The sequence below is a fragment of the Pseudomonas sp. TR47 genome (assembly GCF_044143025.1).
Lineage (GTDB): Bacteria > Pseudomonadota > Gammaproteobacteria > Pseudomonadales > Pseudomonadaceae > Aquipseudomonas > Aquipseudomonas putida_E.
The window spans coordinates 1-113,363 of sequence record NZ_JBHFCS010000010.1; the positions used below are offsets into that span (position 1 = coordinate 1).

Sequence of the window (113,363 nt, forward strand, 5' to 3'; positions counted from 1 at the left end):
ATAAGCGCCCGTACTTTCCAGCTTGCCGTCGACCACTGTCTCAGCACGCACCAGCCGGTTCTCGCAGTCATAGCTAAAGCTCTGCAGCTTGCTGTGCCCCGAGCTTTTCTCGATCAGGTTGCCCCATGGGTCGTAGCGGTACTCTTGGTTTTGCCAGCGCTTGATGCGGTTGTCCTTGACCTTCTCAAACTGCCGTGCGTTGAAGTCCAGCCGGTTTGCTGCCGGGTCATAGCGGAATTCTTCACTGCCTACCAACGACCCGGTATCGCGGCTGTGCAACTGGCCGTTGGCTTCGTACTCGTACTTGATCTCTCCGCGCAGCTTGTCCAGCGTGCGTACCAGTTCCCCCGCCGGATCGTACTGGTAGCGGCGGTGAATCGGGTTGTAGGCGTGCTCCACCAACAGTGAGGTGTTGATACCGGGGTTATGAACCTGCGAGAGCTTGTCAGCGGGCAATGTCGAAGCAAACTGCCACGCCTTGCGCCCCATGGCGTCGTAACCGAAACAACTGGTGAGCTTGCCCTGGGTGCGGTACACCTCGCGGTGCAGGTCGTCGCGCTCCATGTCGCTGATGACTTGGCCGTCCAGGTTCAACTGGTGCAGGTGACCGCTACCGTAGTACAGGTGGTTGACCTTGCGCCCATCCGGCAGGGTCAGCGTGGTCAGGTTGCTGAGAGGGTCGTATTCATAACCCAGCGCACCTTGCGGTGTGAGTTCCTGGGTCAGGCGCCCCAGCAGGTCGTAGGTGTACTCCAGCTTTTCCTCGGCGATGCCGAGTTGCTTGCCGATACCGGTCGGACGGCGCTGAATGCTCACTAACCGGTCGACCTCGTCGTATGCATAATCCTGACGGGCATCACGGTTGAGTTTGGCCATCAGCCGGCCAATCGCATCGCGCTCGAACAGCGTATTGCGCTCCGGGCGCGCGCCATTCTCACCGTATCCAATCTCATCGAGCCGGATCAGATGGCCGCCTGCGTCATAGCTGAAGCGTCGGGTCAGGTTGTCGACCCGCACTTCTTCAATCAAGCGGTCCGAGGCATCGTAGGCAAAGCGATAGGCTGAGCTGTTCTCGTTGACCAGCGCCGTCAGGCGCAGAGCCTTGTCGTACTCATAGCGGATCCATTCGCCTTTGGCATCCTGACGGCTGCTCGGCAAGCCACGCGAGGTGCGCTGCAGGCGCGTGGTCTGGCCTTTACCGTCGGTGTGCGTCAGCACTTGGCCAAGGCTGTTGTAGGTGAAGAATTCTGCCGTGCCGTCCGGGTGATTGATGCGCAGCACTTCGCCGTCAGGTTTGCGCTCCAGCGTGGTGGTGTTGTTCAGCGCGTCGGTGACGGCAATCAGGTGCTGGCGTTCGTCGTATCGGTAGTAGGTGCTCTTGCCCGAACAGTCCTCGAAGCGCTCGACCTGGGCGTAAGCGTTCCACCATAGATACCTGGACTTGAAGTTGGCATCGATGATCGTGTGCGGCAGACCGTCGTCGCTGTTGAGGTACTCGGTCTTGTTGCCAAGCGGATCGATATCGGCAAGCAGGTTGCCTTTGTCGTCGTAGCGGGCTTTCCACACGCTGCCATCCGGGAAGCGGGTTTCAGTCACCAGTGGTGTGGCGCGGTAGTGCTTGTAGCTGATCTTGCGGCCAAGTGGGTCGGTTTCCTCGACCAGCCTGCCGAAGTCGTCGTACTTGAGCGCGAGGCGATTGCCATCGGGCAAGGTGAACCCGATGATGTTGCCGTATGTATCGAAGTCGATCGCGTAACGTTCGCCACCGAAATCCCGGCTGGCGATGGCGCGGTTGTCTTCGTTGTAGTGAATCTCCAGCTCACGGCCAAGCACATCGGTTGCCCAACTGGTGCGTTGAGCGAAGTCGTAGCGCAAATGGAAGTGTTCGCCGTCGGTGGTCGAATGTTCGACCACCCGGGGTTGGCCATCGATGACTTGCCAGAAGTACTCGCTGATCAGGCAAAGGGCATTGGTGTGGCGGCACATCAGGCCGTCGGTGTAGGCAAACGTGCGGGTGGTATCGCCGTTGCGGTTGGTCACCTGGGCGAGCTGCCCCTTGTCGTCGTAGCGATAACGCACCAAGGTCTCGACGGCTGCGTCGGCAATGATGCGCTTGACCGAGGCCAGTCGGCCAAAGGGGGCCTCGTAGTGCAGGTGCAGCCGTATGCCGCCTGGTGCGCTGATGTCGGTGAGGCAGCCGTCGGCGTTGTGGGTGAAGTGCAGGTAGTGGCCCAATGCGTTTTCCAGGCGCTGCAGGGGCACCTCCTGGTTGTCGTTGGGTACTTCGCCGAAGTAGAAAAACAGGTTGTCGAGCGTCTGCAGGATGTAATGGCCACCTAGGGTGCGCACCAGCGTCAACTGCTCGTGTGGGTTGTAGATGCGCTCGCCCGGCTCGACATCGGCGAAAGGAACACTGCGCCCTTGGTTGTCCTTGAGGTACACGAAGCACCCATTGCGGCGCAGGCTCTGCTCCCAGGGCAAGGTCCAGCCGCGCCCGAGCACGCTGCCGGTATCGAGGTCGCTGGCGTAGAAACGTGACCACTCGATGGGCATGAGGCCGGGGATGACGAAATCGGTTTCGTCGGCCAGTACCTTGCGCCCGCGGGTGAGGTCAACCGGGTTGCCGACGAAACCAGCGATGGCCCTTTCCACGGCAGGGCCAATCAGGTAGCGGCCTGCCAGGTAGCTGCCGGCGATGGTCAACCCAACCTGCAAGGCGCAGGGGCCTGCGGCCTTGAGGCCTGCTTGCAGGCCCATGGTCGCGACGTTGAACACTGAGCGGCCCATGGAGGCCACGACCATCAGCACATCGACGGTGACGCGCAGCTCGTCCGGCACTTCTTCACTGACCTTGAGGTAGCGCTGCGTGCCGCCGCCGATGAACACGTTGTTCGACCCGGCTGCGATGCTGGCGCCACAGGTCAGCTTGTCACCCTTGCGCGCCGCCGCGACGCCATTGATGAACACGTTGCTGGACCCCTCGGCAACCTGAACGGGGGCTGGGTGCTGCTCGCACACGGCGGTACTTTCGGTGACATGCGCAGCGTTGCGGCCGTTGATGAAAACGTTCGGGGAACAACCGGGCTGCTCGATCTGCCCTGTGGGTGAGCCAAAAGTCGAACCGAAATCCTCGCCCAGACCGGGCAGGGCGCTGGCGCCCAGGCCAACGACCATGAGCAGCAGAAAACCACCCAACCCGCCCGTACAGACCATGAACGATGCGGCTGTAACCAGCGCCAGTCCCGCAACCGCGCCGGCAAGGAACCCTGTGAGGGCCGAGGTGTGCTCGATGTCGTCGCCCCAGCGTGCTGCTTCGAACATGGCAACTACCCCCGGGCAACGGCTGGCGCGCTGGTGATGTTGGCCAGCATGGCATCGAAGGTGATCAACCAGTTGGCCAAGGGCTCTTGATCGGGGTCGACGACGGTGGTGAGCGTGAGCGCCTGAGCTTCCTGGCCAACACGTTCAGGCACCAGAATCATCACCGCTCGACAGTGGCGGGCCTCAGGGCCATTGGTGAAGCGGTAGTCGAGATTGAGCGCGTCGTGCCCCGCCAAGGTGCAGGGGTGCTTGCGGATAAGGGTGACTTCCGTATGGCGCTGACGTGCCTCTGCCAGATGCTGTTCAAGCAGATGGTCGAGTGTTTGCCCTTGTGCAACGCTTTGGCGTTTTGCCGTCAGGGTGACCTGGTGCGGCCCCAGTTGCAGCGTGGTGGTGGACTCGTGGAGGTTCAGGCCTTGCGGCATGACCAGGCGCAACCCGGCAACGTGCAGTTCGTTGTGATCGGCTACCAGTGGCAAAGGTTGGGCGAGTTCTGCAAGTGTTGCCGCTTGCAAGGCCGCTTCAGCGGCGGCCTGTCGTTCTGCTTCTTCCTGGGCGAGTGCTTGAGCGGCTTCGCGCCTTTGTGAGAGGCGGTCGTAGATGTTCCCTTTAATCATGGCCTACCGCCCTTGTTCGACGGTGCCGAGACGGCCATGCGCAGTATTGCAATACTCATATCAGACTTATCTCCCTGACAGTATGGCCAGCCCGTCAATGCGGTGCTCCGTGCTCTGGCCTTGAAACGGGGGAAAGTAAATACTTCGGGAGACTGAGCTGTCAACGTGCGGGCACCCAGCAAAATCGCCGCTTTCATGGAGGTTGCGTGAGGTCGGATTGCCGCATTTGCTACGGTTCAAGCGATGTTGTGCCCACCACGATAGGGGAGGGGGGAGGGCGAATTTCAGAAGGGTCTGTAGGATGAATCACCGCAGGTGGTGCTGTTCAAACCAACACAATCCGCTGCCCACCCACATCCCGCGCATAGCGCTCCAGCACCTGCCGGCACACCCCGACCACCTCATCCACCAGCGCCACCCCGGTCTGCCAGGCCACCACCAGTTCCAGGCTCGGCGGCGGCTGCAAGCCTTCGAGCAGCACCAGTTCGCCCCGGCTCAGTTCGGCGTCCACCAGCGCGGGCGGCAGCGCACCAATGCCGAAGCCGTCGCGCAACAGCCGTGTGATCGCCGCCACCGAGTTCACGCAGTTGAGCCGTGGGGTTTCGGCCCCTGCGGCCTGCAACAGGCTGAGCACTTCCTGGTGCGGCCGTGAGTTCTTCGAGAACGTGACGATCCGCTCACGCCCAAGCTCGGCCAGCGAGGCGTAGTCGCGGTGTTGGGCTGAGCCGGCCGCCACCACCCAGCCCATCGGGTAGCGCGCCAGGTCCAGGCTGCGGATCGACTGTTCGCGCAGCAGGTCGGTTTGCAGGATCACGTCGAGAAAGCCTTTTTGCAGCTGTTCGCGCAAGTTCAGTGCAGTATCGGCCACCAGCTCGATTTCCACCTGGGGGTAGCGTTCGCTCAACTCGGCCACCAGCGCACTCATCCAGGTGTGGATCACGGTGTCCATCACGCCAAGGCGGATGCGCCCGACCTTGGCCCGGTCGCTGTCCAGCGACTGTTTCATGGCCTTGGCGGTGTCGAGCATGCGCTCGGCATACTCCAGCACCTTGCTGCCCTCCGGGGTCAGGCTGACGCCGCGTGAATCGCGCAGCAGCAGCTTGACGCCCAGGTCGGCTTCCAGTGCCGCGATGCGGCTGGAGACCGACGCCTGGGTGGTGAAAAGTTTCTCGGCGGTGAGGCGGAAGCTCTTGAGCCGGGCGACCCAGACGAAAGTTTCGAGGAAGCGTAGGTTCATGATCAGTTTTTCTTGTTCCAGACCGGCGGTTTTTCTCGTTGGACTCGGGCGCTGCGGGCTCTGAACATGACGCACAGGCCGCGACGCCAGACGTCGCCCATAAAACAATACCAACAAGCCGAGGCAAGCATGAACCCAAGCGGCGTGCAGCAACAGGTGCAATCCCCACCTTCGACCGGGCCGTTCGCCTGGTACCGCGACATCGACTCCCAGCAACGGCGCACGTTCTGGAGCTGCAAGATCGGCTATGGCCTGGATGGCATGGACACCCAAATGCTCAGCTTCGTCATCCCTACGCTGATCATGCTGTGGGGCATCACCACGACCGAAGCCGGGCTGATCCACACCAGCACCCTGATTGCGTCGGCTATCGGCGGCTGGGTCGCCGGCATCCTCTCCGACCGCATCGGCCGCGTGCGCACCTTGCAACTGACGGTGCTGTGGTTCGCCTTTTTCACCTTCCTCTGCGGCTTCGCCCAGAACTACGAACAGTTGCTGATCGCCCGGACTCTTATGGGCTTTGGCTTTGGCGGCGAATGGACCGCCGGCGCGGTGCTGATCGGTGAGGTGATCCGCGCCCAGGACCGTGGCAAGGCGGTGGGCATGGTGCAGTCCGGCTGGGCCATCGGCTGGGGCCTGACGGCGATCCTTTATGCGCTGCTGTTCTCCTGGCTACCGGCGGAGCAGGCGTGGCGCGCGCTGTTCCTGCTGGGGCTGGTGCCGGCCATTTTCGTGATTTTCGTCCGGCGCCTGGTCAAAGACCCTGAGGTGTATCGCCAGGCCAAGGCGGTGCAGAGCGCCGAGGCGCCCTCGCAGTTCTACGAGATCTTCGCCCCCGGCATGCTCTGGACCACAATACGTGCGTCGCTGCTGACCACCGGTGCGCTGGGGGGGTACTACGCCATCACCTCGTGGCTGCCGACCTTCCTCAAGAACGAGCGCGGCTTGAGCGTGCTGGGTACCGGTGGCTACCTGGCGATGGTGATCGTCGGCTCCTACATCGGCTATGTGGTCAGCGCTTACCTGTCTGACATTCTGGGGCGCAAGAAGAACTTCATCCTGTTCGCCGTGGGCTCGTTCATCATCGTGCTGCTGTACACCCAGATGCCGGTCAGCGATGGCGTGATGCTGTGGCTGGGTTTCCCGCTGGGCTTTTTTGCCTCGGGCATCTTCAGCGGCATGGGGGCCTTCCTCACCGAGCTGTTCCCCACCCGTATCCGTGGCTCGGGGCAGGGCTTCTGCTACAACATCGGCAAGGTCATCGCCGCGATGTTCCCCTTGCTGATCGGCCTGCTTGGCCAGAAGGTGCCGCTGGGGCTGGGCATTGGCGGGTTCGCCGCGGTGTCGTACGGTGTGGTGATTCTGGCAGCCTTGAGCCTGCCGGAAACCCGCGGCAAACACCTCCAGGCGCGTTAAGGTAGGCACATGAACATCGACACGGGAGCACGCCAGGTGAAACGCCTGCGACTCAATTGCGACATGGGTGAAAGCTTCGGCAGCTGGCGCATGGGCCTGGACGCCGAGGTAATGCCCTACATCGACTGCGCCAACATCGCCTGCGGCTACCATGCCGGCGACCCCGGCACCATGCGCCGTACCGTGGCCCTGGCCCTGCAGCATGGCGTGACCATCGGCGCCCACCCGGCGTACCCGGACCTGGTCGGCTTCGGCCGACGCTCCATGGCCTGCAGTGCCGAGGAAATTCGCGATCTGCTGCACTACCAGATCGGCGCTCTTGACGGTATCTGCAAGGTCCAGGGTGGCCGGGTGGCCTACATCAAGCCCCATGGCGCGCTGTACAACGACATGATGGCCGACCCGCTCAAGCTGCGTGCCGTGCTCGAAGCCGTGGCGGCGTATGACGCTGGCTTGCCCTTGATGCTCATGGCCACTGCCGACGACAGCGTCGCACAAGCCTTGGGTGACGAGGTTGGCGTGCCGCTGTGGTTCGAAGCGTTCGCCGACCGCGCCTATACCGCCAGCGGCCATTTGCTGTCGCGGCGCCTACCGGGTGCGGTTCATCACGATTCGACCCTGGTGGTCGAGCAGGCCTTGCGCCTGGCCCGTGGTGAAACGCTGGTGGCCCACGATGGCAGTGCCTTGCGCCTGCACGCCAGTACCCTGTGCGTGCATGGTGACAATGACAGCTCGGTGGCGGCGGTGCGGCAGATCCGCCAGGCCCTCGATGCGCTGGGGCCGGCATGAAGCTGCGTATCGAAGTGGTTGCGATCGACAGCCTGATGGTGCGCCTGTTCGACCGGATCGACGAGGCCAACATGCCGTGGCTGCTCGCCGCGAGCCACCGCTTGAGTGCCGCCTTCGGTGAGCACCTGGTGGACCTGGTACCGTCCTACACCACGCTGATGGTGCAGTTCGATATGCCGCCAGGGCAGGCGAGGGCGTTGATCGACCAGGCGCTGGAGGGGCTGCAGCCAGACGCGGGCGCCAGCGGTCGCCGGCACGAGATTGCCGTGTGGTACGACGCCAGTGTCGGCCCTGAGCTGCCGCTGCTGGCCGCACGCAGCGGCTTGAGCGAGCAAGAGGTGATCCGCCTGCACAGTGAGCGTGAGTACCCGGTGTTCGCCCTTGGCTTCGCTCCGGGGTTCGGTTTCATGGGGCTGGTGGACGAACGCCTGGCATCCCCGCGGCTGAGCACTCCGCGCAAGCGCGTGGCGGCCGGCAGTGTCGGCATTGCCGAGCGCCAGACTGCGGCCTATCCCGCCGTGTCGCCTGGCGGCTGGAACCTCATAGGGCGCACTCCGGTTCGCCTGTTCGACCACGAGCGTGAAGGCTACAGCCTGCTGCAGCCGGGCGATCGGGTGCGCTTCGTGGCGGTGTCCCATGCCGAGTTCCTGGCATTGGGTGGTGACGACAGCCCGTTGGAGGCACAGGCATGACGCAATTGAAAATCGAAGCCAGCACCGCCTTGTGCCAGTTGCAGGATGCCGGGCGCTTTGGTGTGCGGCACCTGGGGGTGACCCAGGGCGGTGCGCTGGATTGGGTGGCGATGAATTGGGCCAACTGGCTGCTGGGCAACCCGTTGGGTGCGCCGGTGGTCGAGGTGGCGCTGGGCGGCTTCACGGGAGTGGCCGAGCAGGATTGCGTACTCGCCCTGGCCGGTGCCGACCTGGATGCTCGTGTCGATGACCAGCCGCTGGCACCCTGGCGCAGCTTTGCCTTGGCCAAGGGCCAGCGGCTGACCTTGAAGCAACCGAAGCAGGGCGTGCGTGCTTATCTTGCGGCGCCGGGCGGGTTTCAAGGTGAAGCCGTGCTGGGGAGCTGCGCTACTGTTGTGCGTGAAGAGCTGGGCGGTATCGATGGGCGAGGGACCGCGCTGGGCAAAGGGCAATTGTTGGCGTTTGCCGGCACGCAGCCGGCCCTGCGCGAAGTGCCAGAGGTGCTGCGGCCCCGTTATCGGCAAAAGCCCGTGCTCGATCTGGTCATGGGCGCGCAGATCGGTGATTTCAGCGGTATGAGCCTGTTCGAGGCGTTCAATCGTGACTGGACGCTGGACAGCCGTGGCGACCGCATGGGCATTCGTTTGCTCGGGCCGCAGCTTGTTTATCAGGGCGCGCCGATGATTTCGGAGGGTATTGCGTTAGGGGCGGTGCAGGTGCCCCCGGACGGGCAGCCGATCGTGCTGCTCAATGACCGGCAGACCATCGGTGGCTATCCGCGGCTGGGGGCGTTGACGCCGTTGGCGTTGGCGCAGTTGGCCCAGTGCATGCCGGGGGCGGCGGTGCGGTTCAGGGCGGTGGTGCAGGAAGAGGCCTGGCGGGAGCAGCAGGCTTGCCTGAACGGTTGGCGGTGACGCTACCGGCGCTACCGCCGGTAAGCCGGCTCCCGCGGGTACCCCACAAGGCTCAAATGCTTAGTTGTAACTGTGGGGCTTGCCGGCGATAGGGTCGGTACAGGCCAAACTACTTGGACAGATACCGCATGCCATCCTCCAACCCTTGCAAGGTCAGCGGATACATCTTGTCCTCGATCAGGTCACGCACCAGGTGTGTCGATGCGGTGTAATCCCAGGCCTGTTTCGGATACGGGTTGATCCAGATGATCTTCTTGAATTTCTCCATGAAGCGCTGCATCCACACATACCCGGCCTCTTCGTTCCAGTGCTCCACACTGCCACCGGGCTGGGTGATCTCGTAGGGCGCCATGGCCGCGTCGCCGACGAACACCACCTTGTAGTCATCGCCGTATTTGTGCAGCAGATCGAAGGTGGAGAAGCGCTCCGAAGTACGCCGCAGGTTGTTCTTCCACACTGATTCATAAACGAAGTTGTGGAAGTAGTAGTACTCCAGGTGCTTGAACTCGGTCTGGCAGGCCGAGAACAGCTCTTCGCAGACTTTGACGTGGGCATCCATCGAGCCGCCGATGTCGAACAGCAACAGCAGCTTGACCGTGTTGCGCCGTTCGGGGCGCATCTGGATATTCAACAGCCCGGCGTCACGTGCGGTATGGTCGATGGTGCCGTCGATGTCCAGCTCTTCGGCGGCACCTTCGCGGGCGAACTTGCGCAGCCGGCGCAGGGCCAGCTTGATGTTGCGCGTGCCCAGCTCGACCTGGTCGTCGAGGTTCTTGTACTCGCGCTGGTCCCAGACCTTCACCGCCTTGCCCTGGCGTTTGCCGGCGTCGCCCACGCGGATGCCTTCAGGGTTGAAACCGCCAGAGCCGAATGGGCTGGTACCGCCGGTGCCGATCCACTTGTTGCCACCGGCGTGGCGTTCCTTCTGCTCTTCCAGGCGTTTCTTGAACTCCTCGATCAGTTTGTCCAGGCCGCCCAGTGACTGGATCTGTGCGCGTTCCTCATCCGTCAGCGAGCGCTCGAACTCCTTGCGCAGCCAGTCTTCAGGGATCAGTGCTTCGAGGTGCCGGTCGAGGTTTTCCAGGCCTTTGAAGTAGGCCGAGAAAGCCCGGTCGAACTTGTCGAAATGGCGCTCGTCCTTCACCAGGATGGCCCGTGCCAGGTAGTAGAACTCGTCCATGTCGGCGAACACCACGCGCTGTTGAAGGGCGTTGAGCAGGTCGAGCAGTTCGCGCACCGACACCGGCACCTTGGCCGCACGCATTTCGTTGAACAGGTTGAGCAGCATGGCCAGCTCCTGTCAGCGGTTGCCGCGCCGGCTCATGAAGGCCAGGCGTTCGAGCAGTTGAACGTCCTGCTCATTCTTCACCAGGGCGCCGGCCAGCGGCGGAATCGCCTTGGTCGGGTCGCGTTCGCGCAATACCGCTTCGCCGATGTTGTCGGCCATCAACAGCTTGAGCCAGTCGACCAGCTCGCTGGTGGAGGGCTTTTTCTTCAGGCCCGGCACCTTGCGCACGTCGAAGAACACGTCAAGCGCTTCGCTGACCAGCGATTGCTTGATGTTGGGGTAGTGCACATCGACGATCTGTTGCAGGGTGTCGCGGTCCGGGAAGGCGATGTAGTGGAAGAAGCAACGGCGCAGGAACGCGTCGGGCAGTTCTTTTTCATTGTTCGAGGTAATGATGATGATCGGGCGTTGCTTGGCCTTGATGGTCTCGTCGATTTCGTAGACGTAGAACTCCATCTTGTCGAGTTCCTGCAACAGGTCGTTGGGGAACTCGATGTCGGCCTTGTCGATTTCGTCGATCAGCAGGATCACCCGCTCCTCGGCCTCGAAGGCTTCCCAGAGCTTGCCCTTTTTCAGGTAGTTGCGCACATCGTGGACTTTTTCAGTGCCCAGCTGGGAGTCGCGCAGGCGGCTGACCGCGTCGTACTCGTAAAGGCCCTGGTGGGCCTTGGTGGTGGATTTGATGTGCCAGGTGATCAGGCGGGCGCCGAAGGAGGCGGCCAGCTGTTCGGCAAGCATGGTCTTGCCGGTGCCTGGCTCGCCCTTGACCAGCAGTGGGCGTTCGAGGGTGATGGCCGCGTTGACCGCCAGTTTCAGGTCGTCTGTGGCGACGTAGTCGCGGGTGCCTTCGAACTTCATCGGGAGTGTCCTCTGCGGGGGCCAGTACAGGTACGGCATGTCTTCATTGGTTGTCAGCGACTATACCCCGGCCCCAGGCGGCTGCAAACGCAGACCGGGTATTCAGTCCCTGAATGGCTCGTCACGCCTGTTCAGTCGGAATCGGGCGCAGGTTGCTCATAGCGTGCATTGAACGCCTGGACAAACCCGTTGCGCAGAATCTGCAAAAACGCCTCGAAGGCGCTGATGTTCTGTTGGCGCACGCTGCCGCTGAGTTCCACACGGGTGGCGAATTGGTTTTTCGGCTGGTTCTTCAGCACCGTTTCGCTGGCCCCGACCAGCGCTTCCCACACCGAGCGGAAAAAGCCCTTGTTCTTGTCCTCGATGTCCTGCTGCCAGTTGAATACGTCCACGTCGCGCAGCAACGGCTTGATATAGCCATTGAGCCGGCCGTTTTCCGCCTGGGCCTCGATCACCACATCGCCGTGCCCGGCATTGAAATCGAACTTGCCATAGGCACTGGCGAAGTCGTTCAGCCTGCGCAGCTCCATGCCGGTCGCGCGCAGCCGGAACTCGAAATCATCGAAGTCGCTGAACGGGTCGAAGGTCGCGCGGCTCTGCACCCTGGCATCGCCCAACAGCAGGGCTTTAGCCTCGAAGCTGGCGTCGCGCCGGCCTTTGTCGTCCCGTACGTTGGTCAGGTTGCGGATATTGGCGTCGAGCCGGGTGGCCTTGAGGTCGACCGGCGGCTTGGAGTTGAAGTTGTGGAAGGTCAGCGTGCCGTCATCGATGCGCACATCGTTGAGGGTGATCGGCAGCAGTTTTTCCAGCTGCTGGCGCCAGTCTGTACCCTGACCGGTCTGCGAGGCCTGTTTGTTGCCGCCGTCGACGAAGTTGAGCACCGGTCGTAAAAAGGTGACTTCGGCCACTACAGCATGGTCATACCACAGCGCTTGCCAGCTCACCGAGAGGTCGATCAGTGGCGCATCGAGCAGCGGCACCGGAACCTTGCCGCTGGTCTTGACGATCTTCAGCCCATTGATCTGGTAGGCCCCGCGCCACCAGGCCAGTTCCACGTCCGTGACCTGGCCACGGTACTCCCCCATGTCCGCCAGCTTGTCGTTGAGGTAGTCGCGCACCAGGTAAGGCAGCGCCAGGTGCAGGGCCACCAACAGCACGACCAGGCTGGCCAGGCCGACCAGTGGCCAGCGATAACGGGCTTTCATCGCAGTGATCTCCAAGGCGGGTTGTGCGGTTGACCGCAGGCCGCCCGGGCGAGTTCGAACGGGCTTTACGGGCCAACGGGGCAGGCTTACCCTTTAAGCCTTTCCCCGCCACTTCATGCCAAGGACCCTGCCATGAGCCGTATCTACGCAGACAACGCCCATTCCATCGGCAATACGCCGCTGGTGCAGATCAACCGCATCGCCCCGCGCGGTGTGACCATCCTGGCCAAGATCGAAGGGCGCAACCCTGGGTACTCGGTCAAGTGCCGTATCGGCGCGAGCATGGTCTGGGACGCCGAGGGCAGCGGCAAGCTCAAGCCCGGCATGACCATCGTCGAGCCCACCTCGGGCAACACCGGCATTGGCCTGGCCTTCGTCGCCGCCGCCCGTGGCTACAAACTGGTCCTGACCATGCCGGCCTCGATGAGCCTGGAGCGTCGCAAGGTGCTGAAGGCCCTGGGCGCCGAGCTGGTATTGACCGAGCCTGCCAAGGGCATGAAAGGCGCGATCGAGAAGGCCAACGAGATCGTCGCCTCGGACCCGGCGCAGTACTTCCTGCCAGGCCAGTTCGACAATCCGGCCAACCCGGCCATTCATGAAAAGACCACCGGCCCGGAAATCTGGAACGACACCGACGGTGCGGTCGACGTGCTGGTGGCCGGTGTCGGCACCGGTGGCACCATCACCGGCGTGTCGCGCTATATCAAGCACACCCAGGGCAAGTCGATCCTCTCGGTGGCGGTCGAGCCTGTGGCCTCGCCGCTGATCAGCCAGACCCTGGCCGGTGAGGAGCTCAAGCCCAGCCCGCACAAGATCCAGGGCATCGGCGCCGGCTTTGTGCCGAAGAACCTTGACCTGTCGATCGTCGACCAGGTCGAGACCGTGACCGATGAAGAGGCCAAGGCGATGGCCATCCGCCTGATGCAGGAGGAGGGCATCCTTTGCGGCATTTCTTGTGGCGCGGCGATGGCTGCTGCGGTGCGGCTGGCGGAAAAGCCAGAGATGCAGGGTAAGACCATCGTCGTAATCCTGCCCGACTCCGGCGAGCGCTACCTGTCGAGCATGCTGTTCGCCGACATGTTCAGCGAGCAGGAGAACCAGCAGTAAGCGGCAAGCGGCAAGCTGCCCCTGCGCTTGGGTTTATTGCAAAATCTTCATGAGTGAGTTCCCGCCCGGGTTGTTTTTACCTGGGCGTGATGGGTTTATGATGGCAGGATGATTTTTGATGGGGGCAGGCAGCGCTGGCCTGCTCCCTTTCCAAGGAGTGTTGCATGACCTTTTCCTTCGTCGCCAAGGCAGGTGTCCTGCTGGTTTTTTTTGGCAGCGTGCTGTTCGTCCACCTGCGCGGCAAGGCGCGATTGCCAGTCCTGCGCCAGTTCGTCAACCATTCTGCGCTGTTCGCACCCTATAACAGCCTGATGTACTTTTTCTCCGGGGTGCCGTCCAAGCCGTACCTGGACCGCCAGCGTTTCCCTGAGCTGGACGTGCTCAAGGACAACTGGCAGCAGATCCGTGAGGAGGCCATGCGCCTGTTCGATGAGGGCTACATCCGCGCCGCCGAAAAAGACAATGACGCAGGCTTCGGGTCGTTCTTCAAGAAGGGCTGGAAGCGTTTCTACCTGAAGTGGTACGACAAACCGCTGCCGTCGGCCGAGGCGTTGTGCCCGAAGACCGTCGAGCTGGTCAGCGCCATCCCCAACGTCAAAGGCGCGATGTTCGCCCTGCTGCCCGGCGGCAGCCATCTCAACCCGCACCGCGACCCCTTCGCCGGCTCGCTGCGCTATCACTTGGGGTTGTCTACGCCGAACTCCGACGACTGCCGCATCTACGTCGACGGCCAGGCCTACGCCTGGCGTGATGGCGAGGACGTGATGTTCGACGAGACCTACGTGCACTGGGTCAAGAACGAAACCGACGTCACCCGGGTGATCCTGTTCTGCGACATCGAACGCCCGCTCAGCAACCCGCTGATGGCCCGCATCAACCGCAAGGTCAGCGCCTTCCTGGGCCGCGCCACTGCACCGCAGAACACCGATGACGAGCGGGTGGGCGGGATCAACCAGGCTTATGCCTGGAGCAAGCGCTTCAGCAACAGGATCAGCACCCGCGTGAAGCAGTTCAAGCGTGCCAACCCCAAGGCCTACCGCATCCTGCGGCCGGTACTGGCGGTGGTTGTGGCGTACCTGCTGTATCGCTGGTTGTTCTGAAGTTTCGGTGCCTGCAGGGCCCTATCGCCGGCGACAGGGCCCAACAGGCATCACAGAAGCCAGCTATTGTCCTGGCCCTGATTCACCGCTATATTCCACAGCATTCACCTCCCCGAAGACCTGCTCATGCCTGCCATCCTGTCCACCGCAAGCTTTGCCATCGCGCCAGTCGCGGGCGGGGCCGTGCGTGGCAGTCAGCAGCCGGCCATGATCAGTCATTACCCACCACCTGTCAGTGGCGTTGTAGGCGGCGTAGCTCCGCCTCGCTGCGTGGTTGTGCCGGGCTAACCGGCCTTTGGCCGCATCCCGTCACACGCGCAACCTACTGAACACGGTCGGCGGCTTCCCTAACTGAAGTTCACGCCCACCGTTCGGCTTATCTGCCCGAATACAGGTGCATGCATGTCTGTCTTTTCCAAAGCATCCGTGGCCTCGGCGGCCACTACCAGCCTGTTCGTCCTGCTGTGGAGCAGTGGCGCCATCGTCTCCAAACTTGGCCTGGCCCATGCCAGCCCGTTTGCTTTCCTGCTGCTGCGCTCAGCGCTGGCACTCGCCGGGTTGCTGCTGATCGGCCCGTTGCTGGGCCTGCGCTGGCCGCGCACACGTGGGGCGATGTTGCGAGCCCTTGGCACCGGCTGCGTGTTGCTCGGTGCCTACCAGATCTTCTACCTGCTGGCGCTCAATACCCACGTTACCCCCGGCGTGATGGCCACGGTGATGGGAGTACAACCGATCCTCACTGTGGTGCTGATGGAGCGCCAGCGCTCCTGGCGCCGGCTGTTCGGTCTGGGCCTGGGGCTCGGCGGGCTGGTGATGGTGGTCTATCAGGGTATCAACCTCGGCGGAGTGTCGCTGGCCGGGATGCTGTTTGCCTTGCTGGCGCTGGGCAGCATGAGCTTTGGCTCGATCCTGCAAAAACGCATCACCGACAACCCCATGGGCACGCTGGGCCTGCAGTATCTGGCGGGGTTTGCCATGTGCGCTGTGTTCGCGCCGCTGCAGCCACTGCACGTTGCATGGGGCAGCAGTTTCATTGGTGCGCTGCTGTGGATGGGGCTGGTGGTTTCGCTGCTGGCGACCATGCTGCTGTACCGCCTGATCGCCAAAGGTAATCTGGTCAACGTCACCAGCCTGTTCTACCTGGTGCCAGCGGTGACTGCGGTGATGGACTTCCTGATCTTCGGTAATCGCCTGGCACCGCTCAGCCTGCTGGGAATGGGGCTGATTGTGGTCGGTTTGCTGTTCGTGTTCAGCAAGCCTGCCAGTCGCATGGCCCAAGCATAGGCCGTCAGCGAAACTCTTCGGGGATGGCGTGGCGCAGCACGCCTTCCTCGAAGTCCAGGGTGCCGGCTTCGCGCTGCGTCAGCAGGTAGTAGAGCAGGGTGTCGAGTGAGCGCGAAGGCGGGACTTCGACGGCCAGCATCCTGACCGCTTTTTCGACTTCGCTGGGGCAGCCGAAATCTTCGAGTGCCGCACGAACCTGCTCCAGATCACCGCCTGCCTTCACAAGAACGCGAAATACCGAAGCGCCGCCACTGTGCAGCAAGCCTTCGAACCAGGATTGCTCGCCCTCTTCGCTGATGCTGATGGTGTCGCCAGGTGCGATGCCGTAGGCGTAGAAGGGGATGCTGTCGACCTGGTAGCCAGCCGCGGTGCGTTTTGCCCAGAGGCCTTCGACCGATGCGGGTGGGTAGCCTTGGGCATCCTGCTCCAGGCGCCAGAGCACGATCTTGTAGGCTGGGGTTTGCTCGGGGGGCATGGGGCGTTACGTGTCGTGAGGGCTGCTTATCGTAATGCCCTTTGGCGTTGTTGTCTGTACTGGCCCTATCGCCGGCAAGCCGGCTCCTACAGAGTGCTGTATCAGGCCTGAGCGCGGCGCGCGGGCTTGAGCACGAGCCACAGCGCGGCAGCGATCAGCAGGCCGCCATACAGGTGGCCCATCGACAGCGATTCGTCCAGCAGCCACGCGCCCCACAGCACCCCGAAGACCGGAATCAAGAAGGTCACGGTACTGGCTTTGACCGGGCCAATCTCGGCCAGCAGGCGGAAGTACAGGATGTAGGCGAAGGCCGTGCACACAAGGCCCAGGCCCAGCAGCGACAGCCACACCTGCCAGCCGCCCCAGCTGGCAGGCGGCTGGGTCAGCGCACTCCAGGCGAACAGTGGCGTCATCATCAGCGTGGCGCCGAGCATGCTGCCCAGCGCCGAGAGGCGGCTGTCCAGGCCGCTGATCCAGCGCCGCGCCAGAAAGCCTGCGAAGCCATAGCAGGTGGTTGCCGCCAGGCAGGCCAGGGCGCCTTGCAGCAGTGCCATGTCCAGTGCCACCGGGCCCGCGCCACTGAGAATGCCGACACCGAACAGGCCAAGGAAGATGCCGCACAATTTGGGCAGGGTCATGGCCTCGCGGAAGAACAGTGCGCCGATCAGCACCCCCATCAGTGGCGTGGTGGCGTTGAAAATCGCCGAATACCCCGCCGGCAGTACCTGGGCTGCCACCGAATAGAAGGTGGCGGGGATGCCTGAGTTGATCATGCCCAGGACCAGGCAAGCGCCGAGTTTGCCCTCGAAGTTCCAGCGTACGCGGGCTGCGGCGAGTATGGCGATCAGGCCGAGGCAGGCGATGGACACGCGAAAGAAGGCGGTAGGCACGGTGCCCAGCTCGGGGGCGATGATGCGCATGAACAGAAAGCTCGCCCCCCAGACGGCGGCAAGGGTCAGCAGGCGGGTCAGGGCGATGGGGCTCACGGTGGTCTCCGGGTACAGGGCAGGGCGCGAGTGTACGCGATGGCGCACGGGCGGTTCTTGTCCTTTCTTGCGGTGCAAGCCGGTAGAGGCTCCGCAAAGTTGCACAGGCGACTAAGCTGTCTAACTCACCCCGCACCGAGGTGTCCTGCATGACCCAGCACTGGCCGGCCGGCGAAATCGCCCGGATGATCCTCGATGGCTTCGACGACTACCGCGAACACTTTCGCCGCATCACCCTGGGCGCCCGCGAGCGCTTCGAGCAGGCGCGCTGGCAGGACATCCAGCGGGCAGCGGCGGCGCGGATCAACCTCTATGAGCAGAAGGTCGGTGAGGTCAACGGCTGGCTGCGTGACGGGTTCGATGAAGAAGTGCTGCTGGAGGTCGAACAGTGGCCCTTGGTGAAAAGTGCCTATATACGCCTGATCGACCCGCGGCTGGACGATGAGCTGTCGGAGACTTGGTACAACTCTTTGTTCTGCAGCCTGTTCAGCCATGACCAGATCAGCGATGGCTGCATGTTCATCCACACCACCCGGCCGTCGATACGCAGCCACGAGCGCGCTGCCCAGACCCGCACCTATATGCCCGATGGCAGCCTCAAGAGCGTGTTGCGGGCTATCTTGCGCGACTATGCGTTCGACTACGGTGACCTCGAGAGCGACCTGTCGCGCCTTGAAGAGCAACTGCGCGACTGCCTGCCAGACTGGGTATGCAAGGACCCGGCCCTGGCCGTGGAGTTGTTCGTGCCGGTGCTGTACCGCAACAAGGGTGCTTACCTGGTGGGCCGGCTGTACAACAGCGATGAACAGTGGCCCCTGGTGATCCCGCTGCTGCACCGCGAAGGCCATGGCATCGAGGCGGATGCGCTTATCACCGACGAGGCCGAGGTATCGATCATCTTTTCCTTCACCCGTTCGTACTTCATGGTCGACGTGCCGGTGCCGGCCGAGTTCGTCAATTTCCTCAAGCGCATACTGCCAGGCAAGCACATTGCCGAGCTGTACACCTCGATCGGTTTCTACAAGCACGGCAAGTCGGAGTTCTATCGCGCGCTGATCAACCACTTGGCCAGTACCGACGACCGTTTCATCATGGCACCCGGTGTGCGCGGTATGGTGATGAGTGTGTTCACCTTGCCGGGCTTCAATACCGTATTCAAGATCATCAAGGACCGCTTTTCGCCGTCCAAGACGGTCGACCGTGCCACGGTGATCGACAAGTACCGCCTGGTGAAGAGTGTCGACCGGGTCGGGCGCATGGCCGATACCCAGGAGTTCGCCGACTTTCGTTTCCCCCGGGCCAAGTTCGAGCCTGAGTGCCTGGCCGAGTTGCTGGAGGTGGCGCCGTCCACCGTGGCTGTGGAAGGCGATACGGTGCTGGTCCGCCATTGCTGGACCGAACGGCGCATGATCCCGCTCAATCTGTACCTGGAGCAGGCCAGCGAAGGCCAGGTGCTCGAAGCGCTGGAGGATTATGGCCTGGCCATCAAGCAGTTGGCCGCAGCGAACATCTTTCCAGGCGACATGCTGCTGAAGAACTTCGGGGTTACCCGCCATGGTCGTGTGGTGTTCTACGACTATGACGAGATCAGCTACCTGACCGAGGTGAATTTCCGCCATATCCCACCGCCGCGCTACCCGGAGGACGAGATGTCGGGGGAGCCGTGGTATTCGATCGGGCCGCACGATGTATTCCCGGAGGAGTTCCCACCGTTTCTGTTTGCCGATATGGGCCAGCGGCGTTTATTCAGCAGGCTGCATGGGGAGCTGTATGACGCGGATTACTGGAAGGGGCTGCAGGCATCTATCCGCGAAGGCAAGGTGATCGATGTGTTCCCGTATCGGCGCAAAGGGCGCTGAGGCGGGTTGTCGGGCGGACATCGATTGACCTGCCTATCCCTTAAGGCACTTGAGCTCACTGAAGTCGGTACGCACCTTGGCCAGCCGCCCCTGAAGATACTGCCGCTGGGCCGGGCTGCTCTGTTGCAGCAGGTCGATCAACAGGCTGCGTGTCTGTTGCTCGCTGTTCTCGAAGGCAGCGCGGTATTGCGCAGTCCACAGGCTTTCCTTGCGCTGCAGCAATTGCGCCAGGCGCGGTTCGAAGCTTTCGTCGCTGCGCTGGTTCATGGCCATCATCAGCTGTTGTTGCCAGTGCGCACGGTTGGCGATCCACTGGCGGTTCTGGTCGCCCAGCGCCTGTGCCCAGGTTTGTACGCGCTGGCGTTGTGCTGCGGTGAGTTCGCCGAACCAGGGTGTCAGGCGTTTTTCCATGCGCTCGGCGCGGCGGGCGACCTGTTTGGATAGGGGTGTATCGACGTATTTCTCTTGCCGTTCACTGATGTCTTCACGCAAAGCTTCGCCCAGCTGCGCGACCTGGGCATCGCTCATGCCGCGCAGCAGCTCGGCGGCCGACGGGGTGATGGCTTCTGCAACGCGACCGATCGCCTGCCGGGCTTCGTTCATGCGCTGTTGCAGCGCCTGGTCGGTCACTTGCCCCGCGGCGACCATGCTGCGTACGCGGTCGAGCCAGTCGAGGTACCCGGGCAGTTCGGTCGTGCAATGCCAGGCCAGGTGCTGCTTGAGCCGTTCGTCGAGCAACGACCTCTGGTCACGGTTCATGGCAAGGTAGTCGTCCAGCGACCACGGGACCAGCCGGTCGAGGTTGCGGTAGGCCAGGTCTATACGGCTGCAGGCCACCAGTGCCAGCGCAAATGCCGTGGCGATGATCAGGGCTTTGGACAGGCGTAGAAACATGTGCTGATCCCTTGCAGATGGCTGGCCACACGGTAGACGCGAGTACTCCACGACGGTTCCGCCGAATCAGCGGTCGGGCGGCGCGCTGGCTTCAGGTGTAGAATAGCCGTCTTGTCTTGAGGAACATCGGAAATGGCTCTGCTTGGGCGTTACAACAGTTTGCAAATCGTGAAACACGTGGACTTCGGCCTCTACCTGGACGGCGGCCCCGACGGCGAGATCCTGCTGCCCGGGCGCTACATCCCGAAGAACGCCGAAACCGAGGTCGATGACTGGCTCAACGTGTTCCTCTATCTGGACAGCGAAGACCAGCTGATCGCCACCACCGAGAAGCCCAAGGTGCAGGTTGGCGAATTCGCCAGCCTCAAGGTCAAGGACATCAACGGTGCGGGCATCTTCCTCGACTGGGGCCTGTCCAAGGACCTGCTGATGCCGTACTCGGAAGAGGCGCGGCCGCTGAAGATCGGCGACTACTGCGTGGTGCATGTCTACCTCGACAAGCGCACCCGGCGCATCACCGCCACTTCACGCCTGGACCGCTATCTGGACCGCACCCCGGCCGATTACCAGGTCGGTCAGCCGGTCGAGCTGCTGGTGGCGGGCGAAACGCCGATGGGCTTCAAGGCCATCATCAACAACCGTCATTGGGGCCTGATCCACAAGAATGAGATCTTCAAGTTCATGCGTTCGGGCATGCATGAGAAGGGTTTCATCAAGGAAGTGCGCCATGACGGCAAGATCGCGTTGAGCCTGCAACCGGTTGGCCAGGCGCTGGCGGACGGCTTGCATGAGCAGATCATGCAGCGCCTGGAGGCCGAAGGGGGTGTGTTGCCGGTGTGCGACAAGAGCGACCCAGAGGTGATCAGCCGCATGTTCAACGTCAGCAAGGGCAACTTCAAGAAGGCCATCGGCGCGTTGTTCAAACAGGGCCGGATCGTCATCCATGACGATCGCATCGAGCGGGCCTGAGGTCAGGCCTGCACGAATGTGCTGAAGTCGAGCTGCTCGCCGCCCGGTCGGGTGTCGCGCAGCAGCGAGTCACGGTCGGCGCTCAGCGCCAGGCTGATGGTCGAGCGGCGCTTGCCGGCATTGCGTACTTCCATCTGTTCCTGATGCGCCTTGAGGAAGTTGGTCGGGACCTTCAGGTGCTGCAGTTCGTCGCTTTCAGGGGTGTGCAGCAGCAGGTTGACCCAGTCGGGCTGGCCCTTGCGCAGCAGCGCCACCGGTACTTCGAACCACCACAGGTTGCGTTTGGGGTCGAGGATGGCGAACAGCGTGTTGGCACTGGTGAGCACCGGCTTGGCCAATGCTTCGTTGCGCCGGGCGATGGCGGCGGGTTTGTCGAGTTTCATGCAGGTTCCTGCGGTGTGACGCTATGAAGGGCTGCATTGTGAGGGGTGGCGGGTAGCGGAGCAAGGTTTGATGGCCCCGTCGTCGGCGTGCCGGCGATGGGGCCAGCTACCCTAGCGGCGAAGTGGCTGGCTCAACTCGGAGGACGCGCCATCGGCCGTGGTCACGGTGGCGGTAAAGCTGCGCACCCCATCGGCATTCTCCAGCCGCTGGGCAAACTGCGCCTGCCCCTTGGCATCGCTGTTCACCAGTACTTCCCCCAGGTACTGCTCAGCCTCCGTGCCTTGTGCCTGGGCATTGCCGAACAGCTCGACCCGCAGCAGGCTCGATGCCGGCCCCTGCACTTCGCCGCGCAGCACATTGTCGTTCAGGGCCAACAGCCGTGGTGCCTGCTGGTTATGGTTGGGCAGCGGCTGGCAGGGCTTGGGCTGGCCCTTGGCATCGCAGATCACGGCCTGGTCCTTTTTCGGCAGGTCGGCACCGACCCCGCGAGAGCCTACGTACAGTGCATGGGCCTGGGCTGGCACGCCAAAAACGATGGCGCCCGTGCGCTGATCCGGTACGCAAGAGCCGCCAGCTTCGCAGCGGCGGATATCCAGGCTGTTGCCCCAGATCCGGTTACCGGTCAGGCGCGTGGTGGTGACTTCCGGCTCCGGGCGCAGCGCCACGCCGATGCGGTTGCCGTGGATCAGGTTGCCGTCGAGGATATTGCCTTGGCCGGTGACGCTGACGCCGATCGAGTTGCCGCTGAAGGTATTGGCGCCCAGGTAGTTGCGCTTGCCCCAGTTGATCTGCAGGCCGTCGGAGTAGTTCTCGAAGCGGTTGCGTACCACGCTGTTGTCGTTGCCCAGCAGAATCTCGATGCCTTGGGACGGCTCCGGGTTGGCTGCAGTCGAACGGAACAGGTTGTCGGCCACCAGGTTGAACGCCGCGCCGCGGGTCAGCTCCAGGCCATCGCCATTGTCGATCAGCTGGTTGCGCAGCACCTTGTTGTTGACCGTGGTGGTGGCCGTGGGGTTACCGGCACCGTCATCGCCGGTCAGCATGATACCGGCACCGCCCTTGTTGGCGACGATGCGGTTGTCTTCGATGACGTTGTGGCTGGCGCGGTTGACCAGGATGCCGATGCAGAAGTTGCGCACTTCCAGGCCACTGAGGTGCACGCCCTGGGTGTCGCGCAGCACCAGCCCGGGGTTGGTCGTGGTGCGCACGTTGGTGCCGAACTGGCCGGGCAGGGCGCCGGGGCAGGTGCGTACTCCCTGGTCCTTGATATAGCCGGCGCCGTCGATCGCGACGTATTGGCCGTCGCGCGCCCAAGGCAGGCCGGTGATCTGCACCGGGCCTTTGATTTCAGGCAGGGCGCGGGTCGGCCGGATGACAAATGGCGCTTGGCCGACTGCGGCGATGTCGATGCGGTAGTGGCCGGGCTTCTGGTTGCTGGTTTCGATCGCCCAGCGCAGGGTGCCTGGCTGGCCGTCGTCGCTGTAGCGGTCGACCCGCAGGGTTTCGGTGGCCGGTGCGCCAGCGAGCGCGGGCAGGGGCAGCAGCGGCAGCAAGGCTGCCAGCAGGGGCATCAAACGCATGGGTGCAGGTTCCGTAAGCTGTTGTTTTTATAAGCATGCAACCTCTATAGGGCTGCCGTTTGCCCGCGATTCTAGGGCAGCAGGCCGGCATTGCGCAGACGTAGGTAGCCGATTCAGTGCGGTATTCGCCCGCAGATTTACCGCTCGGCTTGAGATTGCAAAAATGTTTGAAACTCCTGAACTGGCCGCTGGGTCCACCTTTTGTCGACACGGATCACGTGTCTCCATTTGCAGGAGATTTGCCATGAGCGGCACTAAAGACAAAGTCAAAGGTATGGCCAACGAAGCAGTGGGCAACATCAAGCAAGGTGTTGGCAAAGTCACCGACAATGACAAGCTGCGCGCAGAAGGCAAGGCCCAGGAAATCAAGGGCGAAGGGCAGCAGGTCAAGGGCGACGTCAAGGATGCTGTGAAAAAGCCTTGATCACGGTATGACTACAGCCCCGTCGCCAGCAGACGGGGATGGGGCTGTTGATCAAGACGGCGAATTTTTCTTCAAGTCCAGCAGGGAGCAGCACACCAGTCGCGTGGTCTATTAGACTTCCCTGATGTACTGATCAAGCGGCGAAAGGAGACGCTATGATTTTTCCCGACCTGGGTGGCCTGCCCCTTCACCGCATCCTGGTGCGCACCGTCAAGGAATTCCTTGACGACGAGATGTCCACCTACGCCTCTGCGCTTGCTTACCAGATGCTGTTTTCGTTGTTCCCGTTCCTGCTGTTCCTGATCGCACTGATCGGTTTTCTGCACCTGCCGGATTTCTTCTCGTGGCTGCGCATGCAATCGGAGCTGGTACTGCCGCCCCAGGCGTTGGAACAGGTCAACCCCGTCATCGATCAGTTGCAGCAGTCCAAAGGTGGCCTGCTGTCGGTGGGTATCGTCATCGCGTTGTGGACCGCCTCTGCAGGCGTACGGCTGATGATGAGTGCCATGAATGCCGCCTATGACGTGCCCGAAGGGCGCCCGGTGTGGAAGCGCATACCATTGTCGATTGTCTATACCGTCGGCATTGCCGGTATGCTGCTGGCGGCGGCAGCGTTGATGGTGCTGGGGCCTCAGGTGATGGAGTGGATCGCGGCTCAGATCGGCATGCAGGAAGTGATCGTCACGGTGTGGACGATCTTGCGGTGGCCGGCGATCATCATCCTGATGATGGTGGCGGTGGCGGTGATCTACTACGTGATGCCCGACGTGAAACAGAAGTTTCGCTTCATCACTCCAGGCTCAGTGCTGGCGGTGGTGGTCTGGATCATCGCTTCGCTGGCATTCGCTTACTATGTGAAGACTTTCGCCGACTACAACGCCATGTATGGCAGTATCGGTGCGATCATTGTATTGCTGTTGTATTTCTACATTTCTGCCGCCGTATTGTTGCTGGGCGCGGAGATGAACGCTGTGATCGAACATATGTCCGCTGAGGGCAAAGACCCTGGCGAAAAGGATTTCGAGGGCGATAAAGCCAAGGAAACCCTGACCGTGCTCGGCCATGAACATCCGGTCGAGCCCCAGCCTACCGAGCAGAACCCGCGATGATCCGTGACATCCTGAAGATGGGCGACGAGCGCTTGCTGCGCGTCGCAGCCCCGGTGCCAGAACACCTGATCGGCAGCGCCGAACTGCAGCAGTTGATCGACGACATGTTCGAAACCATGCGCCATGTCGGCGGCGTGGGGCTGGCCGCACCGCAGGTCGGCATCGACCTGCAACTGGTCATTTTCGGTTTCGAGCGCAGTGAGCGTTACCCCGATGCCGAGGCGGTGCCACAGACCATTCTCCTCAACCCGGTGATCACTCCGCTGTCCACCGAGATCGAGGAGGGGTGGGAAGGCTGTTTGTCTGTGCCTGGCCTGCGTGGGGTGGTGCCTCGCTACAAGCACATCAGCTATGAGGGCATCGACCCGCAGGGCAATCCGGTCAACCGGGTTGCCGACGGGTTTCATGCGCGCGTGGTACAGCATGAATGCGACCACCTGATCGGGCGGCTGTATCCTTCGCGGATTCAGGATTTCGCCAAGTTCGGTTACACCGAGGTACTGTTCCCTGGCCTGGACGCCAGCGACGACTGACCATGCACCATCGCCATCAGGCGTTTGCTGCGTTGATAGCGGGCCAGGCGTGACCCCAGCGCTTCAGGCAACCTGCTCGCCGGGGAGAAACCCAGACGTTGGTAAAAGGCTTCGAGGTCCGGGTGGCAGAACAGCCACGTTGGGCCGCGACCTTCGGCCAGTGCTGCGTTGACCAGGCGCGCGGCCACACCCTGGTTTCGCCACTCTGGGGCTACCAGCAGGCCGGTGAGCCACCGGCCACCGGCAACAGCGCTCAAGCTCAAGCCCGCAACGATTGCGCCGCTGCGCGCCACCCACAACTCACCGTCGCTGGCCGCACGCATGCGTGAGCCCTGCTGGCGATAGAAGTGGTCTAGCAGCCGCCGCTCAAGGTCGGTCAGTGGGGTGCAGAGGAGTGGCGTCATGGTATTCCGCTGGCAAACAGCTCTAGCCCAATGATTTCGGGCCATCAATCCGTTTCGCTTTGTCGCAGATTGTTGCAAAAGCTGCAAGGGTGAATGTCCGAGTTCGGGGTTCAACTATTCCAGGCCGGGAGTAGAATTTCACGTATCCCCCCTGGCAGTACGACAAAGCGGGATCGGTACTTCGTGTCATCTTCGCAGTTGATGACAACTTCTCCGCGCCATTGACGGCATATGAAGTCAATCGATCAGCTTGATTGATTTAAAGGCCAAACATCCATGAAACCATTACTGATTCTTGCATTGGTCGGTATGTCCTCGTTCGCCCTTGCCGATGAGGCCAAAGCCGTCTCCACCGAGCCTGTGGCCCAGCAGTACGACTACTCCATGAACCTTGACATCAAACGGGTGATCAACCTGTCGACCATCCCCAATGTCTGCGAAGTGGTGCCTGCGACCATGACCTATGAAGACCATCAGGGCCAGGTGCACACCATTCAGTACCGCGCCATGGGCGAAGGTTGCCAGCAGGGTTGATGCTCCTGCGTTAGCGGCCTTTTCGCACCGGGCAGTAGCGAAGAGGCTGCTTTCGTCACCCTGGGTTCATTGAGCAGAAAGTACCTGCCGTATTACCTCCAGGCCGCGTTTCAGTTCAGCCCGGCTGCCTGCCGCCGACAGGCTGATGCGCACGGCCTGCACCTCACTTGCGCCAATGGCGAAGACACTCGCCGGGACGACTTCCACACCTTGCTCCCGACATTGCGTTACCACCGCCTCAGCCCCCTGCGGCGTGCCCAGCCACGCGTGCGGTGAAGGCTGGCCTGTGTTGTGCAGCCCACCAGCCAGCAGCCTGCGTGCCAGGCGCCAGCGTTCGCAAATTTCTGCTTTCTGCCAGGCCAGCCGCCGTGTGGCGGTACCGTCATCGATCCATTGGCAAGCGACATGCAAGCCCAATGGCGACACCGGCCAGTGGCTGGCCTGGGCATGCGGGTCGACCTGTGACAGCAACTTCGCGCTGGCCACGATCCACCCCAGCCTCAAGCCTGCGGCCACCGTCTTGGACAGGCTGCTGATGTAGATCCCTTGATCGCCCAATAGCGGGTAGAGCGGCGGCCGGTCGCTGAGTGCGCCATACACATCATCTTCGATCACCAATAACCCCAGGCGTTTGACTACCCCAGCGATTGCCTCGCGGCGAGCATCATCCATGCAGGCGCCCGTGGGGTTGTGCAGGGTAGGTGTGGTCACCAGCACGCGGGCACCGCTGGCGCGCGCCACCCGGTCCAGGTCATCGGGCCGCAGGCCTTGGTTGTCCAGTGCGACGCCATGCACGGGCAGACGCAGTTGCCGGCAGGCGGCCTTGATGCCCGGAGCGGTCAGGGCTTCAAGCATGACGGGCTCACCCGCCTGGCAGAATGACTGCAGCACCAGGGCCAGCGCCTGCTGGGCTCCGCCGCACAGCAACAGGTGGTCGGCCGACAGGGCCAGGCCGCGATTGCCCAGCCAGTGGGCGCCGCGGATGCGCCCCAGCAGCAACTGCTCGGGGCCCAGGTAATGGTCGAGCAAGCCGTGGTCGTGACCTTGCAGCAGCCTGCGCAAGCTGTCGTGCAGATCATGATTGTGCGGATCGGCAACCGGTACATTGGTCGACAGGTCGATCAGCCGCGTTTGCCCTTCGCAGTGTTTGAGGCGAAACAAGGTCGCTTCCTTGCTCCCCGCCAGCACATAGGTACCGCGGCCCACTTCACCCGCCACCAGGTGGCGAGCGGCGGCTTCACGGTAGGCCTGTTGGGTGGTGCTGGGGTTCAGGCCCAGTTTCCAGGCCAGGCGCCGTTGCGGCGGCAGGCGGTCACCGACCTTGAGCACGCCGCTCTCGATGGCGTTGCCTATTGCATCGACCAGAGCCAGATACCGGGGTTGGTCATCCTCGACGAGCTGCGGGATCCACACGAAATTGCTACCCATGCAATATAAGGTTGTACCCATACAATGCCCGGCGCTTAGGATCGGATCAACCACCTACCGAAAAGGGATGATCGCCATGTTCGACCTTGCCGCCCTGCGCGAAGCCGCCGCTTTCGTTCACCAACATGTACCCGCCACGCCCCAGCACGCCTGGCCGTTGCTGGCTGAGCGGCTGGGCTGCGAGGTGTGGGTGAAGCACGAAAATCACGCACCCACCGGGGCTTTCAAAGTCCGGGGCGGTCTGGTCTATGTGCGCTCGCTGCTGGCGGGCGGCAATCCACCCCGCGGGCTGGTCACCGCAACCCGTGGCAACCACGGCCAAAGCATGGCCCTGGCGGCACGGCAGGCAGGCATTGCGTTGGTCATCGTAGTCCCTGAGGGCAATTCCACAGAGAAGAACGCCGCCATGCGCGCACTGGGGGCCGAGTTGGTCGAGCACGGTGCGGATTTCGATGTGGCCCGTGAAGAAGCCGCGCGGCTGGCCGAGGTGCTGGGGTATGCCATGGTGCCTTCGTTCCACCCGGAGTTGGTGCGGGGCGTGGCCACTTATGCCCTGGAGTTGTTCGAGGCTGTGCGTGACCTGGACTGCGTTTACGTGCCGATCGGCATGGGGTCAGGCATTTGCGGGCTGATCCAGGCGCGTAACCTGCTGGGTTTGAAAACCCAGATCGTCGGTGTGGTGTCCAGCGCGGCTGATGCCTATGCCCAGAGCTTTGAGCAGGGCCATATCGTCACCACTGCCACTGCCGAAACCTTCGCCGATGGCATGGCTTGCCGGGTACCCCATCCGCAAGCCTTTGCCCTGGTGCGCGAGCACGCTGCGCGGATCGTGCGGGTCACCGACAGTGAAGTCGCCGAAGCCATGCGGGTTTACCACGAGGCCACGCACAACACTGCCGAAGGTGCAGGTGCCGCAGCCCTGGCGGCGTTGATGCAAGAGCGCGAACAGCAGGCCGGCAAGCGCGTGGCTGTGGTGTTGAGCGGAGCGAACGTGGACCGGGCGCGGTATGCGCGGATTCTCGGGGGCAATGAAAGATCCTGAATGAATATCTTGGAATAAGTGCTATCTTATTTTGATAGCATTTTTCCATGAATACTCGATACCGAAAAATTCTCGACGCTATCCTGAGGACGCCAACCACGTCGTCACTAGCCTTTTCCGAGATTGAAACGCTGGTGCTGCACCTCGGGGGGCAGGTGCTGGAGCGGCAAGGCTCCCGGGTCAAACTGGTGCTTGGCGGCCAGTGCTGGAGGTGCCATCGTCCCCATCCAGGCAAGGAGGCCAGGCGGTATCAGATTGAAGAGGCCCGCGAATTCTTGCTGCGGGCAGGAGTGAAATGATGAGTTGCATGCGCTACAAGGGCTATGCCGCCCGTATTGAATATGATGAGCGTGACGATATTTTCGTCGGCCGCGTGCTGGGGATTCGCGACATCATCAGTTTCCACGCAAGTTCTGTCCCGGAACTGCATGAGGCCTTCCGTCATGCGTTGGAGGACTACCTGGCCGATTGCGCGGAACAGGGCATCACTCCCGAAAAGCCGGCATCGGGGAAGGTCATGCTGCGTATTCGGCCCGAAATCCATGCCGCTGCCAGCGTTGCTGCCCGTGCGGCAGGCAAAAGCCTGAACCAGTGGGCCGACGAGGTGTTTGAACAGGCGGCGCTGGCCTGATCGAACACTTGTTCTTCCAATCCCGCAATCACTCATGGCAGGCTCTACGGCGCTCATTTACCCGTCATCGAGTATTCAATGCCTTTCTCCAACGGTTTTCTCCTCAGCCTGTCCCTGTGTCTTGATATCGGTGTGGCCAATATCGCCATGATCACCCTGGCCATGCAGCGCGGTTTCCTGCAGGGGTTCTGGCTCGGCCTGGGCACGTGTGTCGGTGACCTGGTGTATGCGATCGCAGCGCTGGCCGGCATGACCGTGTTGCTGCAGTTCGAGAGCGTGCGCTGGGCCTTGTGGCTGGGTGGTTCGGCGCTGCTGGTGTGGTTCGCGCTGAAGATGCTGCTGGCGGCCTGGCGCGGCGGGCATATGGAAGCGCGCAGCGAGGTGGTGGCGGAATCGGCCTGGCGCGAATTCATGCGCGGTATCTTCCTGGCCATGTCGTCGCCCACCGCCATTTTGTGGTTCGCCGCTGTCGGTGGCGTGCTGATTTCCCGTTCCGGTGGCGGTAGCCTGCTGGAGGCCGGGTTGTTTCTCGGCGGCTTTTTCGCTGCAGGGCTGGTCTGGTGCCTGAGCCTGTGCGGCATCGCCAGCCATGGTGGGCGTTTGCTCGGTGACCGTCTGCTGACGTGGTCATACCTGCTCTCGGCAGCGATTTTCTGCTATTTCGCGGTGTACGTGATCGTTTCGGGCTATCGCGAATTCATACTGGCCAGCCCGGGCGTGTAGGCAGTTACAGGGTGCCGCCGCGCCTGTCAGCCTTTTTCCTCCCTGTTGTCGATTTCCCGCTCTCTCGTTCGACCAGTGTTGAAGGCGCCGAGTACCGGCGCCACCCGCACTTCGGAGAGCCCCTCATGAATACCCAGGCCGAAAGCGAAATCCGTGAACTGATCGAACGCTGGATGCAAGCGGTGCGCGATCGTGACATCCCAGGTATCACCGCCCCCTATGCCGACGACATCGTCGCCTTCGACGCGATCAAGGAACTGCAGTTCAAGGGCAAGGCCCTGTACCAGGCACATTGGGAAATGTGCATGGGTTTTTGCACCGGCCCGATGACGTTCGAGTTGGCCGAACTCACGGTGTACGCCGATGGCGAGCTGGGCCTGGCCCATTGGCTCAACCGCTGCGGCCCGTCGGATGACGAAAGCCAGTGCGGTTTCATGCGCGTCACCGTGGGCTATCGCAAGACCGCCGGCCAGTGGCGGGTCATCCACGAGCACTGGTCGGCGCCTTTCGATGTGGAAACCCAGAAAGCGCTGTTTGATCTCAAACCCTGATCAGCTATCGCCAAACGCACTTTGCCAATGCCGTGGAGATCACCATGAAATACCTGTGCCTGGTCTATTGTGACGAGGGGCTGCTGCACAGCCTGCCCGACAGCCCCGAAGATGCCGAATGCATGGCTTACGCCGAGTCGCTGCAGCGCTGTGGGCGCATGCTCGCGGCTGAGGCGCTGAAACCGGTGCAGACCGCCACCACGGTACGTATGCGCGGTGGCCACATGAGCCTGACCGATGGCCCGTTCGCCGAGACCAAAGAGCAGCTTGCGGGTTTTTACCTGGTCGATGCCCGCGATCTCAACGAGGCATTGAACATTGCCAAAGGCATCCCGGCCGCACGGGTCGGCAGCGTTGAGGTAAGGCCCGTGCGCGAACTGCAACCCTGACCGCAACGGAGAACAACAAGAATGAGCCTTGCCCAACCTGCGCAAGCGCAACATGAGTTGGCCATCAGCCGCCTGATCGACGCCCCGCCCGCCAAGGTGTTCCGTGCCTGGACCGAACCCCATTGGCTGATGCAGTGGTGGGGGCCGCATGGCATGACCACGCCGGAATGTGAAATGCAGCTCTGGGTCGGCGGCCTGTTTCGCACCTTGATGCGCGCCCCCGACGGTACCGAGTATCCCACCCAGGGTGTGTTCCTGGAGATCGCCGCGCCACGTCGGCTGGTGTTCACCGATGCGTTCGGGCCAGGCTGGGTGCCGTCTGCCAAGGCCTTCATGACCGCAGTGGTGACCTTTGACGAGGAACACGGCAAGACCCGTTATACCGCCCGCGCCTGGCACTGGAGTGCTGCCGACTGCACGGCCCATGAAGAAATGGGTTTTCACCAGGGGTGGGGAGAAAGCCTGGACCGCCTGGTGGAGGTGGTGACCCAGCGGATGCCGGACTGATGGCAACGCTGGTGCAGGTACGCGCCGAGATCGAGGGGGTTTACCGCCGGGACTCGCGGCGTATCCTGGCGACGCTGATCCGCCTGCTGGGGGATTTCGACCTGGCAGAGGAGGCCATGCATGATGCCTTCTTCATTGCCGTCGAGCGCTGGCAGCGTGACGGTATCCCCCAAAACCCACGTGCATGGCTGGTGTCGACCGGCCGTTTCAAGGCCATTGACGCGGTGCGGCGGCGTGCGCGTTTCGACCGTTCGCAGGCTGACCTGATCATGCTCATCGAGGGCCAGGGGCAAGACCCCAGTGATGAGGCGTTGCTCGCCGACGATCGCCTGCGGCTGATCTTCACGTGCTGCCACCCGGCTCTGGCTGCCGATGCGCAGGTGCCTTTGACGTTGCGCGAAGTCTGTGACCTGACCACTGAGCAGATCGCCCGTGCCTTCCTGCAGAGCCCGGCGACCATCGCCCAACGCATCGTGCGCGCCAAGGCCAAGATCCGCGACGCACGCATTCCTTACCAGGTGCCGCAGCTGCACGAATTGCCTGAGCGCCTGGAAAGCGTGTTGCGGGTGATTTACCTGGTGTTCAACGAAGGCTATTCGGCGTCTTCGGGTGAGGCGTTGGTGCAACAGGCGTTGAGTGACGAAGCGATTCGCCTCGGTCGCTTGCTGGTGCAGTTGTTACCGGACCCGGAGGCGGTCGGTTTGCTGGCGCTGATGTTGCTGCAGGCGTCACGCCAGCACGCGCGTAGCGATGCCCAAGGCAATCTGGTGCTGCTCGAGCAGCAGGATCGCAGCCTGTGGGACGGTGCGCAAATCAGCGAAGGCTGTGAATTGGTGCAACTGGCGCTGCGCAGCCGGGCGTTCGGTGCCTACACGGTGCAGGCGGCGATTGCAGCGGTGCATGCGGAGGCTGCGAGCGCCAGTGAAACGGACTGGGCGCAGATTGTCGGCCTTTACGATGTGCTGCAGCGGCATTGGCCGTCCGCAGTGGTGGCGCTCAACCGAGCGGTGGCATTGGCCAAGCGGGACGGGCCGCGGGTGGGGTTGGCGGAGATTGAAACAATTCTGGCAACTGGCGAGTTGCGCGACTATCACCTGGCGCATGCGGCAAGGGCGGAGCTGCATTACCAGTTGGGTCAGGCAGAACAGGCCCGTGCGGCCTGGCGGCAGGCGCTGGAGTTGACGCATCAGGCGCCGGAACGGCGGCATATCGAGGGAAAGCTGCAGGCGTTGGAATGACCCGGCAGCACCGGCCCTGTCGCCGGTACTGCCTGAAGCCATCAGCTGGCGACAAAATTGGGCGGCGATACCAGCTCTACCGTCTGCTGCTTGCGCGGCGCCAGGATCTCTGCCTCGCCCTCTACAACCAGCTCATCGTTCTGGTTGTACACGTTGGTGGCGATGCGCACTTTGAACTTGGGCAGCTTTTCGAGGATTTCCAGGCGCACGGTCAGGGTGTCGCCGATTTTCACCGGCTTCTGGAAGCTCATCTTCTGGCCCAGGTAGATGGTGCCGGGGCCGGGCAGGGTGCAGGCTACTGCCGCGCTGATCAGCGCGCCGCTGAACATGCCATGGGCAATGCGCTCACGGAACATGCTCTTGGCGGCGAATTCGGCATCCAGGTGCACCGGGTTGTGGTCACCGGACATCGCGGCGAACAGCTGGATGTCGCGTTCTTCCACAGACTTTTCGTAACTGGCCTTCTGGCCGACTTCTAGAGCTTCGTAAGGCGTGTTGGTGACCTGGGTCATTGGCGCTTCCTTGATGGGCGGACAAGGCCGTTATCATTCACTGCGGGCAGGGCGGCCAAGGGCCAGCGCCTGCTCCAGCCACGCGAGGATATCGGCGGTGACCTCGTCCCGATTGAGTTCATTGAGCACTTCGTGCCGCGCCTTGGGGTAGACGCGCAGTTGTACATGTCGATTGCCGGTCGCGCGCAGGGCGTCGGCCAGATGGGTGAGACGCTTGCCGGCACTCACCGGATCACATTCACCGCCAATCACCAGCAACGGCAGGTTCGGATCGATCTGCGCGAGGTTCTTCGCCTGGCTGATCTGCGCCAGGCCGTGCAGCAAGTCTAGCCACAACTGGTTGCTGCAGCGAAAACCGCACAGCGGGTCGCTGACGTACCTGTTTACCTCTTCAGGGTCGCGGCTGAGCCAGTCGAAGGCGGTACGGGTGGGTTTAAAGGCTTTGTTGAACGAGCCGAACGACAGCCACTCGATCAGCGCACTCTTGCCTTGCGGGCCTTGGCGCAACGCCTCCAGCCGGGCGATCAGGCGCGCCATGCGGTATAGCGCCGGCGGCTGGAAATTGGAGCCACTGAGGATCGCCCCGTGCACGCTGCCACTGTGGTGCATCAGGTAGGCCTGGGCGATGTAGCTGCCCATGCTGTGGCCGAACAGGAAGAGCGGTGTGCAGGGGAACTGCTGGCCGATGTGCTGTGTGAGCAGGGCCAGGTCGTTGACCACGGCATTCCAGCCATGTTGCCGGGCGAACAGGCCGAGGCTACCCCGTTCGGCGGTACGGCCGTGGCCGCGCAGGTCCGCAGCCAACAGCGCATAGCCGGCAGCGCTCAGCGTCTGGCCCAGGTGCTGGTAGCGCCCGGCATGTTCGGCCATGCCGTGCGCCAGCAGCACCACGGCCTTGACCGGCGTGGCCGGCAGCCATTGGTGCACGTACAGGCTGCAATGCTCGCTGGCCGGCAGCCAGAAGGCGTCGTAAGGCATGGCGGATCCTTTGCGCTGGGGTACGAGCACAGTGTATGCGCAAGCGGCCGGATTGCAGGAAGGGCACAAATAAGATTCACAATGTTAATGGCGGCACTTGGCATATATGCCACCTCAGGCTTACCTGCTAACGTCGGTTGAACGCCTTTTTTCCCATCAGGCAAAGGGATTACAGGCTAAGAGCGGGTTCAGGCAGAGGAACAATAATAAATGCAAGCCGACTTCTGGAATGACAAGCGCCCGGCGGGCGTGCCTTCCACCATCGATATCCATGCGTACACCTCGGTCGTCGAAGTTTTCGAGCGATCCTGCAAGCGCTTTGCCGACCGCCCGGCGTTCAGCAACCTGGGCAAGACCCTGACCTATGGCGAACTCGACCGCCTTTCGGCGGCCTTTGCTGCCTGGCTGCAGCAGCATACCGACCTGGTGCCGGGTGACCGCATCGCCGTACAGATGCCCAACGTGCTGCAGTATCCCATTGCGGTGTTCGGCGCCCTGCGCGCCGGGCTGATCGTGGTCAACACCAACCCGCTGTACACCGAGCGTGAAATGCGCCACCAGTTCAAAGACGCCGGTGCCCGCGCCCTGGTGTACCTGAACATGTTCGGCAAGCGGGTCCAGGAGGTGCTGCCCGATACCGGCATCGAATACCTGATCGAGGCGAAGATGGGCGACCTGTTGCCCATGGCCAAGGGGTGGTTGATCAACACCGTGGTCGACAAGGTCAAGAAAATGGTCCCGGCCTATCATCTGCCCCAGGCTATCTCGTTCAAGCAGGCACTGCGCGAGGGCGCGGCGCTGAGCCACAAGCCGGTAACGCTGAGCCTGGACGACATCGCCGTGCTGCAGTACACCGGCGGCACCACGGGCCTGGCCAAGGGCGCCATGCTCACCCACGGCAACCTGGTGGCCAACATGCTGCAGGTGCTGGCGTGCTTTTCGCAGCATGGCCCGGACGGGCAGAAGCTGATCAAGGAAGGCCAGGAGGTGATGATCGCGCCGCTGCCGCTGTACCACATCTATGCCTTTACCGCGAACTGCATGTGCATGATGGTCACCGGCAACCATAACGTGTTGATCACCAACCCGCGCGATATCCCTGGCTTCATCAAGGAACTGGGCAAATGGCGGTTCACCGCACTGTTGGGGTTGAACACCCTGTTCGTGGCGCTGATGGATCACCCGGGCTTCCGGCAGCTGGATTTCTCGGCGCTCAAGGTGACCAACTCTGGCGGTACGGCACTGGTCAAGGCCACCGCCGAACGTTGGGAGAGCCTGACCGGCTGCCGCATTGTCGAGGGCTACGGCCTGACAGAGACTTCGCCAGTGGCCAGCACCAACCCTTATGGCGAGCTGGCACGCCTGGGTACCGTGGGCATACCGGTGGCAGACACAGCATTCAAGGTCATCGATGATGAGGGCAATGAACTGCCGCTCGGTGAGCGGGGCGAGTTGTGCATCAAGGGCCCGCAGGTGATGAAGGGGTACTGGCAGCAACCCGAGGCTACGGCGCAGACCCTGGATGCTGATGGCTGGCTGAAAACCGGCGACATTGCAGTGATCGACCCGGACGGCTTTACGCGTATCGTCGACCGCAAGAAGGACATGATCATCGTCTCGGGCTTCAACGTGTACCCCAACGAAATCGAAGACGTGATCATGGGCCACCCGAAGGTAGCCAACTGCGCCGCCATCGGCGTGCCTGACGAGCGTTCGGGCGAGGCCGTCAAACTGTTCGTGGTGGCCCGTGAAGGCGGGCTCAGCGTCGATGAACTCAAGGCCTACTGCAAGGCCAACTTCACAGGTTACAAAGTGCCCAAGCACATCGTGCTGCGCGAGTCGTTGCCGATGACACCGGTGGGCAAGATCCTGCGTCGCGAGCTGCGCGACATCGCGTAAGGGGGGCGAGCTTCAAGCTTCAAGTTTCAAGCTGCAAGGGGGGGCGTGCGCCGCTCTAGCTTGCAGCTTGCCGCTTGAAACTTGGCGCTCTAAGTCAAATACTCTAAAAATGACTTGTATCCTTCATTGAGTCATTTTTGTGACCATAAGGCCCGTTTTGGCCTCTAGGCGACCCTTTGCAAAGCTGTTACTCTCGGCCCGCTTTCAGATGATTCGGTTTGCAACGAACCGCCATCTCATATCAATAATAAACGCATCGACGCGTAAATCGAACTTCGCTGTTGCTGAAGGAGTGGGCTTCCATGATCGACCATTTTTGGAAGGATAAATACCCAGCCGGGATTACGGCGGAAATCAATCCTGACGAATTCCCCAATATCCAGGCGGTACTCAAGCAATCCTGCCAACGCTTTGCCGACAAACCGGCCTTTAGCAACCTGGGCAAGACCATCACCTACGGCGAGTTGTATGCCCTGTCGGGCGCTTTTGCGGCCTGGCTGCAGCAGCACACCGACCTCAAGCCGGGTGATCGCATTGCCGTACAGCTGCCGAATGTCCTGCAGTACCCGGTAGCGGTGTTCGGTGCCATGCGCGCCGGCCTGATCGTGGTCAACACCAACCCGCTGTATACCGCACGGGAAATGGAACATCAGTTCAACGACTCCGGTGCCAAAGCCCTGGTGTGCCTGGCCAACATGGCGCACCTGGCCGAGAAAGTGGTGCCCAAGACCCAGGTCAGGCACGTTATCGTCACCGAAGTGGCCGACCTGTTGCCACCGCTCAAGCGCCTGCTGATCAACAGCGTGATCAAGTACGTGAAGAAGATGGTGCCGGCCTATAACCTGCCGAACGCCGTGCGCTTCAACGATACCCTGGCGCTGGGCAAGGGCCAGCCGGTGGCCGAGGCCAACCCGCAAGCCAATGATGTTGCCGTGCTGCAGTACACCGGCGGCACCACAGGTGTGGCCAAGGGCGCAATGCTGACGCACCGCAACCTGGTGGCCAACATGCTGCAGTGTCGGGCGCTGATGGGTTCGAACCTGCATGAAGGTTGCGAGATCCTCATCACGCCGCTGCCGCTGTACCACATCTATGCCTTTACCTTCCATTGCATGGCGATGATGCTGATCGGCAACCATAACGTGCTGATCAGCAACCCGCGTGACTTACCGGCAATGGTCAAGGAGCTGGGCAAGTGGAAATTCAGCGGCTTCGTCGGCCTCAACACCCTGTTCGTTGCCCTGTGCAACAACGAGGCGTTCCGTGCGCTGGACTTCTCGGCGTTGAAGATCACCTTGTCCGGTGGCATGGCGCTGCAACTGAGCGTGGCCGAGCGCTGGAAAGCCGTCACCGGTTGCGCCATTTGCGAAGGCTATGGCATGACCGAGACCAGCCCGGTTGCGGCGGTCAATCCGGCCGAAGCCAACCAGGTCGGCACCATCGGTATCCCGGTGCCCTCGACCCTGTGCAAGGTCATCGATGACAGTGGCACCGAACTGCCGCTGGGCGAGGTGGGCGAGCTGTGCGTCAAGGGGCCGCAGGTGATGAAGGGCTACTGGCAGCGTGAAGATGCCACCGCCGAGATCCTCGACAGTGATGGTTGGCTGAAGACCGGGGACATTGCCCTGATCCAGCCGGATGGCTACATGCGCATCGTTGACCGCAAGAAGGACATGATCCTGGTCTCGGGCTTCAACGTGTATCCCAACGAGCTGGAGGACGTACTGGCAGCCCTGCCGGGTGTGCTGCAGTGCGCTGCGATCGGCGTGCCGGATGAAAAGTCGGGCGAACTGATCAAGGTGTTCATCGTGGTCAAGCCGGGCATGACCGTCACCAAGGAGCAGGTGATGGAGCACATGCGTGCCAACGTCACCGGCTACAAGGTGCCGCGTTACATCGAGTTCCGCGACGCGCTGCCAACGACCAACGTGGGCAAGATCCTGCGCCGCGAGTTGCGTGATGAAGAGCTGAAGAAGCAGGGTTTGAAGAAGATCGCCTGATCGCTGCCCATTGCCCCGCAATATCCGCATCACGCTGAAAATCTGGGGCCGCTTTGCGGCCCTCTCGCGACACGAGGCCGCTCCTACAGGGGGAGCGCAATCAACGCAGTTTTTCCAGCATCTGGTAGTACCACATCCCTGCCGCCAACAGCGGATTGCCCAGCAGGTCCCCCATCGGCACCTTGATGTGCTTGCACCCGGCAAAGGTATCGAACTTCTCCAGCGTTCCAGTCAGCGCCTCGGCCATGATTTCGCCCATGATGTGGCTGGTGGCGATGCCGTGCCCCGAATAGCCCTGGCAATACCAGACGTTGTCCGAAAGCTTGCCCAGCTGCGGTATGCGATTGACCACGATACCCATCGCGCAGCTCCACTGGAACTCGATCGGCACCCCTTTGAGGGCCGGGAAGGTGCGCTCGATGCACGGGCGCAGTTCACCTGCGATATCACGGGAATCCTTGCCCGAATAGTTGGCGCCGCCGCCGAACAGCAGGCGTTTGTCGGCAGTGAGGCGGTAGTAGTCGAGCACGAAACGGCAGTCGTACACCGCCAGGTCCTGGGGGTTGATCTGTTCGGCCAGTTCGCCCAGCGGCGCGGTGGTGACGATGCCACCCATGGCGGGGAAGATCTTGCCCTTTAGCTGGCGCTTTTCCAGTTTGTGGTAAACGTCGCCGGCCAGCATCACCTGGCGTGCTTCGATTCGGCCTTGGGCAGTGACCACTGCAGGGCGCGGGCCGTGCACGATGTCCAGTACCTCGGAGTTCTCGAAGATCAGCGCGCCCAGTGCATGGGCGGCACGCGCCTCGCCCAGGCACAGGTTGAGCGGGTGCAGGTGCAGGTTGCGCAGGTTTTTCAGCGCGCCCAGGTACAACGGGCTTTGCAGGTGTTCGGCAACCGAGTTGCGGTCGAGCATGTGCACCTGATCACCCATGCCGCGGCGCTGCGCTTCGGCCTCGAAGGCGCGCAGCTCGTTGAGGTGTGACGGTTTCATCGCTGCATGCAGGTGGCCGCGCTTGAGGTCACAGTCGATGCCATAGCGCTCGACCCGCTGCTCGATGATCTGGTGCCCGCGCCAGCGCAGGTGCCAGATGAAGTCATCCACTTCACTGCCCAGGCGGTCGCGCATCTGCGTGCGCATGGCTTCGTCGCCCGAGAGGCTGCCGGTGACCTGGCCGCCGTTGCGGCCGCTGGCGCCCCAGCCAATGCGGTTGGTTTCTACCACCGCCACTTTCAGGCCGCGCTCGGCCAGCTCCACGGCGGTGGCTACGCCGGTGAAACCGCCGCCGATAATGGCTACGTCGACCTGCACGGTGCCCTTGAGCTGCGGGTACTGCGTGTGGTCGTTGAGGGAGGCACTGTAGTAGGACGGCGCGCGCTGGGCCGGGCCGTTGTTCACTGCTGCGTTCATGGGTGTTCCTTATTCTGAATAGGGTGAGGCTCAGGCCTGGTGCAGGTACCAGCGCCAGTCCTGTTCGCTGACTTCGGCCATGAACTGGCGATACTCGGCACGCTTGACCTTCAAGTACACCCCGAGGAAGTCCGCGCCGAGTGCTTCGCGTGCCCACGCCGAACGCTCCAGTGCGTCGAGGGCGGTCAGCCAGTCGGTGGGCAGGTGTTCGGTGGCCTGGGCGTAGCCGTTGCCTTCGACCGGTGCGCCCGGGTCGAGTTGTTCGCGGATGCCGCGGTGGCTGGCAGCGAGAATCGCCGCAGCGGCCAGGTACGGGTTGGCGTCGGCGCCACAGATGCGGTGTTCGACATGGCGGCTGTTGGCTGGCCCGCCGGGCACGCGCAAGCTGACCGTGCGGTTGTCGACACCCCAGGTTGGCGCCAGCGGTGCATAGCTGTTGGCCTGGAAACGACGGAACGAGTTGGCGTTGGGGCAGAACAGCAGCAGCGAGTCGCGCAGGTGGCGCAGCATGCCGGCAACCGCTTGGCGCAGAAGGGGAGTGCCGGCCTTGTCTTCGCTGGCGAACAGGTTGTTGCCGGCGCTGTCGGCCAGGCTCAGGTGCATGTGCATGCCGGTGCCGGCCAGTTGCGCGAAGGGTTTGGCCATGAAGCACGCCTGCATGCCGTGGGCGTGCGCCACGCCTTTGACCAGGCGCTTGTAGCGCACGGCCTGGTCCATCGCTTCCAGGGCATCGCCATGCTCCAGGGTGATTTCCACCTGACCTGGGGCGTATTCCGAAATCGCCGTGCGGGCCGGGATGCCCTGGGCTTTGCAGGCCGCGTAAAGGTCGGCGAGAAACGGCTCTATCTGCTCCAGCTCACGCAGGCCATAGACCTGGGTGCTGCGCGGGCGGCCGCCATCATTGTCCAGGGCCGGTTGCGGCCGGCCCTGGGCGTCACGCTGCTGGTCGAGCAGGAAAAACTCCAGTTCGCACGCCATCACCGGGTGGTAGCCGTCGGCCTTGAGCGCTTCGATGGTGCGTAACAGCACATGGCGCGGGTCGGCGACACTGGCCGGCAGGCCTTCGCTGGGGTGCATGCTGACTTGCACGGCGGCGGTCGGCACGCGGCGCCATGGCAGGCGTACCAGGCTGCCCTCCAAGGGGTAGGCGCGGCAGTCGATGTCGCCGACGTCCCAGACCAGCCCGGAGTTTTCCACGTCATCGCCATTGAGGGTCAGGCCCAGGATGGTACTGGGCAGCGGGCGGCCGCTCTGGTAAACCGCCAGCAGCTCGTCGCGGTGCAGCAGCTTGCCGCGCGGCACGCCGTTGGCGTCGAGGATGAACAGTTCGAACAGCTCGATATCGGGGTTTTCGGCAAGGAAACGTCGGGCGTGTTCAACGGGGGCAAAGTGCATGAGGGATTCGCTCGTGTGCATACAGGACCGCCGCTTGGCGGCGGTCCGGCTGAGTCAATCGGCCGAAAGGTGGCCGGGCTTTGTCAGATGCGCGAGTGAAGTGTCCGGTGGGCGGGCGTGGCGGCAATGCCAGAGGGCCCAGAAGGCCAGGATCACATGGACCAGCGGATTTTCACCGGCGCAGGTGCGGGCCTTCGGTAGCGAAGGGCGCGAAAGCGGCGGGGCGATGGGCTGGACGGGGATCATGCATTGGATACTCACATGCGACGTCACGTTGATTAAAGCAGTGAATGGCAACCTTCACTCTGGTAACGGCTAAACATTGGCGGGGGCCGGTACAGACAGCAAAAAGCCGGTAAATCTGCGACAATCGCGCATCCTTCGAATGCCGATCATGCAAAAGCAGGCTCACCTGCATCACTAAAAAGCCCCATGACTGACCACGCCATCGACAAACTGCTGCAAAACCTCGACCACGCCATGATCGCCGACCGCCATCGCCTGCGCCGGCAACTGCATGAGCTGCGCAAGCGCCCCGACGAGGCCAAGCTCGCGCAGTGGGTGGAGAAGGTCCAGGCGTCTTGCGCCCAGGTGACCGCGCGTCAGCACAGTGTGCCGCGCATCCGCTACGACGACAGCTTGCCGATTGCCGCCAAGCGCGACGAGATCAAAAAGGCATTGGCCGAAAACCAGGTCCTGGTGATTGCTGGTGAGACCGGTTCGGGCAAGACCACCCAGCTACCCAAGATCTGCCTGGAGCTGGGCCGCGGCAGCCACGGCCTGATCGCCCACACCCAGCCACGGCGGATTGCCGCGCGCAGCGTTGCTGCCCGTGTGGCTGAAGAGCTGGGTACACCGCTGGGCGCCCTGGTCGGTTACCAGGTGCGGTTCGAGGACCAGAGCGACGCCAACACCTTGGTCAAGCTGATGACCGACGGCATCTTGCTGGCCGAAACCCAGCATGACCGCTTCCTCGAGCGCTACGACACGATCATCGTCGACGAGGCGCACGAGCGCAGCCTTAACATCGATTTCCTGCTCGGCTACCTCAAGACCCTGCTGCATCGCCGCCCGGACCTGAAGCTGATCATCACTTCGGCGACCATCGACCTGGAGCGCTTCTCCAAGCATTTCGATGGTGCGCCGATCATCGAGGTATCCGGCCGTACCTACCCGGTGGACACCTGGTATCGCCCGCTGACCAGTGAACAGGACGAAGAAGGCAACCAGGTCGAGGACGACCTCACCGTCGACCAGGCGATCCTCGCCACCCTCGATGAGATCGCCCACCACGAGCGCAGCGAGGGCAAGGGCCCCGGCGACGTGCTGGTGTTCCTGCCGGGCGAGCGCGAGATTCGCGATGCCGCCGAGATACTGCGCAAGGCCCAGTTGCGTCATACCGAGATCCTGCCGCTGTATGCGCGCCTGTCTCCGGCCGAGCAGCAGCGTATCTTCCAGTCGCACACTGGCCGGCGAGTGGTGCTGGCCACCAACGTGGCGGAAACCTCGCTGACCGTGCCAGGCATCCGCTATGTGATCGACACCGGTACCGCGCGCATCAGCCGCTACAGCTACCGGGCCAAGGTCCAGCGCTTGCCGATCGAAGCGGTATCCCAGGCCAGCGCCAACCAGCGTAAAGGCCGTTGCGGCCGTGTCGAGCCGGGCATTTGCATACGCCTTTACAGCGAAGAAGACTTCAACGGCCGGCCAGCCTTCACCGACCCCGAGATCCTGCGCACCAACCTGGCGGCGGTGATCCTGCAGATGCTGCACCTGCGTCTGGGCGCCATCGATGCCTTCCCGTTCATCGAGCCGCCGGATGGCAAGGCCATCAGCGACGGTTTCAACCTGCTGCAGGAGCTGTCGGCGGTCAACCGCGAGAACCAGCTGACGCCCCTGGGCCGTCAGCTGGCGCGCTTGCCGATCGACCCCCGGCTGGGCCGGATGCTGCTCGAAGGCGCCCGTCAGGGCAGCCTGCAGGAAGTGCTGATCGTCACCAGTGCATTGTCGGTGCAGGACCCGCGCGAGCGCCCGCCGGAGCGTCAGCAGGCGGCTGACCAGGCGCATGCGCAGTGGAAGGATGTGGATTCCGATTTTGCCGCACTGGTCAACCTGTGGCGAGGCTTTGAGGAGCAGCGCCAGGCGCTGACGGCCAACCCGCTACGCAACTGGTGTCGCAAGAATTTTCTCAACTATTTGCGCCTTCGCGAATGGCGTGACGCCCATCGTCAGTTGGCGCTGATCTGCCGTGACCTGCAACTGACGGTGAACAAGGACCCGTCCGACTACCAGAAGATGCACAAAGCCATCCTCAGCGGGCTGCTCAGCCAGATCGGCCACAAGACCGAAGACGGCGACTACCAGGGCGCGCGTCAGCGGCGCTTCTGGGTGCACCCGTCCTCGGGCATTGGCCGCAAGCGCCCGCAGTGGGTCATGGCCGCCGAGCTGGTGGAGACCACCAAGCTGTATGCGCGCATGGTGGCCAAGATCGAGCCCGACTGGATCGAGCCGCTGGCGACTCACCTGGTCAAGAAAAACCACTTCGAACCGCACTGGGAGAAGAAGCGCGGGCAGGTGGTGGCCTACGAGCAGATCACCCTCTACGGGCTGATCCTGGTCGGCCGCCGCCCAGTGCATTACGGTCCGATCGACCCGGTTACCTCGCGTGAGCTGTTCATACGCGAAGGGCTGGTTGGAGGCGAAATCCAGTCGCGGGCCAAGTGCCTGGCCGCCAACAAGCGCCTGCTTGAAGAGCTCGACGAGCTGGAAGCCAAGGCGCGCCGGCGCGACATTCTTGCCGATGAAGAAACCCTCTACGCCTTCTATGAAGCGCGCCTGCCAGCGGAGATCCACCAGACCGCGACCTTCGACAGCTGGTACCGCATGGGCAGCCAGAAGGATGCCAGCCTGCTGATCATGCGTGAGGAAGACGTGTTGGCCCGTGAGGCCAGCGAAGTCACTGCGGCGCAATACCCGGACAGCCTGCAGGTCGGCGAGCTGCGCCTGCCGCTGAGCTACCACTTCGAACCGGGCCACCCACGTGACGGCGTGACGGTAAGGGTGCCCGCGCCGCTGTTGCCAAGCCTGCCGGGCGAGCGCCTGGAGTGGCTGGTGCCGGGCTTGCTCGAAGCCAAGTGCGTGGCGCTGGTGCGCAACCTGCCCAAGGCCCTGCGCAAGAACTTCGTGCCGGTACCGGACTTCGTCAAGGCGTCGCTGGCACGCATGACGTTCGGCCAGGGTGCCTTGCCTCAGGCTTTGGGCCAGGAGCTGTTGCGCATGACCGGTGCCCGTGTGTCCGATGAGGCCTGGGCAGAGTCGGTAGGCCTGGTCGAAGGGCATCTGCGTATGAATATCGAGGTGGTCGATGGCCAGGGCAAGTTCCTCGGTGAGGGCCGCGACCTGGCCGAGTTGACCGCACGCTTTGCCGCCGCCAGCCAGGCAGCGCTGGCGGTGCCGCGCGACGACAAGGGCGCGCAGCCGGTGCAGGCCAAGGCCTTCAGTGAAGTGAAGCAGACCGCCCAGCAGAAGATCGCCGGGCTGTCGATGACGGTGTACCCGGCATTGGTGGAAGAGAGCGGCAGCGTGCGCGAGGGGCGTTTCTCGACCCAGGCCGAAGCCGAGTTCCAGCATCGCCGTGCCTTGCAGCGCCTGTTGCTGCAGCAGTTGGCAGAGCCTGCCAAGTTCCTGCGCGGCAAGCTCCCGGGGCTGACCGAACTGGGCTTGCTGTACCGCGAACTGGGCCGCGTCGAGGCGCTGGTGGAGGATATCCTGCTGGCCAGCCTCGACAGTTGCATCCTCGAAGGGGAGGCCACGTTACCGCGCGATGGTGCAGCATTGGCCGGGCTTGCCGAGCGCAAGCGCGGCAGCTGGGCCGAGCATGCCGAGCGCCTGGCCCGCCAGACGCTGGAAGTGCTCAAGCTGTGGCACGGCCTGCAGAAGCGTTTCAAAGGCAAGATCGACCTGAGCCAGGCGGTGGCGCTGAACGACATCAAGCAGCAGTTGGCCAACCTGGTGTATCCGGGCTTCGTGCGCGAGACACCTTCGGCCTGGTTCAAGGAGCTGCCGCGCTACCTCAGGGCGGTGGAGTTGCGCCTGGAGAAGCTTGGCAGCCAGGTACAGAAGGACAGGGTGTGGAGTGGCGAGCTGGCCAACCTCTGGGCCCAGTACAAGGCCCGTGCCGACAAGCATGCCCAGGAAGGCAAGCGCGACGAGCAGCTGACCTTGTACCGCTGGTTGCTGGAAGAATATCGGGTGTCGCTGTTTGCCCAGCAATTGGGCACGAAAGTACCGATTTCTGACAAACGTCTCAGCAAACAGTGGTCTCAGGTGGAAGCCTAAACCCCGCAAGTTGTGGCAATATTGAGGCAATTTGGGGCCGCATTGCGGCCCCTTGCGGGTTCGACCTGCGCCTTGAACTTGGTACTAAAGTGCTATTACTCCAGCCAGCGCCCTGTGGCGATGGCCTTTGACCAGAGGAACGATCGTGCATAACGTCGTGATCAGCGGCACCGGCCTGTATACCCCGGCCCAGAGCATTTCCAACGAAGAACTGGTGGAATCCTTCAACACCTGGTCGCAACAGTTCAACCGCGACAACGCTGCCGCCATCGAGCGCGGCGAGGTCGAAGCTGCGCCGCTTTCCGACGCCGCCTTCATCGAGAAGGCCTCGGGCATCAAGAGCCGCTTCGTCATGGACAAGGCCGGCATTCTCGACCCGCAGCGCATGAAGCCGCGCCTGCCGGAGCGTTCCAACGACGAGCAGTCGATCCTTTGCGAGATGGGCGTGGCCGCTGCCCGTCAGGCACTCGAGCGCGCAGGCCGCACCCCTGCCGATGTCGACGGGGTGATCGTCGCCTGCTCCAACCTGCAGCGCCCGTACCCGGCCATCGCCATCGAAGTGCAACAGGCGCTGGGCATCCAGGGCTTCGCCTTCGACATGAACGTGGCTTGCTCCTCGGCCACTTTCGGCATCCAGACCGCAGCCAACAGCGTGCAACTGGGCCAGGCCCGTGCGTTGTTGGTGGTCAGCCCGGAAATCTGCACCGGGCACCTGAACTTCCGTGACCGCGACAGCCATTTCATTTTTGGTGACGCTGCCACTGCCGTGCTGGTCGAGCGTGCCGACCAGGCCACCTCGGCACACCAGTTCGATATCCTCGGTACCAAGTTGCAGACCTCGTTCTCCAACAATATCCGCAACAATTTCGGCTTCCTCAACCGTGCTGCGGAAGAGGGCGTCGGTACGCGGGACAAGTTGTTCGTGCAGGAAGGCCGCAAGGTATTCAAGGAAGTCTGCCCGATGGTCGCCGAGCTGATCGGCAAGCACCTGGGCGAGAACGATCTGCAGCCCTCCGACGTCAAGCGCTTCTGGCTGCACCAGGCCAACCTGAGCATGAACCAGCTGATCGTCAAGAAGCTGTTGGGCCGTGAAGTGGCCGAGGAAGATGCACCAGTCATTCTCGACCGTTATGCCAACACCAGCTCGGCGGGGTCGGTGATTGCCTTCCACCTGTACCAGGATGACCTGGCCAAGGGTTCGCTGGGCGTGCTGAGCTCGTTTGGTGCGGGCTACTCGATTGGTAGTGTGATTCTGCGTAAACGCTGACAGTCAGCCCTGCGCCGGCTTGCCGGCGGCAGGGCCAGTGCGTTTCTCGAAGGCAAAAAAAGGCAGGAAATGCCGGATGGGGTCGGCATTTCCCGCCTTGAGTGAAGCTCAGGCGTTGCAGCTTAGAACTTGGCTTCCAGGTCCACCTGCAGCGTGTCGACATCGGCATCGCTGTTCGGCAACTGCGACAGGTCGGTCTTGGCCATCAAGTAAGCGGCGCCCAGCGAGAAGTTCTTGTCGATTTCATAACCGACCTTGAACTTGTGGCCGCGCGAGCCGGTGTAACCGTTGCCGAAGTCGGAGTCGGTGAACAGGCTGACCACGGCGTTGCGCTGAACATCGCGGTAGTTGTAATCCAGGCTCCAGGCGCCGACTTTGGTCTTCAGGCCAGCCAGCCAGGCCTGGTCTTCGCCATCGGTGCTTTCGGTGTTCTTCACGTACTGGCCATACGCCGACAACGGGATGGCGAGGCCGGTGAAGTCCACCTGGCCGAAGCCTTCCACCAGGTTGAACTCGTTGGTGGTATTGCCGAACGACTGCAGGATGGTCGCTTCCTTGTCGTTGTCGTAGCCATAGATGCTCGCGCCGACGGTGAGCTTGAGCACATCGGCCGGGGCGAACTTGGCGCCCAACTGGCCGTGGTAGACCTGGGCGTCGTGCTTGTACTGCACGCCGTCGCCGTCCACGTTGTCCTTGAGCGTGTACTGGCCCGCGCTGGCGAAGACTTCGGCGCCGCCGAGGTCGGTCTTGTAGGTGGCGGCAACGCCTTCCGGGTTGATGTCGCCGTCCCAGATGATGTCACCCATGCTCACCCAAGGCTGTGCCATCTTGCCGCCGATCAGGTGCAGGTTCGGTACTGCGCTCGGGTGCCAGTCGAGGTAGGCCTGGTCGACCCACAGCGATTTCTTGTCGAAGTAGTTATCGAAACTCTGGTTGGTCGAACGGCGGTCTGCGCTGCTGCCGGTGGCGATGCGGATGCCTGCGTCGACTTGTGGGTTGATCTCGCTGTAGAAACCGACGCGGGCGCGAACGCGCTGGCGGTCCTGGTTGCCGCTGCTGCTGTTCGGGTCGTCGACGTTGACGTCCTCGTAGCGCAGGCGGATATCGCCTTTGACCTGGGTCTTGGCGGCCCATGCCACTTTCTGTTCGAAGGAGCTCATGCGTTCTGACTGAGCTTTCTGGTCGGCCTTTTCCTTGGTTTCTTTTGCCAGGTCACCTTGCAGTTCGTTGTACTGCGCCTGGTTGATCGAGCCGTTGGCGCGGAGCATTTCGAGCAGCTTGGCGTCGACAGCCGCACTGGCCGGAGTACTCAGAGCCAGCATCATGCCGGTGAGGCTCACTCCGGTAAGTGTAGAAACAAGACGCATAAGGTTCTCCCTACTGAAAAATATTGGGGAGGCTCAGCGTCCACCCCCATGTTGGCATGTCTTCGGAAAGGGCCTGAATAGACAGGTTCTAGGGTTCCGGAAAACAGGCGCAAGTATTGCGGGGGCGAATGACAGAATAATGTCTATTTGGTGGCACTGCCGTTAAGTAATTGAGAATGGAAGGATCGGGCCGGCATTCGGCATTTGAGTGAGAGGCCGGTATTCCCTGATACTGATGCCCTCACTCCGCGAGTCGACATCGTGACCAGCCTCTACAGCCTTGCCCATCTGCGTGACCTGCCTGCCGCGACCTGGGACGCCCTGGTACCTGCCGGCCAACCCTTCCTGCGCCATGCGTTCCTGAGCGCCCTGGAGGACAGCGGCAGTGTTGCGCCAGCCACCGGCTGGGCGGCGGAACACCTGGTGCTGGAGCGTGACGGGCAAGTGCGTGCGCTGTTGCCGGCGTACCGCAAGTGGCATTCGTACGGCGAGTACGTGTTCGATCATGGCTGGGCCGACGCCTGCGAGCGTGCTGGTATTGCCTATTACCCCAAACTGCTTGGCGCCGTGCCGTTCAGCCCGGTCAGCGGGCCGCGCCTGCTCAGCGTTGACCCGGCCGATGGCCTGCTCATGCTCCAGGCATTGCCTGAGTATCTGGGCAAAGGCGGGCTATCCGGGGCTCACATCAACTTCACCGACCCTGGCCTAGATGCTCAGATGGCCGGCCTGCCGGGCTGGATGGAGCGCCTGGGATGTCAGTTCCACTGGCGCAACCATGGCTACCGCGACTTTCAGGACTTTCTCGACAGCTTGAGTTCGCGCAAGCGCAAACAGATGCGCAAGGAACGTGAGCAGGTTGCAGGGCAGGGCATCGACTTTCGTTGGTACCGTGGCGATGAACTTGAGGAGGCCCAATGGGATTTCGTCTACCTCTGCTACGCCAATACCTACGCAGTGCGCAGGCGTACGCCCTATCTGACCCGTGAATTCTTCAGCTTGCTGGCGCAGCGCATGCCCGAGGCCCTAAGGGTCGTGATGGCGCGTCAGGGCGGTCGCGATGTCGCCATGGCCCTGAGCCTGGTGGGTGGCGACAGCCTGTTTGGGAGGTACTGGGGCTGCCTGGATGAGTTCGACCGGCTGCACTTCGAGACCTGTTTTTACCAGGGCATGGACTTTGCGATTGCCGAAGGCTTGCAGCGCTTCGATGCCGGCGCGCAGGGCGAGCACAAGCTGATTCGTGGCTTCGAGCCGGTGCTGACCCGCTCCTGGCATTATCTGCTTCACCCAGGCCTGCGCCGGGCGGTGGACGATTTCCTGCAGCAGGAGCGCGCAGGGGTTATGGGCTATGCCGAAGAGGCACGGGGGATGTTGCCTTACCGCCGGGATTGAAACCCGACAGGCCTCAATCCACCCCGACGAACCCGCCCGTCTGGTGATGCCACAGCCTGGCATACAAGCCTTGTTGCGCCAGCAGTTCACTGTGGCTGCCACTTTCGACGATATGCCCCTTGTCCAGCACCACCAGGCGGTCCATCCGCGCAATGGTCGAGAGGCGGTGGGCGATGGCGATCACCGTCTTGCCTTGCATGAGGGTTTCCAGGCTTTCCTGGATCGCCGCTTCGACCTCCGAGTCCAGTGCTGACGTGGCCTCGTCCATGATCAGGATGGGCGCGTTCTTGAGCAGCACCCGGGCTATAGCGATGCGCTGGCGCTGGCCACCGGACAGCTTGACCCCGCGCTCGCCCACATGCGCGTCGAAGCCCGTGCGGCCCTGGGCATCCGACAACTGAGGAATGAATTCGTCGGCACGGGCCCGGCGCACCGCCTCGTGCAGCGCTTGCTCGCTGGCATCCGGGCGGCCGTACAACAGGTTGTCGCGGATCGAGCGATGCAGCAGTGAGGTGTCCTGGGTGATCATGCCGATCTGCGCCCGCAGGCTGGCCTGGCTCACCTCGGCGATGTCCTGCCCGTCGATCAGGATACGCCCGCCCTGCACGTCGTAAAGGCGCAGCAGCAGGTTGACCAGGGTCGACTTGCCGGCGCCGGAGGGGCCGATCAGGCCGATCTTTTCGCCCGGGCGGATGTCCAGGTTCAGCCCGTCGATGACGTTGCGGGCCTTGCCGTAGTGGAAGTCGACGTTATCGAAACGCACCGCGCCACGGGTCACTTTCAGCGGCGCTGCCTTGGGCTTGTCGGTGACGGTGACCGGCTGGGCGATGGTCTGCAGGCCGTCCTGCACCATGCCGATGTTCTCGAAGATGCCGTTGACCACCCACATGATCCAGCCCGACATGTTGACGATACGGATCACCAGCCCGGTGGCCAGGGCGATGGCGCCTACGGTGATCAGCGACTGGCTCCACAGCCACAGGGCCAGGCCGGTGGTGGCGACTACCAGCAAGCCGTTGAGGCTGGTGATGACCACGTCCATGCTGGTGATCACCCGCGACGCCAGCTGGGTCTTTTCGGTCTGCTCGCGGATCGCTTCGCGGGCGTACTGCTGCTCGTGGTCGGTGTGGGCGAACAGCTTGAGGGTGGCGATGTTGGTGTAGCCGTCGACGATGCGCCCCATCAGCCTGGAGCGGGCGTCGGAGGAGATCACCGAGCGCTCTTTGACCCGTGGCACGAAATAAAACAGTGCGGCGACATAGCTGGCAATCCAGACCAGTAACGGCAGCATCAGGCGCCAGTCGGCCTCGGCGAACAGCACCAGCGAGGTGATCGCATAGATCAGCACGTGCCACAACGCGTCCACCGCCTGCACGGCCGAGTCGCGCAGCGAGTTGCCAGTCTGCATGATGCGCTGGGCGATACGCCCGGCAAAATCGCTCTGGAAGAAGTTGAGGCTCTGCTTGAGCACATAGGTGTGGTTCTGCCAGCGGATCAGGCTGGTCATGCCCGGGTTGATGGTCTGGTGCACCAGCAGGTCATGCAGGCCAAAGAAGATCGGCCGCAGCAGCAGGACCACCACCAGCATCCAGATCAGTTCGCTGCTGTGCTCGCTGAAGAAATTGGCATTGGGCGTGCCCTGGGCCAGGTCGATGATGCGGCTCAGGTAGCTGAACATCGCCACCTCGATCAGCGAGGCAACCAGGCCGACCACCAGCAGGGCGAGAAAACTCGGCCACACCTGGCGCAGGTAATAGAGGTAGAAGGGCCACACCTGGGTGGGCGGCGACTCGCTGGGCGCGTCGCGGAAGATGTCGATCAGTTGCTCGAAACGGCGGTACAGCATGGGTGACAACACTCCTGTTCAACCCGACCCTCAGGCGGTTTCACGTCCTTGTGAAGCCTGCAGTCAGTCGATGCGTTTGGCGGACTTGATGAACACCGGATCGGCCGGCACATCGCGCATGCCTTTCTTGACGGTAGTGCGCGAGTTGACGATCTGGTCGACCACCTCCATGCCCTTGGTCACTTTGCCGAACACTGCATAGCCACGGTCACGGCCCGGGTTCAGGAAGTCGTTGTCGGCCACGTTGATGAAGAACTGGCTGGTGGCCGAGTTCGGGTCGGAGGTGCGTGCCATCGACAGGGTGCCGCGGGTGTTCTGCAGACCGTTGCCGGCTTCGTTGCGGATCGGGTCACGCGTCGGCTTTTGCACCATCTGCTCGGTGAACCCACCGCCCTGGACCATGAAGCCTGGGATCACACGGTGAAAAATGGTGTTGTTGTAGAAACCGCTGTCGACGTATTCGAGGAAGTTCTTGGTACTGACCGGCGCCTTCTCGGCATCGAGCTCGATTTCGACCTGGCCGAAGCTGGTGTCGAGCACTACGTGAGGGGTCTTGTCGGAGGCCATGACGGTGGTGGCAAAGGCGACCGAGCAGGCGGTGAGCAGAAGTTTTTTCAGCATGGGCTCAAAGATCCTTGAGAGGTGGAAGCGGCTGCGAGGAACTGCAGCAAAGTCTGGTTGAAGACTTCGGGTTGATCGAGGGGTGTAGCGTGCCGGGAATCATCGATGACTACCAGCCTTGCCTGCGGCATCAGGGCAACGTAGCGCTCTTTGAGTTGTACCGGGGTGTAATCGTGGTCGGCAGCGACCACCAGCGTGGGACAGTGTATCTGGCCGATGCGTTCCTGCACGCCCCAGTCCACGATGGCGTCAAAACTCTTGAGGTAGGCGCGTTTGTCGTTGCGCGCCCAGCGTTGCGCCATCTTCTGGCGCAAGTCGGCTTGCTCCGGTTTGGGGAACAGGCGCTGGGCCAGGCCCTTGCCGACCGTCTCGACACTGAGGATGCGTGCCAGGCCCCAGCGCTTGGCCCACCAGACCCAGTCGCTGCGCGTACGGCGCTTGACCTCGGGGGCGCTGTTGACGATGCACAGGCTGCGCAGCCATTGCGGATGGTCGACGGCGAATTGAAAGCCCACCATGGCGCCCATCGACAGCCCCACGAAGTGCACCGGGCCGGTCTGCAGGTGTTCGAGCAGGGCCAGCAGGTCTTCGCTGAATGTGGCGATCTGGTAGCCATCATTGGGCTTGTCGGAGCGGCCGTGGCCCCGGATGTCCATGAGGATCACCCGGTAATGGCGGCTGAGCGCGGGTACCTGCAGTTCCCAGTCCTGGCTGCTCGAGCCCAGGCCATGCAGCAGTACCAGGGGTTCACCCTGGCCGTATTCCTGATAATGCAGCGAGCATCCTTCATGTTCGAAATAGGCCATGGGCGCGGTTCTCTCAGGCTTGCGGGGGGGCTGCGAAGGGCACGTCCAGTGGCGCGGTGTCGAAATTGCGCAGCAGGTCGATGAGAATCTGCGTGGCCGGGCCCAAGGTCTTCTCTTTGCTCGAATAAAGGTAGAACAGTGGATGACGGCTGCCACCCTGGTCCAGTGGCAGCGGCTTGAGCACGCCTTCGCGCAGTTCGCGATCGATCATGTGCCGCGGCAGCCAGGCAAAGCCCAGCCCGCTGCTGACGAAGGTCGTGGCGGTACCCAGGCTGCCGACGGTCCAGCGCTGTTCGGCGCCGAGCCAGCCGACATCGCGGGGTTGGGCGCGGCCGGAGTCGCGGATCACCACTTGCAACTGGCTTTCCAGGTCCTGGAACGTGATCTCCCGGCCCAGGCGGTGCAGGCTGTGCTCGGGGTGGGCGACAGCCACGAACTCCACGGCACTGAGCTCGGTGCCCAGATAGCCGCCAATGCTGTAGCTGCTGATGGCAAGGTCGGCGATACCTTCATGCATCACCTCCTCGACGCCGGACAGCACTTCCTCGCGCAGGCGCACCCGGCAACCGCGGCTCTGCGGCATGAACGCGGCCAGGGCACGTACCAGGCGGGCACTGGGGTAGGCGGCATCGACCACCACACGTACCTCGGCTTCCCAGCCTTGCTCCATGTGGTGGGCCAGGTCTTCAAGCTGGCTGGCCTGCTTGACCAGGTGCCGTGAGCGGCGCAGCAGCACGTTGCCCGCCTCGGTCAGCACGGCTTTGCGGCCATCGATGCGCAGCAGTGGTACGCCGAGCTGCTCTTGCATGCGCGCCACCGTGTAACTGACCGATGACTGCGAGCGGTGCAGGGCTTCGGCTGCCTGGGCAAACCCACCGTGATCGACCACTGCCTGCAAGGTTCGCCACTGATCCAGGGTTACGCGCGGCGCTTTCATCTTTGGCTCCTGTTGACCTAAGCTGCGCTCTTTCAAGGAGAGCGCCCCATGAAGAAATGTTGTGCGGCAATACTGATGTGCCTGCCCCTCGGGGCCATGGCTTACCCCATCGACGTGGAGAAGGAACTGGCCGGAGTCAAGCTGGACTACACCGCCTACGACACCGCGTACGACATCGGAGCCATCACCCTGAACAACTATGGGCAAGTGCCGGCGGCCTGCAAGGTGACGTTCCGCAACGGCCCGGAAGCGCCACGGGTACGCCGGGTGAATGTACCGGCGGGCAAAAGTGTGGACGTCACGGCCAAGTTCAACCGGCAGATCATCAAGCTGCGCATCGCAGTGAACTGCAAAGCGGAATAAAACTGATTAATCGATAGATTGCACCCACTTTTTACGCTTTTTTATCGATAGGTCAAGCCTTAATCTCACCTCCATCGAATCGCAACCCATTTTGCCGATGGAGGCACCCATGTCCCGCGTACTGATCGTCGAAAGCAGCGCCCGCCAGCAGGATTCCGTTTCCCGTCAACTGACCCGTGACTTCATCGAACACTGGCAAGCAGCGCACCCGGCCGACGAGATCACCGTTCGCGATCTGGCGGTGACCCCGGTGCCGCACCTGGACGCCAACCTGCTCGGTGGCTGGATGAAGCCTGAAGAGCAACGCAATGCCGCTGAACTGGAGGCCCTGGCCCGTTCCAACGAGCTGACCGATGAGCTGCTGGCGGCCGACGTGCTGGTGATGGCTGCACCGATGTACAACTTCACCATCCCCAGCACGCTCAAGGCCTGGCTTGACCACGTATTGCGTGCCGGCATCACCTTCAAGTACACCCCGACCGGCCCGCAAGGCCTGCTGACCGGCAAGCGCGCCATTGTCCTGACTGCCCGTGGCGGCATCCACGCCGGCGCCACCAGCGACCATCAGGAGCCGTACCTGCGCCAGGTGATGGCATTCATCGGCATTCACGATGTGAACTTCATCCATGCCGAAGGCCTGAACATGAGCGGTGACTTCCACGAGAAAGGCATCAACCAGGCCAAGGCCAAGCTGGCCGCGGTGGCCTGAGCGTCAACCAATTCCCAACCCTGACACCTTGTTTGCTCCTTTGGGTGTACCTGCCCGGCCTCGATGGCCGGGTTTTTTTTTGTGTGTGAATCACTCACGCCCATGAAATGCGCAGCCCCCACATTGCGCATGGTTGAACACATCGGTCGCAACCCGCTAAGGTCGCGGCCTTGATTTACGAGAGGCAACCATGGGCTACCTGATAATCGTCGCGCTGATCCAGGCGTTTTCCTTCAGCCTGATCGGCGAGTACCTGGCCGGGCACGTCGACAGCTACTTTGCCGTGCTCGCACGCGTGGTGCTGGCGGGCCTGGTTTTCCTGCCGCTGACCCGCTGGCGCCAGGTCGAGCCGCGCTTCATGCGCTCGATGCTGCTGATCGGTGCGCTGCAGTACGGCATCACCTATGTCTGCCTGTACCTGAGTTTCCGCGTGCTGACCGTACCTGAGGTGCTGCTGTTCACGATCCTCACGCCACTGCACGTGACCCTGATCGAGGATGCGCTGAACCGCCGCTTCAACCCATGGGCCTTGCTCGCTGCCTTGGTCGCGGTCGCAGGGGTGGCGGTGATCCGCTTCGACAGCATCAGTGGCGACTTCTTCATCGGCTTTTTGCTGCTGCAGTTGGCCAACTTCACCTACGCTGCCGGCCAGGTGCTGTACCGCCATCTGGTTGCCCGCCACCCCAGCGACCTGCCGCATTACAAGCGTTTCGGCTACTTCTACCTGGGGGCGTTGATCGTCGTGCTGCCGGCTTTCCTGCTGTTTGGCAACACCCAGCATTTGCCGAGCACCGACGTGCAATGGCTGGTGCTGCTGTTCCTCGGGCTGTGCCCGACAGCGCTGGGCTTGTACTGGTGGAACAAGGGGGCCTGCATGGTGTCCGGCGCTACGCTGGCGGTGATGAACAACCTGCACGTGCCGGTGGGGCTGCTGCTCAACCTGCTGATCTGGAACCAGCACGAGCCATTGGGGCGCTTGCTCATCGGTGGCGCGATCATCCTGGCCTCCGTGTGGCTGAGCCGCCTGGGCAGCCGCACGGATGCACCGCTGGTGCGCAGGGCCTGACATGCACACCATCCTGGTCATCGTCGCGCCGATCTTTGCGTTGATCCTGGTCGGTTATCTTTGCCGCCGGACCAACAAGCTTGGCGACAAGGCTGCGGCCGAGATCAACAAGATGGTGGTCTGGCTGTGCCTGCCGGCCCTGCTGTTCAAGGTCACAGCCACCGCAACCTGGAGCGAGGTATGGCACCCAGGGTTCATCGTGGCCTTTGGCGCAGGGGCGCTGGCGATGTTCGTGGCCACGCTGGCCTGGCGGCTGTTCAGCGGCCACGGGCTGGTCGCGGCCAGCATCGACGGGCTCAGCGCGGGGTATGCCAACACCGGCTATATCGGCATCCCGCTGTGTTTGCTGCTGTTCGGTCAGCCCGGGCTGCAGCCTGCGTTGATTTCTTCGTTGATCGTGGTCTGCCTGGTGTTCGCGATATCGCTGACGCTGATCGAAATTGGCCTACAGGAAGAGAAGCGGATCGGCCGCGCCATGTGGGTAGTGGGCAAGGCGCTGGCGAAGAACCCCTTGGTGATTTCGCCCGTGGCTGGGGCCGCTTGGGCAATGTCCGGGTTGGGGTTGGCGGAGCCGGTGATGCATTTTCTCGACATGCTGGCCTTGGCCACCACGCCCTGTGCATTGATTTCGCTGGGGGCGTTTCTGGCAGAGAAACGCAGCGGCGCTCAGGCCAGCCCATGGCCACTGGTTGCGATGAAGCTGGTAGGGCAGCCAGCGCTGACTTGGGTGTTGGCGTTCAAGGTATTCAGCCTGCCGAACATGTGGGCTGCTTCAGCGGTACTGCTGGCGGCGCTGCCGACGGGGACCGGGCCCTTCATGCTGGCGGAGTATTACAACCGGGAAGCGGGGCTGATATCGCGGACGATACTGTTGTCGACGGTGGCTTCTTTAGTCACCTTGACCGGGTTGTTGTACCTGCTGGGTTATGCGGGGTGATTTGGGGCTGCTGCGCAGCTATTTCGCAATACAAGGCCGCTCGGACGAATCTTGAAGCACACATGGCCTGTACGCCTTACATGGTGTTGCGCCCAGCAGCTGAAAAATCAGATTTTGCCCCTTTCTTGTAGGGCATTTCCCAAAGATACTGCCGGCCATTGTGGTGTGCTGGGTTGGTCACTAGTCTCAGCCGGTCGTTGCCATTCAACGACCGGCTTTGACAGGCCGACTCAAATTGCAATCCATAGCTTTGCCTTCAATGGTGGCTGTGCGTGGGGCGCCTTTGGGTGCGCCGGGTTTCTCAATTTGACCGGTCTGTCAACCCGTGCACAGCTGCCACCCTTTGTTTGACAGCAAATGGCGGTGGTCCCCAATCACAAATTGAGGGTTACACCATGCTGAAGATAGTCCCCGATCCACCCTACAACCTCCATTCCCTGGAAGACACGCTGCTGATGGCAGCGGACTACGCGCTATGCGCTGAAGCCGTCGCTCAGCAAGCCGTGTTGATGCAACCGAAATCACCCGTTTCGGTATTGATGATGACGTCGATGCACGAGCTGGACACCCTCCGCAGGTTGCTCGAATCAGCGCTGGCTCAAGTCCAAAAGCCGGCGGACCCGCAGACGTTGCATTAATCCGCATCATGATTTGTCTGGGGCTGGCTCTTTGGGAGCACGGCTTGCCGGCGATAGGGCCAGCTCAGGCATTTACAGCTTCAGGGAGATGAACCTATGGTCATCGAAGAAACGAAATTCACCGTCGGCAAAACAACCTTCTATCAAGGTGAAAACCGGACCCATCCTCTGTTTCGCATCGAGCCCGGCATTCCTTGCCAGAATGCCCGTGAACAAGCCTCAGAACTGATCGGCTATGCCCGCGACCTGTCCATCGACGGGCTGATGGAAGATAAACCCCAGCTGCTCTGGGCTTCCCATTATCTCTGCGCCCTGGCAAAGGCCCTGCTCGATGATGCTGAATTGGGCATGATGAAGACTCCTTGAAATAGGCACGAAAGACGACATCACGACCAGCGTCAACGAAATCCGTGCAGATGGATCCGCTCGTACTCGGCCACACGGGGTTATGCGGGGTGATTTGGGGCTGCTGCGCAGCCCTTTCGCGACACAAGGCCGCTCCTACGGAGAACGCAAATCCCCGGTAGGAGCGGCCTTGTGTCGCGAAAGGGCCGCAAAGCGGCCCCAACAATCTCAAGCCTCGCTCATTTCTTCCAGGCGACGCGGCACTGGCTCTACCGAAGCGCGCCCCGCCAGCCCCACGCGCATGTCATTGCCGCTCGGCTGCTGATACAAGCTCAGCCCAAACTCCGGCAACACCGCCAGCAGGTAATCGAAGATATCGCCCTGGATCCGTTCGTACTCGGCCCACACGGTCGTGGTGGTGAAGCAGTAGATCTCCAGCGGCACCCCCTCGGCGCCGGTCTGCATCTGCCGGACCATGCAGGTCATGCCCTGGTGCACGTTGGGGTGGTTCTTCAGGTAGGCCAGGGCAAAGGCGCGGAAGGTGCCGATGTTGGTCAGCTGGCGGCGGTTGGCCGACAGCTCGGCCACCGGCCCCAGGGCTTCGTTCCATTCATGGAGCTCCTGGCGCTTGCCGGCCAGGTAGTCAGCGAGCAGGCGCACTCCGCTCAGGCGCTGTTCTTCTTCTCGGGTGAGAAAACGCACGCCCGCCGCATCGATGAACAGGCTGCGTTTGATCCGCCGGCCGCCCGATTGCTGCATGCCGCGGTAGTTGCGGAACGACTCGCTCATCAGCCGCCAGGTGGGGATCGAGACAATGGTCTTGTCGAAGTTCTGCACCTTCACCGTGTGCAGGGTGATATCGACCACATCGCCATCGGCGCCGACCTGGGGCATTTCGATCCAGTCGCCGACGTGCAGCATGTCGTTACTGGTGAGCTGCACGCTGGCGACGAACGACAACAGGGTGTCCTTGTACACCAACAGCAATACTGCCGACATCGCACCCAGGCCTGACAGCAGCAACAGGGGTGAACGGTCGATCAGGGTGGCGACGATGACGATGGAGGCGAAAATCCACAGCATCATCTTCGCCAGTTGCACATAGCCCTTGATCGAGCGGGTGCGGGCATGTTCGGTGCGGGCATAGATGTCGAGCAGGCCATCGAGCAGGCACGACAGCGCCAGGGTCATGAACAGCAGGGTAAACGCCAGCGCCATATTGCCAAGGAAGTGCTGGGCGGTATCGGACAGCTCCGGTACCAGTTTCAGCCCGAACTGGATGACCAGCGACGGTGTGGTCTGCGCCAGGCGGTGAAACACCTTGTTGTGGCGCAGGTCGTCGAGCCATTTGAGCGCAGGCTGGCGGGCCAGCAGGCGCGTGCCGTGCAGGATCAGAAAGCGCGCCAGGCGGCCGATTACCAGGGAAACCAGCAGCAGCACGGCCAGGCCGATGGCGGCGTGGAGCATCGGGTGTTGGTCGAGGGTGCCCCACAGGTCGAGGCTGTCGCGCCAGAGTTTTTGCATATCCATGAGCTTGAGTACGGTCTTTGCTTGCGAAACGAAGCGCCATTAGAGCGCGGATGGCGACAAAGTTGCCAAAAGAAATTCGGCTCCGGCTGCAGAAAACGTTACCCTATGCAACTGAATTTCCCGCACTTGCCTGAGGTTACCTCCGTGTTCTCCCAATTCGCCCTGCATGAACGCCTGCTTAAAGCCGTGGCCGAGCTTAAATTTGTCGAGCCAACACCGGTGCAGGCCGCGGCCATCCCCTTGGCCCTGCAAGGGCGTGATCTGCGTGTGACCGCGCAGACCGGCAGCGGCAAGACCGCGGCCTTCGTCCTGCCGCTGCTCAACCGCCTGGTCGACCTGAAAGGCGCGCGCGTCGAGATCCGCGCGCTGATCCTGCTGCCGACCCGCGAGCTGGCCCAGCAGACCCTCAAGCAAGTGCAGCTGTTCTCGCAGTTCACCTACATCAAGGCGGGCCTGGTCACCGGCGGTGAGGACTTCAAGGAACAGGCCGCCATGCTGCGCAAGGTGCCGGACGTGCTGATCGGCACCCCGGGCCGCCTGCTCGAGCAGCTCAATGCCGGCAACCTCGACCTGTCCCACGTGCAGGTGATGATCCTCGACGAAGCCGACCGCATGCTCGACATGGGCTTCGCCGAAGACATGGAGCGCCTGTGCAAGGAGTGTGAGAACCGCGAGCAAACCCTGCTGTTCTCGGCCACCACCGGCGGCGCTGCCCTGCGCGACATCATCGGCAAAGTGCTGAAAGACCCTGAGCACCTGATGCTCAACAGTGTTTCGCAGCTGGCCGAAGGTACCCGCCAGCAGGTCATCACCGCTGACCACGACCAGCACAAAGAGGCGATCGTGCAGTGGCTGCTGGCCAACGAAAAATTCGACAAGGCGATCATCTTCACCAACACCCGCGTGCTTGCCGACCGTATCTACGGCCACTTGGTCGCCAAGGACGTAAAAGCGTTCGTGTTGCACGGTGAAAAGGACCAGAAGGACCGCAAGCTGGCCATCGAGCGCTTCAAGCAGGGCAGCTCCAAGGTGCTGGTAGCCACCGACGTGGCGGCCCGTGGCCTGGACATCGACGGCCTGGACCTGGTGATCAACTTCGACATGCCGCGCAGCGGCGACGAGTATGTGCACCGCATTGGCCGTACCGGCCGTGCCGGCGGCGAAGGCCTGGCGATTTCGTTGATCACCCACAATGACTGGAACCTGATGTCCAGCATCGAACGCTACCTCAAGCAGCAGTTCGAGCGCCGTGTGATCAAGGAAGTGAAGGGCACCTACAACGGGCCGAAGAAGGTCAAGGCGTCGGGCAAGGCTGCCGGCACCAAGAAGAAAAAGACCGAGAAGAAAACTGGCGACAAGAAGGCCGTGAAGCGCAAGCCTACCGCCAAGCCGAAGGCCAATGCACCGCTGACCAGCTCCGATGGCCTGGCACCGCTGAAAAAGCGCAAGCCTGCTGCTGAGTAATCAGTCAATGCTGGCCCTATCGCCGGCAAGCCGGCTCCCACAGGTACTCCATCAGCCTCAAGGGCGATGCGATCACTGTGGGAGCTGGCTTGCCGGCGATTGGGTCTTGATGTAATAGATCAATCCGCCTTCTTCTCCGCCTCCTTCAGCTCCTTGATCCGCTTGTCGATCAGCTGACACTTGTCGGGCAAGTCCTTGCTCGCCGTCCCCAGCTCCATCCCCTGGAGCTCATCGTTAATTTCCTTGGCTTTCTGCGGGTTCTGTTCGGTCAGCTGGCTCACCAGCCCGGCCAGTTCTTCACGTTTCTGGGTGGCCTCTTCCGGCGTGCAGGCCCAGGCGGGCAGGGCGCAGAACAGGGCGGTCGCACAGGCGATGCGCAGCAGCGGTTTCATCCTTTATACCTCCGGCGGTGGGGATGCCCGGTGGAGGCGCCTGCATGCCGGTAAGTTCCGCCTCCACGACCGGCGGAAGCCCCTGTGCACCTGGCCTATACCCCTGGGTATATGAACCCCGACTGCCCTCGGCTCTAGTTTGGAGCCACAACCAGAACAACCGAGGAGCAGACCCATGGATCGATTGAAAGGCAAGGTGGCACTGATTACCGGCGGGGCAGGGGGATGTGGCCTGGCAGCGTCGGAGCTGTTTGCCGCCGAGGGCGCCAAGGTGGCGATCCTCGACTTGCCCAGCAGCCAAGGTGAAGCCGTAGCGGCGCGCATCAATGCAACGGGCGGACAAGCCCTGTTCGTCGCGGCAGACGTTTCCGTGGCCGATCAGGTGCACCGCGCCGTCAGCCAGGCCCAGGCGCACTTCGGGCCGATCACGGTGCTGATGAATCACGCAGGCATCATCGCTGCCGGGCCCTTTCTGGAGACCAGCGAAGCCGATTGGGACCGTTTGATGAGCGTCAACGTGAAAAGCATGTTCCTGGTGACCAAGGCAGTGCTGCCGGGCATGCTGGCCGCCGGTGGCGGCAGCGTGATCTGCACGTCGTCGATTTCGGCCGTGGTGGGCACGCCGATGGAAGTGCTCTACTGCACCACCAAGGGCGCCTGCCACATGTTCGCGCGTGCTTTGGCCGTGGAATACCGCGACCAGCACATCCGCAGCAACGCCATTTGCCCGGGCTTCATCGGCACCGCCCACGGCCGGCGCGAACTCGACCTGCTGCGCGGCTACGGTGTGGATGCCTCCGACGAAGCCATCAAGACCATGCAGGGCCGGCTTTGCGACCCCGCCGAAGTGGCCGCTGCCGCACTGTTCCTCGCCAGCGACGAGTCGAGCTTCGTCAGTGGCTCGCACCTGTTCGTCGACAACGCCTACACCGCCATGTAACACCCGGCCGGCACCGTGCTGCCGGCCCTACAACAACAAAAGGCTACACCCTTCAATTCTGCCCCCAAGCCAACTCCAACAACACAGAGGCAGCAGATGGAAAACATAGGCACCTACGTCATTTACGTGATCATGGCCTGCGCCGTGGTCGGCGCCATCGCGTCGATCATCAATGCAGAATCAGAACTGGCCAAAGAATTCACCGCTGGCCTGCACAGCATCGGCCCGATCTTCATCCCGGTGGGCCTGGCCATGCTCAACAAGGCCGACCACAAGTACATGGCACTGGGCATCATGGCCGGTTTGCTGAGCATTCCGATCAGCATCGTACTGATTGCCATGGGCATGCAGGCCATGGGCCTTGGCGTGCGCCCGGACATCGCCACCGCAGGCGCGGCGACCCAGGCGCTGCACTTCACCCTGCCGACCTTGCTGCGCAACTTGTCGCCGCTGATCCTGTTCTGCGTGGCGCTGGCGGCGGCCCTGCGGTACTTCCCCAACCTGATGGTGAGCCTGTTCCTCAAGCTGGGGCAATTGATGTACGCGGCGGCGACGCTGGTACTGGTGGCGTCGATCGTCGAGTACTTCACCGGTGCATTCACTGCGCTGTTCGGCGGCTGGGGCTTTGCGCCGATCATCGCTGACAAGGACGACCAGTTCCGGGCGCTGGAAATTGCCGGTTACGTCGGCATCATGCTGTGCGGCGCGTTCCCGATGGTCTACCTGATCAAGCGCTTCCTGTCGCGGCCGATCGAAACGGTGGCCTCCAGGTTTGGCCTGTCGCCGGTGGGCGCTGCCGGCGTGCTCGCTGCTTCGGCGAACATCCTGGCAATGTTCCGCCTGGTGGGCGACATGCCGCCGAAAGACAAGGTGCTGGTGATCGCCTTCGCCGTGTGCGCAGCCTTCACCTTTGGTGACCACCTGGCCTATTCGGCCAACTTCCAGCCCACGCTCATTGGCCCGCTGATCATCGGCAAACTTGCCGGCGGCCTGCTGGGCATGCTCCTGGCCTACTGGCTGGCAGTGCCTAAAGCTGAGGAACTGGGCCGCCAGGAGCAACAGGCGGGGCTGTTGCCGGTCAGCGCACCGTTGTACTGACGGGGCCAGGCATCGTTCAATGCCGTCCGGCGCGTGCCGCAGGGCGGCATGCGTGCCCCTCTTTCCACCCGCACAGGCCGCAGCCATGAACAGCGACCACGCCAACCGCCTGGCCACGGTGATTCGCAGCATCGGCAGCGACGCACTGGGCCCGGCCATCGACACTGCGCTCAAGGGCGTGGTCGATTTCGACATGAGCTGCGCTTACCTGTTTCGCTTCAACCAGCCGGCGCTGTTGGTGCACGATGGCTACAACCAGCGGGTGACCGAGCGTACGCTCAAGGCGTATCTGCGTGGGGGCTATTTGCTCGACCCGTTCTACGTCGCTTGCACCAACAATGCACCACGGCAGCTTGATCGAAGAAATCGGCTTCATCGTCCCTGTGCGCCCACGCACGGCGCTGGTGTTTTCCTTGATGCGCGGCTTGCACAAGGGGGCGTTCGAAACCGATGAAACCCAACGCCTCGCTGCGCTGACGCCGCTGATCGATGCCATTTTCAGCCAGCACCTGCACCTTGCTCATGCCGAAGACCTGGCCGACCCGCAGGACTCGGACAGCCAGTTGGAAGACGCCTTCGTCGATATCCTCCAGGGCCAGTTGACCGAAACCCAGCGGCATGTGGCCAAGCTGATTTTGCAGGGGCACAGCAGCCAGTCGATCTCGCGGGCGCTGGGGATTTCGGAAGGGACGGTCAAGGTGCACCGGCACAACATCTGGCAGCGGTTGGGGATTGCCGGGAATGCGGAGTTGTTTCGGTTGTTTATTGGCTATCTCACGAAGCAGCAATGATCTGAAGGCTATGGCCTGTAATGGATCTGTGCGGCTTTTCTATCTCGGCTGTAATCCCTTTCCGAAACTGGCGTTTAACCTCCTGGCCCCATTGATGCGCGAGTGACCTCGTCCTAGTCTCGCGATGAAAGAGGAGGTATCGTATGTACATCTGTAAATACAGGGCGCCCCATGATATTTGAGTGGGACGCAACGAAAAATCAAACCAATATCCGAAAGCACGGCATCGATTTCGCTGATGTGCCCGACATGTTCAACCATCCCATGTTGACCCGACGGGACGACAGCGCACAATACGCTGAGGAGCGCTGGGTAAGCTTGGGATGGCTCAATGCCTTGCTTGGGGTAGTCGTGTACACGGAGAGGCAGGGTGAGGTAATCCGCATCATTTCCGCACGTAAAGCCACCAGATGGGAGGCCAAACACTATGACCAAAGCATCGAAAACTGATTGGAGCCGCCTGGCTCAAATGGACGATAAAGATATTGATACCTCGGATATCCCCGAGTTGGACCAGGCTTTCTTCCAGCAGGCTGAACTGCGTGTCCCGGCGAAGCAGGCAGTAACCATTCGCCTGGACGCTGATGTCCTCACCTGGTTCAAGGATCAGGGGGCGGGTTATCAGACGCGGATTAATCAGTTGCTGCGCCAGTACATGCAAGCCCAGCAGCGCCAGCGCTGAGATCTTTTGGAACGCACCAGACCCGCGACCGGTCCCAAGCTGTGTACCCCATGCGTCCACAGCAAGAGGCCATAGCCATGAGCATTACCTACGACTGGGACCTGATCGAGCGCTTGCTGCACGAAGTGCAGAACGGCGCCGGTCACAGCTTCACACCACGCCCCTATGCCGAGCAGCACGCTGCGGCTCTGGCCGCCGAGGGCCAGCCGGTGGGGGATGTGGACCATCTGAAAACCCGTGCCTGCGAGTACGAGAAGCTGCTATTCGAGCGCGGCTTCGTCGAGAGCCGGCCGCCAGAGGATGGCGGCAATGGAGAGAACTTCGTGCTCACCGAGCGCGGGTCGCGGCTGTTGAGCCTGATCGACAGCAGCATCCCGGGCTTCGAGCACCCGCGCCAGGTACTGGATGACCAGGAAGATGCGCTGGACGAAACCACCTTCGAGCACGTGTCTGCAAAAGCGCAGATCGCTTGAGGTCGTTTTGAGGCTGGCAAGGTCGGCCAAGGAAACCCGATAATCGGTGTTCTTTGAAAACTGCCGAGCCTTGCCCATGCCATCGATCACTCAGGAGGGCCGCCTATGAGCGCGGCCCGCAAGAGCCCCGACGCCTTTGCCTTTCAGGTGATGCTCGGGCTGTGCCTGATCTGGGGTTGCCAACAGGTACTGATCAAGTCTGCGGCGGTTGATATTGCGCCGGTGATGCAGGCCGCTCTGCGCAACGGCCTTGCGGCGGTGCTGGTCGGCTTGATGATCTGCTGGCGCGGTGGCTGGGGGCAGGTGGGGAGCACCTGGCGTGGCGGGTTGCTGGCCGGCGGTTTGTTTGGCCTGGAGTTCCTGTTCATTGCCGAGGGGCTGAAGCTGACATCGGCGGCGCACATGTCTGTGTTCCTCTATACCGCGCCGGTGTTCACGGCACTTGGGTTACATTTCATGCTGCCCAGCGAGCGGCTGCGCCTGCTGCAGTGGCTGGGCATTCTGTTGGCGTTCGGCGGAATTGCTACTGCGTTTGCCGGGGGCGTGTCGTTCGAAGAAATGGACGGGCGCATGCTGCTCGGCGATGCCTTCGGTGTGCTGGCCGGTTTGGCTTGGGGTGCGACGACCGTGGTGGTACGGGGCTCGCGTTTGTCCGAGGCGCCTGCGACGTTGACCCTCTTCTACCAACTGGCAGTAGGTTTTGTCGGGTTAGTGCTGATCGCCTTGCTCAGCGGGCAGATCGACAAGGTCTCGTGGACGCCCTTGGCGGTCGGCAGCGTGCTGTTCCAGGGCATTGTGGTGTCGTTTGTCAGCTACCTGACGTGGTTCTGGTTGCTGCGTAAGTACTTGGCCTCGAATTTGGCGGTGTTTTCCTTTATTACCCCATTATTTGGGGTGACGTTTGGCGTGCTCTTGCTGGATGAACCGCTTAGCGTGAATTTTGTGCTCGGGGCCGTAATGGTTTTGCTCGGCGTGGTGCTGGTCAGTGCCGAGCCTTGGGTGAAGCAGCAATTGCGCAGGTTTGTGGGATAGGGGTTGCTGTTACTGGCCCTATCGCCGGCAAGCCGGCTCCCACAGGTACCCCACTAAACCTGAGGGCAGTGGGGCATCTTTGGGAGCCGGCTTGCCGGCGACAGGGCCGGTATTGATCAAGCTTGATCAATCACGCAACCCGCCCTGCAATTTGGCAGTTCTGGTTGTTGCGTGTGCCGGTAAGAACCAATACCCCCGCCAGCCCCAACCCAGCCGCCGCAGTTACCAGCGCCGGCTGCAGGCTCCCGCTGTAATGGTTGCTCAACGCCGCCAGCAACGGCCCGCTCAATTGCCCCAGCGCAAAGCACGCAGTCAACAGCCCGGCATTGCGCTGCGTCGCATGCGGCGCGAGCTCCCGCGAGCGTTGCATCACCAACTGCATGCATGCCAGGAACGGCGTACCGCACAGCACTACGCCCAAGGCGAGGCCAAGGCCACCGCCCATCAGGCAGGCCAGCACGCCAAGGCCTTGCAGCCACAAGGTCGCGCTCAGCCAGGCCGAAGTGCGGCCGGCGCGTCGCACACTCACCAGCACCACGCCCATCGCCGCCGCCACACCAAACGCTGGCCAGAACAGATCGGCCATCCAGTTGCCCTGGAACTGTTGGTTGGCCATTTGCGAGAGGAACGTGGCCGGCAGGATGTAACCCACGCCATACAAGGCATACACCAGGCCAAGGCGGCCAATGCCAACGCTGCGCGTCACCCCTTGCTGCGCCGTGCGCGGTACCACGGCGGGTTCCTGAGCGCGAGGCAGCCAGGGGTACACAGCCAGCAGCATGACCAGCGCGGCAACGGCATACACCAGCCATAACGCTGCCGAGCTCATACCGAGCAAGTGAGCGAGCAATGCCAGCAGGCCGGTGACGGCGATGCCCAGGCCGGGCCCGGCGAACACCAGGGCGCCCAGGCGCGGACGGTTGTTGGCGTTGGCCAGTTGCTGGCTGAGGCTGGTGATCATCACCAGCACCCAGGCACTGGCAACACCCGTGCCGAAGCGCAGCAGCAGGTGGCTCCAGAACCCGTCCGCAGCCCAGGACGCCAGGGTCAGCACTGCGCAAAGCCACAGGCCGCCATGCAGGCGCAGCCTGACCTGGGCGGGGGTGCGGGCGAACATGGCGTCTGCCGCGCCAATGAAATAACCCAGGTAGTTGGCCGCCGCGACCAGGCCGGCGGCGGTCAGGTCGAACTGGCCTTCGGCGATCAGTTGCGGCAGTTGTGGGGTGAGAGCGAAGCGGCCGATGCCCATGGCCATCATCAGGGCTACGGTGCTGGCCAGCAGTTGTACGAACGGCGACATGAGGACACTCCTGCGCGGGTGTAAACGATGGATGGCAGGTTAGGGCGCTTTTGTTTTCAATAAAATTGAATAATGATGATCAAGTTGTTCTGTTTTGGAGAATGTCATGGAGTTCAGCCAGCTGCGTATCTTCCAGGCGGTCGCAGAGGAAGGTTCCATCACTCGCGCCGCCGAGCGCCTGCACCGGGTGCCGTCGAACCTGTCCACGCGCTTGCGCCAGCTTGAAGAGCAACTGGGCGTGGAGCTGTTCTTGCGTGAACGCCAGCGTCTGCAGTTGTCACCCGCTGGCAAGGTGCTGCTGGATTACGCCAACCGCCTGGCGGCGCTGCGTGACGAAGCCATGGCGGCGGTACAGGGCGGGCAGCCGGCCGGCGACTTCGTCCTGGGCACCATGTACAGCACGGCGGCCATTCACCTGCCAGTGCTGTTGGCGCGCTACCATCAGGCCTATCCTGCCGTTAACTTGCAGGTGCAGGCTGCCCCCAGTGGCGAATTGCTCGAGGGGTTGCTCAGCCACCGCCTGGACGCCGCACTGGTGGACGGGCCTCCGAGCCTGGCGGGGCTCGATGGCGTGCCCTTGTGCGAAGAAGAACTGGTACTGATCACCAGCCCTGAACACCCAACAGTGCACAGCGCCAGGGATGTGGCGGGCAAGGCGGTGTTCACCTTCCGCCAGGGCTGCTCCTACCGGATGCGCCTGGAGGCGTGGTATGCCCATGCACATACGCCCATGGGGCGGGTAATGGAGATCGAGTCTTACCAGAGCATGCTGGCCTGTGTGATAGCCGGCGCGGGCGTGGCGCTGATGGCGCAATCGATGCTCGACAGCCTGCCGGGGCGTGACCGCGTGCGGGTCCATCGCCTGCAGGCGCCGTTCGATCAGGCGGTGACCTGGCTGATGTGGCGGCAGGGGATGCGAGGGGCGAATTTGCAGGCGTGGGTCGATTTGCAACAAAGCGAAACGATTAACCAGCCGTCGGAATCCACCGTTTCCGCTTGATCCGCGTCAAACTTGCCCCTATCTGTAAGTACAAGGGCATGCGTAATACAGGACATCGGGCTATGATCTGTATGAAACATCGCAGGATTGATTGACCGAGAGGCTGACCCGTCAAGGGGGCACTATGAAAAACCAAATGTTCAACTGGCTCCACGACTTGGCTGTCGCCCTGGGGCTGATACCACCACCCTTGCAGCCGGTGCCTATCCCGACTGATGAAGAGCAGCGCAGGCGCCAGCCGCGTCGTCGTTGAAACCAACAAAAGCCGCGATATCAGAGATGATGCCGTGGCTTTTTTGTTGGTTGTTTTCGGGGCGTTGTGCATGCGGTCGAGCGCATGCCTGGGTTGCGCCGGCACCTTTGGGATCGAGCGCTGCCTGGGCGACGCTCGATCTCACCCTCAAGCCAGCTTCACCACCCCTACCGGTTTACGCGACAGCAGGCTGACCAGCACGAAACTCACCAGGCCAACCGCCAGGCTGTAGTAGATCGGCGTATTGGCGTCCAGCCCGTCCTTGAACATGAACCACAGCGCCGTGGCAAAGCCCAGCGACATGCTGGCGATGGCCCCTGCAGTGGTTGCACGTTTCCAGAAGATAGCCCCGATCAGCGGGATCAGCATGCCGCCGACCAGCAGGTTGTAGGCCAGCGTCAGTGCGCTGATCACATCGTTCACCGCCAGGGCGATGCCCAACACCACCAAGCCGGTGAGCAGGGTGAACAGGCGGCTGACACCCAGGCTCGACTGCTTGCCGCCACGCAGTTTTGGCAGCAGGTCTTCGGTAATGGTGGTCGAGGCGGCCAGCAGGCCGGCGCTGGCGGTCGACATCATCGCTGCCAGGGCAGCGGCCATCAGCAGGCCACGGATACCATCAGGCAACTGGCTCTTGATCATCTCGGCGAACGCGTTGTTCGGGTTGGCCAGGTCCGGCATCAGCACATGCGCGGCCATGCCGATCAGGGCGCAGGCCAGGCCATATAGCACGCAGTACAGGCCTGCAGTCGTGCCGGCGCGTTGGCAGACCTTCTCATCACGGGCGGTGAACACCCGCTGCCAGATGTCCTGACCGATCAGGATGCCGAAGAAGTAGATCAGGAAGTAGGTGATGATGGTGTCCCAGCCGATGGTGGTCCAGGCGAAGCTGGCCGCCGGCAGCTTGGCTACCAGGGTGTCCCAGCCACCGGCGTTGTACAGGCACACCGGCAGCAGGATGAACATCAGGCCCACGGTCTTGATCACGAACTGGACGATATCGGTCAGGGTCAACGACCACATGCCGCCGATGGTCGAATAGACCACCACCACACCGCCGCCGAGCAGCAGCGACATCCAGAACGGCAAGTCCAGCAACACCTGCAGGACAGTTGCCATGGCCAGGGTCGAGGTGACGCCGATCATCAGCGCGTAGGCCAGCATGATTGCCGCACTGGCCTGGCGCGCCATGGGGTTGTAGCGACGTTCCAGTACCTGGGTCACGGTGAAGATCTTCAGGCGCAGCAGCGGTTTGGCGAGGAACAGGTTGAGGGCGATGATGCCCAGGCCCAAGGCTGCGCACAGCCAGAAGCCGGAGATGCCGTGCACATAGCCAAGGCGCACGGTGCCGACGGTGGAGGCGCCACCGAGCACGGTGGTGGCCATGGTGCCCATGTACAAGGTCGGGCCCAGGTTGCGCCCTGCCACCAGATAGTCTTCGTGGGTTTTTGCGCGCCGCATGCCATACCAGCCCAGCCCGAGCATGCCGGCGGTATAGATCATTACAACAATGATGTCCAAGGCCATTGGGGGTCTCCCGATTATCTTTATTATGGCGAGATCGACCGCTCAGGCGGGTTCACGGCGCCTGGCGGTCTTGTCTTGTGTTGGCGGGCCTCTGTGGCCCTCCCTCATGGCTCCTGCCGGGGTGCAGCAAGTTTCAGCGGCGCACGACGCCGGGCAGCACGCAGAGCATTTCGAACAGCAGGTTGGCACCGAGCAGCGAGGTGTTGCCGGTGGTGTCGTAAGGCGGGGAGACTTCGACAAGGTCACAGCCGATCAGGTCCAGGCCGTGGCAGCCGCGAATGATCTCCATCGCCTGGATGGTGGTCAAGCCGCCGATTTCCGGGGTGCCGGTGCCCGGGGCCCAGGCCGGGTCGATACCGTCGATGTCGAACGACAGGTACACCGGGCCGCCGCCGACTTTTTCGCGCACTTCGGCCATCAGCGGTTCCAGTGACTTGTGCCAGCACTCTTCGGCCTGCACCACGCGAAAGCCCTGGCGGCGGCTCCAGTTGAAGTCGTCGGCGGTGTAGCCCTGGGCGCGCAGGCCGATCTGGACCACGCGGTCGCAATCGAGCAGGCCCTCTTCCACCGCGCGGCGGAAGGTGGTGCCGTGGGCGATTTTCTCACCGAACATGTGATCGTTGACGTCGGCGTGGGCGTCGATGTGCACCAGCCCGATCTTGCCGTGCTTCTTGTGCAGGGCGCGCAGGATCGGCAGGGTGATGGTGTGGTCGCCACCCAGCGTCATCGGGATGACATTGTGCTCGACAATCTCGTCGTAGGCCTCTTCGATGATGCGCACGGCGTCGAGCAGGTTGAAGGTGTTGATCGCCACGTCACCGATGTCGGCCACCGACAGCGAGTCGAACGGGGCGGCACCGGTGGCCATGTTGTACGGGCGGATCATCACCGATTCGGCGCGGATCTGCCGTGGGCCGAAGCGGGTGCCGGAGCGCAGCGAGGTGCCGATGTCCAGCGGCACGCCGATGAACGCGGCGTCCAGGCCTTCGGCGCTTTGCAGGTGGGGGAGACGGAGCATGGTGGCGATGCCGCCGAAACGCGGCATTTCGTTGCCGCCCAGTGGTTGATGGAGAACTTTGTCCACGGTGGGCCTCATCAGTCGGTCGATTGTTTTGTTTGTTCGAACCTGTGCCGCCGCGCGCCTTGAAATGTGGTTATGCCGGCGGGCAGGGACATTTCGGCCAAGTCTGCTCAAGGTAGTGCGTGGGAAAAATCGCTACCGGCAAATACTTACTTCAGGAATTTCTGAACTAAACGCCACCGCAGCGGTTAGACTGCGCGCAAATGACACAGCGGAACCGTTGCACCATGGCCTCGACCTTGCCCGACCTGAAACTGCTGCGCATCTTTGTCAGCGTGGTGCGCCACCAAGGCTTCGCCAATGCCCAGCGCGATCTCAACCTGTCGACCTCGGCCATCAGTACCTACATGAGCCAGCTCGAAGGCGCCCTGGGCATCGTGCTGTGCCACCGCGGGCGTGGCGGTTTCAGCCTGACCAGCAAGGGCGAGCTGTTCCATCAGGAGACCTTGCGCCTGCTGGCGGAGCTCGATGGCTTCGAGCAATACGCCGCAGCGCTCAAGGGTGAGCTGCGCGGTACGCTCAACCTCGGGGTGATCGACTCGACCGTGGGCGACCGCGCGCTGCCGTTGGCTGAAGCGATCGGAGCCTACAGCCAGGAGCACCCTGCGGTGCACCTGCACCTTTCGGTATCCAGCCCCTATGAGCTGCAGCTTGGCGTGCAGGACAACCGCCTGGACCTGGCCATCGGGGCGTTCTCCTCGCGCATGAGTGGCCTGGTTTACCAGCCGCTGTACCGCGAGCAGCACTGGTTGTACTGCAGCAGCCGCCACCCTTTGTTCGCCGAGCGGCGTATCCCCGAACCGGTGGTGACCCAGCAGCGCATGGTCGGGCGCGGTTACTGGAGCCAGGCGGAGTTGGCCCGGCATGGCTTCAAACACAGCGCGGCGACCGTCGAAAGCATGGAGGCGCAGCTCATTCTGATCCTGTCAGGTGCCTATATCGGCTACCTGCCCGAGCACTATGCCCAGGCTTGGGTCGACAAGGGCGACCTGCGCGTATTGTCTCCGGCCACTTTCGGCTATCAGGCGCCATTTTCGCTGATAATCCGCCGCGGTCGCAGCCGTGAACCCTTGATTCAGACCTTCCGTGACCTGCTCAAAAGCCAGCTCAATGTTGGCTGATGAACAGGACGTTTTGGTCATTCCGTCGGGATGAATAAATTTCCTACAAACCTGACTACTACGCTGATGGCGTTCTGCTAAACCTCTACTTGCTTTGATGATTTTCCCCTTCATCTATACAAGCAAGGACCGCCCAGATGCGCATGAATTTGCCCGTCACTGAGCATGAAAGAACGTTTTCCAGCGACCAGCGGCTGATCTCTACCACCGACCTGAACAGCCGCATCACCTACTGCAACGACGCGTTCGTGGCCATCAGCGGGTTCACCTACGACGAGCTGGTGGGCCAGAGCCACAACCTGGTGCGTCACCCCGACATGCCACCGGCGGTTTTCGGGCATATGTGGGACACCATCAAACAAGGCAAACCCTGGATGGGCGTGGTGAAGAATCGCGCCAAGAACGGTGATTTCTACTGGGTGAGTGCTTATGTCACCGCCATTTATGAAAACGGCCGCATCAGCGGCTACGAGTCGGTGCGTTCGGTGCCCAGCCGTGAGCAGATCCGCCGCGCAGAACGGCTGTATGCGCGTCTGCGCGCCGGTCGCCCGGCTGTAGCCTGGGCCGCGCGGCTGGGGCGTGGCGTTGGCGATGGCTGGCCGCTGATAGGCGCAGGCCTGTTGTCGGCCGCCGGCTACCTTTGGTTACCACCCTATGCAGCGCTGGGCGTGCTGATGGCCAGTATGCTGTTGGCCTGGTACCTGATCGAACAACGGCATAACCAGGCGATCCGCCGCACACTGGCCGAACATCCCAAGGCCTTCACCAGCCCGCTGGTTGCGCTGACGTACAGTGACAATCCGGGCCTGCACGGCCAGCTCGACCTGGCGATCATCAGCGAGGAAGCGAGGCTGCAAACCGCCCTGACACGCCTGGTGGACGCCGGCGTCGGCGTGAAGTCGCGGGCCGCCCAGTCAGCCGACCTGTCCGATGCCCAGGCGCAGATGCTCGACCGCCAACGCAGTGAGACCGATCAGTCGGCCACCGCCATTGCGCAGATGGCGGCGACCATTCAGGAAGTCACGCATAACGTGCAAAGCACCGCGCATGCTGCGGGCGATGCCGATCAGTTGGCGCAGCAGGGCAGCGAACTGGCCCGGCAGAGCCTCAAGGCGATGGGCAGCATGAGTGAGGCGGTCAGCGACATCGGCCAGGCGGTCAACGCCCTGGCTGAGCAGACCCAGTCGATCGGCAGCGTGGTCGACACCATCACCTCGATTGCCGAACAGACCAATTTGCTGGCGCTCAATGCCGCGATCGAGGCGGCGCGCGCGGGTGAGCAGGGCAGGGGCTTTGCCGTGGTGGCCGATGAGGTGCGCTCGCTGGCCCAGCGCACGCGTACCTCGACCGAGGAAATCCACCAGATCATTGCCTCCCTGCGCACTGGCGCCGAGCGAGCGGTAAGCACGGCCAGCCGCGGTGAGCAGATCTCACGGGACAGCGTGCACAGTGTCGAGGCGGTGCAGTCGGCGCTGGCCGGGATTGCCCAGGCGGTCAGCCGCATCACCGGCATGAGCCAGCAGATGGCGACGGCGTCGGAGCAGCAGAGCCACGTGGCCGAAGACATCAACCAGCAGATCGTGCGCATCGCCCAGTTGTGTGACCAGACGGCAGGGCAGGCCAAGCAGGGGGCTGAAATCAGCCAGGACCTGGAGCGAATGGCCGAGTATCTGCACAGCCTGGCAGAGCGCTTCAACCGCTGATTTACCGCCTCTCCCACATGGATGTGGGGCTTTTCCTCAGGGCTGTGGCACACTGCGCCCGGTAAGGAGAAACCGATGTCCAGACCCCGCTGCGAGCGCTGCCTGCGCCCGCTCGATCACTGCCTTTGCCCACTGATCCCCTCGCTCGACAGCCGCACCCGCGTGGTCCTGCTGCAGCACCCCAGTGAAACCTCGCACGCCCTGAATACCGCACGCCTGGCTGCCCTTGGCCTGGTCAATGCCGAGTTGCGCGTGGGCGAGGTGTTTGAAGACCTGGGTGATTTGCTGGATGCACCTGAGTATCGGCCGGTGCTGTTGTTCCCAGGTGAGCAGGCCCAAGTGCTTGCAGCCTACGGCGATACAGGCGACAGGCCGCTCATGCTGATAGTCCCCGATGGCACCTGGCGCAAGGCTCGCAAGCTTTTGTACCTCAATCCGCTGCTCGAAGCGTTGCCCAGGGTGACGCTGGCGCAGGTGGCGCCCTCGCGCTACCGCGTGCGCAAGGCGCCGGAGCCGGGAGCGGTGTCGACCATAGAGGCGGTGGTGCAGGCATTGAATGTGCTGGAGCAGCCGGCCTGTTTCGATGAGTTGCTGCGCCCGTTCGAAGTGTTGATCGAGGGGCAGATCAGGGCAATGGGGCTTGAGACGTTTCAAAGAAATCACGGTGAAGGCTGACACCTGCACTGTCAGTGCCGTTTTCTCCACACGATTGCACCCTCGCGGGTAACCCCGCGAACGGGCCCTGGCAAACCGTTCACCGCTCCCGCAACGCCTCGGTCCGTGCCTTGAGCACCGGCTTGAGCAGATAATCCAGCACACTCTTCTGCCCGGTGATGATATCCACCGTGGCCACCATCCCGGGGATGATCAGCAGCGGCTTGTTATCGCCGCCCAAGTGGTTCTTCTCGGTGCGCACCTGAATCAGGTAAAACGCATTGCCCTTGTCATCGGTCACGGTATCGGCACCGATCAACTCAAGCTTGGCCTTCATGCCGCCATAAATGGTGTAGTCATACGCACTGAACTTCACCATCGCCGGCTGCCCCGGGTGCAGGAATGCCACGTCCTGTGGCCGCACCTTGGCTTCGATCAGCAGGTTGTCCTCGATCGGCACGATCTCCACCAGGTCGCTGCCTGGCTGCACCACCCCGCCAATTGTGTTGACTTTGAGCATCTTGACGATGCCGTGCACCGGCGAAACCACGGTAGTGCGGTTGACTCGGTCGTCGATGGCGATGCTGGTGGCGGTGATCTTCGACAGCTCCGTGCGTTTGTCGTTGAGCTCCTTGGCGGCCTCGGAGCGGAAGCTGGCATCCGATTCCTGGATCTTGCTCCTGATCTCGGCCACGGCGGCCTCGGCGCGAGGGATGGCCAGGCTGGTGGCGTTGAGCTGGCCGCGAGCTTCGACCGTGCGTTGCTTGAGCCGCAGGATTTCCACCGGTGAAATGGCACCCTTGCTCACCAGCGGCGCGGACATGTTTAGTTCCTGCTGCAGCAGGCCTACCGCCGAACGGTACTGTTCGACCTTGGAACGGAACTCGGCCAATTCCTGGGTCTTTTGTCGCAACTGCTCGTTGAGGGTCTGCTTTTCACTGGCCAGGCGGCGCTGGCGCGAGTCGTACAACGACAATTCGTCCTCGGCCACTTGCGGCGCCTTGGCGCGGACCTCCTCGGACAGCACCAAGGGCCGCCCTTCGGCTTCGGCGGACAGGCGCTCGACCTGGGCGGTCAAGGCATAGCGGTCAGCCTCGCTTTCACCTTTGTTGGACTTGAACCGCGTGTCGTCCAGGCGCAGCAGGGTGGCGCCTTTGTCCACCATCTGGCCTTCGCGCACGAAAATCTCAGTGACGATGCCGCCCTCCAGGTTCTGCACCACCTGCACCTTGCTCGAAGGGATCGCCTTGCCTTCGCCGACGGTTACCTCGTCGAGCACTGCCAGGCTCGCCCAGGTCAAGGCCGCGAGCAGTAGCGCCGCTGCCAGCCACACGGTCAGGCGTGACAGGCGCGGGGAATCTTGCAGGGTGGCGCTGGCCAGCTCTGGCATGTAGTCGTGTTCGGTGCGCTTGTCGGCGCTGCTGTGGGAACTGCGCACGCTGTGGCCGATGGGCATGGAAACCTCCTAGAGAGCTGCGCCGATGCGGCCCTTGCGCAGGGCATCGATAACCGCATCCTTTGGCCCGTCGGCGACGATCTTGCCGTTGTCCAGTACCAGCAGCCGGTCCACCAGGCTAAGCATCGAGGTGCGGTGGGTGACCAGCAGCAGGGTCTTGCCGGGCACCCAGTTCAGCAGTCGCTGGCGCAGTTGCTCTTCGCTGCTGTTGTCCATGTGGCTGGTAGGTTCGTCGAGGATCAGGATGGGTGGCTCCAGCAACAGCGCGCGGGCCAGCAGCACGGCCTGGCGCTGCCCGCCGGAAAGCAATTGGCCACGTTCGCCCACCGGGCGGTCGAAACCCTGCGGGTGCTGGCGGGCCAGCTCGCTGACGCCGGTCAGTTCGGCCACTTCGAGCATGCGCGCATCGCTTACGTGGCGGGCACCGAGGGTCAGGTTGTCACGCAGGCTGCCGGCCAGCAGCGGCAGGTCATGGGCGACGTAGCCAAGCTGGCTGCGCAGGTCGGCGATGTCCAGTTGGCGCAGGTCGAGGTTGTCCAGCAATACCTGGCCTTCTTCCGGGTGATGGAAGCCCATCAGCAGGCGGCCCAGGGTGCTTTTGCCCGAGCCGCTGCGGCCGATGATGCCAATCCGCTCACCCGGCTTTATGGCCACGTTCACATCCTGCAGTGCCGGGCTGGCCTGTGCCGGGTAGCGGAAGCTGACATGGCTGAGGGTCAGGCCGCCCTTGAGCGCGGTGTGCTCCAGGGCTTGCTGTTCGGCCTGGCGCTCTTGCGGCAGGGCCATCAGGGCATCGGTGCTGCGCATCGTCAGTTGCGCTTGCTGATAGCGGGTGATCAGCCCTGCAATCTGGCCGAGCGGTGCCAGCACCCGGCTACCGAGCATGTAGCTGGCGACCAGGGCGCCGACACTGAGGTTGCCAGCGATGATGCTGTACACCCCGGCGACGATGGTGGCCATGCCGCAGAACTGCTGGATGAACAGTGTGCCGTTGCTGGCCAGCGACGACAGGTTGCGGGCGTGGGCGTCGAGGCGGGCCATGGCGCCATTGGTGTGTTCCCACTGGTACTGGCGCTCGCTCTCGGCACCGCAGGCCTTGAGGGTTTCCAGGCCGCCGAGGGTTTCGATCAGCAGTGCCTGGCGTACCGCACCGAGGCTGAGGCTTTTTTGCACGGTGTCGCGCAGGCGTGCCTGAATGAACAGGGCAAAGCCCACCGCCAGCGGGAAGGCGATCAGTGGGATCAGTACCAGCCAGCCGCCCAGCAGGCCGATCACCAGTAGCATGAGGGCGACGAAGGGCAGGTCGATGATGCTGGTCAGGGTGACTGCGGTGAGGAATTCGCGCAGGCCCTGGAAGTCATGGATGCTCTGGGCGAAGCCGCCGATGCTGGCAGGTTTGGCTTTCATGGCCATGCCGGTGATGCGTTCGAACAGGGCGGCGGAGAGGATCAGGTCGGTCTTCTTGCCGGCCTGGTCCAGCAGGTGGGCGCGCACCATGCGCAGCACCAGCTCGAAGGCGGTGCCGATGAACAGGCCAGCGACCAGCACCCATAAGGTCGAAAGTGCCTGGTTGGGTACCACGCGATCGTAGGTCTGCATCACGAACAGCGGCACCATCAGGCCCAGCAGGTTGATCAGCAGGCTGGCCAGCAGGGCATCGCCGTACAGCCAGCGGGAATGGCGCAAGGTATCGCGGAACCAGGCCTCCACCCGTGGCAGCAGCGGTGAGCGGACTTCCTCCAGGGTATGACGGGGTCGTGCGAACAAAGCGTGACCTGCGTAGGCCTGTTCCAGCGCCTCGCGCTCTACCCATTGTTCGCCGCCCTCAGCCTCGCAGGGCAGGATCAGCGCCCGGCCATCTTCGCCCCAGCGCTGCAGCACGGCGCTGCGGCCGTCGTTGAGCAACAGCAGCACCGGCAGGTTGAGCGGCGAAATGGCCTCCAGCTCACGCTGCAGCACACGCCCTTGCAAACCGGCACGCGCCGCAGCGCGTGGCAGCAAATCCGCACCCAGGCGTTGCTGGAGCAGTGGCAGCCCACTGCTCAGGCTGGCGCGGCTGGCCGGCCGACCGTGCAGGCGGCACAGAATCAGCAGGCCATCGAGCAGGGGGTCATCGACATCGGGGCGCGGTTGTGCGCTTTGCATACTGGTCACGATGAACTACTCCCGCCACGGTGTAAGGGGGATGAGGCGCGGTGCTGAGTGCCAGTTGCGTGGGGCTGGCTCAACGCATGTCGGGCAACCTGGCCTCGGTGCGTACGTCGTTGTTGGCGATGGCCTCCGGCGGCAGTGAAATACGCTGTTTGCTCAGCAGCTCACCCATGGTCGCCAGCACGCGATACATCGAGTACTCCTCGGTGTAACGCACCTCGGTGTAACGGCGGTTGGCGTTGTACAGCTCATTCTCGCTGTCCAGCACATCGAGCAGGGTGCGTTGGCCCAGGCCGAACTGGTCCTGATAGGCGGCGCGCACACGTTGCGTCGTTTCTGCGTACTCGCGGGCGGTAGGGGTCTGTTTACGGGCGTTGTTCATGGCGTTCCAGGCCAGGCTGAGGTTTTCGGTCAGCTCGCGCAGCGCGTTGTTGCGGATGTCCAGTGCCTGGTTGATCTTGTGCGCGTCGGACTGCAGGCGGGCCTTGTCGCTGCCGCCGCGGAACAGGTTGTAGCTGAGCTCGACGCCGGCCTGCCAGTCGTTGTTGCTGTGGCCTTTTTCGCCACCGAGGTTGTTGTTGGCGCCGGTGGCCAGCACCGCGTCCAGCCGTGGGTAGAAAGGCGATTTGGCCACTTCGTACTGCTGCTCGGCGGCATTGACGTCGGCCTGGGCAGATTTCAGGTAGGGGTTGTTCTGGCGCATGCCTTCGCGCGCCTCGTCCAGAGTGCCAGGCATTTCCACCTTGACCGATTGCGGGCCTTCCAGCTCATCCGGCAGGCGGCCGACCACGCTGTAGAAGTTGGCCTCGGCATCGGCCAGGTCGACCTCGGCGGTGTCCAGGTTGTTTTCCGCCAGAGCCCGGCGTGCGCGGGATTGGTCAAGGTCGGCGGTGCTGCCTACGCCCCGCTCGCTACGCAGGCCTATCTGATCGCTGACGCGCAGGTGCGCCTGCAGGTTGTTCTTTGCCAGGGTCACCAACTCTCGGCGCTTCAGTACTTCCAGGTACACCTCGATGGCGCGCAGGGCGACATCTTGGGCGACGGCCTGAGTGTAGTAGGCGCGGGAGGTGGCCACCGCCTCGGTACGGCCCACTTCGTTGGCTGTGTTGAAACCATCGAAGATCATTTGCCGAAGGCGCAACTCCGACTGGGTGTAGTTCAGGGTTTCTTTGTTGTGGTTGCGGGTACCGTCAGCGTTCAGGCCGCGGGTATTGATGTTGTCCGAGCGCTGTCTGCCGTACCCGGCTACCAGATCGACGGTTGGATAGTACCCACCACGGGCAAATTTCACGTCCTCGTCGGCTGACAACCTGCTGTTACGGTTGGAGCTTATTTCCGGGTGGTAGTCCACGGCGCTCTGGACAGCCTCGGTGAGCGACATCGCCTGAACGTTGGCGCACGCCATGGCCAACAGAATTGCACTGGTGATGGGGTTGAACCTGCGCATGGGGTACTTCTCCCTGATCTCAAAATGGCCCTGCTTCTTCTCGCCAAAAAAATGACGATTTTTATCGTTCAAACCGTTTCATGTTTGTAACAACAGAGCTAAGAACATTTAGCGCGCGAGCTAAGAAGATTTTTTCATAAGTGATATGCGAAAAAAAACTTATGCGCTCTATCGAAACCAAGACATTGTTTCATTCAAGTGATTTCGGAAGCCGCTGTAGCCTGCGAGTTTCCTGCATCGCAATGAGTTCCAGATTTTTTATGGCTAAGGACGTGGGGTAGGTAGGTAAAAGCGGAATTTGGCGACAAAAATTTGGCATCCGGTGGTGGCAAATTTACATTATGACTATCGCCAAATCAGTGACCTTCGCGCACGATTCTCACGGTTGAGACATGCGGGCGCGAAGCCGTTGACCTCCATCTGCCATGTTGTTGGCTGTGTAGCCAATAGGTTAGGGAGGCGTGCGCTCATGGCTAAGTCAGTCGGTGTGGTCAGCAAGGTGGTGGGGCAAGTATTTGCCGTTGGCAGCGATGGCAGCCGACGCCCTCTGATCGAGGGCGATCGCCTGTACGCGGGCGAGCAGTTGCAAACGGGTGCCGCAGGTGCCGTGGCTGTGCGCTTGCATAATGGCGCCGAGCTGACACTCGGCCGCGACAGCAGCCTGGCCATGACCGAAAAGCTCCTGGCTAACCAGGCCGCCCCTGTACAGGCTCAGGACGTTGCGCCGAGCGAGGCGCAGCTGAGCGATGTCGAGCGCATTCAGCGGGCGATTGCCGCCGGCGACGACCCTAGTGTCAACACCGAAGCCCCTGCCGCTGGAAATGGCGGCAACGGCGCGCCAGGCGCACTGGGCGGTGGCCACAGCTTTGTGTTGCTTACCGAAGTGGCGGATCGGGTTGACCCGGTGGTGGGCTTTCCCACGGCTGGCTTCAATGGCATTCCTGAATTGGCCAACCGCTATGTGGGTGGCCTGGATGGCAGCGGGCGCGACTCCTTGGGGGCTGGCAACGGTGGCAATGGTGGCCTGCCGCCTGGTCCGCCCAATCCGCCGGAGCAGCCCAATCCACCCATCACGCCGATCGACGAAGACAGTCCGGTAGCGTTGCGGGGGTTGAATGTCAGCCCTGGCGAGCTGAGTCTGGATGAGGCCAATCTACCCCAGGGGTCGGCCAGCAACCCCGCAACCCTGACCCAGCAAGGCAGTTTTACCGTGCTGGCGCCAGACGGCGTGTACAACCTCAGTGTGGGTGGCATCAACGTGGTGACCGCTGGTGTGGTGACCGGTGTTGGCCAATCGATCACCACGGGCCTGGGCAACACCCTGACCATTACCGGGTACAACCCTGCCACGGGCGTGGTGAGCTACAGCTACACCCTGACCGGTGCCGAGCAGCACGTTGAGGGCGAGGGCAACAACTCACAGGGCGAACAATTGCCGGTACTGGTCAGCGATAGCGACGGCGATGTTGCCCAAGGGTCGCTGGACGTGATCGTCCGTGACGATGCGCCACAAGCGGTGGATGACAGCAATGCGGTAGCCGCCACCGAACAGCAAACCGAACTGACCGGCAATGTACTGGGCAATGACGTGCAGGGCGCCGACCGCGTGCCCGGTGGCCCGGTAATCGCCGGTACCTTCACCGGTACTTACGGCACCTTGGTCCTGGCCGCAGACGGTTCCTACACCTACACGCTGAACACCAGCGACCCGGACTTCAAGAGCCTGGGCGGCGGTGGCCAGGGCGTGGAGAGTTTCACCTACACCATCAAGGACGCCGACGGCGATACCAGCAGCGCGACCCTGACGCTGAACGTGACCAACCTCAACGACCCGGTGACGCTGGATGGGCTCGGCGTGCAGGGCGGCGAACTGACGGTATCTGAAAGCAACCTGCAGGACGGCAGTGCACCCGATGCCGGCGCCCTGACCCAACAGGGCACCTTCAAGATTACCGCCCCAGACGGCTTGCAGAGCCTGAGCGTGGGTGGCATCAGCGTGGTCAGTGGTGGCGTGGCGGCGGGCTTCCCGCAGTCGATCGTCACACCTGAAGGCAACACGCTGACCGTGACTGGCTATGACCCGACGACGGGTGTGGTGAGTTACAGCTACACCTTGGTGGACAACGAAAACCACCCCGGCGGCGAGGGCAGCATCAGCGAAGTGTTCCAGGTGATCGGCAAGGATGTCGATGGCAGCACTGCGACTGGCAGCCTGGATGTGAATATCGTCGACGATCTACCTCAGGCTGATGACGATCAGGCCGCCGTGGCTAAAGGCGGTGTGGTGTATGGCAATGTGATGTACAACGACGTGGTGGGCGCTGACGTCCGCGGCGACGGCCAATATGTGGTCGGTGTGCGCGCGGGCAGCGATACCTCCACGTCTGCTATCGGCCAGCTCAACACCCAGGTCAACGGCCAGTACGGCTACCTGACCATCGATGCCCAGGGCAACGCCGAGTATCACTCCAACCCCAACGTCACCTCACCACGGGATGCCGTCGATACCTTCGTCTATACCATTCGCGACGCCGATGGCGACGAAAGCACCACGACCATCACCATCAACGTGCACAATTCGTTGATGGCTTGCGAAGATCGTGACATCACGGTTCACGAGAAAGCCCTGGACCTGCAAAAGGACGGTAACGACCTGGCCGCCGGCAATGTCACGGGGAGCGACCCGGCTTCGAGCCAGGAAACCACATCCGGCACATTGGTCGGCTCAGCCAGTGGCGGGGTCGGTGCGCTCACGTACACACTGGTCGGAAATGCCGTAGGCCAATACGGCCAGATTCAGCTCAATGCTGATGGCTCCTACACCTATACGCTGACCTCGCCAGCGAACTCCCCGACCCATGCCAACGACGGCGCCAATACCGTGACCGAAACCTTCACCTACCAGGTGCAGGACTCGCTGGGCAATTCGACCACCAGCACCATCGTCATAACCATCGTCGACGACGTGCCGACAGCCAGCAGCGATTTCGTCAGCGTGGCCAAGGGCGATGTGGTGTATGGCAACGTGATGTACAACGACGTGGTGGGCGCTGACGTCCGCGGCGACGGCCAATATGTGGTCGGTGTGCGCGCGGGCAGCGATACCTCCACGTCTGCTATCGGCCAGCTCAACACCCAGGTCAACGGCCAGTACGGCTACCTGACCATCGATGCCCAGGGCAACGCCGAGTATCACTCCAACCCCAACGTCACCTCACCACGGGATGCCGTCGATACCTTCGTCTATACCATTCGCGACGCCGATGGCGACGAAAGCACCACGACCATAACGATCAATGTGCATAGTGCGCTGATGACCTGTGCGGACCACGACGTCACGGTCTACGAGAAAGCGCTGGACCTGCATAAGGACGGTGGCGACCTGGCCGCCGGCACCGTGATTGGCAGCGACCCAGCATCGCACCAGGAAACGGCCTCTGGCACCCTGGCCGGCTCGACCAGTGGCGGGGTCGGCGCACTGACCTACACCTTGGTCGGCAATGCTGTCGGCCAGTACGGTCAGATCCTGCTGAACGCTGATGGCTCTTACACCTACACCCTGACCTCACCGGCGAATTCGCCGACCCATGCCAACGACGGCGCCAATACCGTGACTGAAACCTTCACCTACCAGGTGCAGGATTCTCAGGGTAATTCGACCACCAGCACGATCGTCATCAGCATCGTCGACGATGTACCGACGGCTAACGCCGATTTCGTCAGTGTCGCCAAAGGTGATGTGGTCAGCGGCAATGTCATGTACAACGATGTGGTCGGTGCCGACACCCTGAGCGATGGCAAGTACGTGGTAGGCGTGCGCGCTGGCAACGATACCTCTAGCTCTGCGCTCGGCCAGCTCGACAGTCAGGTGCATGGCCAGTACGGCTATCTGATCATCGATGCCCAGGGCAATGCCGAGTACCACTCCAACCCCGATGCCGTCGCGCCGCGGGATGCGCTGGATACTTTCGTCTACACCGTTCGTGATGCCGACGGCGACGAAAGCACCACGACCATCACCATCAATGTGCACAACCCTTCACTGCAGCCATGTGGTGACGGGGGCGTCACGGTGTTCGAAAACGCGCTGGACCTGCACCGGGATGGTCACGACCTGGCTGTTGGAACCGCCACCGGCAGCGACCCAGAGTCGACCCGCGAGACCGCTTCCGGCAGCCTGGTCGGCCAGGTCGCAGGAGGCGTGGGGGCGTTGACCTACACCTTGGTCGGTGATGCCGTTGGCCAGTTCGGCCAGTTGCTCCTCAATGCTGATGGTTCATACACCTATACCCTGACCTCGCCGGCGAACTCGCCGAACCATGCCAACGACGGCGCCAATACCGTCACCGAATCCTTCACCTACCGGGTGCAGGACACGGTGGGCAACTGGACCACCAGCAGCGTCAGCATCACCATCGTCGATGACGTCCCGCAAGCCCATTGCGATTTCGTCAGCGTAGGCAAGGGCGACATCGTGCGCGGCAACGTGATGTACAACGATGTGGTGGGTGCCGATACCTCGAGTGACGGCGCCTATGTGATTGGCGTGCGCGCCGGGCATGACACCTCCACCGCTGCCAACGGTCAGCTCGACAGCCATGTGTATGGGCAGTACGGCTACCTGACCCTCGATGCCCAGGGCAACGCCGAGTATCACTCCAACCCCAATGCCGTAGCGCCGCGGGATGCGCTCGACACCTTTGTTTACACCATTCGCGATGCCGACGGCGACGAAAGTACCGCTACCGTGACCATCAACGTGCATGACCAGTCGCTTCAGCCCTGTGGCGACGGTGGGGTCACGGTTTACGAAAAAGCGCTTGACCTGACCAAGGATGGCCAGGACCTGGCGGCCGGAAATGTCAACGGCAGTGAGCCTTGCTCGACTGCCGAAACGGCTGCAGGCAGCCTGGTCGGACAAGTCGGTGGCGGCGTCGGTGCATTGACCTACAGCCTGATAGGCAATGGCATAGGCGAGTACGGTCAGATCCACCTGAACGCAGACGGCTCCTACACCTACACCCTGACTTCACCAGCGAATTCGCCGACCCATGCCAACGATGGTGCCAATACCGTCGGGGAATCATTCACTTACAGGGTGGAGGATACGCAAGGTAACTGGACCACCAGCAGCGTCACCATCACCATCGTGGATGACGTGCCGCAGGCCCATTGCGATTTTGTAAGTGTCAGCAAAGGCGAGGAGGTGCGTGGCAATGTCCTGTCCAACGATGTGATCGGCGCTGACGTGCCGGGCGATTGCGGCTACGTGGTGGGCGTGCGCGCTGGCGATGACACTTGCACCTCGGCTATCGGTCAGCTCGGCAGCCAGGTGGTTGGCCAGTATGGCTACCTCATACTGGACGCCAGGGGGAATGCGATTTACCACTCCGACCCGAGCGTCGTGGCACCGCGGGATGCTACCGACACCTTCGTCTACACCATTCGTGATGCTGACGGTGACGAAAGCACCGCGACCATCACGATCAACGTGCACGACAATTCGATAGCCGAATGTGGCGCCGGGTACGCCAGGGGGCAGGAGCAACGGGTTGTCGATCGCAGCGCGTTCACGCTCGATGCCAGCAGCATGACCGCGGCGCTGGTGGTGCTCGGCTATCTGGGCGCGTCCGGCATGGTCAACGCCCAAGGCAATGCCGAAGAAGTGATCAATGTCACCCTGCGCAAAGGTGAAGCCTTGCAGCTGAATCACACGCCCGATGGCGGCGAACTGGCAATGCAGTGGAAGGATGCCGGTGGCAGCTATCAGTCCATCGCCTCGGGAGACAGCTTCACGGCCAGCCATGACGGGGTGTACAGCATTCACCTCAGCGACCCGTTGGGTGCAGCCAAAGGCGGCGAAGGCTACAAACTAAACATGGTCCTCGACTACGCCAATGTGCAGGACGCGGCCCCGCTCACGGGCGCAGGCAGTGAGCACTTCACTGCTGGAGTCATCGACATTGCGTCGCTTGAAGCCCATGCCGCCGCTGGCCAGGGGGTGAGCGCTACGGCTGACTATGCTCAAGCCGAGGGCGCGGTCACCGTCGACCTAAGCCTTGAAGGGGCGCAGGACACTGGAGGTGCGGGGGTTGAGTCCTTCAGTGGCATTTACAACCTGGTCGGCTCGGACTATGACGATACCTTGATCGGCAACAGTGCCAACAACGTGCTCAACGGCGGTGCAGGCAATGATGTGCTCAAAGGGGGCGGCGGCAATGACATTTTGATCGGTGGCAATGGCAGCGACACTTTCGTCTGGCAGAAGAACGACAGCGGCCATGACACGCTCAACGATTTCACCCCAGGCAGCGACAAGCTCGACCTGTCGCAGCTGCTGACGGGGGAACACGCCACGGCGGCGTCCCTGGATGAATACCTGCACTTCAAGGTCAGTGGCGCCGGGGCGACAGTGGTATCGACCATTGAAGTCAGCAGCGTGGCGGGGGCGGCGCCGACGCAGACGATCGACCTGGCCGGCGTTGACCTTGCGCAGCACTACGGCGTGACGGCGGGGGCGGGCGGGGTGATATCGGCGGGGCCGGATACGGCGACCATTATCAACGGGATGATCGATGATCATTCGTTGAAGGTGGACACGGTGTGAGCTGCGCGGCCTGCAAGTTTGCTTGAAGCTTGTGGCGCTATCTCCGGATTGCCGGCGGTAGCGCCAGAGCTGGCTGCGCTGTTCAGCCTGGCCGGTGCAATGTCTTCTGCTTGAGAATGTACAGGCTCACAAGCACCGCACTGGTCAGCATGAAGGCCCGTGCCCAGAACAGGGGCACCAGGTAGCAGGACAGGCCGATGCTCGCCCACATCAGGCCGATGGCGTATACCTTGCCCTTCAAGGGGATACCTTCACCGCTCAGGTAGTCGCGGATCCACGGCCCCAGCGTGGGGTGGTTGACCAGCCAGTGATGAAAGCGTGGCGAGCTGCGGGCGAAGCAGGCCGCCGCCAGCAGCAGGAAAGGGGTGGTGGGCAACACCGGCAGGAAGATCCCCAGCACCCCCAGCGCAACGCTGAGCCAGCCGATGGCCAGCAGCAGGTAGCGCACAGCCGACTCAGTGGTGGCGCGGTTTGAGCAGCGCAGGCTTCTCGTCAGGTGCGTGCAGCAGCAGGAACAACGCGCTCAGCGCCTCTGGGATCTGCACGATCATGTCGTCCTGCAGGTTGGCGTTGCTGGCGATGTCGGCGAATTCCGGTTGTTCGTCGAACAGGCCCGAACCGACCATGATCGGCAGCAGCATCTCGCTGACTTCTTCTTCGGCGTTCTCGAACCAGGCCTCTTCACGCAGGAAAACGCCTTCCATGAAGCCGATGCACCAGCCGCGCAGGTCGGAGTCGTCCGGCTCGTCGGTCAGGTCCAGCTCGCACGGCAGATCGAATTCTTCGTCGCTGGCCAGCTGACGGGCGATATGGCCCTTCAGTGCCACCAAGGTAGCTTCGATCTCGGTGCGCTGGGCATCGCTGGCGTAATGGGGCTCTTCGGCGAACAGCGCGTCGATCCATTCACGTTCGGGGACGTCTTCCGAGCAGATCGACAGCGCGGTCAGGTAGCCGTGGGCGGCGACGTAGTCCAGCGCTTCTTCGTGCAGCTCATCGGCGTCGAGGAAGGCTTGCAGGCGGGTCAGTTGCTCGGCGAAGGACATTACAGGGCTACCTTGGGGAATAAACGATAGTGAATTCTAGCACCTTGCGGCGATGGCGGGGCAAAGGGAACGTCTGTCACCGGGCATCCTGCACAGCCTGGCACTGGGGTATACTTCGCGGTTTTTCACCCAAGGGGCGGGTTTCCCCGGCCTCTGGCAAAAGCCGCTTACGCATTTGGCGTGTGCGGAGCGGGTTTTTCGTCCAGCCTGTGTCCAGGATGGTACGGCGATTTGTGGAGTTGCACATGCTCGAACAGGCTCAGCGCGTTCTCAAGGATATCTTCGGCTACGACAGTTTCCGTGGGCGCCAGGCAGCAATCATCGAATGCGTGGCCAATGGCGGCGATGCCCTGGTGCTGATGCCCACCGGTGGCGGCAAGTCGCTGTGTTTCCAGGTACCTGGGCTGTTGCGCCCGGGCCTGACCGTGGTGGTGTCGCCGCTGATCGCGCTGATGGACGACCAGGTCGCCACCCTCGATGAACTCGGGGTCGCGGCGGCTGCCCTGAACTCCACCCTCAGTGCGGAACAGCAGCGTGACCTCGCCGGGCGCCTGCGTCGCGGTGAAGTGAAGATGCTTTACCTGGCGCCTGAGCGCCTGGTACAGCCGCGGATGCTGGATTTCCTTCGCGGCCTGGACGTTTCCCTGTTCGCCATCGACGAGGCCCACTGCGTTTCGCAATGGGGTCACGATTTCCGCCCGGAATACTTGCAACTGGGCCAGCTGGCCGAGCTGTTCCCGCACGTGCCGCGCATCGCCCTGACCGCTACCGCCGACATGCGCACCCGCGAGGAAATCGTCCAGCGCCTGCACCTGCAGGGCGCCGAACGCTTCCTGTCGAGCTTCGACCGGCCAAATATCTTCTACCGCATCGTGCCCAAGGAGTCGCCGCGCAAGCAGTTGATGGCCTTCCTCGGCGAGCGCCGCGGCAACGCCGGTATTGTCTACTGCCTGTCACGCAAGAAGGTCGATGAGACCGCTGCCTACCTGTGCGACCAAGGCTTCCCGGCGTTGCCGTACCACGCCGGCCTGGCTGCTGAAACCCGTTCGGCCAACCAGCACCGCTTCCTCAACGAGGAAGGGCTGATCATGGTCGCCACCATCGCCTTCGGCATGGGCATCGACAAGCCCAACGTGCGCTTCGTCGCCCACCTCGACCTGCCCAAGTCGCTCGAGGCCTATTACCAGGAGACGGGGCGTGCCGGCCGGGATGGCCTGCCGTCCGATGCCTGGATGGCCTACGGCCTGCAGGACATGGTGATGCTCAAGCAGATGCTGCAGAACTCCGACGGGGACGAGCGCCACAAGCGCGTCGAGCAACACAAGCTCGACGCCATGCTGGCGCTGTGCGAGGAAACCCGTTGTCGCCGCCAGGCGTTGCTGGCCTATTTCGATGAAGTACTCGAACAGCCCTGCGGGCACTGCGACAACTGCGTCGACCAGGTCCAGACCTGGGATGCCACCGAGCCTGCGCGCCAGGCGCTGTCGGCGGTGTTCCGTACCGGCCAGCGTTATGGGGTCGGCCACCTGATCGATGTGCTGCTGGGCAAGGATACCGAGAAGGTGCGCAATTTCGGCCACGAAAAACTTTCGGTGTTCGGGGTTGGCAAGGCGATGGCCGAGGTTGAATGGCGTTCGCTGTTCCGCCAGTTGGTGGCCCGCGGGCTGGTCGACATCGACCTGGAAGGCTACGGAGGTCTGCGCCTGTCCGACAGCTGCAGGCCGCTGCTGCGCGGCGAAGTGACCTTGCAGTTGCGTCGCGACCTCAAGCCGCAGACAGTGGCGAAAACCTCTTCCGGCGGCGGCAGCCCGGCCAGCCAGCTGGTGCGCGCCGAAGAGCGCGAGCTGTGGGAAGCGCTGCGCACGTTGCGCCGCAAACTGGCCGAAGAGCACAGCGTGCCACCTTATGTCATCTTCCCGGACTCCACGCTGCTGGAGATGCTGCGCAGCCAGCCGGCCAGCCTCAGCGACATGGCCCAGGTCAGCGGCGTGGGTGCGCGCAAGCTGGAGCGCTATGGCCAGGCCTTCCTCGAAGTGCTCAATGACGCCGGTGGCACCACCGAGGCGCCCAAGGTGGTACTCGATCTGCGCCACGAACTGGTCAGCCTTGCCCGTGCCGGCATGACCCCGGCACAGATCGCCGGCCAGCTCAATTGCAGCGAAAAGAACGTTTACAGCTTGCTGGCCGAGGCCATTGGGCGCCAGGAACTGAGCCTGGACCAGGCGCTGGACCTGCCTGAAGACTTGCTGATGGAGGTGCAGGATGCCTTCCTCGATGGCGAAGGCGAGCTGCCACCGGTCTCGGCCATTGCTCCGCTGTTCGGCGCACGCATACCCGAGGGTGTGCTGTACTGCGTGCGTGCTGCGCTGGCGGCGGAATTCGAGCTCTGACGATGGAAGACATTTCGGACATCCGCTGATCAATGTCATCCTTTTTGACGATTTTCAGGGCTTTGCGGGTAGGGCAGCCTTGCCTGATGGGCCGGGGCATGGTTAGCTGACTAATAATTAGTTCTAGTCAATGAGTTGTTTATGCCCCTGACCGACAACCAACACCGTTTCGGCATGCAGCTGGCCCAGATGTCCCGTGGCTGGCGTGCCGAACTGGATCGCCGCCTGGCCGGGCTCAACCTGTCCCAGGCGCGCTGGCTGGTGTTGCTGCACCTGGCTCGTTTCGAAGAAGCGCCGACCCAGCGCGAGCTGGCGCAAAGTGTAGGCGTGGAAGGCCCGACCCTGGCGCGTCTGCTAGACAGCCTGGAAAACCAGGGCCTGGTTCGACGCCAGGCGGTGCTTGAGGACCGGCGGGCGAAGAAGATCCAGTTGTGTCCACCGGCCAAGCCCCTGATCGAACAGATCGAAACCATCGCCAATGCCCTGCGCCTGGAATTGTTCACCGGGGTGGATGAGGCTGACCTGGATGTGTGCATGCGGGTGCATGCGAAGATTCTGGCCAACCTGGAAAAATCCTGAGGCCCGGTTCGGGCTTCAGGCTTAGAACGTATTGCCCAGGTTCAAGTAGATTGCCTGCTCATCCGCGCTGTTGGCCCCATAGCTGAGGCTCAACGGCCCCAGTGGCGTGTCCAGCCCCAGGAAGATACTTGCGGCATTGATGTAGCCACTGTCGAACTCATTGTCGTTGTTCCACGCCCGTCCGCGCTCGAGTGACCCGCCTATGTACAGCGGGAAGTCCAGCGGCAGATAGGAACGCGGCGTGAGGCGGCGGTAATAGACCATGCGCAGCAGGCTCACGTTCTGCCCGGATACCGAGTCCTGGCGGAACCCGGACAGTTGCCGCGCCCCGCCAAGCACAAAGCTCGACGTCACGACTTCGGTGTCGTCGAGCGTGCGTCCATACCCACCACCGAGCACCAGCGTGTTCGGCCCGCTGCTCAAAGCCTTGTCCAGATTGAACATCCACTGGCGATAGTCCGCGTCCGAGTCCAGCGATTTGTCGTATTTGCGCAGGGTCAGGCCTATGTTCTCGCCACTGTGCGGGAAGTACACATTGTCGAGCGTGTCGAACGAGTATTTCAGCTCGTAGAAACCTTCGTTGAAACTGACCTTGGGCAGGTCCTGTTCACCAATGCGCACCTCGGCCTCGCCCCAGGCCTTGCCCGCACCCAGGCGCACTTCGCCATAGGTGCCGATCTGGCGGCCGACGTTGAGACCGAAACCGTAGCGCTCGAGGCGGTATTCGGCTACCGGGTCGCTGTCCAGGGTGGCTTCGATGTTCTGCGAGCCGAAGTCCAGATAGGGGGCGATGAAGTAGCGTGAGCCCACGTCAAGCGGCTGGTAGAACTCGCTGTAGAGCTCCTGCTTGTCACCGATCTGCGCGCGCGTCAGCCACTCGGCGCCCAACTGGTTGATACCATTGACCCGATAGCTGGCGCCCAGGTTGAAGGCGCTGTCGCCGCGCAGGTCGTCCGACAGGTTCAGGCCCAGGCGCAGGTAGTCGGTGCCGCCGCGCTTGCCACGGGCGTTGATCACCAGGGTGTTGTCGTCGCCTTTATGGACCACGCGGTATTGCACGCGGTCGAAGTAGTCCAGGCCATACAGGGTGCCCATGTCGGTTTGCAGGCGGTCGAGCTCCAGCGGTTCGCCGATCGGCTGGCGGATGTAATAGCGGATCACGTCATCGCTGACCTTGGAATCGTTCTCCACCTTGATGGCCGTGATCACCGGGGTGCGCTGGCGCGGTGAGCGTGCCATGGCCAGTTCGGCATCGCCTTCAGGCTGGCGCAGGGTGGCCAGGCGAGGGTCGAGCAGGCGGGTTGCACGGTAGCCGGCCTCGATCATGTCGCGCGCGCGGCCGAAGTCGGTGACGCCGAACGCGGCCAGCTGTGGCTGGATGAGGATGTCATCCCTATGCAAACTGGCCAGTTGTTCTTCGGAATTGCGCCGGGTCATCAGGGTGATCGACTGGTTGAGTACATCCACCACCGTGGCCAGTTGCTTGCGGTCACGCAGCGGAGTGCCGATATCGACGACGATGGCCAGATCAACGCCCATGTCCCGGGCCACATCCACGGGTATGTTGTCGACCATGCCGCCGTCCACCAGCAGGCGCCCATCAAGCTCGACCGGGGCGAACACCGCCGGGATCGACATGCTGGCGCGGATCACCTGGGGCAGGTGGCCGCGGCGGAATACCACCTTCTCGCCGCTGGCGATGTCGGTTGCCACGGCGCGGAACGGTATTGGCAACTTGTCGAAATCGCGGGTATCGGCGGTGTGGGCCAGCTTGCTTTCCAGCAGCAGTGCGAGGTTCTGGCCCTGAATCACCCCAAGTGGCAGGCCAAGGCTGCCGTCGTCTCGAAAACTCAGCTTCTGCTTGACCAGAAAGTCGCGGTCATCCTGCTTGCGCCGGAAGGGCACGTCCTTGCGCGGTGGGGCATCGGACAAGGCCTGCTGCCAGTCGAGCGTAGTGGCGAGTTTTTCTAGCTCCTCGACGCTGTAGCCGGACGCATACAGGCCGCCAACCACCGCGCCCATGCTGGTGCCGGCGATGGCGTCGATGCGCACGCCCTGTTCCTCCAGGGCCTTGAGCACGCCGATGTGGGCCAGGCCACGGGCGGCGCCCCCGGAGAGTACCAGGCCGACCTTGGGGCGTGCCGCTTCGGCGAGCACGGTGAAAGAGCTGAGCGTCAGCAAAAGGCAGAACAGCAGGCGGCGCATCGTGAGTCTCAAACAGGGGGTTAAAGACCGCTAGTATAAGCGGCCCCTACCTGGAGAAAGCGCACCATGGCCGACAACAAGCCGGAAATCGTCATCACATATTGCACGCAGTGCCAATGGCTGCTGCGCGCCGCCTGGCTGGCCCAGGAACTGCTCAGCACCTTCGCCGACGACCTGGCCCGGGTGGCGCTGGAGCCCGCTACCGGCGGCACCTTCCGCATCACCTGCAATGGCGTGCAGATCTGGGAACGCAAGGCTGACGGTGGTTTCCCAGAGGCCAAGGCGCTCAAGCAGCGCGTGCGTGACCAGATCGACCCGCAGCGCGACCTTGGGCACAACGATCGCTGATCAGGCGCCCTCGGCCACGGTGCGTGGCTTGGGCGGCTGCTCGGCGCCAAGGCGGCTGGAAAGCACAATGGCGAAGATGATCAGTGCACCGCCCAGCAGCATGCGCAGGGTTGGTGTTTCGGCGAACACCATCCAGGCAACAGCGATGCCGTAGACCGGTTCCATGCCGAAAACCACCGCGGCAGTGCGTGCCTTGATCACTGCCAGGCTGGCGACGAACAGGCTGTGGGCGACGCCCGTGCAGAAAACCCCTAGCAGGGCGATCCACAGCCAGTCCATCGGCTTCACCGCGCCCAGGCCATGCACGGCGAACGGCAACAGGCACAGGCCGACCACGAGGTTTTGCCACAGCGCTGCCTGTACGGCGGGCAAGCGCCCCGAGCCTGCCCGGTTGGTCAGCGACAGCAGCGAGAACAGCAAGCCGGAAAGCAGCGCCCACAGCAGTCCGCCCGTGGCTTCGCTGGCCAGGTCGAAAGACGGCGTCACCAGAACCAGGCCGATGCTCACCAGCAATACCAGCAGTGCTTCGTTGCGGCGGATGCGTTCACGGAACAGCACCCCTTCGAGCATCACGGTAAACGCCGGGAAACTGGCGAAGCCGAGGGTGGCGATAGCCACGCCACCGACTTTGACGGCGATGAAGAAGCTGACCCAGTGGCCGGCCAGCAGCACACCACCCAGCAAGAGGCGCTGTACGTCCTGGCTGCGCAGGCGCTGCCAGCCTGGGCCGGCGAGGCTGGCGAACAGCGCAAGGGCGAGCACGGCGAAGGCGGCACGGCCGAAGACGATGATGGCCGGGCTGGCGCTGGCGGCCAGTTTGCCAAACACGCCGGTCAGGCCGAAGAACAGTGCGCCGATGTGCAGGGCGCCCAGGGCTGTACGGTGGTTCATGGTGGTCCTTTGAAATGCGTTTGTTCAGTCGCGGACTTTTCGTGCGTTTACCCGAAGAGGCCGGGACAGGCACAGTGTAAAGCTCCCCACAAACGCGGTCTGTCGCCACCCTAGCGTTCTTTGTCGCCAGACGCTCGTCGCAACGCCCCGGGTGTGCAACCAAAGGCCCGCAGTATCGCCGCCGAAAACGCACTCTGCGAGCTGTACCCCACTCGCGCGGCGATCTCGCCCATCGGTAGCAATGTGCGGGTAACCAGCTCGCGCGCTTTGAGCAGGCGCCGCTGGCGAATGTAGTCCATCGGTGTCATGCCGCACTCGGCAGTAAATCGTGCATGCAACCGCGCAGTGGACAACCCGGCGATTCGCGCCAGGTCGGCCACCTGCAGCGGGTGGGCTGCGTGCTGCTCGATGTGACCGTCGAAGGCAGCATAAGGCAGGCGATGGCTGGGTGTGATGTTGGCTGCCGGCGCCGGGTTGAGGCAGGCCAGCAGCAACGCTGCCCCTTGGCGGGCGATCAGCGGATCGTCCACCGGGCTTGCCGCCAGCCAGTCCACCAGTTGCTGCTGGCGAGGGTCCAGGCCCAGCGCGGCAGAGCGGTCCAGCAGGCGCCGGCTGGCGTTGGCATGCTCGCCGAGTTGCTCGTCCAGCCAATCATCGCTCGGTACATCGAGGACCAGGCAGTGGCTGCCGGCATCGCTGCCACAGGTGTGATGGGCGCCGGCCGGCACAACGATCAGGCCTTGACGGTCGATCCGTGCCCCATGCCCTTGCACCTCGAAGTCCAGCCGGCCACGCAGGCCGAACACCAACTGTGGGTGGTCGTGGCTGTGGGCGATCACGTCGTCGCGGTAGTGGCGAAGGGAAAGAATCGGGCCGGCGGTCATGGTGGGTCCTCGCAGGGCAGAGCGCCATTGTGCCGTATTCCTGGCTGGCCAGCACCGATCACATCGCTGCCACCAGCCTGTCATGTGCGGATGCCAGTCTCCAGCAAACAGCGCCGGAGCCCGCCCATGACCCATGCCGAACTCTCTCGCCCGTCACGCAAGCAGCGCGTACGCACCCTGTGGATATCTGACGTGCATCTGGGCACCCGCGACTGTCAGGCCGAACACCTGTCGCGCTTTCTCAAGGGCTACCAGGCCGACCGTATCTATCTGGTCGGTGACATCATCGATGGCTGGAAGCTGCGCGGCGGTATCTACTGGCCGCAGGCCCACACCAACGTGATCCGCCGTTTGTTGACCATGAGCAAACGTGGCACCGAGGTGATCTACGTGACGGGCAACCATGATGAGTTCCTGCGGCGCTACTCCAGGCTGGTCCTGGGCAACATCCAGTTGGTGGACGAGGCCGAGCATCTCACCGCTGATGGTCGTCGGCTGTTAGTGATCCATGGTGACCAGTTCGATGTGATTACCCGTTATCACCGCTGGCTGGCTTTTCTCGGTGACCGTGCCTACGAATTCACGCTGGTCCTCAACCGCTGGCTCAACCACTGGCGGGCCCGCTACGGTTATGGTTATTGGTCGCTTTCGGCCTACCTCAAGCACAAGGTCAAAGGCGCGGTGAACTTCATCAGCGATTTCGAGGATGCCATTGCCCATGAATGCACCCGTCGCGGCTTTCACGGGGTGGTGTGCGGGCATATCCACCATGCCGAAATCCGCAAGGTCGGGGATGTGGATTACCTCAACTGTGGCGATTGGGTGGAATCCTGCACTGCGCTGATCGAGCATTGGGATGGCAGTATCGAGCTGTACCGGCTGGCCGACGCACAGCTACGGCAGGCAGAGGGCGTTGCGGGGTTGCGCGAACCTGCGTGACAGGCGCCCGAGAAACTAGAGGCTGATCCTGCCCAGCAGAATGTCGCGGAACATGGCGAAATCGCCAATCAGGCTGTACAGCGGATGCTTGAAGGTTGCCGGCCGGTTTTTCTCGAAAAAGAAGTGCCCGACCCAGGCAAACCCATAGCCGAACAGCGGCACTGCCAGTAGCAGCAGCCATTTGCCGCTGCCGATCGTGTACGCCAGCAGGGCGATCACCAGGCTGGTACCGACAAAGTGCAGGCGCCGGCAGGTGGGGTTGCTGTGCTCCCCCAGGTAATAGGGGTAGAACTCGGCAAAACTGCGAAACTGCGCTGTGCTGTTCATGAGCAGTGCTCCAGGATTGACACTTTTTGACAGGATACACGGCGTGGAGCCTGAATCGAGTCTAGAGTCATTGGCGGAGCCTACCAGTGACAATAGGCGCCAAATGAGTATCCTTGAGGTTAACCGCATGAAGCGGTCAGGATAAGGAGCCTGTCATGAGTGAGAGAACCACGTCAGCCAGCTGGGCATCAGGGATTGTGAAGGCGCTCGAGCTGGAAGGGCTCGACTGCCCGGCCATGTTCGAGCAACTCGGCCTGGATTTCGCTGCCCTCGACGACCCCGATGCGCGGTTCCCTCAGGATTCCATGACCCGCCTTTGGCAACTGGCTGTAGAACTGTCGGGCAATGAAGCGATCGGCCTGAACATGGCGCGGGTGGTCAGGCCGGCTTCGTTCCATGTAGTGGGCTACGCCTTGATGTCCAGCCGCACCCTGGCTGAAGGTTTCGAGCGCCTGGTGCGCTACCAGCGCATCATCGCTGAAAGCTCCGACCTGAGCTTCCGCCTGGGGCCTGAGGGGTATTCGCTGATTCTCACCGTACACGGTGATCACCTGCCACCGACGCGGCACAGTGCAGAGGCTTCGCTGGCCTGTGCGCTGGCGCTGTGCAAGTGGCTCAGCGGGCGGCCCATCCAGCCGCGGCGGGTGCTGATCCAGGGGCCTCAACCCAAGAACGTCGAGCCCTACAAGGTGGCTTTCCATTCCCCGCTGGTGTTCGGTGCGCCGCACGACGCGCTGGTGTTCGAGCGCGCCGACATGGAAGCTGCGCTACCGACCGCCAATGAGGCCATGGCCATTCTGCACGACCGGTTTGCCGGGGAATATCTGGCACGCTTCTCTGAAAGCCGGGTGACCCACCGGGTGCGCCAGGTGCTTTGCCGCATCCTGCCTCAGGGCGAACCCAAGCGGGAAACCCTGGCCCAGGCGCTGCACCTGTCCCAGCGCACCCTGCAGCGCCGCTTGCAGGAAGAGGGCACCAGCTTCCAGGCATTGCTGGACGACACCCGTCGCGAGCTGGCAGAGCAGTACCTCGCCCAGCCCGGCATGACCTTGCTGGAAACCGCCTACCTGTTGGGGTTCGCTGACCCGAGCAACTTCTACCGGGCCTTCCGCCGCTGGTTCGACGTCACCCCCAGCGAGTATCGCGCCCGTCTGGGCGCGGACCCCGAGGTGGTCAGTGACGCCAGAACGCCGGCATGCACAGCACCAGCACCGTGATGATCTCCAGGCGGCCGAGCAGCATGCCGCCGGCAAGAATCCACTTGGCAGCGTCTGGCAGCATGGCGTAGTTGCCTGCCGGGCCGATCACATCACCCAGGCCCGGGCCAACGCCCGAAACGGTTGCGGCGGCGCCGGTCAGTGCGGTCATCCAGTCCACGCCCAGCAGCGACAGTAGCAACGCCATGACGCAGATGGTGATCGCGAAGAAGAACGAGAAGGTCAGGATCGAGCGCACGATCTCTTCGTCCAGGCGATGGCCGTTGTATTTCTGTTTGATCACGGCGCGTGGGTGAATCAACTGGTTGAGGCTGGCCTTGAGCAGGATGTAGGCCACCTGGAAGCGGAAGATCTTGATACCGCCGGCGGTCGAACCAGAGCAGCCACCGACGAAGCCCAGATAGAAGAACAGCATCAGCGAAAAATTGCCCCACAGGCTGTAGTCGCCCAGGGCGAAACCGGTGGTGGTGATCACCGAGGTCACGTTGAACGCCACGTGGCGCAAGGCATCGAGCCAGTGCAGGTTGGTAGTGGCCCAGTACCAGGTACCCAGCACCAGCCAGGTGACCACCAGCAAGCCAAGCAGCCCCTGGACCTGCTGGTCGCGAATCAGCGCCTTGCGGTTGCCGCGCAGGGTGGCCACGTACAAGGCGAAGGGCAGGCTGCCAAGGATCATCACTACCACCGCGACCCAGTGCACGGCAGGGATGTCCCATTTGGCGAGGGACTGGTCGGAGGTCGAGAACCCCCCGGTGGAAATGGCCGACATGGCATGGTTGATGGCGTCGAACGGCTTCATGCCGGCCCACCAGAAGGCCAGGGCGCCCAGCACCGAGAAGCAGACGTACACCCCGACGATCGACTTGGCGACCATGTGCGAGCGCGGCATGACCTTCTCCGAGCGGTCGGACGATTCGGTCTGGAACAGGCGCATGCCACCGATGCGCAGCAGCGGCAGGATCGCCACCGCCATGGCGATGAAGCCGATACCGCCGAGCCAGTGCAGCATCGAGCGCCACATCAGGATGCCCGGCGACATGGTGTCCAGCCCGCTGAGCACGGTGGCACCGGTGGCAGTGATGCCGGACATGCTTTCGAAGAAGGCGTCGGTGTAGCTGATGTGCTGGGTCAGCAGGAAGGGCAGGGCGGCGAACACGCCTACCACCAGCCAGCTGCTGACGGTCAGCAGGTACATGTCGCGCGGGCGCAGGTGCACATGCTCCGGGCGGCCCTGGATGATCAGGAGCAAGCCTGCCACGAAGGTGATCAGGCTTGACCAGAGGAACGACGGCATGTCGCCGGTACGTTCGAAGACCACCAGCGTCGCCATGGGTACGACCATGCTGACCGCCAGGGTGATCAGGAAGATGCCGATGATGAAACCAATGATCCTTAAGGTCGGCAACGCCATGTGATCTGCTCTGACTCTGAACGGAAGGGCGCCATTCTACCTATGGGTCTGGCAGCTGCAAGCTGCGAGCTAGAAGCTGGAAGAAATGGCCGTGTGCACCGGGCGGCTTCTGCTTGGCGCTTGCAGCTTGCAGCTTGCAGCTTGAGAATGGCCGCACATTCAACTGCCAGGAGGGTAGCCGATGGAGGCTCTCGACGCATTGCTCAACCGTGTATCCGTGCCACGCCTCACTGAACCTGCGCCAAATGCCGCCCAGCGCGAGGCGCTGTTCCAGGCTGCGCTGCGCGCGCCCGATCACGGCCAGCTGCGGCCATGGCGCTTTCTGACCATCGAAGGCCAGGGCCGCGAGAAGCTCGGCGAGCTGTTTGCCGAAGCGGTGCAGAACAAGGGCGATGCTACCCAGGCTGCGCTGGACAAGGCCCGCGCCATGCCGTTGCGTGCGCCGCTGCTGATCGTGGTGATCGCCAGGCTGCAGGACCACTACAAGGTGCCGATGTCGGAGCAGCGCCTGGCGGCAGGCTGTGCGGCGCATGGCATCCTGATAGCCGCACATGCCCAAGGTATCGGTGCAGTGTGGCGTACCGGCGACATGGCCTTCGATGCCCATGTGCACAAGGGCTTGGGGCTGGGCGAGAACGAAGAGTTGATCGGTTACCTGTATGTCGGTACGCCGATGGCCGAGCCGCGTACTGCACCGGTTCTGCAAACCGCCGAGTTCGTCAGCGCCTGGGGCGAATGACGCCAGGGGCCACTGTGCGGCCCAATCGCCGGCAAGCCGGCCCACTGGGTTTGCGCTGAGCTGGAGAGCAGCGAGGTACCTGTGGGAGCCGGCTTGCCGGCGATTGGGCTGCAGCGCAGCCCTCTCGGATTCAACTGCCAATCTCCACTTCCAGCGGCAATTCCAGCCGGGCGACAAAACCGCCCTGTGGGTGGTTCTCCAGTACCAGCCTCCCGCCATGGCGCTCCGCCGCCTTGCGCGCAATCGCCAGCCCCAGGCCATGCCCGGGTGCTTCCTGCCCGGGGGCACGGAAGAACGGCTCACCCAGCTGCGCCAGGTGCTCCGCCGACACCCCCGGCCCATGGTCACGCACACTCACGACGATGCGCCCCTGCTCACGCCCGGCGCGCACCTCGATCGGCTGGCCCTGCGGATTGAAACGCAAGGCATTGCGCAGCAGGTTGTCAACGGCACGCTCGATCAGCGTTGGCCAGCCTTGCAACGTCAAGCCCGGTTGCGCCTCCAGCCGAACGTCCTGCTCCGGTGCGCTGAGCTGTGCGTCCTTGCGCACGCTGCCCAGCAGGGCGTTGAGGTCGACCGTTTCGGCGTGAGACTGCTCAGCATCGACCCGGGCCAGCGTCAGAATTTCGCTGATCAGGTCTTCCAGCCGGTCACATTCGCGGGTCAGACGCGGCCACAAGGCTTGGCGCTGCTCGGCTTCAGCCCGTTCGGCAAGCGCCAGGGCGATGCGCAGACGCGCCAGCGGTGAGCGCAGTTCGTGGGAAACGTCGCGCAGCAACTGGCGCTGGCTGCCGATCAGGCTCTGCAAGCGGGCCCCCATCTTGTTGAAGTCCTTGGCCAGCACGCCGAACTCATCACGCCGTGCAGCCAGGCGCGCCAGGCTGTTTTGCTGGTAGCTGGCCTGGCCAAGGTCGTGCACCGCACTGCGCAGGCGGCTCAGCGGGCGGGTGATGGACAGGGTCACCAGCAGGCTGAACAGGGTCAGCACCACCAGGGCTATGCCCAGGGCGCTCAGTGGCCAGAGCAGGCTCTCGCGGTGCCAGGCGTCCAGTTCCGGGTGTGGAATACGGTAGATCAGCAGGTACGTCTCACCGCTTTCGGGGCTGGTGTACTCCTCGGTCAAGCGACGCCAGGGCAGGCGGCGCTCGTCATTGTGCTGGCGTGCCTCGAAGGCTGCGGCGCGGCGCGGGAAGGTACCGGGTACCACGGCCTCGCCACTGTCGTCGAGCACCTGTACATCGATCTTGAAGCGCTGCTTGCGTCGTTCGAGAAAATGCTGAGCCGACGCCAGGCCTTCGTGTTCATAGTGCTTGACCCAACGGCTGGCGAGCGTACTGAGACCGGGGTGGCGGCTGAGTATCCAGGCATCCTGGTTGAGCATATGGCCCAGCAGGATCGACAGGCCTGCGACCAGGGTGATAGCCAGCCAGAAACTGGCCAGGATGCGCCAGAACAGAGAACGCAAGAGCACCTCCTAAACGGGAAAAGCCCGGCGCGCTTGTGGGCGGGCCGGGCATTGGTGGGACAGCTTACTGGGCCTTGCCGGCTTTTTCAGCTTTCCAGGCCTGGAATTCCTTCCATTCAGCCTTGCGTGCTTCACGCGCTTTTTGCAGTTCGTCGAACTTCTTCTGCTGCTCTGGCTTGAGCAGGGCACGGACCTGGCTATCGGTCTTGTCGCGGCTGGCTTTCAGTTCGTCCTTCATGGCCTTCTGGTCCGCTGCCGGCAGTTTGGCCAGGTAGCGTTCGGTGATGTCGCGGCGGTTTTTCATCTGGTCGCCCATCAGCTTGCCAATCTGCTGGCGCTGGTCACGGCTCAGGTCCAGCTGGGCGAAAGGCGCGTCACCGCGATGATGCGGGCCGTCGTGACGCGGCCCGCCTTCAGGCATGGCCATGGCCACGGTCGGCAGGGCAGCGGCGAACATCAGGGCGATCAAGGTCTTGCGCATGGTGTCTCTCCTGTCATGGGCCGGTGGTTACCGGATGAGCTCAGTCTAGGGAGATCAAGGTCAAGCGCAGTCAGCGAACGGTAAAGGCTGGGTAAAGAAAGCGCTGCGAGCTTCAAGCTGCAAGCTTGCAGCTGCCCCTGCCTACAGGCTGTAGTAGTAGCCGCGGCTACGCAGTGCGACGATGCGCGGGCGGCCGTCGGCGTGCGGGCCGACCTTCTTGCGCAGGTTGCTGACGTGCATGTCCAGGCTGCGATCGTAAAGGGTCAGCTTGCGGCCCAGGCCGATCTGCGCGAGCTCCTGCTTGTCCAGCGGCTCGCCTGGCTGGCGCAGCAGAGCTTCGAGGATACGGCTTTCAGACAGGGTAAGGGTCATCTCGCGGCCATCGATGCTGACCACGCCGCGCACGGGGCTGAAGGCCAGGTCGCCGATCTCGACCTGTGTAGTGGTAGCGGTCGGGTGGCTGCGGCGCAGCACTGCGCGCAAGCGGGCGGTAAGCTCACGCGGGTCGCAGGGCTTGGCCAGGTAATCGTCAGCGCCCAGTTCCAGGCCGAGAATGCGGTCCAGCGGCTCGCCGCGGGCCGACAACATCAGCACCGGCAGCTCTGCATGGTCGCTGCGCAGCTGTTTGAGCAGCTCAAGGCCGCTACCGTCAGGCAGCATCACGTCGAGCACTACCGCTGCCGGTGCATGTTCGGCCAACGCTCGGCGCGCGCTCTGGCCATCATGGCAGGCGCGAACGGCAAAACCTTCCTGGGTCAGCCAGCTGCCGAGCAGCTCGCAGAGTTCCTGGTCATCATCAATCAGTAACAGCTCGCTCATGACTCACTCAATTCAAATCGACGGCGTCTGACGCGCTCGCCAGTGGCAAAGATACCGCAGACGCCGACAATTTATCGATCAGGGCAAGACTTGCTTGAAAGGTTTGACGATGACCTGGTCGTAAACGCCCGCTGCAATGTACGGGTCGGCATCGGCCCAGGCCTGGGCAGCGCTGAGGGAATCGAACTCGGCGACGATCAGGCTGCCGCTGAAACCGGCTTCACCCGGGTCGTTGCTGTCGATGGCCGGGTGCGGGCCGGCCAGTACCACGCGGCCTTCGCTTTGCAGCTGCTTGAGGCGTTCGATGTGCGCCGGGCGTGCGGCCAGGCGTTTTTCCAGGGAATTTGCGACGTCGCTGGCAATGATGGCGTAAAGCATGTCAATCCTTGGGTTTGGAGGTAGACGGAGTGTCGTGCAGGTGGCGCGACAGGTACACGCCCTGCGCCACCAGGAATATCACGGTCATGCCCAGGCTGCCGAAGACTTTGAAGTCGACCCAGAACTCCTGGAAGGTGAAGGCGACGAACAGGTTGGCCGCGCCACAGAACAGGAAAAATGCGATCCAGGCCAGGTTGAGTCGGGTCCAGATGGCATCGGGCAGGGTCAGGGCGTGGCCCATGATGCGCTTGATCAGCACCCGGTCCCCGATGAAGTGGCTGCCGGCAAAGCCCAGGGCGAACAGCCAGTTGACCACCGGCGCCTTCCACTTGAGGAAGGTCTCGCTATGGAAGGTCAGGGTCAGGCCGCCGAATACCAGGCAGGCGACCAGCGTCAGCCATTGGCCTTTCTCCAGCCTGCGCTGGCGCAGGAACAGCGCGCCATACACCACCAGCGAGCTGATGATCAGCATCGCCGTGGCGCTATAGATACCGCCGAATTCGAAGCTGTGCCCTGCCACTTCCATGGGGCGGGGGTCGAGCTTGTAGACGATGAAGAACAGTAGCAGCGGGATGAAATCGATGAATTGTTTCACAATGGCAGCCAGAATCGGGATGTGGCGGCATAATAACAAACATCGAATCCAGCGGTAGCGCTCCTCTATGAATGTTGATCTGCACTGTCACAGCACGGCCTCCGACGGCGCCCTGGCGCCCGCGGTCCTGGTCGCCCGGGCCCAGGAGCACGGGGTGCAGACGTTGGCACTGACCGACCATGACACCCTTGAAGGCCTGCCCGAGGCCCGCCAGGCCTGCGTCGAACGGGGCATGCGCTGGGTCAGCGGGGTGGAGCTTTCGTGCACGTGGGGGGGCGCGACCATCCATGTACTGGGGTATGACTTCCCGCTTGAAGCCCCGCCGCTGCTCGAAGCGATCGAATCCCTGCACCGTGGCCGCTGGCTGCGCGCCGAGGAAATCGACAAACGGCTGGCGGCCAAGGGCATGCCAGGTACCCTCGAGGGTGCCCGCGCCGTGCAGCAGGAGTTGGGCGACAGCGGTAACGCACCGGCACGGCCGCATTTTGCCGAGCACCTGGTGCGCGCAGGCCACGTCAAAGACCGTGGCGAAGCGTTTCGCAAGTGGTTGGGGGCCGGCAAGCTGGGTGACGTCAAGCTGCATTGGCCGACGCTCGAGGAAACCGTTGCCACATTGCGCCAGTCCAACGCCTGGGTGAGCCTGGCCCATCCAATGCACTACGATCTGACCCGCAGCAAGCGCAGGCGCCTGATTGCCGACTATATTCAGGCAGGTGGGCAGGCGCTTGAAGTGGTCAATGGGATGATGCCTGCCGAGCAGGTGGGCACGATGTCCATCCTCACTCGTGAGTTCGGCCTGCTGGCAAGCGCTGGCAGCGATTTCCACGGCCCCGGCACCTGGGGCGAGATCGGTGCCTACCGGCCATTGCCTGAGGATCTGCCACCTCTGTGGCGCCGATTCAGCCATGAACAACCTATGGCGATATGAACAGGAAGACTTCGTGAGCCAATTTTTCCAGATTCATCCGGAGAACCCCCAGCCGCGGCTGATTCGCCAGGCGGTGGAAATCATCCGCAAGGGCGGTGTGGTCGTCTATCCGACCGACTCGGCCTACGCACTGGGGTGCCAGATCGGTGACAAGGCAGCGATCGAGAGGGTTCGGCGTCTGCGCGGTTTGGACAAGACCCACAATTTCACCCTGATGTGCTGCGACATGTCGCAGTTGGGCCTGTACGCGAAGGTCGACACCGGCACTTTCCGTCTTCTCAAGGCGCATGTGCCCGGCCCCTACACGTTCATCCTCAATGGCACCCGCGAGGTGCCGCGGCTGTTGTTGCACGAGAAGCGTCGCACCATCGGCCTGCGGGTTCCGGACCACGGCATCACCCTGGCACTGCTGGCAGAACTGGGTGAGCCGCTGATGAGCGTGAGTCTGATCCTGCCCGGTGATACCGAGCCGATGACCGACCCCTATGAAATTCGCGAGCGCCTGGAGCATCACGTGGACCTGGTCATCGACGGCGGTTTCGGCGATCTGAAGGCCTCGACCATCATCGACCTGTCTGGCGACGAGCCCGAACTGATCCGCGAAGGCTGCGGCGACCCCACGCCATTTCTGGTCAACGCGTGAGCCAGATGGAGATACCCGAGGCTGCGGCCATCGAAGCCGAACTGCCTCAACAATTGCAGTTGGCCCTGGTTTACGGCGAAGCCCTGACCGAGATGCCGGTGGACCTTTACATTCCACCGGACGCGCTGGAGGTCATCCTCGAGGCCTTCGAAGGCCCGCTCGACCTGCTGCTTTATCTGATCCGCAAGCAGAACATCGACATTCTTGACATCCCCGTGGCGGAGATTACCCGCCAGTACATGGGGTACGTCGAGTTGATGAAAAGCGTGCGCCTGGAGTTGGCCGCCGAGTACCTGGTGATGGCTGCCATGCTCGCCGAGATAAAGTCGCGCATGTTGCTGCCACGTTCCGCCGAGGTCGAGGAGGAGGAAGGCGACCCGCGTGCCGAGCTGATCCGCCGCCTGCAGGAGTACGAGCGTTTCAAGGCTGCGGCCGAAGGCATCGACGAACTGCCGCGGGTTGGCCGTGACGTCGTGGTGCCGCGCCTTGAGGCGCCCCAGGCCAAGGTGCGCAAGCTGTTGCCCCAGGTCAGCCTGGAAGAGTTGCTGGTTTCGATGGCCGAAGTCATGCGCCGCAACGACCTGTTCGAGAGCCACCAGATCACCCGTGAGACGCTGTCTACCCGCGAGCGCATGAGCGAAGTGCTCGAGCGGCTGAAGGGGGGCGGCTTCGTGCCTTTCGTCGAGCTGTTCACGGCTGAGGAAGGCAAGCTGGGTGTGGTGGTCACCTTCATGGCAATTCTCGAGCTGGTGAAGGAATCGCTGATCGAACTGGTGCAGAATGAGCCTTTCGCCGCGATCCATGTCCGGGTGCGTGCCGAGTCTGTCGAAGAAACTGATGAATCTGAATGAACCCCGCGACCTGGCGTCGCTGATCGAGGCGTTTCTGCTGGCCTCAGGCAAGCCGCAATCTCTTGAACGGCTGTACGAGCTGTTCGAGGAGGCCGAACGCCCTGAGCCGAAGGTATTCAAGAAAGCCTTGGAAGTGCTCGGCAAATCCTGCAGTGGTCGGGCCTTCGAGCTCAAGGAAGTGGCCAGCGGCTATCGCCTGCAGATTCGCGAGAATTTCGCGCCGTGGGTGGGCCGCCTGTGGGAAGAACGTCCGCAGCGCTATTCCCGTGCGCTGCTCGAAACCATGGCCTTGATCGCCTACCGCCAGCCCATCACCCGCGGCGAGATCGAGGACGTGCGGGGTGTTGCGGTCAACAGCAACATCATCAAGACCCTTATGGAGCGTGAGTGGATTAGGGTCGTTGGCCACCGCGAGGTCCCTGGGCGGCCGGCGATGTTCGCCACCACCAAGGCGTTTCTCGATCATTTCAACCTCAAGAGCCTGGACGAGTTGCCGGCCTTGGCCGAGCTGCGCGAAATGGAGCCGGAGCCGTTGCTGGACCCAGATGATGCACCGGTGCCGGCGCATTTGCAGGCGTTGGCCGATGCCAGCCTGGCCGATGAGGAGGCGCTTGCCGAACCTAAGGAGGAGACGAGCTTTCGTAGCCTGCTGGTGGAGCTGGATGCGATGGAGGAGGGGCTCAAGACCGATTTCGATGATTTGCCAGAGGAAGATGCGCCAGAGCCTGAGGTCGCGGTTGAGGATCAAAACAAGTTGCAGCCCTGAGACTTGGGCGCATGGATTACAGGCGCTGCGCGGCGTGGTGGGCGCCGGCTTGCCGGCGATGAGGCCGGCCCTTTCATTACAAAACCACTGGGCAGAAAACCACTCCACCCCCTGAAAACCCTCTAAGCTCCAGTGCGTTCCCCTTTGGAACCGCGTATGATGCGCGACCTTTTGGCGCGTTCGTCGCCAGAACCTCTGTTTTCATTCCTACACCGGGAGGTGCCCAGATGAGTGAGCAAGACCTGCAAAATACCGAAATCACCCCGCCAGCCGGCGAAAAGCTGCAGAAAGTGCTGGCGCGCATCGGCGTGGGTTCGCGCCGTGACGTCGAAGCCTGGATCAGCCAGGGCCGCATCAAGGTCAATGGCGTCGCGGCCACCCTCGGCCAGCGCGTCGACCTGCACGATGCCATCGCTGTCGACGGCAAGCTGATCAAGCGCGAAGAGGCCGCCGAGGCCACGCGCCGGGTGATCATGTACAACAAGCCCGATGGCGAGATCTGCACCCGTGACGATCCGGAAGGCCGCCCGACCGTGTTCGACCGCCTGCCGCGGCCGAAGGAAGGCCGCTGGATCAACATTGGCCGACTCGACATCAACACCACCGGTCTGCTGCTGTTCACCACCGACGGTGAACTGGCCAACCGCCTGATGCACCCGTCCTACGAGATGGACCGCGAATACGCGGTGCGTGTGCGTGGCGAGGTCGACGACGAGATGATCGAACGCCTGAAGGCGGGCGTGATGCTTGAAGACGGCCCGGCCAAGTTCACCGACATCCAGAAGGCCCCGGGTGGTGAAGGTTTCAACCACTGGTACCACTGCGTGGTGATGGAAGGCCGCAACCGTGAGGTGCGCCGCCTGTGGGAATCCCAGGGCATGGTGGTCAGCCGCCTCAAGCGCGTGCGTTTTGGCCCGGTGTTCCTCAACTCCGATCTGCCGATGGGCCGCTGGCGTGAAATGACCCAGGGCGAAATCGACATCCTGGCCGCTGAAGTGGGCCTGCAGCCGGTGGCGCTGCCTGCCATGAACCTCAAGGCCAAAGACAAGATGGAGCGCCTGCAGCGCAAGTCGACCCGGCCCATGGGGCGTAGCGAGCGTGTGCGCAGCCTGCGCCCGGCGCAGGAAGCCGCAGCTGCCGAGCGTCCGGCTCGCCAGCCGCGTGAAGAAGCGCCACGCAAAGGCAGCCGCGGCAGTGCGGTGGCTGAGCGTCCAAGCGAGATGCGCAAGCGCCCGGCCAAGCCCGACGGTGACAAGCCGGCAGGGCGTGGTCGCGGCAAACCGCGTGGCTGATCGGCTCAGGCCGTGATCAAAGCGCCAGCTTTCGGGCTAATGCCAGTCAGTTAAGCGATTTGGGGCCGCTGTGCGGCCCATCGCCGGCAAGCCGGCTCCCACAGGTTACAGCGCAAACCAAGAACTGCGCGGTTCCTGTAGGAGCTGGCTTGCCGGCGATGGGCTGCGTAGCAGCCCCAATAACGCTGACTGGCAGGCACTAGCCTTCGGGCTGGCTTTTTTTCGTCTGCAGTTTTGTGTGGGCCTCACCGCGCGCCAAGATGTTGAAGAAAAAGAATTTTTCGGACGACTGGCAAGTTTTCAAACCGCCCTGTAAAGAAAACTGTACGAATTGCCCCGGTTTCTCTTGCTGGGCACCTTCTCTGTAAACAGATCTTGCCGCTCCCGCAGCTCAAGAGCCCCGCCTGCGCCGCCAGCCCTATTGCTCAACCCCCCGTCCCACGCTGATATAGCGACCATTGCCGTGTGCAAAAGCCCGTCCGAAGAGCCGGGCCTATAGAACAACAAATGGAGGCGCCATGTACGCCGATCACTCCGCCTTTCAGGGCTTCCTACCACAGGATCGCTGCGTTTTTTCCGAGGAAACGACGCAACGCGTTGACGCCTGCGCGCTTGCAGGGGTATACAGTGCGCCGCGTTTTACCTGTGACCCTCTTGCGTACCGCGCACTCTTGCTCACACCTGGCTGATCCGCTGCGGCGGCGACTGTGTTCAAGAAACCAAGGTAACCACCTTGCCCATTCCGCTGCGCCACGAGCGCGGTGGGTCCGATTCCGTCACAGATAAAAACAATGCAGGTGACTTCGTTCATGAGTGAACACAACATGCATTCAGGCGAGCTCAAGCGGGGCCTGAAGAACCGCCACATCCAGTTGATCGCCCTTGGCGGCGCGATTGGTACCGGCCTGTTCCTTGGCTCGGCAGGCGTGATGAAATCCGCCGGCCCGTCGATGATCCTGGGCTACGCCATCTGCGGCTTCATCGCCTTCATGATCATGCGCCAGCTTGGTGAGATGATCGTCGAAGAGCCGGTGGCCGGTTCGTTCAGCCACTTTGCCCATAAGTACTGGGGCGGTTTCGCCGGTTTCATGTCGGGCTGGAACTGCTGGGTGCTGTACATCCTGGTGGGCATGTCGGAGCTGACGGCGGTCGGCAAGTACATTCACTACTGGTGGCCGGAGATCCCGACGTGGGTCACGGCAGCGGGCTTCTTCCTGCTGATCAACGTCATCAACCTCATGAACGTGAAGGTGTTCGGCGAAGCCGAGTTCTGGTTCGCCATCATCAAGGTCGCGGCCATCGTCGGCATGATCGGCCTGGGCGCCTACCTACTGACCAGCGGCAGCGGCGGCCCCGAGGCTTCGGTGACCAACCTGTGGGCGCATGGGGGCTTCTTCCCGCATGGTGTCAGCGGCCTGGTCATGGCGCTGGCGTTCATCATGTTCTCCTTCGGGGGTCTGGAAATGCTCGGCTTCACTGCAGCCGAAGCCGACAAGCCGAGAACCGTGATCCCCAAGGCCATCAACCAGGTCATCTACCGCATCCTGATCTTCTACATCGGTGCGCTGGTCGTTCTGCTGTCGCTGACCCCGTGGGACAGCCTGGTCGCCAGCATCGATGCTTCTGGCGGCAGCTACGGTAGCAGCCCGTTCGTTCAGGTGTTCTCGCTGCTGGGCAGCGATGTGGCCGCCCACCTGTTGAACTTCGTGGTCCTGACGGCGGCACTGTCGGTGTACAACAGTGGTACCTACTGCAATGCCCGCATGCTGCTGGGCATGGCCGAGCAAGGTGATGCCCCCGCAGCCCTGGCCAAGGTCGACAAGCGCGGCGTGCCGGTGCGTTCGATCCTGGTGTCGGCAGCCGTTACCCTGATTGCCGTGCTGCTCAACTACTTCATGCCGCATGATGCGCTGGAGCTGCTGATGTCGCTGGTCGTGGCGACCCTGGTGATCAACTGGGCCATGATCAGTTACTCGCACCTGAAGTTCCGCCAGCACTTGGACCGCACCGGCCAGAAGCCGCTGTTCAAGGCCCTGTGGTACCCCTATGGCAACTACATCTGCCTGGCATTCGTGGTACTGATCCTGGGCATCATGCTGCAAATCCCGGGCATCCAGGTTTCGGTGTATGCCATTCCGGTGTGGGTGCTGGTGATGTTCGTCTTCTACATCATCAAGTCCAAGCGTCGTGAGCTGGGCAATGGCGCAGCAGCCGGCACCGCTACCAAGTAAGCGCAGCGGGCGGTGAACGAAACCCGATGTCAGGTGGCTGGCATCGGGTTTTTTATGCGCCGCCTCGCCGGCGACAGGCCTGTGAACGCAGGAAAGCACTCAGATCTGCTCGAGCAACCAGCCACGAAACGCCCGCAGCGAGGGCAACGCTTCGTTCCTTGGCGGATAGATCAGGTAATAGCTGCGCTGGCTGGCGAACGCCGTACCAGGGCTGAACAGCTCGCCCTTGGCCAGCTCCTCGTCCACCAGTATCCGCGGCACCAAGCCGATGCCGATCCCTGCACGTACCGCCTGGATCAGGTGTGACGTCAGCTCGAAACTCGGCCCCAGGCGCATCGCCCGGTGCGGCAGGCCATGGTGTGAAAACCACTCGCCCCAGGCATGTGGATTGTTGGCAACGTTGAGCAGCACCTCGGCGCTGATACGTGCCGGGTCCCAACCCTGGCCGTCGATGTTGGCTTGCGGTGGCAGGATCACCACCAGTTCCTCGGCATGCAGCCGATGGCAGATCAGCCCCGGCAGGTCATGGCTGGCCACGCCGATGGCGGCATCGATCTCGCTGGTGTCGAAGTTGATCGCTTCGATCCGCGAATGAATATGCACCAGCATGCCCGGGTGGGCGCTGTAGAAGGCATGCAGGCGCGGCAGCAGCCACTTGGAGCCGAAGGTGGGCAAGGTCGCCAGGCGCAGCGTGCCGACCCCGGACTGGTAAGCCAGGGCCTGCAAGGTGGCGCTGCGGATGCGGCCCAAGGCTTCGCTGAGCTCGCGCTGGTACAGCCGGCCCACGTCGGTGAGTTGTACCTGGCGGCCTTCGCGGCGGAACAGGGTCAGCCCGAGTTGCTGTTCCAGCGCCTGCACCTGGCGGCTGACCGCGCTCTGGGTCAGGGACAGTTCGGCAGCTGCGCGGGTGTAGCTTTCATGCCGGGCGGCAGCCTCGAAAGCCAGCAGCAATGACATGGAGGGTGTGAGGTGGCGGTAATTCATTCATAAAAGTCATTGATAGCGGCAGGATTATCCGTTTGCCCCTGGGGCGAAACTACAGGAACATTGGCCTATTCGTCATCCTGGCATGGCTCAACCCATGCCAGGGCGACAGGATTCCCGTGAATTAGCCCATATCAAGAGGCCATCCTTCGATGATCGCCCAGCTGCCGACCACTGCGCCGACCGCCGCCTACCCAGAATTCCTCGAAGCCCTGCGCAGCAGCGGCTTCCGTGGCCAGATCAGCGCCGATTACGGTACCCGTACCGTGCTGGCTACCGACAACTCCATCTACCAGCGCCTGCCCCAGGCGGCGGTGTTCCCGCTGGACGCCGACGATGTGGCGCGGGTGGCCGCGCTGATGGGCGAAGAACGCTTCCAGCAGGTCAAACTGACCCCGCGCGGTGGCGGCACCGGCACCAATGGCCAATCGCTGACCGACGGTATCGTGGTCGACCTGTCGCGGCACATGAACACCATCCTCGAAATCAATGTCCAGGAGCGTTGGGTGCGGGTGCAGGCTGGCGTGGTCAAGGACCAGCTCAATGCCGCGCTCAAGCCGCACGGGCTGTTCTTTGCGCCTGAACTGTCCACCTCCAACCGCGCTACCGTTGGCGGCATGATCAACACCGACGCCAGCGGCCAGGGCAGTTGCACCTACGGCAAGACCCGCGATCACGTGCTGGAACTGCACAGCGTGCTGCTCGGTGGCGAGCGCCTGCACAGCCTGCCGATCGACGACGCTGCACTGGAGCAGGCTTGTGCTGCGCCCGGTCGGGTGGGTGAGGTGTATCGGACTGCCCGCGAAATTCAGGAAACCCAGGCCGAGCTGATCGAAACCACCTTCCCCAAGCTCAACCGCTGCCTGACCGGCTACGACCTGGCGCACCTGCGCGACGAACAGGGCCGCTTCAACCTCAACAGTGTGCTGTGTGGCGCCGAGGGTTCGTTGGGTTATGTGGTCGAAGCCAAGCTCAACGTGCTGCCGATTCCCAAGTATGCGGTGCTGGTCAACGTCCGCTACACCAGCTTCATGGACGCGCTGCGCGATGCCAATGCGCTGATGGCGCACAAGCCGCTGTCGATCGAGACGGTGGACTCCAAGGTGCTGATGCTGGCGATGAAAGACATCGTCTGGCACAGCGTTGCCGAGTACTTCCCGGCCGACCCGGAGCGCCCCACGCTGGGTATCAACCTGGTGGAGTTCTGTGGCGATGAGCCGGCCGAGGTCAATGCTCGGGTTGAAGCCTTCATCGACCACCTGCAGCGCGACACCAGTGTCGAGCGCCTGGGCCATACCCTGGCCGAAGGGGCCGAGGCCGTGACTCGGGTCTACACCATGCGCAAGCGTTCGGTGGGCCTGTTGGGCAACGTCGAGGGCGAGGTGCGCCCGCAACCTTTCGTTGAAGATACCGCAGTGCCGCCGGAGCAACTGGCCGACTACATTGCCGATTTCCGCGCGCTGCTGGACGGCTATGGCCTGGCCTACGGCATGTTTGGCCACGTCGACGCCGGCGTGCTGCACGTACGCCCGGCACTGGACATGAAAGACCCCGCCCAGGCGGCACTGGTCAAGCCGATTTCCGACGCCGTGGCGGCGTTGACCAAACGCTACGGCGGGCTGCTGTGGGGCGAGCATGGCAAAGGGCTGCGTTCGGAATATGTGCCGGAGTACTTCGGTGAGCTGTATCCGGCGTTGCAGCGCCTCAAAGGTGCCTTCGACCCGCGCAACCAGCTCAACCCCGGCAAGATCTGCACCCCGCCAGGCAGCGCCGAAGGGTTGACCAGGGTCGATGGCGTAACCTTGCGTGGCGACCTCGACCGTACCATCGACGAGCGTGTATGGCAGGACTTCGGCAGTGCCGTGCACTGCAACGGCAATGGTGCTTGCTACAACTATGACCCCAATGACGCCATGTGCCCCTCGTGGAAGGCTACCCGTGAGCGCCAGCATTCGCCCAAGGGGCGCGCCTCGTTGATGCGCGAATGGCTGCGCCTGCAGGGTGAGGCGAACATCGATGTGCTGGCTGCGGCGCGCAACAAGGTGTCCTGGATCAAGGGGCTGCCGGCACGGCTGCGCAACAACCGTGCACGCAACCAGGGCCAGGAAGACTTTTCCCATGAGGTCTACGACGCCATGGCCGGCTGCCTGGCGTGCAAGTCATGTGCAGGCCAGTGCCCGATCAAGGTCAATGTGCCGGACTTCCGCTCGCGTTTCCTCGAGCTGTACCACGGTCGCTACCAGCGCCCGCTGCGTGATTACCTGATCGGTTCGCTGGAATTCAGCATCCCCTACCTGGCCCATGCACCGGGGCTGTACAACGCGGTGATGGGGTCGAAGTGGGTCAGCAGTTTGTTGGCGGACAAGGTCGGCATGGTCGACAGCCCGCTGATCAGCCGCTTCAACTTCCAGTCCACCCTCACGCGCTGCCGGGTTGGCGTGGCCAGTGTGCCGGCGCTGCGTGAACTGACCCCGGCCCAGCGCGAGCGCAGCATCGTGCTGGTGCAGGATGCCTTCACCCGTTACTTCGAGACACCACTGCTGGCCGCCTTCATCGAGCTGGCCCATCGCCTGGGCCACCGCGTGTTCCTGGCGCCTTACAGTGCCAATGGCAAGCCGCTGCACGTGCAGGGCTTTTTGGGGGCTTTTGCCAAGGCGGCAATCCGTAATGCCACCCAGCTCAAGGCCCTGGCCGACTGTGGTGTACCGCTGGTGGGCCTGGACCCTGCCATGACCCTGGTCTACCGCCAGGAGTACCAGAAGGTGCCGGGCCTGGAGGGCTGCCCGAAGGTGTTGCTGCCCCAGGAATGGCTGATGGATGTGCTGCCCGAACAGGCGCACGCCGCGCCCGGCAACTTCCGCCTGATGGCGCACTGCACCGAGAAGACCAACGTGCCGGCCAGTACCCGCCAATGGGAGCAGGTGTTCGCGCGCCTGGGCCTGAAGT

General features: G+C 62.7%; 100 protein-coding genes and 1 pseudogene (1 of these 101 running past the window's edge). 58 read left to right on the forward strand and 43 right to left on the reverse strand.

Annotation, left to right across the window (positions count from 1 at the left end; genetic code table 11):
* The 3 genes from ACEWE8_RS12675 to ACEWE8_RS12685 form a co-directional block, all read right to left on the reverse strand.
* Positions 1-3,321 (reverse strand): DUF6531 domain-containing protein (locus tag ACEWE8_RS12675; RefSeq protein WP_395589312.1); only part of this gene is annotated, 3,321 nt, incomplete at its 3' end.
* Positions 3,322-3,326: 5 nt separating this feature from the next.
* Positions 3,327-3,938 carry a DcrB-related protein gene (locus ACEWE8_RS12680; protein ID WP_046788026.1) on the reverse strand — a complete coding sequence of 204 codons (612 nt, stop codon included), beginning with the start codon at positions 3,936-3,938 and terminating at the stop codon, positions 3,327-3,329.
* A gap of 325 nt (positions 3,939-4,263) precedes the next feature.
* Complete coding sequence (locus tag ACEWE8_RS12685) at positions 4,264-5,175, reverse strand: LysR family transcriptional regulator (protein ID WP_046788027.1); 912 nt, start codon at positions 5,173-5,175, stop codon at positions 4,264-4,266.
* 129 nt (positions 5,176-5,304) lie between these two features.
* Between ACEWE8_RS12685 and ACEWE8_RS12690 the strand changes: the two genes are divergently transcribed.
* Genes ACEWE8_RS12690 through ACEWE8_RS12705 form a run of 4 tightly spaced genes read left to right on the forward strand, consistent with a single transcriptional unit; the run spans position 5,305 to position 8,986 of the window.
* The gene (locus ACEWE8_RS12690) at positions 5,305-6,591 is read left to right on the forward strand and encodes an MFS transporter (RefSeq protein WP_046788028.1); all 1,287 of its coding nucleotides are present in this window, start codon (positions 5,305-5,307) and stop codon (positions 6,589-6,591) included.
* 9 nt (positions 6,592-6,600) lie between these two features.
* The gene (locus tag ACEWE8_RS12695; RefSeq protein WP_046788029.1) at positions 6,601-7,380 is read left to right on the forward strand and encodes a 5-oxoprolinase subunit PxpA; all 780 of its coding nucleotides are present in this window, start codon (positions 6,601-6,603) and stop codon (positions 7,378-7,380) included.
* Positions 7,377-8,072: a 5-oxoprolinase subunit PxpB gene (gene pxpB / locus ACEWE8_RS12700; protein ID WP_046788030.1), complete on the forward strand. Its 696-nt coding sequence runs from the start codon at positions 7,377-7,379 to the stop codon at positions 8,070-8,072. Before ACEWE8_RS12695 ends, pxpB begins: the two co-directional genes overlap by 4 nt.
* Positions 8,069-8,986: a biotin-dependent carboxyltransferase family protein gene (locus tag ACEWE8_RS12705; RefSeq protein WP_046788031.1), complete on the forward strand. Its 918-nt coding sequence runs from the start codon at positions 8,069-8,071 to the stop codon at positions 8,984-8,986. Before pxpB ends, ACEWE8_RS12705 begins: the two co-directional genes overlap by 4 nt.
* A 109-nt stretch (positions 8,987-9,095) precedes the next feature.
* Here ACEWE8_RS12705 and ACEWE8_RS12710 read toward each other — a convergent pair whose 3' ends face one another.
* From ACEWE8_RS12710 to ACEWE8_RS12720, 3 genes are all read right to left on the reverse strand, one after another.
* Positions 9,096-10,274 carry a VWA domain-containing protein gene (locus ACEWE8_RS12710; RefSeq protein WP_046788032.1) on the reverse strand — a complete coding sequence of 393 codons (1,179 nt, stop codon included), beginning with the start codon at positions 10,272-10,274 and terminating at the stop codon, positions 9,096-9,098.
* Between the two features lie 12 nt (positions 10,275-10,286).
* On the reverse strand, positions 10,287-11,132 hold the full coding sequence (locus ACEWE8_RS12715; protein ID WP_012315697.1) for a MoxR family ATPase: 846 nt from the start codon (positions 11,130-11,132) through the stop codon (positions 10,287-10,289).
* Between the two features lie 131 nt (positions 11,133-11,263).
* The gene (locus tag ACEWE8_RS12720; protein ID WP_046788033.1) at positions 11,264-12,337 is read right to left on the reverse strand and encodes a DUF748 domain-containing protein; all 1,074 of its coding nucleotides are present in this window, start codon (positions 12,335-12,337) and stop codon (positions 11,264-11,266) included.
* Between the two features lie 132 nt (positions 12,338-12,469).
* Between ACEWE8_RS12720 and cysK the strand changes: the two genes are divergently transcribed.
* From cysK to ACEWE8_RS12735, 3 genes are all read left to right on the forward strand, one after another.
* Positions 12,470-13,444, forward strand: coding sequence for a cysteine synthase A (gene cysK / locus ACEWE8_RS12725; RefSeq protein WP_012315695.1), 975 nt, complete (start codon positions 12,470-12,472; stop codon positions 13,442-13,444).
* A 164-nt stretch (positions 13,445-13,608) separates the two neighbouring features.
* Positions 13,609-14,544, forward strand: coding sequence for an aspartyl/asparaginyl beta-hydroxylase domain-containing protein (locus ACEWE8_RS12730; RefSeq protein ID WP_039601193.1), 936 nt, complete (start codon positions 13,609-13,611; stop codon positions 14,542-14,544).
* A gap of 402 nt (positions 14,545-14,946) precedes the next feature.
* Entirely contained in the window at positions 14,947-15,828 is an 882-nt protein-coding gene (locus tag ACEWE8_RS12735; RefSeq protein ID WP_046788034.1) for a DMT family transporter, read from the forward strand.
* 4 nt (positions 15,829-15,832) lie between these two features.
* Here ACEWE8_RS12735 and ACEWE8_RS12740 read toward each other — a convergent pair whose 3' ends face one another.
* The gene (locus ACEWE8_RS12740; RefSeq protein ID WP_046788035.1) at positions 15,833-16,303 is read right to left on the reverse strand and encodes a DUF4265 domain-containing protein; all 471 of its coding nucleotides are present in this window, start codon (positions 16,301-16,303) and stop codon (positions 15,833-15,835) included.
* Positions 16,304-16,404: 101 nt separating this feature from the next.
* The gene (locus ACEWE8_RS12745; protein ID WP_046788086.1) at positions 16,405-17,289 is read right to left on the reverse strand and encodes a DMT family transporter; all 885 of its coding nucleotides are present in this window, start codon (positions 17,287-17,289) and stop codon (positions 16,405-16,407) included.
* A gap of 149 nt (positions 17,290-17,438) precedes the next feature.
* Between ACEWE8_RS12745 and aceK the strand changes: the two genes are divergently transcribed.
* Positions 17,439-19,148 carry a bifunctional isocitrate dehydrogenase kinase/phosphatase gene (gene aceK / locus ACEWE8_RS12750; protein WP_046788036.1) on the forward strand — a complete coding sequence of 570 codons (1,710 nt, stop codon included), beginning with the start codon at positions 17,439-17,441 and terminating at the stop codon, positions 19,146-19,148.
* Positions 19,149-19,181: 33 nt separating this feature from the next.
* Here the strand turns inward: aceK and ACEWE8_RS12755 are convergent, their stop codons facing one another.
* Complete coding sequence (locus ACEWE8_RS12755) at positions 19,182-20,042, reverse strand: DUF6279 family lipoprotein (protein WP_046788037.1); 861 nt, start codon at positions 20,040-20,042, stop codon at positions 19,182-19,184.
* 132 nt (positions 20,043-20,174) lie between these two features.
* Between ACEWE8_RS12755 and ACEWE8_RS12760 the strand changes: the two genes are divergently transcribed.
* Positions 20,175-21,011: a S1 RNA-binding domain-containing protein gene (locus tag ACEWE8_RS12760; RefSeq protein WP_012315688.1), complete on the forward strand. Its 837-nt coding sequence runs from the start codon at positions 20,175-20,177 to the stop codon at positions 21,009-21,011.
* A gap of 2 nt (positions 21,012-21,013) precedes the next feature.
* On the opposite strand, the gene ACEWE8_RS12765 is transcribed toward ACEWE8_RS12760, so the two are convergent.
* Complete coding sequence (locus tag ACEWE8_RS12765) at positions 21,014-21,394, reverse strand: hypothetical protein (RefSeq protein WP_012315687.1); 381 nt, start codon at positions 21,392-21,394, stop codon at positions 21,014-21,016.
* 111 nt (positions 21,395-21,505) lie between these two features.
* On the reverse strand, positions 21,506-22,975 hold the full coding sequence (locus ACEWE8_RS12770; protein ID WP_046788038.1) for a nitrous oxide reductase family maturation protein NosD: 1,470 nt from the start codon (positions 22,973-22,975) through the stop codon (positions 21,506-21,508).
* A 244-nt stretch (positions 22,976-23,219) separates the two neighbouring features.
* Here ACEWE8_RS12770 and ACEWE8_RS12775 point away from each other — a divergent pair, with 244 nt between their 5' ends.
* From ACEWE8_RS12775 to def, 3 genes are all read left to right on the forward strand, one after another.
* Positions 23,220-23,399, forward strand: a complete 180-nt coding sequence (locus tag ACEWE8_RS12775; RefSeq protein WP_046788039.1) for a CsbD family protein — start codon at positions 23,220-23,222, stop codon at positions 23,397-23,399.
* Between the two features lie 155 nt (positions 23,400-23,554).
* Positions 23,555-24,508, forward strand: a complete 954-nt coding sequence (locus ACEWE8_RS12780; RefSeq protein WP_046788040.1) for a YihY/virulence factor BrkB family protein — start codon at positions 23,555-23,557, stop codon at positions 24,506-24,508.
* Positions 24,505-25,041, forward strand: a complete 537-nt coding sequence (gene def, locus ACEWE8_RS12785; RefSeq protein ID WP_012315683.1) for a peptide deformylase — start codon at positions 24,505-24,507, stop codon at positions 25,039-25,041. The genes ACEWE8_RS12780 and def overlap by 4 nt, the downstream gene beginning before the upstream one ends.
* On the opposite strand, the gene ACEWE8_RS12790 is transcribed toward def, so the two are convergent.
* The gene (locus ACEWE8_RS12790; RefSeq protein WP_080952206.1) at positions 24,996-25,445 is read right to left on the reverse strand and encodes a GNAT family N-acetyltransferase; all 450 of its coding nucleotides are present in this window, start codon (positions 25,443-25,445) and stop codon (positions 24,996-24,998) included. The genes def and ACEWE8_RS12790 overlap by 46 nt on opposite strands.
* Positions 25,446-25,721: 276 nt before the next feature.
* Here ACEWE8_RS12790 and ACEWE8_RS12795 point away from each other — a divergent pair, with 276 nt between their 5' ends.
* Positions 25,722-25,979, forward strand: a complete 258-nt coding sequence (locus tag ACEWE8_RS12795) for a DUF2790 domain-containing protein (RefSeq protein ID WP_046788041.1) — start codon at positions 25,722-25,724, stop codon at positions 25,977-25,979.
* A 66-nt stretch (positions 25,980-26,045) separates the two neighbouring features.
* Here the strand turns inward: ACEWE8_RS12795 and ACEWE8_RS12800 are convergent, their stop codons facing one another.
* Entirely contained in the window at positions 26,046-27,407 is a 1,362-nt protein-coding gene (locus ACEWE8_RS12800) for a PLP-dependent aminotransferase family protein (RefSeq protein ID WP_080952207.1), read from the reverse strand.
* Between the two features lie 76 nt (positions 27,408-27,483).
* Here ACEWE8_RS12800 and ACEWE8_RS12805 point away from each other — a divergent pair, with 76 nt between their 5' ends.
* The 7 genes from ACEWE8_RS12805 to ACEWE8_RS12835 all read left to right on the forward strand — a co-directional run bounded on the left by ACEWE8_RS12805 (position 27,484) and on the right by ACEWE8_RS12835 (position 32,488).
* Entirely contained in the window at positions 27,484-28,449 is a 966-nt protein-coding gene (locus ACEWE8_RS12805; protein WP_046788089.1) for a threonine dehydratase, read from the forward strand.
* 298 nt (positions 28,450-28,747) lie between these two features.
* Positions 28,748-29,080 carry a type II toxin-antitoxin system HicB family antitoxin gene (locus ACEWE8_RS12810; protein WP_039603657.1) on the forward strand — a complete coding sequence of 111 codons (333 nt, stop codon included), beginning with the start codon at positions 28,748-28,750 and terminating at the stop codon, positions 29,078-29,080.
* A 78-nt stretch (positions 29,081-29,158) separates the two neighbouring features.
* Positions 29,159-29,803 carry a LysE family translocator gene (locus tag ACEWE8_RS12815; RefSeq protein ID WP_046788043.1) on the forward strand — a complete coding sequence of 215 codons (645 nt, stop codon included), beginning with the start codon at positions 29,159-29,161 and terminating at the stop codon, positions 29,801-29,803.
* A gap of 125 nt (positions 29,804-29,928) precedes the next feature.
* A complete protein-coding gene (locus ACEWE8_RS12820) occupies positions 29,929-30,354 on the forward strand; it encodes a nuclear transport factor 2 family protein (RefSeq protein ID WP_046788044.1) in 426 nt (141 codons plus the stop codon).
* Between the two features lie 44 nt (positions 30,355-30,398).
* Positions 30,399-30,743 (forward strand): YciI family protein, encoded by a 345-nt coding sequence (locus tag ACEWE8_RS12825; protein WP_039603659.1) that lies wholly within the window; start codon positions 30,399-30,401, stop codon positions 30,741-30,743.
* Positions 30,744-30,764: 21 nt separating this feature from the next.
* Positions 30,765-31,250 (forward strand): SRPBCC family protein, encoded by a 486-nt coding sequence (locus ACEWE8_RS12830; RefSeq protein ID WP_046788045.1) that lies wholly within the window; start codon positions 30,765-30,767, stop codon positions 31,248-31,250.
* Positions 31,250-32,488, forward strand: coding sequence for an RNA polymerase sigma factor (locus ACEWE8_RS12835; RefSeq protein ID WP_046788046.1), 1,239 nt, complete (start codon positions 31,250-31,252; stop codon positions 32,486-32,488). The genes ACEWE8_RS12830 and ACEWE8_RS12835 overlap by 1 nt, the downstream gene beginning before the upstream one ends.
* Positions 32,489-32,529: 41 nt before the next feature.
* Here ACEWE8_RS12835 and ACEWE8_RS12840 read toward each other — a convergent pair whose 3' ends face one another.
* Both ACEWE8_RS12840 and ACEWE8_RS12845 read right to left on the reverse strand, forming a co-directional pair.
* Positions 32,530-33,000 (reverse strand): MaoC family dehydratase, encoded by a 471-nt coding sequence (locus tag ACEWE8_RS12840; RefSeq protein WP_012315672.1) that lies wholly within the window; start codon positions 32,998-33,000, stop codon positions 32,530-32,532.
* Between the two features lie 33 nt (positions 33,001-33,033).
* Positions 33,034-33,978 (reverse strand): alpha/beta hydrolase, encoded by a 945-nt coding sequence (locus tag ACEWE8_RS12845; RefSeq protein ID WP_046788047.1) that lies wholly within the window; start codon positions 33,976-33,978, stop codon positions 33,034-33,036.
* A gap of 210 nt (positions 33,979-34,188) precedes the next feature.
* Here ACEWE8_RS12845 and fadD2 point away from each other — a divergent pair, with 210 nt between their 5' ends.
* The gene (gene fadD2 / locus ACEWE8_RS12850; protein WP_046788048.1) at positions 34,189-35,877 is read left to right on the forward strand and encodes a long-chain-fatty-acid--CoA ligase FadD2; all 1,689 of its coding nucleotides are present in this window, start codon (positions 34,189-34,191) and stop codon (positions 35,875-35,877) included.
* Positions 35,878-36,179: 302 nt separating this feature from the next.
* Positions 36,180-37,877 carry a long-chain-fatty-acid--CoA ligase FadD1 gene (fadD1, locus tag ACEWE8_RS12855; protein WP_046788049.1) on the forward strand — a complete coding sequence of 566 codons (1,698 nt, stop codon included), beginning with the start codon at positions 36,180-36,182 and terminating at the stop codon, positions 37,875-37,877.
* A gap of 100 nt (positions 37,878-37,977) precedes the next feature.
* Here fadD1 and ACEWE8_RS12860 read toward each other — a convergent pair whose 3' ends face one another.
* Both ACEWE8_RS12860 and ACEWE8_RS12865 read right to left on the reverse strand, forming a co-directional pair.
* Complete coding sequence (locus tag ACEWE8_RS12860; protein WP_046788050.1) at positions 37,978-39,285, reverse strand: FAD-binding oxidoreductase; 1,308 nt, start codon at positions 39,283-39,285, stop codon at positions 37,978-37,980.
* A gap of 30 nt (positions 39,286-39,315) precedes the next feature.
* Positions 39,316-40,680, reverse strand: a complete 1,365-nt coding sequence (locus tag ACEWE8_RS12865) for a glutamine synthetase family protein (protein ID WP_046788051.1) — start codon at positions 40,678-40,680, stop codon at positions 39,316-39,318.
* Positions 40,681-41,112: 432 nt separating this feature from the next.
* Between ACEWE8_RS12865 and hrpA the strand changes: the two genes are divergently transcribed.
* Together hrpA and ACEWE8_RS12875 are read left to right on the forward strand one after the other, a co-directional pair.
* Positions 41,113-45,018: an ATP-dependent RNA helicase HrpA gene (hrpA, locus tag ACEWE8_RS12870; protein WP_046788053.1), complete on the forward strand. Its 3,906-nt coding sequence runs from the start codon at positions 41,113-41,115 to the stop codon at positions 45,016-45,018.
* Positions 45,019-45,163: 145 nt separating this feature from the next.
* Positions 45,164-46,285: a beta-ketoacyl-ACP synthase III gene (locus tag ACEWE8_RS12875; protein WP_046788054.1), complete on the forward strand. Its 1,122-nt coding sequence runs from the start codon at positions 45,164-45,166 to the stop codon at positions 46,283-46,285.
* Positions 46,286-46,407: 122 nt separating this feature from the next.
* Here the strand turns inward: ACEWE8_RS12875 and ACEWE8_RS12880 are convergent, their stop codons facing one another.
* Positions 46,408-47,652 (reverse strand): putative porin, encoded by a 1,245-nt coding sequence (locus tag ACEWE8_RS12880; protein ID WP_046788055.1) that lies wholly within the window; start codon positions 47,650-47,652, stop codon positions 46,408-46,410.
* Positions 47,653-47,913: 261 nt separating this feature from the next.
* Here ACEWE8_RS12880 and ACEWE8_RS12885 point away from each other — a divergent pair, with 261 nt between their 5' ends.
* Positions 47,914-49,041, forward strand: coding sequence for a GNAT family N-acetyltransferase (locus ACEWE8_RS12885; RefSeq protein ID WP_046788090.1), 1,128 nt, complete (start codon positions 47,914-47,916; stop codon positions 49,039-49,041).
* Between the two features lie 13 nt (positions 49,042-49,054).
* On the opposite strand, the gene ACEWE8_RS12890 is transcribed toward ACEWE8_RS12885, so the two are convergent.
* The 4 genes from ACEWE8_RS12890 to ACEWE8_RS12905 all read right to left on the reverse strand — a co-directional run bounded on the left by ACEWE8_RS12890 (position 49,055) and on the right by ACEWE8_RS12905 (position 53,251).
* Positions 49,055-50,887, reverse strand: coding sequence for an ABC transporter ATP-binding protein (locus ACEWE8_RS12890; protein WP_046788056.1), 1,833 nt, complete (start codon positions 50,885-50,887; stop codon positions 49,055-49,057).
* Between the two features lie 63 nt (positions 50,888-50,950).
* A complete protein-coding gene (locus ACEWE8_RS12895; protein WP_046788057.1) occupies positions 50,951-51,508 on the reverse strand; it encodes a peptidylprolyl isomerase in 558 nt (185 codons plus the stop codon).
* Positions 51,502-52,314 carry an alpha/beta fold hydrolase gene (locus ACEWE8_RS12900; RefSeq protein WP_046788058.1) on the reverse strand — a complete coding sequence of 271 codons (813 nt, stop codon included), beginning with the start codon at positions 52,312-52,314 and terminating at the stop codon, positions 51,502-51,504. The genes ACEWE8_RS12895 and ACEWE8_RS12900 overlap by 7 nt, the downstream gene beginning before the upstream one ends.
* Before the next feature lie 13 nt (positions 52,315-52,327).
* Positions 52,328-53,251, reverse strand: coding sequence for a LysR family transcriptional regulator (locus ACEWE8_RS12905; protein WP_012315658.1), 924 nt, complete (start codon positions 53,249-53,251; stop codon positions 52,328-52,330).
* 48 nt (positions 53,252-53,299) lie between these two features.
* Here ACEWE8_RS12905 and ACEWE8_RS12910 point away from each other — a divergent pair, with 48 nt between their 5' ends.
* The 6 genes from ACEWE8_RS12910 (at position 53,300) to ACEWE8_RS12935 (ending at position 57,330) form a co-directional block, all read left to right on the forward strand.
* Positions 53,300-53,614: a hypothetical protein gene (locus tag ACEWE8_RS12910; protein ID WP_012315657.1), complete on the forward strand. Its 315-nt coding sequence runs from the start codon at positions 53,300-53,302 to the stop codon at positions 53,612-53,614.
* Between the two features lie 109 nt (positions 53,615-53,723).
* Entirely contained in the window at positions 53,724-54,323 is a 600-nt protein-coding gene (locus ACEWE8_RS12915) for an FMN-dependent NADH-azoreductase (protein ID WP_046788059.1), read from the forward strand.
* Positions 54,324-54,513: 190 nt separating this feature from the next.
* On the forward strand, positions 54,514-55,389 hold the full coding sequence (locus tag ACEWE8_RS12920; RefSeq protein ID WP_046788060.1) for a carboxylate/amino acid/amine transporter: 876 nt from the start codon (positions 54,514-54,516) through the stop codon (positions 55,387-55,389).
* 1 nt (position 55,390) lies between these two features.
* Positions 55,391-56,326 (forward strand): AEC family transporter, encoded by a 936-nt coding sequence (locus ACEWE8_RS12925; protein WP_046788061.1) that lies wholly within the window; start codon positions 55,391-55,393, stop codon positions 56,324-56,326.
* A 395-nt stretch (positions 56,327-56,721) separates the two neighbouring features.
* Positions 56,722-56,964: a hypothetical protein gene (locus ACEWE8_RS12930; protein WP_046788062.1), complete on the forward strand. Its 243-nt coding sequence runs from the start codon at positions 56,722-56,724 to the stop codon at positions 56,962-56,964.
* A 96-nt stretch (positions 56,965-57,060) separates the two neighbouring features.
* A complete protein-coding gene (locus ACEWE8_RS12935) occupies positions 57,061-57,330 on the forward strand; it encodes a DUF3077 domain-containing protein (protein WP_046788063.1) in 270 nt (89 codons plus the stop codon).
* 207 nt (positions 57,331-57,537) lie between these two features.
* Here the strand turns inward: ACEWE8_RS12935 and ACEWE8_RS12940 are convergent, their stop codons facing one another.
* Complete coding sequence (locus tag ACEWE8_RS12940) at positions 57,538-58,839, reverse strand: mechanosensitive ion channel family protein (RefSeq protein WP_046788064.1); 1,302 nt, start codon at positions 58,837-58,839, stop codon at positions 57,538-57,540.
* A 105-nt stretch (positions 58,840-58,944) separates the two neighbouring features.
* On the opposite strand from ACEWE8_RS12940, the gene ACEWE8_RS12945 reads away from it, so the two are divergent.
* Positions 58,945-60,303 (forward strand): DEAD/DEAH box helicase, encoded by a 1,359-nt coding sequence (locus ACEWE8_RS12945; protein ID WP_012315652.1) that lies wholly within the window; start codon positions 58,945-58,947, stop codon positions 60,301-60,303.
* 119 nt (positions 60,304-60,422) lie between these two features.
* Here the strand turns inward: ACEWE8_RS12945 and ACEWE8_RS12950 are convergent, their stop codons facing one another.
* Entirely contained in the window at positions 60,423-60,695 is a 273-nt protein-coding gene (locus ACEWE8_RS12950) for a hypothetical protein (RefSeq protein ID WP_046788065.1), read from the reverse strand.
* A gap of 175 nt (positions 60,696-60,870) precedes the next feature.
* Between ACEWE8_RS12950 and ACEWE8_RS12955 the strand changes: the two genes are divergently transcribed.
* The 7 genes and pseudogenes from ACEWE8_RS12955 to ACEWE8_RS12985 all read left to right on the forward strand — a co-directional run bounded on the left by ACEWE8_RS12955 (position 60,871) and on the right by ACEWE8_RS12985 (position 65,711).
* On the forward strand, positions 60,871-61,635 hold the full coding sequence (locus tag ACEWE8_RS12955) for an SDR family NAD(P)-dependent oxidoreductase (RefSeq protein ID WP_046788066.1): 765 nt from the start codon (positions 60,871-60,873) through the stop codon (positions 61,633-61,635).
* Between the two features lie 96 nt (positions 61,636-61,731).
* Positions 61,732-62,733, forward strand: a complete 1,002-nt coding sequence (gene eutH / locus ACEWE8_RS12960) for an ethanolamine utilization protein EutH (protein WP_046788067.1) — start codon at positions 61,732-61,734, stop codon at positions 62,731-62,733.
* Between the two features lie 85 nt (positions 62,734-62,818).
* Positions 62,819-63,524, forward strand: a pseudogene (locus ACEWE8_RS12965) (LuxR C-terminal-related transcriptional regulator).
* Between the two features lie 171 nt (positions 63,525-63,695).
* Positions 63,696-63,974 (forward strand): BrnT family toxin, encoded by a 279-nt coding sequence (locus ACEWE8_RS12970; RefSeq protein ID WP_046788068.1) that lies wholly within the window; start codon positions 63,696-63,698, stop codon positions 63,972-63,974.
* Positions 63,952-64,206, forward strand: a complete 255-nt coding sequence (locus tag ACEWE8_RS12975) for a BrnA antitoxin family protein (RefSeq protein ID WP_012315648.1) — start codon at positions 63,952-63,954, stop codon at positions 64,204-64,206. The genes ACEWE8_RS12970 and ACEWE8_RS12975 overlap by 23 nt, the downstream gene beginning before the upstream one ends.
* A 77-nt stretch (positions 64,207-64,283) precedes the next feature.
* The gene (locus ACEWE8_RS12980) at positions 64,284-64,679 is read left to right on the forward strand and encodes a transcriptional regulator (RefSeq protein ID WP_012315647.1); all 396 of its coding nucleotides are present in this window, start codon (positions 64,284-64,286) and stop codon (positions 64,677-64,679) included.
* 105 nt (positions 64,680-64,784) lie between these two features.
* The gene (locus tag ACEWE8_RS12985; protein WP_046788069.1) at positions 64,785-65,711 is read left to right on the forward strand and encodes a DMT family transporter; all 927 of its coding nucleotides are present in this window, start codon (positions 64,785-64,787) and stop codon (positions 65,709-65,711) included.
* Between the two features lie 130 nt (positions 65,712-65,841).
* On the opposite strand, the gene ACEWE8_RS12990 is transcribed toward ACEWE8_RS12985, so the two are convergent.
* On the reverse strand, positions 65,842-67,011 hold the full coding sequence (locus ACEWE8_RS12990) for an MFS transporter (protein ID WP_046788070.1): 1,170 nt from the start codon (positions 67,009-67,011) through the stop codon (positions 65,842-65,844).
* Between the two features lie 106 nt (positions 67,012-67,117).
* Between ACEWE8_RS12990 and ACEWE8_RS12995 the strand changes: the two genes are divergently transcribed.
* Both ACEWE8_RS12995 and ACEWE8_RS13000 read left to right on the forward strand, forming a co-directional pair.
* Positions 67,118-68,011 carry a LysR family transcriptional regulator gene (locus tag ACEWE8_RS12995; protein WP_046788071.1) on the forward strand — a complete coding sequence of 298 codons (894 nt, stop codon included), beginning with the start codon at positions 67,118-67,120 and terminating at the stop codon, positions 68,009-68,011.
* Between the two features lie 124 nt (positions 68,012-68,135).
* The gene (locus ACEWE8_RS13000) at positions 68,136-68,264 is read left to right on the forward strand and encodes a PA1414 family protein (RefSeq protein ID WP_008090807.1); all 129 of its coding nucleotides are present in this window, start codon (positions 68,136-68,138) and stop codon (positions 68,262-68,264) included.
* A gap of 147 nt (positions 68,265-68,411) precedes the next feature.
* On the opposite strand, the gene ACEWE8_RS13005 is transcribed toward ACEWE8_RS13000, so the two are convergent.
* Together ACEWE8_RS13005 and speB are read right to left on the reverse strand one after the other, a co-directional pair.
* On the reverse strand, positions 68,412-69,791 hold the full coding sequence (locus tag ACEWE8_RS13005) for a sodium:solute symporter (RefSeq protein WP_046788072.1): 1,380 nt from the start codon (positions 69,789-69,791) through the stop codon (positions 68,412-68,414).
* A gap of 133 nt (positions 69,792-69,924) precedes the next feature.
* The gene (speB, locus tag ACEWE8_RS13010) at positions 69,925-70,875 is read right to left on the reverse strand and encodes an agmatinase (RefSeq protein ID WP_012315641.1); all 951 of its coding nucleotides are present in this window, start codon (positions 70,873-70,875) and stop codon (positions 69,925-69,927) included.
* 224 nt (positions 70,876-71,099) lie between these two features.
* Here speB and ACEWE8_RS13015 point away from each other — a divergent pair, with 224 nt between their 5' ends.
* The 3 genes from ACEWE8_RS13015 (at position 71,100) to ACEWE8_RS13025 (ending at position 74,371) form a co-directional block, all read left to right on the forward strand.
* Entirely contained in the window at positions 71,100-71,993 is an 894-nt protein-coding gene (locus ACEWE8_RS13015; RefSeq protein ID WP_012315640.1) for a LysR family transcriptional regulator, read from the forward strand.
* A 137-nt stretch (positions 71,994-72,130) separates the two neighbouring features.
* Positions 72,131-73,696: a PAS domain-containing methyl-accepting chemotaxis protein gene (locus tag ACEWE8_RS13020; protein ID WP_046788073.1), complete on the forward strand. Its 1,566-nt coding sequence runs from the start codon at positions 72,131-72,133 to the stop codon at positions 73,694-73,696.
* Positions 73,697-73,771: 75 nt separating this feature from the next.
* The gene (locus ACEWE8_RS13025; protein WP_046788074.1) at positions 73,772-74,371 is read left to right on the forward strand and encodes a tRNA-uridine aminocarboxypropyltransferase; all 600 of its coding nucleotides are present in this window, start codon (positions 73,772-73,774) and stop codon (positions 74,369-74,371) included.
* A 79-nt stretch (positions 74,372-74,450) separates the two neighbouring features.
* Here the strand turns inward: ACEWE8_RS13025 and ACEWE8_RS13030 are convergent, their stop codons facing one another.
* The 3 genes from ACEWE8_RS13030 to ACEWE8_RS13040 all read right to left on the reverse strand — a co-directional run bounded on the left by ACEWE8_RS13030 (position 74,451) and on the right by ACEWE8_RS13040 (position 79,404).
* Positions 74,451-75,806, reverse strand: a complete 1,356-nt coding sequence (locus tag ACEWE8_RS13030) for an HlyD family type I secretion periplasmic adaptor subunit (RefSeq protein ID WP_046788075.1) — start codon at positions 75,804-75,806, stop codon at positions 74,451-74,453.
* 9 nt (positions 75,807-75,815) lie between these two features.
* Positions 75,816-77,951: a type I secretion system permease/ATPase gene (locus ACEWE8_RS13035; protein ID WP_144415512.1), complete on the reverse strand. Its 2,136-nt coding sequence runs from the start codon at positions 77,949-77,951 to the stop codon at positions 75,816-75,818.
* A gap of 79 nt (positions 77,952-78,030) precedes the next feature.
* The gene (locus tag ACEWE8_RS13040; RefSeq protein WP_046788077.1) at positions 78,031-79,404 is read right to left on the reverse strand and encodes a TolC family outer membrane protein; all 1,374 of its coding nucleotides are present in this window, start codon (positions 79,402-79,404) and stop codon (positions 78,031-78,033) included.
* Between the two features lie 469 nt (positions 79,405-79,873).
* Here ACEWE8_RS13040 and ACEWE8_RS13045 point away from each other — a divergent pair, with 469 nt between their 5' ends.
* Positions 79,874-86,011, forward strand: a complete 6,138-nt coding sequence (locus ACEWE8_RS13045; RefSeq protein ID WP_395589313.1) for a retention module-containing protein — start codon at positions 79,874-79,876, stop codon at positions 86,009-86,011.
* Between the two features lie 82 nt (positions 86,012-86,093).
* Here the strand turns inward: ACEWE8_RS13045 and ACEWE8_RS13050 are convergent, their stop codons facing one another.
* Positions 86,094-86,495 (reverse strand): YbaN family protein, encoded by a 402-nt coding sequence (locus tag ACEWE8_RS13050; protein ID WP_218176412.1) that lies wholly within the window; start codon positions 86,493-86,495, stop codon positions 86,094-86,096.
* Complete coding sequence (locus ACEWE8_RS13055; RefSeq protein WP_039602166.1) at positions 86,467-87,054, reverse strand: YecA family protein; 588 nt, start codon at positions 87,052-87,054, stop codon at positions 86,467-86,469. The genes ACEWE8_RS13050 and ACEWE8_RS13055 overlap by 29 nt, the downstream gene beginning before the upstream one ends.
* Before the next feature lie 245 nt (positions 87,055-87,299).
* Here ACEWE8_RS13055 and recQ point away from each other — a divergent pair, with 245 nt between their 5' ends.
* Both recQ and ACEWE8_RS13065 read left to right on the forward strand, forming a co-directional pair.
* Positions 87,300-89,444 carry a DNA helicase RecQ gene (gene recQ, locus ACEWE8_RS13060; RefSeq protein WP_046785417.1) on the forward strand — a complete coding sequence of 715 codons (2,145 nt, stop codon included), beginning with the start codon at positions 87,300-87,302 and terminating at the stop codon, positions 89,442-89,444.
* 141 nt (positions 89,445-89,585) lie between these two features.
* The gene (locus ACEWE8_RS13065; protein ID WP_046785416.1) at positions 89,586-90,023 is read left to right on the forward strand and encodes a MarR family transcriptional regulator; all 438 of its coding nucleotides are present in this window, start codon (positions 89,586-89,588) and stop codon (positions 90,021-90,023) included.
* A gap of 21 nt (positions 90,024-90,044) precedes the next feature.
* Here ACEWE8_RS13065 and ACEWE8_RS13070 read toward each other — a convergent pair whose 3' ends face one another.
* Positions 90,045-92,228: a patatin-like phospholipase family protein gene (locus ACEWE8_RS13070; RefSeq protein ID WP_046785415.1), complete on the reverse strand. Its 2,184-nt coding sequence runs from the start codon at positions 92,226-92,228 to the stop codon at positions 90,045-90,047.
* 66 nt (positions 92,229-92,294) lie between these two features.
* Here ACEWE8_RS13070 and ACEWE8_RS13075 point away from each other — a divergent pair, with 66 nt between their 5' ends.
* Complete coding sequence (locus tag ACEWE8_RS13075; RefSeq protein ID WP_046785414.1) at positions 92,295-92,576, forward strand: SelT/SelW/SelH family protein; 282 nt, start codon at positions 92,295-92,297, stop codon at positions 92,574-92,576.
* Here the strand turns inward: ACEWE8_RS13075 and ACEWE8_RS13080 are convergent, their stop codons facing one another.
* Both ACEWE8_RS13080 and ACEWE8_RS13085 read right to left on the reverse strand, forming a co-directional pair.
* A complete protein-coding gene (locus ACEWE8_RS13080) occupies positions 92,577-93,467 on the reverse strand; it encodes a DMT family transporter (protein ID WP_115274145.1) in 891 nt (296 codons plus the stop codon).
* A 110-nt stretch (positions 93,468-93,577) separates the two neighbouring features.
* Positions 93,578-94,351, reverse strand: coding sequence for an AraC family transcriptional regulator (locus tag ACEWE8_RS13085; RefSeq protein WP_046785413.1), 774 nt, complete (start codon positions 94,349-94,351; stop codon positions 93,578-93,580).
* Between the two features lie 126 nt (positions 94,352-94,477).
* Between ACEWE8_RS13085 and ACEWE8_RS13090 the strand changes: the two genes are divergently transcribed.
* Positions 94,478-95,290 carry a UDP-2,3-diacylglucosamine diphosphatase gene (locus ACEWE8_RS13090; protein ID WP_046785412.1) on the forward strand — a complete coding sequence of 271 codons (813 nt, stop codon included), beginning with the start codon at positions 94,478-94,480 and terminating at the stop codon, positions 95,288-95,290.
* A 15-nt stretch (positions 95,291-95,305) separates the two neighbouring features.
* Here ACEWE8_RS13090 and ACEWE8_RS13095 read toward each other — a convergent pair whose 3' ends face one another.
* Positions 95,306-95,617: a DUF962 domain-containing protein gene (locus tag ACEWE8_RS13095; RefSeq protein ID WP_008091834.1), complete on the reverse strand. Its 312-nt coding sequence runs from the start codon at positions 95,615-95,617 to the stop codon at positions 95,306-95,308.
* A gap of 155 nt (positions 95,618-95,772) precedes the next feature.
* On the opposite strand from ACEWE8_RS13095, the gene ACEWE8_RS13100 reads away from it, so the two are divergent.
* Complete coding sequence (locus ACEWE8_RS13100; protein WP_012315624.1) at positions 95,773-96,834, forward strand: AraC family transcriptional regulator; 1,062 nt, start codon at positions 95,773-95,775, stop codon at positions 96,832-96,834.
* Here ACEWE8_RS13100 and ACEWE8_RS13105 read toward each other — a convergent pair.
* Positions 96,791-98,245: a TrkH family potassium uptake protein gene (locus tag ACEWE8_RS13105; protein WP_115274146.1), complete on the reverse strand. Its 1,455-nt coding sequence runs from the start codon at positions 98,243-98,245 to the stop codon at positions 96,791-96,793. The two genes, ACEWE8_RS13100 and ACEWE8_RS13105, sit on opposite strands and share 44 nt — an antisense overlap.
* 181 nt (positions 98,246-98,426) lie before the next feature.
* On the opposite strand from ACEWE8_RS13105, the gene ACEWE8_RS13110 reads away from it, so the two are divergent.
* Complete coding sequence (locus ACEWE8_RS13110; protein ID WP_046785411.1) at positions 98,427-98,984, forward strand: NAD(P)H nitroreductase; 558 nt, start codon at positions 98,427-98,429, stop codon at positions 98,982-98,984.
* A gap of 130 nt (positions 98,985-99,114) precedes the next feature.
* On the opposite strand, the gene ACEWE8_RS13115 is transcribed toward ACEWE8_RS13110, so the two are convergent.
* From ACEWE8_RS13115 to ACEWE8_RS13135, 5 genes are all read right to left on the reverse strand, one after another.
* The gene (locus ACEWE8_RS13115; RefSeq protein ID WP_046785410.1) at positions 99,115-100,455 is read right to left on the reverse strand and encodes a HAMP domain-containing sensor histidine kinase; all 1,341 of its coding nucleotides are present in this window, start codon (positions 100,453-100,455) and stop codon (positions 99,115-99,117) included.
* 58 nt (positions 100,456-100,513) lie between these two features.
* Positions 100,514-100,930, reverse strand: coding sequence for a Spy/CpxP family protein refolding chaperone (locus ACEWE8_RS13120; protein WP_046785409.1), 417 nt, complete (start codon positions 100,928-100,930; stop codon positions 100,514-100,516).
* Between the two features lie 141 nt (positions 100,931-101,071).
* Entirely contained in the window at positions 101,072-101,749 is a 678-nt protein-coding gene (locus ACEWE8_RS13125) for a response regulator transcription factor (RefSeq protein ID WP_046785408.1), read from the reverse strand.
* A gap of 78 nt (positions 101,750-101,827) precedes the next feature.
* On the reverse strand, positions 101,828-102,127 hold the full coding sequence (locus tag ACEWE8_RS13130) for a YciI family protein (protein WP_039604111.1): 300 nt from the start codon (positions 102,125-102,127) through the stop codon (positions 101,828-101,830).
* Position 102,128: 1 nt separating this feature from the next.
* Complete coding sequence (locus ACEWE8_RS13135) at positions 102,129-102,722, reverse strand: septation protein A (RefSeq protein WP_046785407.1); 594 nt, start codon at positions 102,720-102,722, stop codon at positions 102,129-102,131.
* A 67-nt stretch (positions 102,723-102,789) separates the two neighbouring features.
* On the opposite strand from ACEWE8_RS13135, the gene ACEWE8_RS13140 reads away from it, so the two are divergent.
* The 6 genes from ACEWE8_RS13140 to ACEWE8_RS13165 all read left to right on the forward strand — a co-directional run bounded on the left by ACEWE8_RS13140 (position 102,790) and on the right by ACEWE8_RS13165 (position 109,433).
* Positions 102,790-103,650 (forward strand): PHP domain-containing protein, encoded by an 861-nt coding sequence (locus tag ACEWE8_RS13140; RefSeq protein WP_046785406.1) that lies wholly within the window; start codon positions 102,790-102,792, stop codon positions 103,648-103,650.
* 13 nt (positions 103,651-103,663) lie between these two features.
* On the forward strand, positions 103,664-104,293 hold the full coding sequence (locus ACEWE8_RS13145; RefSeq protein ID WP_039604644.1) for an L-threonylcarbamoyladenylate synthase: 630 nt from the start codon (positions 103,664-103,666) through the stop codon (positions 104,291-104,293).
* A 125-nt stretch (positions 104,294-104,418) separates the two neighbouring features.
* Entirely contained in the window at positions 104,419-105,144 is a 726-nt protein-coding gene (locus ACEWE8_RS13150) for a ScpA family protein (protein ID WP_189339946.1), read from the forward strand.
* Positions 105,131-105,910, forward strand: a complete 780-nt coding sequence (gene scpB / locus ACEWE8_RS13155; RefSeq protein ID WP_046785404.1) for an SMC-Scp complex subunit ScpB — start codon at positions 105,131-105,133, stop codon at positions 105,908-105,910. Before ACEWE8_RS13150 ends, scpB begins: the two co-directional genes overlap by 14 nt.
* Before the next feature lie 227 nt (positions 105,911-106,137).
* Entirely contained in the window at positions 106,138-107,202 is a 1,065-nt protein-coding gene (rluB, locus tag ACEWE8_RS13160) for a 23S rRNA pseudouridine(2605) synthase RluB (RefSeq protein ID WP_046785403.1), read from the forward strand.
* An 809-nt stretch (positions 107,203-108,011) separates the two neighbouring features.
* Positions 108,012-109,433 (forward strand): amino acid permease, encoded by a 1,422-nt coding sequence (locus tag ACEWE8_RS13165; protein WP_161871241.1) that lies wholly within the window; start codon positions 108,012-108,014, stop codon positions 109,431-109,433.
* A 99-nt stretch (positions 109,434-109,532) separates the two neighbouring features.
* On the opposite strand, the gene ACEWE8_RS13170 is transcribed toward ACEWE8_RS13165, so the two are convergent.
* On the reverse strand, positions 109,533-110,417 hold the full coding sequence (locus ACEWE8_RS13170) for a LysR substrate-binding domain-containing protein (RefSeq protein ID WP_046785402.1): 885 nt from the start codon (positions 110,415-110,417) through the stop codon (positions 109,533-109,535).
* Positions 110,418-110,569: 152 nt separating this feature from the next.
* On the opposite strand from ACEWE8_RS13170, the gene ACEWE8_RS13175 reads away from it, so the two are divergent.
* A protein-coding gene (locus ACEWE8_RS13175; protein WP_046785401.1) for an FAD-binding and (Fe-S)-binding domain-containing protein crosses the window boundary here: on the forward strand, positions 110,570-113,363 show its 5' portion. The gene runs 224 nt beyond the window's last position; only the first 2,794 of its 3,018 coding nucleotides appear in the window; the start codon lies at positions 110,570-110,572; its stop codon lies off the right edge, out of view.

Bases quoted from the DNA above. Each gene is read 5' to 3' on its own strand.
- ACEWE8_RS12950 (WP_046788065.1), bottom strand. From the start codon at position 60,695: ATGAAACCGCTGCTGCGCATCGCCTGTGCGACCGCCCTGTTCTGCGCC.
- ACEWE8_RS12995 (WP_046788071.1), top strand. From the start codon at position 67,118: ATGGAGTTCAGCCAGCTGCGTATCTTCCAGGCGGTCGCAGAGGAAGGT.
- ACEWE8_RS13085 (WP_046785413.1), bottom strand. From the start codon at position 94,351: ATGACCGCCGGCCCGATTCTTTCCCTTCGCCACTACCGCGACGACGTG.
- ACEWE8_RS12755 (WP_046788037.1), bottom strand. From the start codon at position 20,042: ATGTTTCTACGCCTGTCCAAAGCCCTGATCATCGCCACGGCATTTGCG.
- recQ (WP_046785417.1), top strand. From the start codon at position 87,300: ATGCTCGAACAGGCTCAGCGCGTTCTCAAGGATATCTTCGGCTACGAC.
- ACEWE8_RS12685 (WP_046788027.1), bottom strand. From the start codon at position 5,175: ATGAACCTACGCTTCCTCGAAACTTTCGTCTGGGTCGCCCGGCTCAAG.
- ACEWE8_RS13005 (WP_046788072.1), bottom strand. From the start codon at position 69,791: ATGGCCTTGGACATCATTGTTGTAATGATCTATACCGCCGGCATGCTC.
- ACEWE8_RS12975 (WP_012315648.1), top strand. From the start codon at position 63,952: ATGACCAAAGCATCGAAAACTGATTGGAGCCGCCTGGCTCAAATGGAC.
- ACEWE8_RS12845 (WP_046788047.1), bottom strand. From the start codon at position 33,978: ATGCCTTACGACGCCTTCTGGCTGCCGGCCAGCGAGCATTGCAGCCTG.
- ACEWE8_RS12775 (WP_046788039.1), top strand. From the start codon at position 23,220: ATGAGCGGCACTAAAGACAAAGTCAAAGGTATGGCCAACGAAGCAGTG.
- ACEWE8_RS12985 (WP_046788069.1), top strand. From the start codon at position 64,785: ATGAGCGCGGCCCGCAAGAGCCCCGACGCCTTTGCCTTTCAGGTGATG.
- ACEWE8_RS13170 (WP_046785402.1), bottom strand. From the start codon at position 110,417: ATGAATTACCGCCACCTCACACCCTCCATGTCATTGCTGCTGGCTTTC.
- ACEWE8_RS12815 (WP_046788043.1), top strand. From the start codon at position 29,159: ATGCCTTTCTCCAACGGTTTTCTCCTCAGCCTGTCCCTGTGTCTTGAT.
- ACEWE8_RS12840 (WP_012315672.1), bottom strand. From the start codon at position 33,000: ATGACCCAGGTCACCAACACGCCTTACGAAGCTCTAGAAGTCGGCCAG.
- ACEWE8_RS12765 (WP_012315687.1), bottom strand. From the start codon at position 21,394: ATGAAACTCGACAAACCCGCCGCCATCGCCCGGCGCAACGAAGCATTG.
- ACEWE8_RS12945 (WP_012315652.1), top strand. From the start codon at position 58,945: ATGCAACTGAATTTCCCGCACTTGCCTGAGGTTACCTCCGTGTTCTCC.
- ACEWE8_RS12720 (WP_046788033.1), bottom strand. From the start codon at position 12,337: ATGAAAGCCCGTTATCGCTGGCCACTGGTCGGCCTGGCCAGCCTGGTC.
- ACEWE8_RS12910 (WP_012315657.1), top strand. From the start codon at position 53,300: ATGAAGAAATGTTGTGCGGCAATACTGATGTGCCTGCCCCTCGGGGCC.
- ACEWE8_RS13015 (WP_012315640.1), top strand. From the start codon at position 71,100: ATGGCCTCGACCTTGCCCGACCTGAAACTGCTGCGCATCTTTGTCAGC.
- ACEWE8_RS13110 (WP_046785411.1), top strand. From the start codon at position 98,427: ATGGAGGCTCTCGACGCATTGCTCAACCGTGTATCCGTGCCACGCCTC.
- ACEWE8_RS12915 (WP_046788059.1), top strand. From the start codon at position 53,724: ATGTCCCGCGTACTGATCGTCGAAAGCAGCGCCCGCCAGCAGGATTCC.
- ACEWE8_RS12905 (WP_012315658.1), bottom strand. From the start codon at position 53,251: ATGAAAGCGCCGCGCGTAACCCTGGATCAGTGGCGAACCTTGCAGGCA.
- ACEWE8_RS13025 (WP_046788074.1), top strand. From the start codon at position 73,772: ATGTCCAGACCCCGCTGCGAGCGCTGCCTGCGCCCGCTCGATCACTGC.
- ACEWE8_RS12830 (WP_046788045.1), top strand. From the start codon at position 30,765: ATGAGCCTTGCCCAACCTGCGCAAGCGCAACATGAGTTGGCCATCAGC.
- ACEWE8_RS13065 (WP_046785416.1), top strand. From the start codon at position 89,586: ATGCCCCTGACCGACAACCAACACCGTTTCGGCATGCAGCTGGCCCAG.
- ACEWE8_RS12800 (WP_080952207.1), bottom strand. From the start codon at position 27,407: ATGGGTAGCAATTTCGTGTGGATCCCGCAGCTCGTCGAGGATGACCAA.
- ACEWE8_RS12835 (WP_046788046.1), top strand. From the start codon at position 31,250: ATGGCAACGCTGGTGCAGGTACGCGCCGAGATCGAGGGGGTTTACCGC.
- ACEWE8_RS12795 (WP_046788041.1), top strand. From the start codon at position 25,722: ATGAAACCATTACTGATTCTTGCATTGGTCGGTATGTCCTCGTTCGCC.
- ACEWE8_RS12935 (WP_046788063.1), top strand. From the start codon at position 57,061: ATGGTCATCGAAGAAACGAAATTCACCGTCGGCAAAACAACCTTCTAT.
- ACEWE8_RS12860 (WP_046788050.1), bottom strand. From the start codon at position 39,285: ATGAACGCAGCAGTGAACAACGGCCCGGCCCAGCGCGCGCCGTCCTAC.
- ACEWE8_RS12940 (WP_046788064.1), bottom strand. From the start codon at position 58,839: ATGGATATGCAAAAACTCTGGCGCGACAGCCTCGACCTGTGGGGCACC.
- ACEWE8_RS12690 (WP_046788028.1), top strand. From the start codon at position 5,305: ATGAACCCAAGCGGCGTGCAGCAACAGGTGCAATCCCCACCTTCGACC.
- fadD2 (WP_046788048.1), top strand. From the start codon at position 34,189: ATGCAAGCCGACTTCTGGAATGACAAGCGCCCGGCGGGCGTGCCTTCC.
- ACEWE8_RS13030 (WP_046788075.1), bottom strand. From the start codon at position 75,806: ATGCCCATCGGCCACAGCGTGCGCAGTTCCCACAGCAGCGCCGACAAG.
- ACEWE8_RS13055 (WP_039602166.1), bottom strand. From the start codon at position 87,054: ATGTCCTTCGCCGAGCAACTGACCCGCCTGCAAGCCTTCCTCGACGCC.
- aceK (WP_046788036.1), top strand. From the start codon at position 17,439: ATGACCCAGCACTGGCCGGCCGGCGAAATCGCCCGGATGATCCTCGAT.
- pxpB (WP_046788030.1), top strand. From the start codon at position 7,377: ATGAAGCTGCGTATCGAAGTGGTTGCGATCGACAGCCTGATGGTGCGC.
- ACEWE8_RS12780 (WP_046788040.1), top strand. From the start codon at position 23,555: ATGATTTTTCCCGACCTGGGTGGCCTGCCCCTTCACCGCATCCTGGTG.
- ACEWE8_RS13090 (WP_046785412.1), top strand. From the start codon at position 94,478: ATGACCCATGCCGAACTCTCTCGCCCGTCACGCAAGCAGCGCGTACGC.
- ACEWE8_RS12805 (WP_046788089.1), top strand. From the start codon at position 27,484: ATGTTCGACCTTGCCGCCCTGCGCGAAGCCGCCGCTTTCGTTCACCAA.
- ACEWE8_RS12865 (WP_046788051.1), bottom strand. From the start codon at position 40,680: ATGCACTTTGCCCCCGTTGAACACGCCCGACGTTTCCTTGCCGAAAAC.
- ACEWE8_RS12925 (WP_046788061.1), top strand. From the start codon at position 55,391: ATGCACACCATCCTGGTCATCGTCGCGCCGATCTTTGCGTTGATCCTG.
- ACEWE8_RS13140 (WP_046785406.1), top strand. From the start codon at position 102,790: ATGAATGTTGATCTGCACTGTCACAGCACGGCCTCCGACGGCGCCCTG.
- ACEWE8_RS12890 (WP_046788056.1), bottom strand. From the start codon at position 50,887: ATGCTGTACCGCCGTTTCGAGCAACTGATCGACATCTTCCGCGACGCG.
- ACEWE8_RS12990 (WP_046788070.1), bottom strand. From the start codon at position 67,011: ATGTCGCCGTTCGTACAACTGCTGGCCAGCACCGTAGCCCTGATGATG.
- ACEWE8_RS12740 (WP_046788035.1), bottom strand. From the start codon at position 16,303: ATGCCCCCCGAGCAAACCCCAGCCTACAAGATCGTGCTCTGGCGCCTG.
- ACEWE8_RS12810 (WP_039603657.1), top strand. From the start codon at position 28,748: ATGAGTTGCATGCGCTACAAGGGCTATGCCGCCCGTATTGAATATGAT.
- ACEWE8_RS13125 (WP_046785408.1), bottom strand. From the start codon at position 101,749: ATGAGCGAGCTGTTACTGATTGATGATGACCAGGAACTCTGCGAGCTG.
- ACEWE8_RS13105 (WP_115274146.1), bottom strand. From the start codon at position 98,245: ATGGCGTTGCCGACCTTAAGGATCATTGGTTTCATCATCGGCATCTTC.
- ACEWE8_RS13035 (WP_144415512.1), bottom strand. From the start codon at position 77,951: ATGCAAAGCGCACAACCGCGCCCCGATGTCGATGACCCCCTGCTCGAT.
- ACEWE8_RS12770 (WP_046788038.1), bottom strand. From the start codon at position 22,975: ATGCGTTTGATGCCCCTGCTGGCAGCCTTGCTGCCGCTGCTGCCCCTG.
- ACEWE8_RS13100 (WP_012315624.1), top strand. From the start codon at position 95,773: ATGAGTGAGAGAACCACGTCAGCCAGCTGGGCATCAGGGATTGTGAAG.
- ACEWE8_RS13000 (WP_008090807.1), top strand. From the start codon at position 68,136: ATGAAAAACCAAATGTTCAACTGGCTCCACGACTTGGCTGTCGCCCTG.
- ACEWE8_RS12920 (WP_046788060.1), top strand. From the start codon at position 54,514: ATGGGCTACCTGATAATCGTCGCGCTGATCCAGGCGTTTTCCTTCAGC.
- ACEWE8_RS12820 (WP_046788044.1), top strand. From the start codon at position 29,929: ATGAATACCCAGGCCGAAAGCGAAATCCGTGAACTGATCGAACGCTGG.
- ACEWE8_RS12695 (WP_046788029.1), top strand. From the start codon at position 6,601: ATGAACATCGACACGGGAGCACGCCAGGTGAAACGCCTGCGACTCAAT.
- ACEWE8_RS12955 (WP_046788066.1), top strand. From the start codon at position 60,871: ATGGATCGATTGAAAGGCAAGGTGGCACTGATTACCGGCGGGGCAGGG.
- ACEWE8_RS12825 (WP_039603659.1), top strand. From the start codon at position 30,399: ATGAAATACCTGTGCCTGGTCTATTGTGACGAGGGGCTGCTGCACAGC.
- ACEWE8_RS13130 (WP_039604111.1), bottom strand. From the start codon at position 102,127: ATGCTTTACGCCATCATTGCCAGCGACGTCGCAAATTCCCTGGAAAAA.
- ACEWE8_RS12710 (WP_046788032.1), bottom strand. From the start codon at position 10,274: ATGCTGCTCAACCTGTTCAACGAAATGCGTGCGGCCAAGGTGCCGGTG.
- eutH (WP_046788067.1), top strand. From the start codon at position 61,732: ATGGAAAACATAGGCACCTACGTCATTTACGTGATCATGGCCTGCGCC.
- ACEWE8_RS13165 (WP_161871241.1), top strand. From the start codon at position 108,012: ATGAGTGAACACAACATGCATTCAGGCGAGCTCAAGCGGGGCCTGAAG.
- ACEWE8_RS12735 (WP_046788034.1), top strand. From the start codon at position 14,947: ATGTCTGTCTTTTCCAAAGCATCCGTGGCCTCGGCGGCCACTACCAGC.
- ACEWE8_RS13120 (WP_046785409.1), bottom strand. From the start codon at position 100,930: ATGCGCAAGACCTTGATCGCCCTGATGTTCGCCGCTGCCCTGCCGACC.
- ACEWE8_RS12980 (WP_012315647.1), top strand. From the start codon at position 64,284: ATGAGCATTACCTACGACTGGGACCTGATCGAGCGCTTGCTGCACGAA.
- def (WP_012315683.1), top strand. From the start codon at position 24,505: ATGATCCGTGACATCCTGAAGATGGGCGACGAGCGCTTGCTGCGCGTC.
- ACEWE8_RS13080 (WP_115274145.1), bottom strand. From the start codon at position 93,467: ATGAACCACCGTACAGCCCTGGGCGCCCTGCACATCGGCGCACTGTTC.
- ACEWE8_RS13075 (WP_046785414.1), top strand. From the start codon at position 92,295: ATGGCCGACAACAAGCCGGAAATCGTCATCACATATTGCACGCAGTGC.
- ACEWE8_RS12730 (WP_039601193.1), top strand. From the start codon at position 13,609: ATGACCTTTTCCTTCGTCGCCAAGGCAGGTGTCCTGCTGGTTTTTTTT.
- ACEWE8_RS13020 (WP_046788073.1), top strand. From the start codon at position 72,131: ATGCGCATGAATTTGCCCGTCACTGAGCATGAAAGAACGTTTTCCAGC.
- ACEWE8_RS13070 (WP_046785415.1), bottom strand. From the start codon at position 92,228: ATGCGCCGCCTGCTGTTCTGCCTTTTGCTGACGCTCAGCTCTTTCACC.
- scpB (WP_046785404.1), top strand. From the start codon at position 105,131: ATGAATCTGAATGAACCCCGCGACCTGGCGTCGCTGATCGAGGCGTTT.
- ACEWE8_RS12900 (WP_046788058.1), bottom strand. From the start codon at position 52,314: ATGGCCTATTTCGAACATGAAGGATGCTCGCTGCATTATCAGGAATAC.
- fadD1 (WP_046788049.1), top strand. From the start codon at position 36,180: ATGATCGACCATTTTTGGAAGGATAAATACCCAGCCGGGATTACGGCG.
- ACEWE8_RS12680 (WP_046788026.1), bottom strand. From the start codon at position 3,938: ATGATTAAAGGGAACATCTACGACCGCCTCTCACAAAGGCGCGAAGCC.
- ACEWE8_RS12930 (WP_046788062.1), top strand. From the start codon at position 56,722: ATGCTGAAGATAGTCCCCGATCCACCCTACAACCTCCATTCCCTGGAA.
- ACEWE8_RS12790 (WP_080952206.1), bottom strand. From the start codon at position 25,445: ATGACGCCACTCCTCTGCACCCCACTGACCGACCTTGAGCGGCGGCTG.
- hrpA (WP_046788053.1), top strand. From the start codon at position 41,113: ATGACTGACCACGCCATCGACAAACTGCTGCAAAACCTCGACCACGCC.
- ACEWE8_RS13095 (WP_008091834.1), bottom strand. From the start codon at position 95,617: ATGAACAGCACAGCGCAGTTTCGCAGTTTTGCCGAGTTCTACCCCTAT.
- ACEWE8_RS13045 (WP_395589313.1), top strand. From the start codon at position 79,874: ATGGCTAAGTCAGTCGGTGTGGTCAGCAAGGTGGTGGGGCAAGTATTT.
- ACEWE8_RS12880 (WP_046788055.1), bottom strand. From the start codon at position 47,652: ATGCGTCTTGTTTCTACACTTACCGGAGTGAGCCTCACCGGCATGATG.
- ACEWE8_RS12895 (WP_046788057.1), bottom strand. From the start codon at position 51,508: ATGCTGAAAAAACTTCTGCTCACCGCCTGCTCGGTCGCCTTTGCCACC.
- rluB (WP_046785403.1), top strand. From the start codon at position 106,138: ATGAGTGAGCAAGACCTGCAAAATACCGAAATCACCCCGCCAGCCGGC.
- ACEWE8_RS12970 (WP_046788068.1), top strand. From the start codon at position 63,696: ATGATATTTGAGTGGGACGCAACGAAAAATCAAACCAATATCCGAAAG.
- ACEWE8_RS12760 (WP_012315688.1), top strand. From the start codon at position 20,175: ATGGCTCTGCTTGGGCGTTACAACAGTTTGCAAATCGTGAAACACGTG.
- cysK (WP_012315695.1), top strand. From the start codon at position 12,470: ATGAGCCGTATCTACGCAGACAACGCCCATTCCATCGGCAATACGCCG.
- ACEWE8_RS13040 (WP_046788077.1), bottom strand. From the start codon at position 79,404: ATGCGCAGGTTCAACCCCATCACCAGTGCAATTCTGTTGGCCATGGCG.
- ACEWE8_RS12705 (WP_046788031.1), top strand. From the start codon at position 8,069: ATGACGCAATTGAAAATCGAAGCCAGCACCGCCTTGTGCCAGTTGCAG.
- ACEWE8_RS12715 (WP_012315697.1), bottom strand. From the start codon at position 11,132: ATGAAGTTCGAAGGCACCCGCGACTACGTCGCCACAGACGACCTGAAA.